The following is a 115,343-nucleotide window of genomic DNA, read 5'->3' as shown; positions in this document are numbered from 1 at the left end:
CCTGTTCGGTTCGATTGGCGGTCTTATTTTTTCCGTTATTATTGTTGCCTCCTGTATATCGACACTTAGCTCAACGGTATTAACGACTGCCTCCAATATTTCTTTGGATGTTTACAAGCGATTGATTAATCCAGACGCTTCTGAGAAAACAACCGTTTTAGTAACGAGAATTTCGATTGTCGTTGTTGCGATTGCAGGTACGCTCATCGGCCGTTCGCTGCCTTATATCTTGGAATTGCTGCTGACCGGAGGAAGGATCATGGCGGCATCGTTAACACCTGTATTATTGGCCTTGATTTTTTGGAAGACCGCGAGAAAAGCCTATATATCTACCATTTTAGCGATGATCATAGGAGCCGTGGGTACCGTTATTGGTATTATTATAGGCAACCAAGCGGCAGGCAGTGCAGGCGGAGAAGTCGTCTTCGTATGGTCGTTAGATCCGATTTTCATGGGCTTGCCGTTTACTTTAATCGTACTTATCTTTGGAACACTTATTGAAACTAGAATGAGAGAAAATAAACTTTTAAAACCTGAAAAAAAGATATCATAATAATAAAAATGAAGGGACGGTCTTCTGCTTCGGGGAGGATTCCGTCCTTTATTTTTGAAAGGAATGATTGATTTGCTTTTTGCTAGCACAGCACTTCATGGCAAGCATGTACTGATTACAGGAGCCACGGGGGGAATCGGTTACGAAACGGCCAAAATGGCGGCAGCCTGTGGTGCTACTGTTTCAATTACTGGAAGAAACGAAAGTAAGTTGGTTGCTTTATACGAAAGATTGAAGCCGATCACTGATGAAAGTAAGATTGCTATGTTTGCTGCTGATATGGGTTTCGAGGATGACCGCTTGAAGCTGATTGAGTATTGTGAAGGGAAATTAGGTGTGATCACAGGGCTTGTAAACGCCGCAGGAATTGCTGAGAACATCATTTTAGACGAATTAGACGAGGAAAAGCTGGGCGAAATTATGCATCTTAATTACACATCCTCGGTTCTATTAACCAAGGAAATTTATAAAAAAATGAAGGAACAGCGGAAAGGGGCTATCGTTAATGTGGCCTCACTCTCTGGTCTAAGAGGAACCTACGGGGGAACTGCCTATGCTTCGAGTAAATTTGCTTTAATCGGCTTCACTCAATCCCTTGCATTAGAAGCCATCAAGTCCAATATTAATGTAAACGCCGTTTGCCCCGGGTTTGTCGACACACCGATGGCACGTCAGCTAATTAGCAAAAAGGCAGAGGAAGCTGGAATCCCGTATGAGGAGCAGATGACAAAGATAGAAACAGGATTCCCATCAGGGAGGCTAACCACCCCAGAAGAAGTTGCCACTACCATTATCTTCATGCTTTCCGGCGCCGTAGGAAACCTAGTCGGTGAGTCAATCAAGATCTCGGGCGGGGTTGTAGTTTAAAAGTTGAGCGGGAGTTGCGCGGGGACGGTTCTACTGCCAGTAGAACCGTCCCTTTGATTCCTCTCTTTTTTGATTTACAATATATTCAGATAATAGGGGGGAGGTGGGGCTTGTGTTTGTTGTGGTGATGTTTTTGGGTGTTTTGATGCCGATTGTGGGGTTTGTGGTGTTGGTGATGTTAAGGTTGTTGGATGAAGAGCTTGATGTTTTGGAGTTGGAGAATATTAAGGTTCGGCTTGAGAAGGAAGAAACAAAGGGCGGCAAGAAGGTGGTTGGCCGGGCAATTATTTTCTCCTTATTAGTAGTAGGCGTGCTGTTTATCATCCAGACATGGGTTGCCGCACTAATTTGGCCTGATTATACAACATTCGAAAATGCTGATGTTGCGTTTTACCAAATTGCTGAAGTTGCAGGGGGACCTTGGTTAAAATGGACAACCATCTTAGCAACAGCATTGGCATGGGGAATTGCAGATGCATTGGTAGCACAAGCGGCCGCGGATTCTTTATAGTATGGCACGTGACAAGAAGCTGCCTAAGATTCTATCAAAGGTCCATAAAAAGTACCAGACACCGTATATTAGTACCCTGCTTGTTGCTGGTATTTCCCTTGTTGTAACTTTGGGGTTTGCTTCGCAGATTAATAGTCTTGCATCCCTTGTTAACTTTGGTGCATTAACTGCGTTCTTATTCCTGCATCTTTCGGTTATTAACTACTTCATCCGCAAGCAAAAGAGCAAGGATTACCTAAACCATCTAGTTTTCCCTTTAATCGGGTTTGTCATAATCGGCTTTGTTTGGTATAGTCTTGACCCCACCTCGAAAATGCTCGGATTCGGCTGGATGGCGGTCGGAATCATCTACATGATCTACCTAAAACTAGCCAAAAAAGACTCAAATCTAAATGTAGAGTAAAATGACGCGGGGACGGTTCTCCTGCTTCCGTTAGGAAGCAGCAGAACCGTCCCTGCGCATTAACAAATAGATGAAGTACGGGGCGCCGATAAGAGATACGATGATTCCGGCTGGGATTCCTTCGGCGGTTGTGATGTTTCTTCCGATGGTGTCGGCGGTTAAGAGGAGCCAGCCGCCGATGAGGATGCTCACCGGTATGAACAGCTGATTTCTTGGGCCGACCAATCGTTTTGCGATATGCGGGGCCATTAGTCCGATAAAGGCGATGCCGCCTGTAACGGATACGGCCGACGCCGCAAGGGCCACCGATGCTATTAATAATTGGATCCGCTCTTTTTCAATCCGAATCCCGACGCCTACTGCAACGGGTTCACTTAGCCCGAGGATGTTGAGCCGATTCGCTTTGTAAAGGGTAAACGGAATCAAAATCACAAGCCACGGAAGCAGCGCCAAAATGAATGGCCAGTCGGTACCCCATATATTTCCTGCTAGCCATTTGGCAATGAAGTCAACCTTTTGCCGATCTGCCGAAGAAATTAAAACAATCATAACTCCGGAAAGTGCCAGGGAAAAGCCGACCCCGACAAGCACCAGCCTGATCGGCTGAAGCCCGACATGACGCTTATAAGAAAATAAGTAAAGCAAGACCGTGGTCAGGACTGCACCTAGGAAAGCAACCACCGGCAATAGATAAATAAACGTCCCGGGTTCGATTGGAAAAAATAAAAAGTAGACGGCAATGGCTACTCCAGCACCAGAGTTGATTCCGATGATGCCGGGTTCAGCTAAATCATTTCGTGTAATTCCTTGCAGGATGGAGCCGGATAAAGCCAAGGCCATCCCAGCGAGCACGGTAATGACGATGCGCGGCAGGCGAATATCGAATAGCACAAATTCTTCTTTGAACGTCCCTTGACCCAGTAAGGTTGGAAGCAAGCGGTCATAGGAAAGAGAGGAATAGCCCAATCCGGTGGCAACCACAATCGTGACAACAATCAAACCAGCTAGCACGGCGAGGACGATTCGTTGTTTTTTTAGTAATGATGGATGGATCATGAGAAGCTCTTGCCCCCTTTACGGACAATCATCAGGAAAAATGGCAGTCCAATGATCGCAATGATGGCAGCAACAGGTGTTTCATAGGGAGCGTTGATGGTCCGGCCGAGTGTGTCGGCAAATAGCATAAAACTTGCTCCGACGATTGCCGAAAACGGGATGATCAACCGGTAATCTGTTCCGACAATCGCCCGGACGATGTGCGGGACCATTAACCCAATGAATGCCATGTTTCCAACAAGGGCAACCGAAGCCCCTGCTAATAGAATAATAACCAAGAAAAGAATAACCTTGATCGTGGCGATTTTCTGGCCAAGGCCAATTGCGACTTCTTCACTTAAACTAAGAATCGTCAGCTGGCGTGACAGCATGAGGGATACGATCACACCAATCACAATAACGGGAACAATCATCCCCAGCTGCCCCCAAGTCGTTCCGATTAAACCACCCGCCGTCCACATGGAAACATCCTTTGAAATTTTAAACATAAGGCCGATTCCTTCAGCGATAGCAAACAGAAAGGTGGAAATGGCCGTCCCCGCTAGCACAATTCTTAACGGTGAAAAACCACCCTTTTTTGCTGCACCAATCCCAAATACAAGCAGTGAACCAATACCTGCCCCAACAAAGCAAGCGAGCATCATCACAAAATAGTTAGCGGTTGAAATGAACGCAAGAGTGATGGCAAGGGCTGCATTGGCTCCGGCCGTTAACCCGAGCAGGCCAGGATCTGCAAGGGGATTTCGGGTGATTCCCTGCATGATCGCGCCAGCTACAGCGAGGGCGATACCGACAAAAATCGCTGCAACTTCACGCGGCAGACGGATCTCACGGATGATGTTTATTTTTTCCCCTGAGCTGTTGGAGGTAAGGGCTAACCAAACATCTCTGACTGAGATATCCGCTGCGCCAAACACCATAGCGGCTGTAAAGGCTCCCGCTAACACCAGGAGTCCTAGAATTAGTTTGTATACAAATGGAGTTTTTTTCATCATTGGTTTCTCAACTCTTTTTTATAAAATAAAGATCCGTCCAGCTCCAGGTGTTGAATATGGAAAAAAGAGGGAGCGAACTCCCCCTTAGCTAGTTTCCTAGAAATGATTCTTTGAAGAATGTAAGTTGTTTTTCAAGTGTGACTGGGTCACTGAAGGATGCGCCTTGACCCTGCATTTCAAATAGATGGCCATTTTTTACAGCTGGAATGTTTTTATAGGTTTCTGTTTCTTGGAAGGAAGTATCCGCATCAGAGTACTTGCTTAAAATCACATAGTCGCCTGCGTATTCCGGAAGTACTTCTGCAGAAAGGGCAAAGTATCCAGACTGTAAAGCCATTTCTTTTACCTTTTCAGGCATTTTTAAGCCCATTGCTTGATATAAAATTTCTGTTCCGCGCGCCCAGTTATCTCCGAAAACATACAGATCCTTGCCATAGGCTTCCATTACAGAAACAGTGGCATCTTCGCCGATTTTTGCTTTGATTTCTTTGCCGGCAGCTTCCGCGCGTTGTTTAAAGTCTTCGACCCACGCTGTTGCTTCTTCTTCTTTGTTCAAAAGCTTTCCGATTTCAATATGCTGTGTTAAGTAATCGACTTTCCCCCATGTAAACGTTACGGTTGGGGCAATTTCATTTAACTTATCCACGTTTTTAATATTCGATAATCCAATGATTAAGTCTGGTTCAAGTTCGATGATTTTTTCTAAGTTTTCATCTGAAACTTCTTCGACATCTTTCATTTCTTTTGCAAACGTAGGGTTGTTTTTTGACCAAACATCAACTCCTACAACATTCACACCTAAATCTAGTACGTTACCAGTAAAGCCTGATAGTAAAATCACTCGTTTTGGGTTGGCTGGAACTTCAACTGGTCCGGTCTCAGATTGGTAGGTAATCATTTCTGGTTCTGCTGGCTTTTCTTTTGCTGCTGAGTCTTGTTCCTTACTGCCGCAAGCACTAATAATGAGCGTTAACAGCAGGATAAATGGTAGTAATCTTTTTTTCATGGTGGTGTTCTCCTCTTAATAGGTTATAGGTTAAGCACATTGGCTTGTTTGTTCGGGGGTCGCGCCCGATTTCTGCATCGATTTGAAACACTTTTCTGAGTATATTTTTGCTGATGACTTCTTCGCATGTTCCCGCTTTCACGACTTCTCCGTTTTTCATCGCGATAATATGGTCTGCGAACCGGGCTGCTTGGTTTAAATCATGAAGGACCATGACGATGGTACGCCCCTGCTCACGATTTAATTTTTGCAAAAGCTCTAGTACCTCGAGCTGGTGTGCCATGTCTAAGTAGGTCGTCGGTTCATCAAGGAAAATGATGTCCGTTTCTTGTGCCAGGGCCATCGCAATCCAAACCCGCTGGCGCTGTCCTCCGGATAGGGCGTCGACCGGACGATACTTGAACTCGATTGTTCCGGTGACTTCGAGTGCCCAGTCAATGACTTCGATGTCTTGCTTGGTAAGGCGGCCGAAACCTTTTTGGTAAGGGAAGCGGCCATAGGATACGAGTTCGCCAACCGTCAAACCGCTTGCGCCTTCTGGTGACTGCGGCAGAATCGCCATTTTTTTGGCGAGTAGCTTTGTGTTTTCTCTTAAGATGTTTTTTCCGTCTAATACAACCGCGCCGGACTGATTCGAAATGATCCGGGTGATGGCTTTTAAGAGAGTCGATTTTCCGCAGCCATTTGAACCGATGATCGTCGTGATCTTCTTGTCAGGAATGTGGACACTGAGATTTTTCACGATTAACTGGTCTTCATAACCAATGTTTAGATCCTCTGTGTAAAGACGAACCATTTAGAAACCTCCTTTGGGTTGTGGTTGTGCCTGAAGTGATTTTGGTGATAATGATTATCACTCTCATGTCCTAACTATAATTTGCTGCTATGTTTCTGTCAACGACAAATTTGTGAACAAAAAGATACCTTTGAGTAGGTGGTTGAGTGTGAACACAATTTAGTCAAAGTTTTTTAAAAATTTTAAAAAAAGGATTTGAAATTGATAATCGTTTTCATTTATCATATAAAAGAGAATGATAATCTTTATCAATTACAAAATGACATTTTACGGCCGGGAGGGATGTTGTGGTGAATTTACTGAAAACGATGACAGAAGAAAACCTAAAGAGTTTCATCAGTTGTCCCTACAAGTTTTATTATGAGACAGTGGAGAAGAAGAGACGTCCGCTTGATTGGCGGCAGATGGTTCAGCATGTAGTGAACCAGGTTGTCTATTCTTATTTTAAGCAGCCAGCTGAGCAGCGACATCCCATGGCTGTGCTGAAATTAGTAGAACAGTATTGGACCAAGGTCCCTCTTGGATTATTTGAATCGAGAACACATTACTATATGGTGGTTGCGAAAATTACTGATTATTTAATGCAATATTTGAATAGGGAAGTGAATACACAACCGCCTTTGTTTTTATTTGAAAAATTTAAAACCCAAATTGAAGAGCTAAACATTGAACTTTCGTTAACATTTGATGTTGGTGAATGGTCGAGTTCATCTTTTATCGTAAAAAAATACTTGGTTGAGGCAAGTGCGGAAATGCTGCATCTTTATCAGCTATTAATCGTTGTTTTTTCCGATCAAGTTTTTAAAAAGATTCCTGAGAAAATTGAGGTTGTCACTTTACTGGATGGAAAGAAGCATGTGTTTTATCCGTCTGAGGAGAAGGTGAGTGAGGGTCTTTACTATCTGCAGGTGATCAAACAGATGATGGAGGAATCAACGGGTTTTCAGAAGTGGTCTAATGAAGAGGAATGCCGGTCTTGTCCGTTTCAAACGGCATGCGAGCGGGTTGAGGAAAAATTTGTTGAAAAATCATATTTTTCATAATGGGAGTGTGCGGACATGGAACAGAAGGAATTATTTGATGTAACCATTATCGGTGGGGGACCAGCAGGGCTTTATTCTGCATTTTATAGTGGTTTAAGGGAAATGAAAACGAAAATCATTGAATTTCAACCAGAGCTTGGCGGCAAGTTGCATTGTTATCCTGAAAAAATGATCTGGGATGTTGGCGGGCTGACTCCTGTACCTGGTGCCATCCTTATGAAACAACTTGTCCAGCAGGGGCTGACGTTCAATCCAGAAGTAGTGCTGAATGAAAAAGTGGAAAAGATTACCCAGGATGACCAGGGGATTTTTGCTTTGAAGGGCTCTTCAGGTCAGGTTCATTATTCAAAAACGGTGATTGTCGCTGTTGGAAGTGGAATCTTGAAGCCGCAAAAACTAGCGATAGAGGGTGCGGAAAGGTTTGAAGTGACCAATTTGCATTACACCGTGAAATCTTTGAAGCAATTCAAAGGGAAGACCGTGTTAATATCGGGCGGCGGAAATTCTGCGATTGACTGGGCCAATGAATTAGCACCGTTTGCGAAAAAGGTGTATGTCGTGTATAGAAGAGATGCGCTGAAGGGGCATGAGGCACAGGTGTCGCAATTATTAAACGGTTCGGCTGAATGTTTCTTGCAATCTACGATTACGAAGCTTTGTGCAGCAAGTCAGCGTGATCAGATTGAACGTGTGGAGCTAACCAACCAGGAAACAGGCGAAGTGATGAGTTTGGCTGTGGATGAGGTGGTCGTGAATCATGGCTATGAACAGGATGCGTCCTTGCTACAGAACAGTGAGATGAATATTGAAATGAAGGATCAATATTATATCGCCGGAAATGCCGTTTGCGAATCGACCATTCCAGGCTTGTATGCGGCAGGGGATATCCTCGCATACGAAGGAAAATTGAACCTCATCGCAGGCGCCTTCCAAGATGCAGCAAACGCCGTCAACAAAGCCAAACAACACATCCAGCCGGGCGCCAGCAAATTCGCAATGGTCTCCTCCCACAACGAACTATTAAAAGAACGCAATAAAGAGTTAATAAAGTGACGTAGGGACGGTTCTGCTTCCTTGAGGAAGCAGGAGAACCGTCCCTTTGCTAAATTAATTTGAGGGGAAGTCTTTTTGTGATTCAGACGGTTGTTGTTACTCTTTTTCAAGTGATTGTTCCCCTTTCGATTCCGGTGATTGCCGGTGCTCTGATTGCACGTTTTAAGGAGCTTGAGATCAAATCGCTTTTGACCTTTACTTTGTATTATTTAAGTCCTGCGATTATTTTCGATACGTTGATGACGGCTCATGTTTCGCATGAAGATATCTTCAACACACTCGCTTTTTCTTTGCTGAATCTTGTCCTGCTATGGGCGATTGCCAATGGCTTAGGAAGGTTATTACGCTTTTCTGCAAGTGAAACAGCAGGATTAACCCTGATTTCCTCTTTCACGAACAGTGTTAATTATGGACTTCCGCTTGTGTTACTTGCTTTTGGTAAACTAGGTCTTGATAAGGCTTCTGTTTATGTCATATGCCAAATGGTAATTGTCAATACAATCGGCATCTACTTTGCGGCACGCTCGCAATTTTCGATTAAGAATGCAATTAAATCTGTTTTTTCCCTTCCGGCGATTTATGCGGCATTGCTGGCATTGGTCCTTCGGAGCTTCAATCTTTCTGTTCCAGTAGAGATTGCTACAGGGATTTCGATGGTTGCCCAAGCTTACTCTCCGGTTGTCATGGCGATTTTAGGAGCTCAGATGGTTACGGTGACAAGAGATAAACAACTATCAAAGAATTCTGGAGTTTTTTGGACTGGGATGGCGGTTCGGTTGCTGATCTCTCCGTTCGTTGCTTTACTTTGTATATACATCTTAAAGATAGAAGGAATATTGCAGTCTGTCCTTTTTATTTTGGCATGCATGCCGGTAGCTGTAAATGCCGTTATCCTGGCTGAGAAATTTAACGCTTCACCCAAAATCGTATCAAAATGCATACTCTGGACAACCATCATCTCTTTCTTCATTCTTCCGTTTTTGATTGTATTGGTAAAGTGACGTAGTGACGATTCTCCTGCTCCCTTGAGGGAAGCAAGAGAACCGTCACTATGTTTTTCCATTATCCTCGTATAAGAAATATAGTAGAATGGTAGTATTGTTTAAAAGTATTTTTTTATTAGATGGGGTCTTATATTATGCCATATCAGTTAGTAGTTTCTATTATTGTGGTGAGTTTGGCGGGAATATTAAGTTTGGGTTTATGCTTGTTTGCACAATTCAAGCTTAGGGATGCACCAGGTTCAAAGTATTACGTATTGATTACGCTTTTGTCGACCATTTTCACATTTGCCTATGTCTATGAGCTAAGAAGTACTTCTTTGGAACAGATTAAATTTTGGCTGAATATCGAATATCTTGTTATGCCCTTTATCCCTGTCTTTGTTTTGATGATGTCCCTTGAATTTGTTGGTCACCGCTTAAAACCGTTTTTTACTTATCTTTTGTTTTTGATTCCGATGATGACCATCTTTATGCAGGGAACAAATGATCACCATCATTTTCATCATATTTCCATTGAGGTAAGAAGTGACACCCCTTTTCCAATAGCGCAAATTGATTGGGGTCCTTGGTTTTATGTTCACTCCATTTTTCTTTTTTTGTGTTTAATGATCAGTATCATCGTGTTATTGATGGAGGTTAGAAAGGCAAAACATCGATTTCGAATGCAAATCCTTTTAATGGCAGCAGGCATCCTTACACCGATCATCGCCAATTATTTTTACATAAATGGTCAAAGCCCTTATAACATTGACTTAGGTCCGATTTCGATGAGTCTCTCTTTTGTCTTGCAAGGTTCTGCACTTATCTATTACCAAATGTTCAATGTCACACCAATTGCAAGGGATAGAGTGTTTGAAAGCATGAGAGAGGGAGTCGTAGTGGTCAATCAAAATGGAGTGATCGTGGACTACAATCCCGCTGTGAAAAAGGTTATGACCAATCTTACTCCCAAAACAATTGGAATGCCGATAATAGAAGTGGTTTCCGAAAATGGTGAACTGGCTGAGATTATCTGTTTAGGACAAGAATGTGATTTTGCCTTGGTTTCGGATGAGAATGGGGCCATGATCCACTACCATATACAATTCTCTTCTGTGAAAAATAACAATCATCAAGATATCGGGAAAATGATTATGTTTGATGATGTAACGGAAAGAGTGCTTCTTCAGGAGAAGTTGAAAGAACTGGCCTGTTTTGATGGGTTAACACAAGTGTATAATCGGACTTTCTTCATTCAGGAGGCGGAAAGGATGTTAGAGGTCCTTAGGAAGAGTGGCGGGGATGTATCAATCATCATGTTTGATATTGACCATTTTAAAAGTATAAACGATTCCTTTGGGCATGAAGCAGGGGACCGGGTATTAGCTGATATTACGGGTGTCGCAAAGGAGTGCATTCGCAGCAGAGACATTGTTGGCCGGTATGGTGGAGAGGAATTTATCCTCTTCATGCCGGACACCGCATCAGACGAAGCATGGGAGATTGCAGAAAACATCCGCTTGGAAATCGCTGATACTGTGTTCAATGAAGTCAACATTAAGGTCACAGCTAGTTTTGGAATTGCCTCCACAACCGCAACTGAAATGGAAAACGATTATACGATAAAAAATATCATGAACAAAGCCGACCAGGCTCTTTATACTGCAAAGAGAAATGGCAGAAACTGTGTTAAAAGAGGAAGCGTGGGGACGGTTCTCACTGCGTCAAATATTTCTTGGTTAGAATGAAATTGAGCTCTCAAACATGGATTTATCCATAGGATTAGGGCCTCTTTACTTGAGGTAGAGGAAGCAGGAGAACCGTCCCTCTGCATACCTCTACATAAAGGTGGTTGTAGTAGAATGATGAAAAAGAATACCAGATCTCTTTATGTTACGATGTGGAGATGGCATTTTTATGCGGGGTTGTTTTTTGCGCCGTTGATTTTGTTGTTGACAGTCTCTGGTGCGGTTTATCTGTTCAAACCTCAGATAGAACACATAATTTATGAAAAATACTATGAAGTTAGGGTAACGGGAGAAAAAATACCAGTTTCTGAACAAATAGAAACGGTTTTGGATCATTATCCAGAATCGTCTGTACGGAAATATCGGCCTGGTGAGGAGAGTTCACGTTCATCGGAGGTTCATATTTTACTCGATCACGAAACGGTAACGGTCTTTGTTAATCCCTATACAGGTGAAATTATAGGTGAGTTACCTAATAAAAGTCGATTATTTGACCGTATAGAGGAATTTCATGGGGAGCTGATGCTTGGAACCTTTGGGGATAGAGTGGTGGAATTAGCTGCCTGTTGGACGCTTGTTTTGATTGTAACAGGTCTTTACTTATGGTTTCCTACTAGTAAAACAAAGGTACGTGGCCTATTGATACCAAGATTCACAAGCGGCAAAAATCTATTAATCAGAGATTTACATGTCGTCCCTGGCTTTTGGATATCAGCAGGACTCACCTTTCTCCTTATTACGGGGTTATTGTGGTCAGGTTTTTGGGGGACAAACGTGCAAAATTTAGTAACGAACAGTGGTTTTGGGTACCCTCCATCGATCTGGGTAGGAAGTGCCCCTAGCTCGACCGTTAAAACAAAGGAAATTGCCGATGTTTCTTGGGCGGCACAGAATCTTCCGGTGCCTTCATCTCAAATCCAGGGGTATATTCCTGTTTCAATCGATGATGTGGTCACCGTTGCGAAGGACATTAACGTGCATCCAACTTATACGGTTATTTTTCCACGTACAAAAGAGGGAGTTTATACCTTATCTGCATTCCCCCCGAAAGCAAGGGATGAAGCGACTGTTCACATTGATCAGTATACTGGCKCTGTGTTAGCTGATTATCGTTATAGTCATTACGAACCTATTGGAAAAATATTGGCTTGGGGGATAACGGTTCATAAAGGATTAGAGTATGGGGTAGCGAATCAAATCGGATTGCTTCTTCTTTGTCTTGGCGTGATTGGGGTTGCTCTAAGCGGCGCTGTCTTATGGTGGAAGAGAAAACCTTCAGAGCATATAGGTGCCCCGCGGCGAGAACCAGATGGAAAAACGGCGGTTGGTTTTATCATTCTCATGGCATTTATGGGACTAGTCTTCCCGTTAGTGGGAGTGTCCATTGTCGTTATTCTATTGATGGACAGGCTTATAATTAGAAGAGTAGCGAAAGTACAGAAGTTCTTCAATTCTTAAACGTAAGTAGGAGATCATAGTGAAGGGTTATCGGGTATTGTTATTATTCCTCTTAACGGTTTTCTTATCAAGTTGTTCCTTAAATGAAGGAACAGAGAAGTTGTACAGGGAAGAAAATGTTTTAAAAATTGATATAGTTTTACCTTCAGAACTTGAGGCGGCTAAGGAGTATGAGATTCAAGCCATTTTGACAACCGCTGATGGAAAAGTTCCGGAGATCAAGGACATTACAATGACCATCTGGAAAAATGGTAAGGATCCAGATGAGGTCATTGTTCCAGAAAATATAGGGGAAGGTCAATATAAAATCGATGCAACATTTACTGAAGAAGGATTATACTTCGTAAAGGTTCAAGCAAGCACAAAAGATTCCAAGATAATGCCAACAAAACAATTTACCGTCGGTTCACTCACAGAAGAAGACCTAAAAACATTACCAAACCATAGCGAAGAACACAAACATGAAGAGCATCATTAAGGTGAGCATGGGGACGGTTCTCCTGCTTCCTTGAGGAAGCAGGAGAACCGTCCCTATGCATACCTATGCATACTATGCATTATAAGGGGGAGTTATTATGTTGATAAAACCAAGGAAGCTGCAAGCGGGGGATTGTGTTGCGACTGTAAGTCCATCTTGGGGAGGAGCTGGTGATCCGGAACTTAGGTGGCGGTATGAGCAGGGGGTAAAGAGATTAGAAGAAGTTTTTGGTTTGAAGGTGATTTCTATGCCGAATAGTTTGAAAGGGAGTGACTACCTTTATAGAAATCCACAAGCTCGTGCGGAGGATTTGATGACGGCCTTTAAGGATGAAAGCATTAAAGGAATCTTTGCAAATATTGGCGGGGAAGATAGTATCCGCTTACTTCCTTATATTAATTTTGATGTGATACGAGAAAATCCGAAAATCTTTATCGGTTATTCTGATGTGACGGTTTCACATTTATTTTGTCATAAAGCAGGCATTTCTTCTTTTTACGGACCGGCGATTTTAACCGATTTTGCTGAAAACGTCGAAATGGATCCATATACAATTGAAATGGTGAATCGAACGCTTTTTTCAAATGAGCTTATTGGCAAAATTCAACCAGCCAAGGAATGGACGAGTGAACGGTTAGAATGGATTGAAGAGAATAAGAACCTTAGGCGGACGATGCGGCAAAATTCAGGCTCCGAGGTTCTTCAAGGATCAGGTGTAGTACACGGACATTTGATTGGCGGTTGTATGGAAGTACTAGAGTTTGCAAAGGGGACTGTACTTTGGCCTGAAGAGAAATATTGGAATGATAGTATTCTTTTCTTTGAAACATCTGAAGATAAGCCTGATCCTAGTTTTATTAGGTATTGGTTACGAAATTATGCTTTACAAGGAATTTTACAAAAAGCGAATGGAATAATTTTCGGTAAACCACAAGACGAGACGTATTACGATGAGTATAAAAATGAAATCAGAAAAGTTATGAAGGAATTTAATTTGGAGGATTTACCGATTCTTTACAACTTGAATTTTGGTCATACTGAACCAAAATTTATTTTTCCCTATGGGGCAATGGCGGAGATTAATTGTGATAAGAAGGCTTTCGCGATTTTAGAAAATGGAGTGAAATAATTTCGTTTTCGCTTCTCTGGTCTGCCAAGCTCGTTTTACATTTTTACATCAACAAAATAAAGCATTGCTTGATAAGGACCTACAATCTAGCGGGTATAATGATTTTAAGGAAGGAAGTGTAAAAAGATGGATCTTGAAATGGTTATGCAGGAACTAGAAGCACTCGGCAAGGAGCGAACCAAAAAGACATACATAAGCAATGGTGCACATGAGCCGCTATTTGGTGTGGCGACAGGTGCGATGAAGCCGATTGCAAAGAAAGTCAAGCTAAATCAAACATTGGCCGATGAGCTATACGCCACCGGGAACTACGATGCCATGTACCTTGCTGGCATTATTGCGGACCCAATGGCCATGACGGAGGCTGATTTTGAGCGTTGGATGGACGGGGCGTATTTTTATATGCTTTCCGATTATGTGGTTGCCGTCACATTGGCAGAAACGGATATTTCCCAAGTTGTGGCTGATAAATGGATCGCAAACGGAGAAGAACTTAGGATGTCAGCGGGATGGAGCTGTTACTGCTGGCTTTTGGGTAATCGTCCGGACAGCGAATTTAGCACTGATAAGCTTGCTAGTATGCTTGATCAAGCGAAAAATACGATTCACGATGCTCCTGATCGAACAAAATCCGCTATGAATAATTTTATCTATACAGTCGCAATTTCATATGTGCCGCTCCATGATAAGGCAGTCGAAACAGCCAAGGCTGTAGGTCCAGTCGAAATCAAGCGGGACAAGAAAAAACCCAGCATCCTGCTTGCTGCCGAAAACATTCAAAAAGAAATCGATAGGGGCAAACTTGGATTCAAACGCAAATATGTCAGATGTTAGCACGGGGACGGTTCTCCTGCTTCCTTTAAGGAAGCAGGAGAACCGTCCGAAGGCACTTAAAAAGTAGCCTTTTTTGAATAATGATTTTTTTTGAGGGGGGCAAAAATGTCTCCCTACCAGCAAAACGTCGCTTAGAATCGATTCTGGAGCTCTACTTTTTAAACATCATTTTTGCTTTTTAAAAGCTGGGCTTTTTCAGTGGCCTCGAACCGTCCCCGTGCTTTTTTAACATAGTCGCTGCCAGAGTCTAGAGGTGTTGACGACGGAGGTGTTTTCGACGAGGGTGTAGGCGGCGTTTGTGATTGCTTGTGATAATGTCTCGCCGGTTGCCCGCACGTAATTAAAGGTAACTTCTGTTTCCCCATTGGAGGTATAGGTAAAGCCAAATGCTTTTAATCTTTCAACAATTAGCATCGCGTGGGCCAGGTTTTCCTCTGGTAGAAATTCGGATTCATGAATGAAAATTCCTTTCTCATAATCAAACCACCGATCCCACCGATTTAACTTCCAGCCTAGTATTCTACGTGCAATAGAGTCAGTCTTGTTCATTCCATATCCCCCTTAGTCCTTTTGGCATTATTATATAACAGTTTAATAAATTAATTGTATTATATAACACAAAACCAAGAAAATACTATTCTTTTTTTAGAAAAAGTTGGCACAGGGACGGTTCTCGTGCATCCTCCATGAAGCACGAGAACCGCCCTTTGCTTTTTCCTACTAAACAGAACGGATGTTTTGGTGTAAAATAGGTGAATCGCAGCAGCTCAGCAGCTAAGGCTGCAACTATTAGTAGAGGTGGATAGTATATGAATGGTACAGCACATGCAGCATTGGGAGCAGCAACAGGATTTATTGTGGCTAATACAGTTCAGGCCTCGCCCTCTATGACACTCTTACTCGTTGGGCTAGGAGGAGTTTCGGGACTAGTTCCGGATCTTGACATTGACGGGACGCTTCGGGGCAAGATTACTTTCTCTCATAAAGTGGTTCGGACGGTTGCACAGTTGATTGGGATCCTGGTGATTTTTTATAGTTTATATGAGGGAGCAGCCTCAGAAAGATGGATGGGGATTGGCAGCGGTATTGGAATTATCGTCATCTCATCAATGATCAAACAAAGGCATATGTTATCGATAACAGGAATAGGTGTTGCAGTGGGAGGCATCTCTTTACAGGAAGAGTGGTTAATTTTACTAGGAATATATATAGTAATCGCATCCTTCGTTCCGCACCGTAGCTACACCCATTCAATTTTAGGAGTTCTATTCTTTGCGGTGATTGCCAGCCGGTTAGAAGTTTCCCTTGGGATAGAAGGTGTATTCTATACCTGTTTGATCGGGTACATCAGCCATTTAATTGCCGACCTAAAAATTCTTCCCTTTAACAAACGCGGGATTAAACTATTTTTGCCCTTCTCATCAAAAGAAATCTAGAGTGCACAGGGACGGTTCTCCTGCTTCCTCCAGGAAGCAGGAGAACCGTCCCTGTGCTTTTTCCTGTGCTTTTTTACTAAAATACAACGATGAAAAACGAAGGGATGGTTCTTCTGCTCCATTATGGATGCAAAAGAATCGTCCCTTTGTTTACCTAGATCCAACAAGGGAGCAGTAGAACCGTCCCTCTGTATCCCTCTAAATTTTTAGTAAAATATATAATAAAACCGTTTACTTTTAGTAAAATTCAAAATATAATGAAGTTGTATTTAATAAGGGAGGGTTCTTATGAGACTAGTAAAGTTGAAATCATTGTTTTTTTTGGCTGTTGCTGCGATGTTGCTGTTGGCGGGTTGTACTTCGACCTCGGGTAATGGCGAGGGCACGACTGAGGATGGAAAAGTGAAGGTCCGGTTTGCTACTTGGGATGTTGGTGATGATGTTGAATTGCAGCAAGGATTGATTGATCAGTTTAATAAGAGTCATGAGGATATTGAGGTCGTTTTAGAGGCTTACGGAAGTGAGTATGATACGAAGATTACGGCGGGAATGGGCGCGAAGGATGCACCCGATGTTATGTACATGTGGAATTACCCTCAGTATAAGGGTGCACTAGAGTCGCTTGATAGCTATATCGAAAAAGAAGGAGCCGAATACAAGGATAATTTCTATGAAACTCTATGGAATTATAATTCTGTCGATGACAAGATTCTTGGCCTTCCTGTTGGATATACGACACATGTTGTTTACTACAACAAGGCACTTTTTGATGCAAAAGGGCTTGGGTATCCAAAGGCTGGCTGGACTTGGAGTGATTTACAGGAAACAGCTATGAAACTATCAGATAAAAGCCAAAATATCTCTGGCTTTGCTATCTCAGGTCAACCAGACCCTTATGATTTTGAAATGTTCTTATGGGGCAATAACGCAGCCTTTGTCGATGAAAAAGGAAGTCTAAAAGGAAATTTAGATTCACCTGAATCGATTGAAGTTTTTGAACTGTTCCAAGGAATGGTAAAGGACGGTTCTGCGATTACGACAGAGGGCTCTGGAGCAACAGAAATGAAATCTGGCAAGGTGGCCATGTTTGTTTACGGTGCATGGGGACTTAATCCTTTGAAGGAAGCTGGAATAGATTATGGTGTTGTGGAACTGCCGAAGTTTGACGGTGGAAAAAGCGTTAGTATTCTAAGCTCTTCAGGCATTTCTATTTCGAAAGACTCTAAACACAAAGAAGCGGCCTTTGAATTTATTAAATTCTGGACAGGTGAAGAAGCCAATAAAGCAAGAATTGATTTTGAATTGCCCGTTTTAAAAAGTGTAGTAGAAAGTGAAAAGCTTGAGCAGGATGAAGTCAAGAGTGTGTTCTATTCGATGTTAGAAAAGAGTGAAGGCTATACGCCGGCATCCTTTATCGTTGAAAACTGGAGCCAGGTTTCGGAAAATCTAAACTTTGTGTTTGAGCAAATCTTCAACCCTAGCAGCTTAATGGATCCGAAAAAAGCATTAAGCGGTGCTGTGGAGTAGTTCAACTGAAACGATCGAGGTAAAGCACTTAACCCTGTCACATGGAGGGTGCTTACCTCCATTTCATTCTAGAGGGGTCTTCCTATGTTTAAAAACTCAAAGAAAACAAACTATCAGCTAGTTAATAGAAAAGTGCCCTATTTGTTTATCCTGCCATGGATGATCGGCTTTTTAGTTTTTACCCTGGGGCCCTTAGCTTTTTCCTTAATTATGAGCTTTTTTGAATGGCCGATTACGAGCGAACCCGCCTTTATCGGAATTGAAAACTATAAAAATATGTTTACAGCAGACCCGCAATTTTATAAATCGATCGGGATTACCTTCAAATTTGCGATTATCTTTGTTCCTCTCAATCTAGCGATTGCCTTAATCCTTTCGCTTCTGATTACCCAGCCGGTAAAGGGAATGAAAATCTTTCGAACGATTTTCTATCTTCCCGCTGTCGTTTCCGGGGTGGCCATTTCGATTATCTGGGGCTGGATTTTCAACTCGGAATATGGAATTTTTAACTACCTATTATCCTTCATTGGAATCGATGGACCAAGATGGCTTGTGGACCCTACGTGGGCAATCTTAACGATTGTGATTGCTAGTGCCTGGGGAGTAGGAACGATGATGTTGATTTTTTACACGGATATTAAAAGCATCCCGCCGGAGTTATATGAAGCAGCGGCCATCGATGGGGCGAACCCGCTTCGGCAGTTCTTTAGTATCACGATTCCAAGCATCACGCCAACGATTCTCTTTAATGTGATTACGTCCGTTATTGCCGCATTGCAGCAATTAACCCTTGTTTTGCTGTTAACCGGTGGGGGTCCATTAAAGTCTACCTATTTCTACGGTCTCTATGTTTATAATAATGCCTTTAAGCATCATCAATTAGGCTATGCCAGTGCCAACGCTTGGTTTATGTTTATCATTATTTTGGTGCTAACTCTAGTGATCTTTAAATCATCTTCGGCATGGGTGTTTTATGAAAATGAAGTGAAAAAGGAAGGGAAGAAAAAATGAGAGTTTCTAACAAGCATAAAATAATCGTCTACAGCCTTCTCGTGTTATTTTCACTTTATTTTTTACTCCCGTTTGTGTGGGTCATTCTTTCTGCACTGAAGACAGAAGTGGAAGTCTTTAGTTACCCGCCAAAGATTCTTCCAGACATCCCACAGTTTCATAATTTCATAGATGCCTGGAATAGTCAGCCGTTTGGAACGTATTTCAAAAACTCCGTGATTGTCACGGTGATGACGACGTTAGGTCAGCTGATTTCCTGTTCATTAGTGGCATATGGTTTTGCGAGATATGATTTTAAATTTAAAAATTTCCTATTCATTTTATTATTAGCCACGATGATGATTCCGTGGGATGTCACGATGATTCCACTCTACATGGAATTTAAGCTATTTGGCTGGATTAACACCTTAAAGCCATTGATTGTCCCAGCCTTTTTTGGGTCTGCCTATTATATCTTTTTACTTCGCCAGTTCTTAATGAATATACCAAAGGACCTTGAAAATGCGGCGAGAATCGATGGTGCAAATGAGTTTCAAATCTTTTATAAAATATTCCTGCCGATTATGAAGGCGCCGTTAATTTTAATAGCCGTGTTAAATATTTTATTGGTATGGAATGACTATCTTGGTCCATTAATTTACCTTCAGGATCAATCCAAATACACGATGGCACTAGGGTTAGCCTCGTTTAAGGGATTACATGATCTGCAGATTTTGCCGATTATGTCGATGACGTTAATCATGATTATTCCACCTGTCTTAGTCTTTATGTTTGCCCAGAAATACATCGTAGAGGGTATTAGTGGTTCTATCAAGTAAAGTTTCGGAGGGAGAAAATATGCTACGAGAGATGAAAAGATGGGAAAATATCCATCTAACTGGAATCAACAGGCTTCCTGCCCATACTGATTTTTATCGATATCAAAATATAGAAGAAGCATTGCAATTTAATAAGGAAAAAAGTAACGGATACACACTGCTGGACGGCGTTTGGAAGTTTTTATTCCTAGAAGCCCCAGAGTTCTCGCCGCTAGGCTTTGAAAAAAAAGACTTTCCTGTCGATGCTTTTGATGAGATTACCGTTCCAGGCTGCTGGCAGCTGCAAGGTTATGGAAAGATGCATTATACCGATGTATTATACCCGTTCCCAATCAATCCGCCCTTTGTACCACAGGAAAATCCAACGGGCATCTACTTTAGGGAGCTCGAGATTGACGACCTTACAGATCTTTTTATTTTAAAATTTAATGGCGTGGACTCTGCGTTCGACCTCTATATCAACGGTCAGCATGCTGGTTTTAGCAAGGTATCCAGGCTGCCTTCCGAGTTTGATATCACCCCTTTTGTAAAAAAAGGCAAGAACCGTATTACCGTACGAGTCTATCAATTTTCTGATGGAACCTATTTAGAGGACCAGGATATGTGGTGGCTATCGGGGATTTTTAGAAGTGTTGAGCTTTTTAAAATAAATAGAAATACGCTACAGGATGTGTATGTTGAAACCTTACCTGATGAACATTATCACGATTTTACCTTGAAACTGGCAGGGGCATTTTTTACAGACCATGTTAAAAAAATAAAAGCGAATCTCTTATATCAAGAAGAAATGGTAGATTCCTTTTTTATTGATGTTCAAGCTGGCGGTTTCGAAGCCGAACAGGTCATCAAAAATCCTCATCTTTGGAACGCAGAGGAACCGCATCTCTATAAGCTTGTGCTCGAATATGAATTAGCTGACGGGGGTAAGGAAGTCGTTCCATTAAGAATCGGTTTTCGGGCAGTTGAAATTATCGATAATGAAATTTGCGTAAATGGAAAACGAGTATTCTTTAATGGGGTAAACCGCCACGATGCCCATCCGAAAACAGGCAGGACGGTTACCTATACGGATATGCTCCAAGATGTTTTATTGATGAAACAGCATAATATCAATGCGGTTCGCACCGCTCATTACCCAAATAATGATGCTTTCTATGACTTGTGTGATCTGTACGGTCTCTATGTGATTGATGAGGCCGATCTTGAATGTCATGGCCTTGAAAATACCGGAAATTATAATTGGTTGTCCGATCATGAAGGGTGGGAAAAACAATATGTCGACCGTGCGGTAAGGATGGTGAAACGAGACCGCAACCATCCTAGCGTAATGATGTGGTCATTAGGAAACGAGTCGGGGGCCGGAAGAAATTTCACCAGCATGTATCATGCGATTAAAGACATCGACTCTACTAGATTGGTGCATTACGAAGGAGACCGGGTGGCAGCCTATAGCGATGTTTACACCACGATGTATACGAGGTTATCAGCGCTTGAGGAAATCGGATTGGATGCTGAGGGGAAAAAGCCTCATATTTTATGCGAATATGGTCATGCCATGGGGAATGGGCCTGGCGGCTTGACTGAGTATCAAGAAATGATGCGAAAATATCCAAGGCTGCAAGGCGGTTTTATTTGGGAATGGTGTGACCACGGGATTGAGAGTGTCAATGAGAACGGTGAAATCTTCTACTTATACGGCGGCGATTATGGTGACTTCCCAACGAACGGTAACTTCTGTATTGATGGATTAGTTTTTCCAGATAAAACCCCCTCACCAGGCCTACTTGAATATAAAAAGGTGATTGAACCGATTGTCACAGAAGAAGTTGACTTACAAGAGCTGAAGATTAAAGTGAAAAATCGCTATGATTTTCGCAATCTTGTTGGGGTATTAGTGAATATCGTCGTAAAATCTTTTGATATAGTAATAGAAGAAACTGATATGAAACTGCCGGCTATTGGTCCACAGGAAGAATGGGAAATCGTGTTACCGATTAATTTAGAGAAAGCCATCCTATATGAAAATGTTAGAATCTATCTAAGTTACCACGAACCAGAAGATCGGCTTCATGCTCAGAAAGGACATATGATTACAAAGGAGAGCTTTTTACTAAGTTCGACAATAGTGGAAAAAACGGTTAAGAGAATCAGTGATGGCGGAAATTATACTACTATAGAGATTTCTGACAAACCGACTGTACTTACATTAGAAAATAATATATTTAAACTGGAATTCTCCAAGGTCTATGGAACATTAAAATCTTTTGTGGTTGAAGGAGAAGAAGTGATCAGTAAGGGACCTGAGGTTACCCTCTGGCGGGCCGCGATTGATAATGATATGTATAAAAAGGACGAGTGGATTCATAAATACTTCCTCAAACAAGCAAAAGAACAGGTTGATACCTTGACGTATCGGGTGAGCGAGGAGTATGTCAACATAGAAATCACAAAATATTTGTCAACGGTCAATCAAGCTTGGGGATTTGCACTAGTCTATCAGTATCGCATCACAAAGGACGGAGCATTAAACCTGCATGTTAAAGGCTCAAAGGTAATAAGAGGAAAGGAAATTCCTGAAATGCTGCCAAGGATCGGACTCACCATGCATTTGAACAAGGAATATTCCGACGTCACATGGTATGGTCGCGGCGAATCGGAAAGTTATCAGGACAGCAAGCGGAGTCAAGAAATCGGGCTTTATCGTAATACGGTCGAGGGCATGCACACCGACTACGTCTACCCACAAGAAAATGGTTCCCGGTCTGATACCTCTTTTATTGCACTTGCAAAAGGCGAGGACGCGTACCTAGTAAATTTCAAGAAAGAATATGATTTTACCGTTCATGATTATGACACGACGGCTCTTGAAGAAGCAAAGCACAGAGGAAACATCAAAAAGTCGCCATACAACGTCCTGACCATCGACTACAAACAAAGCGGATTAGGAAGCAACAGCTGCGGTGAAGAACAACTTCCACCTTACCGAGCAGCCGTAGAAGACTTCCACATCCAATTCGAACTTAGAAAAATCAACAAAGCAGACCTGATCGAAGAAAGTAAATATTTTGTTGCGAGATGAGTTTTTTAGTAAAGGGAGAAGAAATCATGAAACTAGATATAAGAGAAATACCTTTTTCCCGGTTTGGTTCTTATTTTTGCATCTCACAGGAAAAGGATTCTGACGAAATCTATTTAAGGGATGTTCATGGCGGCGATGATGCACCCTCGAAGCTTTTTCAGTTCTCACTTTTAGAAAACGGAGTTGAGATAGAAATCGACATCCAAGCATCCGAGACCTCTATCAGACTATGTTCCGTAGACGATCACGACAAATTTGCCGAAATCATTTTACCAGAAGAAGACGAGGTTCATTTTTACATAAAGGGTGTAGAAGTGAGATTGCAGGCAAACAAAGTCAAATATGATACCTTACATGAATATCAGAACGGGATGTATGAATATCACATTTATCCAAAAGAACTAAAGCTGATGCTGATTAGCCTGTCGGGGGATATGACCGTCACCGCGCCATGGAACGTAATCGGCAACGACTACATCGATCTTCGCATGAATGACGGGCATTTTGTCATCGAAAGCTATCGCACAGTTTATCGTAAAAAGGAGTACCTTCCCTTCGTAGACGGGAAAGCGAAAGTGAAGAAATTCTACGAAGAGTGGCTTTCAACGTTGCTAACGGAAAATGTGGTCTATCGTCCATCGGTGGAAAAAGCTGCGTATATCACCTGGTCGAGTACTGTACACCCTGATGGCATCTTGAACGAGTATGCGATGTATATGTCAAAGCTATGGATGTATAATATTTGGTCATGGGATAATTGCTTTAATGCGTTGCAGCTGGGAGCAAAATATCCGGAACTGGCGTACAGCCAATTAAAAATATTTATTGATGCACAAGATGAGTCAGGAGCGTATCCGGATTTCGTGAATGATAAATTTGTCTCGTATAACTGCATTAAACCGCCGATTTTCGCTTATGTTTATGATAAGCTTATGAAGCGGAATGACTATTTTAAAAATCAAGACCGATTGCGGGTCGTATACGATTCCACGAAAAGGGTGATGGATTATTTTGAAAGCCATCGCACCTATGAGGGAAGGCTGCCTCATTATAAACATGGAAATGACTCAGGCTGGGACAATGCTTCCTTATTTCATCAAGGGATGCCGGTAGAGTCGCCGGACCTTGCTAGTTATTTAATTCGAACATACGACATTCTAGCAGGTTTTGCGGTGATCCTTGGAAAAGAAGGAGAAGCAATTGCTTTTCTGAAAAAAGCAGATGAACTCTTCGAACTGCTCATGACGAGACTTTATGATCAGGATGGGTTCTTCGGAAGGTTTGGAAAAGCTGCTGAAAAAGTAGAAATCCGTTCAAGTTTGATTCTGCGTTTACCCGTTTTAATTGGTTATCGGCTAGAAAAGGATGTCCTAGAGGGTCTCGTTACCAATCTAGTTGAGAACTTTGAAACTAAACATGGTCTCGCAACAGAAATGCCTTCAAGCCCTTACTACAAGGAGGACGGGTACTGGCTAGGTCCCATTTGGGCGTCTGTTACGTACCTGTTTGTGGATTCATTGATCAATAATGGCTATGAAGAGGCTGGAAAGAGAATCCGGGATAAGTTTCTTGATCTGACTCTAATTGGCGGTATGGCAGAGAATTTTGATCCGCTAAATGGAAGAGGTCTTGTCGATACCTCGTTTACCTGGACATCAAGTGTTTTTCTTACCTTACTAGAAATGAAAATAGCGGAGGAATAAATGCGTAAATATACTGGAGAATTAGGTTTGACGATTGTCGCCATCATTTGGGGAAGCGGGTTTGTTGCGAGTGCGGTATCACTGGAGCACTATACCCCCTATCAAATCCTTGCGATTCGATTCCTCATTGGTGTCATTCTTTTAACCATTGTATTTTTTAAAAAAATAAAATCGATCAAGCGGAGCACGCTAATCAAAGGGAGCATCATTGGGGTATTTCTGTACGTAGCGTTTGCGTTGCAAACAGTAGGATTACAATTTACGACCCCCTCTAAGAATGCATTTTTAACGGCTGTGAATGTGGTGATTGTGCCGTTTATCGCCTTCTTTTTGTATAAAAGGAAAATGGATAGGTTCGAATTATTCGGAGCGGTGCTGGCGATTACGGGAGTAGGTGTTTTGTCTCTAAAATTATCAGCAGAGGTTAATATCGGCGATTTACTCACCCTGTTATGTGCAGTAGCCTTTGCTTTTCATATTTTTTATACGGCGCAGTTTGTAAGGACAGAGGACCCGATTCTCTTAACGGTTATTCAAATGGTCGTTGCGGCGATTTTAGGCGTTATCGTTGTGCTTGCGAAAGGTGAGACGCATTTTTCGGTGGATGTTGAGGGAGTTTCCTCGCTCGTTTATTTAGGAGTGTTCTCCACCACGATTGCCTTTTTATTGCAGACCGTTGCCCAGAAATATACGACTGAGACGAATGCCGCCATCATCCTCTCGACAGAAGCGTTCTGGGGGATGGTATTCTCGGTACTGCTGTTAAGCGAGGTACTTACAGGCAAAATGATGATTGGGGCAGTACTCATCCTCGTTGCGATCATCATCTCAGAGACAAAGCTAAGCTTTTTTAAAAAGAAAAGCTATGAAATCAAGAATACAAATGGATAAAATTTCTAAAAGGTACACTCGTTATATTACAATATAAGTATATAAAAAAAGTAAGTGGGTAGAAAAAATGGCGACGATTAAAGATATTGCTGATTTAGCTCAGGTTTCAATTACCACGGTATCAAGAGTTTTGAATTATGATGAAACCTTAAATGTTCCTCCAGAAACGAGGAAACGGGTATTTGAGGCAGCGGAAGAATTAAATTATGTGATCAGCCAAAAGAAGAGACAAAAAAGTAAAATGACGATCGGCCTTTACTATTCCTATTCGCTTGAAGAGGAGTTACTTGATACGTATTACCTCTCTATTCGGGTGGCGTTGGAGAAGAAGCTTAAGGGGACTGGGATTGACATTTACCGGATCAGCAAAGACGAGACAAAGAAAAGCCTTTCTAAAGTGGATGGGATTATCTGTCTTGGAACCTTTAAGCAGGGCGATATTGAACTGGTTAAGAGTTATGAGAAACCTGCTGTATTCGTTGATTCGAATCCGGATGAAAATCATTTTGATTCTGTTGTCATTGACTTTAGCTCCGCAACAAAAAATGCCCTCAATTATCTAATGGACTTAGGTCATAAGAATATTGGATTTATTGGCGGAGTCGAAACAGATATGTATGGAAACAGGTTTAAAGATTTACGGCAGGATGTCTTTGAAACCTATTTAAAGGAAAAACAAATCTTTAATGAGGATTTCGTGAAAATTGGCGGATACAATCCGAAAGATGGCTACCAGATCTTAAAGGAAATGTTAAGCCGCGATCCCAAACCAACGGCCTTGTTTGTTGCGAATGATACCATCGCGGTTGGCTGCTATAAAGCCGCCTACGAACTAGGCGTCAAAATTCCTGACGACCTCAGCATCGTCGGATTCAATGACGTATCCTCAGCACAATACATGGTACCACCATTAACAACCGTCAAACTGTACACAGAAATCATGGGAGAAACCGCCGTCGACCTCCTAATGGAAAAAATCAGCAGCCGCAGAGACATCTGCAAAAAAGTAACCATCCACACCAAGCTAATCATAAGAGGCAGTGCAGAGTAACACGGGGAGTAACACGGGGACGGTTCTCCTGCTTCCATTAGGAAGCAGGAGAACCGTCCCCATGCTTCATTTTAATAGCCTGTTTATCTCTTCCACGTATTTTTCTTTTGGATAGTTTTTATATAGGGTGCTTGATAGGCGGATGGGGTCACCGAAGAAGTATCTTTCGTATTGGGTTTGTCTTGTGCCGAATGAGCTCATGGTCAGGTCCCAGGCTAAGCGAAATAGTTTGACTCTGTCCTCGGCATTTTTGGTTGCGCCTTGAAGGTACATGTCTAGATCCCCCCTTAACTCAGAATTGAAGTCCTTTTCTGTAGGTAAGGAAACCATCCCACTGGCCCCAATCAGTTGGATGATTTCGGTAAAGCGGGGATAGATTTTAGGAAAAAAGTTGCTGGCCACCTGCAGAGGGATCATACTAGGACGCATATAGCCAAACTGATCGATGCTGGCATCATTTTCCGACTTCTCGAGCAGTGCCTTCATCGTTTCCAGACCAATGACGATTTCAGACAGTTTTTCTTGTATATGCTGGTACTCACCGACATTAATTGTCTCGACAAGGAGCTCGGCAAGTCCCAGAATAAATTCCGTTTTGACAATTTGCCTCGTGACGACTTGATGGTAGGCAAAGGTGTGAAAGGAACTGCAAGTCTTGAATTCCTCAGCAACCTCCACGTTATCATAGAAAAATACTCGATCCCATTCTACTAAAACATTGTCAAATACCACAATAGAATCCATTTCTTCATATTTTGAGCTGAGAGGATGATCAAAGGAAGATTCTCCCCCAACAAAGGATTGTCTGCAGATGAATTTTATACCCTTTGTGTTAGAGGGAATGGAAAAAGCAAAGGCTTCATCTTCTTCAAGGAAAAATCTTGGAGACGTCATCACGATAACTTCATCCGTTAATCCACCTTGAGTCGCGAGCAGTCTAGCGCCTTTGATCACGATTCCCTTATCATTTCTCTCAATCACCTTAGCTGAGATCGGCTTAGCGGAATATCCCAAATGTAGCTGAGTACGATTTATTTGCGGATTTATAAAGGTATGTGTAAAAGATAGGTCCTGCTCGGTCGCTCTTTTATAGAGAGAATGGAGGTTATCGGGAAAACTATTTTCTTTCCCGTCTAACAGGGATGAGGAAGCGGCAAAGCTCATAACAGCCGTGTTCATATAATCTGGACTTCTTCCCATCAATCCATGAGTGCATCTGGCCCAGTGCTCCATCATCCTTCTTCTTTTCCTTAAATCCTCTATCGTTTTGGGCTGCAGATAGGAGAGTCCCATCCTTTCACCTTTTTCTTGTGAAACATAAGTCAACTCGTCCTTTAGCTTAGTATCATGTTGTAAGTCATAAAGGGCAGCCTTCGCCCGAATAATCCCTTTAAAAGCAGGATGCTCCGAAATCTTCCCCTTAACCCTTTCCCCATCTAACCAAATCTCATTTCCAAGCCGATCCAAACGCTCAATAAAACCATCACCAGTAATTATTCCCATTTTTCATACCGGCCCCTCCCTCTTAACCTCTTACATCTTATTGAAGAAGCACAGGGACGGTTCTCCTGCTTCCAAAAAAAATGCAGGAGAACCGTCACTGTGCACTTGCTTAATTTTTAGATAATTTGTATAATGTTAACTAATTGAAAAGACTGTGTGTGACTGGCGAGGACGCGGATTACCGTGAGGGAGCACATTTGTTGGAAGCCGTTCGCCTGGGCAGAGGTAGGGGATTCTATCCCTTGCCTCTTTCTGTTTATTTGTATGTTAAGCATTGAGCAAGAATACCAATTGAAAAGAGGGCAAACAGGATGAGCACAGTAACTTTAGGTAAGGTAAAAACAATTAAAACGTTAAATAGTATTGCCGAAACTGGGCTGAAGGTTTTCAAAAAGGATGAGTATACGATCGACAACGAGAGTACCAATCCGGATGCGATTGTGGTTCGTAGTTTTAACATGCATGCATTGGAATTTGGTGATCAGCTAAAAGCCATTGCGCGCGCCGGAGCGGGTGTCAATAATATCCCGGTTGAAAGATGCACAGAGCAGGGCATTGTGGTATTTAATACTCCTGGTGCGAATGCAAATGCGGTAAAGGAAATGGTTCTAACCTGTTTAATGGCTTCCTCTCGTAATCTATTTGCCGGCGTTGGCTGGACAAAGACGTTAGAGGGCGAAGGAGCAGCAATTCCTAAATTGGTAGAGGCAGGTAAGAAAACATTTGTTGGTAGTGAAATCAAGGGGAAAACCTTGGGCGTTATCGGTTTAGGTGCCATCGGTGCGCTTGTTGCAAATGATGCACTCGATTTAGATATGGATGTGATCGGATTTGATCCGTTTATCTCTGTCGATACAGCTTGGAACCTTTCCCGCAATGTCCAGCGCGCAATGACGATTGAACAATTGTTTGCGGAGTCTGATTATATTACCGTACACGTACCATTGACGCCAGATACAAATGGCATGTTCAATGAAGCAACCTTCAGTATCATGAAGGCGGGCGTCCAAATCTTTAATTTTTCGCGTGGCGAGCTTGTGAATGAAGCAGATATGGCTACAGCGCTTGAAAATGGCGTGGTCGGTAAGTACATTACAGATTTTCCGAATGAAAATACGCTGCAAATGAAGAATTGTGTTTCGATTCCACATCTTGGTGCCTCCACGTTGGAATCAGAAGAAAACTGTGCAATTATGGCTGCACGGCAGGTAAAAGAGTACTTAGAAACTGGGAATATCAAAAACTCTGTCAATTTTCCAAATGCCACGCTTCCGTATACAGGAAAGCGCCGTGTAGCAGCGTTCCATAAAAACGTTCCAAACATGGTCGGGCAAATCACGATGGCCATCTCAAGCTATGAACTGAACATCGCCGACATGGTCAACAGAAGCAGAGGAGACTATGCTTACACCATGATCGACATCGACAACAAAATTAATGGAGAAATCATTCCCGGAATACTAGAAAAAATCCACCAAATCAACGGCATCGTCAACGTTCGTGTTATTTAGTGCAGGTAGTGCACGGGAGGAAGCACGGGGACGGTTCTCCTGCTTCCTTGTATAGATTGTTATTAGAAAATCTTTTAATAAGAGTTTAGAAATTATTTGGGCTATTACCTTGTGGAGCTGTCTATAAGGTGATGGCCCTTTTTATATGTTACTTACCAAATCATCTTCTACTGTTTAAAACTAGTCTTATAGTTACATACTATAAAAAATAGCTTTTTTATAACGGTGGTGAGAGGATGTCTATTACCAATACAAACTTTCGTGATTTATACCTTTTGCATAGCCGGAAAACTAAAAATGGAAATACTATTTACCAATTCTCAAAAAAATTGTTGGGATCTTGTTGAAGACCTGCCAGAAGGATACGAGGTTTATGAGACGCCGATGGTAAAGTGTTTTTACGTAAAGTTTTGAAAAAATCATTCATCCTGAAGAAATAAAGATCATCGAGGATGGGGTTAAAAATCATTGTTCCATTAAGAACTTTAAGTGTTAGATATAACAAAGGATATGGTCAATATTTACACACCCATTGATATACCTTTTCCAAATGCGGGCACACTTACTCTAGATAAACATCTAGACTATGAAACTGTGATGCGGTTTAGATTATTAGATGAAGATGAACGAAATTTCATGGTTGAAAGATATTGTTTTATAGGTGTATTGATGATTGGATAGGATAAGAGAGTTCCAAATCTCTCGAGGAGCTTGCAGAGGAATATGTTCCGCACAAATGGCTAGAAAGCATTTATGATTTATTCTAACAAGGACATGGGTGACACGGTGGGGGACGGTTCTCCCGCTTCCTTAAGGAAGCAGAAGAAGAACGAAATCGCTACGCGATGGCTCTTAAAGAAAATTCAAATGAAGTTTAATTAAATATACTGTATAATGGTTGCGAAAACTTGTATTAAAATGTATGAAAAATAAGTATCGGATTGAATCCCTAATACGACGTAAATTGAAAAAATCATTCTACGAATAAAAAATTTATTTTTGGTGGGGTTACCATATTTTAGTTCATTAGCGAGGACCGCGACTTCATTCTTCTCTGGCAATCAAAAATTTTGCGCAATAATCTTCTGCTTAGAAATCATCAAAGGCACAACTAGCTCATTAACGCTAGTTGTGCCTTTTTACGCGCAAAACTTCCGATTGTCCGCTTTAAGAACCGTCCCCGTGCACGTTATATAGGCAAGGTAATTTCGATGATGGTTCCTTTATGGTCGCTCCAAAAATGGAGGGTTCCGTTATGGTTTTCGATGATTTGTTTGGAGATCATGACTCCTAGGCCTGTACCGCCTTCTTTTGTTGTGAAGAAGGGCTGCCCTATTTTCTTTAGAATGCGCTGGGGGATTCCGGTTCCGGTGTCTTGAATAAGAATTTTAACTTTGTTTTCTCCGAGTTTTGTGGTTTCAATCTTGATGTTCCCGCCATTTGGCATCGCTTCAATTGCGTTTTTTAGGAAGTTGATAAGGACTTGTTTTAATTGATTTTTATCGCATCGCATCATTAAAAAGCTAGGATCATGAACAATATTAATTTGAACATTTTTCATATTGGCTTGTGCATCATAAAGCGTTGTGACATCTTCTATTAATAACTTTAAATTTTCTGTATGAAATTTAGTATCTTGTGGTTTAGCGAGAACTAATAGTTCACTTAGAATGAGCTCAATTCTGTCCATTTCACTCTGAATTATCCGTAAGTAATGTTTATTTTCAATTTCTATCTCCATTAGTTGGAGAAAACCTTTAATGGTGGTAAGTGGATTTCTGACCTCATGGGCAATCCCAGCGGCCAATTGTCCCGCGATGGAAAGTTTTTCAGATTGAAGCAATAGCTCTTGTGTTTTTTTTCTTTCTGTAATATCCCTCAAGATAATATGATGGGCGGATTGCTTTTCATAGAAAGTAGGGATCGCTTTTACTTCAGAATCAAGTATTGTCCCGTCCAGGCGAATGACTTTATATTCAAGAAATTCTGCTATTTCCCCATTATATACAGCGGCAATTCTTTTTTTTGCAATAGGATGATAGTCTTTATGAACAAAATCTAATAGTGATTTGGATAGAATGTCCTCCGCAGTTGTTCCACCCAATAACTCGATTCCTGTTTCATTAATGAATAGAATCTTTTCTTCCTTAGCGATTAAAACAGCATCTGGTGAGTGTTCAACTAAATCACGAAATGCCCTTTTCCGATTCCAAATTTCATCTTCGGCTTTCTTTCTTTCAGTTATGTCTCGGATGACACTAACTACTTCTAGGATATTTTTTGTCTCAGGATCAATTACTGCCTTACACAGTGCTTCAACCCATACAAAGTCCCCGTCTTTTTTTAAAAGTCGATAGCAGCTTCTTCCCGTTAGGAATTTCCCTATTACATCTTTTCTAACGCGAACCGTTTCTTGGTAGTCTTCAGCATGGATATACGTTAAAAATTGCTGATTGATCAACTCATCGGCTGAATAACCGAGAATTTGTTCACAGGAAGGGGTAATATAAAGAACATTTCCTTGTAGGTTCGTACAAAGAATGATATCTGAAACATAGTCTGTTAATGCACTATGTATATCTTCGACTTTTCTGCTTGCTTGATTTTTTCTTTTTAAGTGGGTAATATCTTTCGCAACTGCCTGTAGTCCCACGGTTTGGTCGTCTACGTTTATGGGAATAAAAATGATGTTTAGATCATATTCCTTACCTGCTTTATTAACCATCCTGCAATCAAAGGTTTGAACTTGACCAAACACCGTTTTGTGGAAATGATTAAAAACCTTATCCAATCTATCAATAGGAAAAAGGGATTGCAGGTTAATCGTTTTGATTTCAGCGATTGAATATTCGGATAATTTTTTGAATGCGGGGTTTACCTCTTCAATCTTCATGTCTAAATCTAGAATAAAAATAGCATCTTGGTTTTGGATAAAGAGATTCCAGTTTCTCTTTATTCCTACTTCTAAATATTTTTTCAATAGAGCTTTCTTTTCGCTTTTAATTTGATCAATAGGACGGTTCATTTCTATCTTTTCAGTCCTTTCCCCTTATATACAAAAAGCCAGGATAGAATAAAATCCTATCCTGGCGTGTGTTTAGCTCAATAAAATGATTGTCTAACCCACTCCGGCCTATATAGCAATGTCATAATATTAATACGAAGATACATGAAAGAAGAGGCCAAACAAACATGCCGCTAACTGTAAAAGTTCTGGTCTCTATTCAAAATTTCTAAGAAAAATCTACCAAATTATTACCTATTTCAATCATGTTAGACAAAAGCTTAAATTCTTTTATCCTAAGTTTTATTTTAAGGAAACTTTCACAAACCTTCAATACTTTTGCCTTATATTACTAATTATTATTTTTCCGCATAAAACGACAAGTGGTGCGGGGGGACGGTTCTACTGCTTCCTTAGGGAAGCAGTAGAACCGTCCCCCCGCACCTATACTTATTTCATAAATTTGTCGTTTTTCCTGCGAGATAGACTTCTTCATTTGTTTTATACTAAATAAAGAGTGTGTGAATTATGTGATTTCAAGGAGGGTTTGTATCCAATGAAACTTAGCAATTTGTCAAATGAATCATTAATAGATGCCTACCATAGAGCAAACCTGCTAGAACTAGATGATTCTTTCATAGAAATACTATTTCAAGCTATCTTAGCAAGAAACTTAAACCACCTTATAAATTGACCTACATATAGGTACATATAGGGACGGTTCTAGTGCTTCTCTATAAGAAGCACTAGAACCGTCCGAGGGCACTGAAAAAGTAGCCTTTTTTGAATATTAATGTTTTTTTGGGGGGGCAAAAATGTCTCCCTACCATCGAAACGTGCTTAGAAGCGATTCTGGAGCTCTGTTTTTTTAAACATCATTTTTCCTTTTTAAAAAGCTAGACTTATTCAGTGGCCCCGCATGCACCGTCCCTCTGCTTATTCCTACAAAAACCTTCAATTTTAATCTTAGTAATACCCCTCCAATTGTGTTTTCTAAATAAAATATAAAAATCTATTACATGGGTAGTGATGATTAATGGTTCGCAGAGCTAGAGAGAAGAGCAGAAGCGGTATTTATCATGTCATGTGGAGAGGAGCAAATCGACAGGAGTTTTTTCATGATGATGAGGATTGCAGGAAATTTCTTGATATCACTCGAAAATATAAATTACAATCAGAAATGAAAATCTATGCCTGGTGTCTGATGAATAATCATGTTCATTTTCTGTTAAAAGAAGGGTCCGAAGCATTGTCAACCACCATGAAACGAATCGGTGTCAGTTATGTTTGGTACTATAACCAAAAGTATGGTACGACGGGACATCTTTTTCAAGATCGTTTCAAAAGTGAACGTGTGGAAAGTAGAAAATCAATTTTCAGCGTCGCAAGGTACATTCATCAAAATCCAGTAAAGGCTGGGATGGTTAGTGCGGTGGATGAATGGATATGGAGCAGTTGTCTGGGCTACTACGGTATACAGAACATCCAGAATGAACCAAAAGGCTTGCTAGACCAGGATTTTATCCTTCAGCTGCTATCCGAAGACACCAACCTTGCTCGAATAAAATTCAGTACTTTCAATGAGGAAATCAATCAGGACGAGTGGCTTGAGGATACGCCGGTAAAAAGGAGACTAACAGATGAAGAGGCAAGAGTTGAGATTAAAAAACTGATAGGGACGATCGAAATTCCTCAAGTTAAGAGCCTACCAAAGGCAGAAAGAGACGTATTAATAGGAGAAATGAAAAAAATAAAAGGCTTATCCCAACGCCAAGCAGCAAGAATCCTAGGCGTATCGGCAAAGCTAATTTCCAAAGCATGACGTAGGGATGGTTCTCCTGCATCCTTGAGAAAGCAGGAGAACCGTCCCTGTGCTTACGCCATGAAGGATTACAGTCTTTAAGGACGAATGATTATTTAGGTAAGTAGTGAAAATTGTCAAATTGGGTTGAAGTCATTTTTTGTATGGAGGTTTTGGGATGTCGGAGAATTGGGATGTTTATTTTGGTTATATTGATGATAAAGTTGCTTCGGTTGTAATCGATATGGATATATTTAATGAAATTAACACCGAAGAATACCAGTATGCTCACTGCTTAAGACTTAACGTGAAAAATCCGAATGAGGATGGCTTTCCTATTGATGCCGAAGCAGACCAGTTGGGTGAAATAGAGGAGTCGGTGATTGATTTCCTCGCTCCTCGAAATTTTATTAATGTTGGCAGAGTTACGACTGATGGGGTAAGGGATATCATTTTTTATTCAAGTCAGGATGAGTCAGACTCTATAGCCGTAGCAGCTCAACGTTTTATTCAGCCAACGGGTTATGAGGCTTCAATTTTTCAAATCGAAGAAGATGAAAATTGGGAATTTTATTTTGAATACCTATATCCAAACCAATACCAACTGCAGCATATTGGGAACCGTCAGGTAGTAGGTCATTTGGAAAGCTCAGGGGATACTCTTGAGGTCCCTCGGAAAGTGGAGCATTGGTTGTACTTCGAAAACACCAAAATGATGAAACGGTTTGCTAAAGCTGTAAAAAAAGAAGGGTTTATTCTAGAAAATGAAACCCATGAAGAAGGGAAATACATCCTTACGATTTCTAGAGTTGATTTAGTCGATTTCCATTCCATCAGTGAAGTAACAGACCTCCTAGTCAAAATCTCTGAACAATACGAAGGAGAATATGATGGCTGGGAAACAATGGTGATAAAAGGATGAGTTGCATCAGAACCGTCCTTTTGCTTTCGCCTTTGCTTTCACTCAGGGGAAAAGATTCCCCCTAATAAATGGGCATGGTCTAAGTACTGTATCACATGTTCTTTTAAGGTCATAGGGATGTTAGTTGTCTCCCCCCAATAATCGTAACTCATGGCGAGGTTCTTTTTCACAAGGTCGTTGTGTAGCCATTTTTGAGCTAGTTCATGCTGATTTAGTTCATTTAAGACTTTTGTTACATCCTCCACATTGGTCATATAAGTCACCTTCTTATGAAAAAATAACGGTTGTTATCTAATGTATGCAAACGTTTGGATGGTTCTCCTGCTTCGGAAAATTGACTGAATATCATTTCTAAGAGGGTAATAATAGTGGAAAGATATCTATACTAGTACTTTTTTAGCGTTATAGTCTTTGCTGTGGAATTGTTCTTGGTACTGCCAATCGGTGAGCCTATTCTTCATGTAGGGTTTATACTGACTTTAATCGTTGTTTCCTCATCGTTCAACTGGGCTATATCATTGACTTAAGGGAAAAAGATAAAGGAGTTTCTATTTTTCATTTTTGGCTCTGCATTCGATTACTTTTCCCTAGTAAATTTCTTCTTCAAGTATTTATAAAAATCTAATAATGACTCATAAAGGGAAAGGGTAAGTCACTCATGCGCTTCATGCGATGGAGGACTTACCCTTTTTAGATACGATCATCATATTAAGGAAGCACAGGTGCGGCCGTTCCAGTGCCCCCCAAGGAAGCACGAGAACCGTCCCCGTGATTCCTTTATTTTTGCCATTCAGCGATTATTTGTTTGACTTTCTTTTTTTCAATGATATTGATGGCGTAGTAGGTTAATCCGTCTGTGGTTATTTCTCGGACGGGGTGTTCGGAAACGCCATAGATATCGCCAAGTGTTAATACATCAACCAGTGTGAAGCCAATTAAGATGATCATCGGTTTCCCATTACCGGTCCAAGTACCTCGAGTGCCTAAGACAATTGGTAAGGGATTTTTCGTTTTATGTAGATATTCTTTTACAAATTGTTGTTCCGTCAGGGTTCGTATCATAGTTTTATCTTGTCCATTATTCATCTTTTGTTTTCAAAGAAAAAACAGAAGCAGTTTATAAAATAAAGCGGTTAGATGTCCTAGACGAGGAGACCTAGAAAAATACTTTACTATGTCTCTATCGGAAAATTACCATAAGGAAATCATACAGAACTCCAGCAATTAGGAAGCTTAAGTAGTAACTTGCCTTCGTTATCTCTTTATTAAACAGTTCTTTCATYCCTTTAATATAAACCTTATGAAACTCAAAAAAGCAAATATAAATCCAACTAGCAAGTATTCAATCATAAAATAATCCATCCCCTTATAAATTATAGGTATATCTTATCAGCAACATATCGGGGTGACGAGCCTTTGGTAGTTTTATTGGAGTAAAAGGAATCGTGGATGTGGACGATGTGAACTCGGGAGAGCTCCCTGTTGAAAATCAAACCGTGGTTAGTGCAACTTTTGGAAGGTTTGGAGAGCGGCAAGCATACTTAAAGAAATATTCAGTATTTGAAAGGGATAAAGCCATGAAGGAAGCAGTAGAACCGTCCCCGTGCTTCTTGACAAAGATAAAAATAGTTAGTACGCTAAMTACGTGGTTAGTGTACTAACAATGTGAGGGGTTTTAGTCGTGGACAATATAGGGTATTTATTGATGAAGGTTTCTAAGGATTTGAGATATGCTTTGACAGAGGAGTTAAAAGTGTTTAATTTGACTGCTTCACAGTGGGCGGTTTTAAAAAGGCTTGAAATGGAAGAGGAGCATAATTCTTCACTGCTATTGAGGACGGCTGTTGAAATAGCAGCTAAACTAGATTTTGATAAACCGACCATGTCAGGAATTGTGAATCGGCTTGTTGAGAAAGGAATGATTAAAAAAGAAAGACATCCGGTTGATAAAAGAGTATTCATTTTATCTTTGTCTTCTGAGGCAAAGAGTTTGATTCCCACGCTAGAATCAGCGAGTAATCGTGTTATGAATGAATCTTTGGTACATTTCTCTATTGAAGAGAAAGAATTGTTTTTAACTTTATTAACTAAGTTGGATCACACGTTAAGTAGGGGGGGTAAAAAGTGATAAACGTTTTAGTCACAGGTTCAACAGGGAATATCGGTAGTTTTGTAGTAGAGAAACTAGTAGAGGTAGGGGTCGGCGTTAAAGCGGCCGTCACCAATCAGGAAAAAGGGATAAAATTCTTTTCAGGAAAACCTGTTGAAGTGGTAGAGTTTGATTTTACCCGTCATGAAACGTACAGCCAAGCATTAGAAGGCGTGAAAAAGATATTTTTAGTGCGCCCGCCAAAATTAGCAAAACCGAGAGAAGAGATGTTTCCCTTTTTAGAAGAAGCTAAGAGAGCAGGAGTGGAACAGATTGTTTTTGTTTCCCTTCTCGGTGTAGAGAAAAATCCTGTTGTTCCTCATCGGAAAATTGAGGATTATATCTGTGAATTAGACCTTCCATTTACCTTTTTAAGACCAAGCTTCTTTATGCAAAATCTAAATACTACCCACCGCGATGATATTTTACTTCGTGATGAAATATTTTTACCTGTCGGCAAAGCCAAAACAAGTTTTATCGATACAAGGGATATTGCTGAAATTGCTGCCATTTGTTTAACCGAAGAAATACATAAGAATAAGGCATATACTCTAACTGGCAGTGAAGCCATTACCTATTATGAGGTAGCCTCAACCATGTCAGAAGTGTTGAACCGACGAATTACCTACACAAACCCCAGTGTATTGGAGTTCAGAATGACCCTTATAAAAAGAGGCACACCAAAAGAATTTGCCAATGTCATGACCCTGTTATATCTAATGACAAAACTAGGAACAGCCCGGCATACCACACAAGAAGCAGAAAAAATACTAAAACGTAAGCCAATCACCTTTAAACAATATATAGAAGACCATAAACAGTATTTTCAATGAATCAGAGGGAAGCAGAGGGACGGTTCTCGTGCTTCCAAACAACAGGGGGCAATAGGAAATAAGTAGCTCCCAGTTCAATATCGGATAGGATGGATGTGGGTACCGGTGTATTTGGATGACTATATGAGTGAATTTTTTCCTAGCTTAGTCCTTAGGCCGCCTTTGTTTTACAATTGGGACATTGGAATAAGGTTCGAACTAGGAGTAGAGTGGAGTCGGGAGTACATATCGGCTAATAACCCTTATCTTCAGGGCGTTTATCACCGGGCGGTCACGTTATTTAAAGCCTTGCATTCTCCTGATGAGGAACTCTTTGTTGTGGTGGATGTGAATGACTTTGGAGATGGAAAGGCCTATCAGCACAAGGGAAGGATTCTTTCACCTTATGTTTGTGAAAAGGCCCTATTATTTCAATTGAAGCATACCAAAATGCCTTATGTTTTCCCTGAGGATGATGAGGATGGAAAGTATAAAACACATAGATTTGCTCTTACATGTAAAACATCTGATTTGAAGTACATCCCGCTGTTAAAAGCAGTGTGTAATCAAGATCTAGGCATTCAACCAAGTATTTTTCATCGGATTTATTTTATCAATATGAATAAAAAGACCATTTTCCACGTTTATGATGATAGGGGATGCGACATACTGGCCACTTCTCCGGAATCAATCCGCGAAGTTTACCAAAGGTATAGCGACTGGATATTAGATTACGATCGGGAAGATATAGAGAAGGTATTTTAAATAGCACGATTGATTGTGTTATTCTGATGCAGGAAAGTTTAGTGGAATTTACCAGGGACTCCGGGTGTCCTAACCTAATTTAGCGAGAGTGCTTGATTACTTTAACTTGGAAGGAAGCAGGAGAACCGTCCCCGTGCTCCTTATTCGACTTCTATCACAAAGGTATAGGAAACGGTTCCGTTTTTCCATTTTGCTAGGACTTCATAGATATATTTCCCTTTAGCTGAGGGAATGGTGAATTGGTCAGCTTGGGTTTCAATTGTTTTTTCCCTTCCTTGGTCATTCCATAAATAAACTGAGATGTCAGGGTTATCTTCAATCTTAATTTCTACTTTTTGATCGGAAGTTAAGAGTATCGGTTCTATATTGTCTGCCATTTGGTTGGGAGAAGCGTGATCTGTTTGCACAACCTCAGTCTCTAACCCTTTTTTTCTTGACCACTCATAATTGCCTTCCTCCATTGGGTAGTCTGTCCCGTTAATATGAATGACCGCATTCATAGATGGAGGAAATACATCTTCCTCCCCTTTTGGTACATTCGAACAACCTCCAAGCATAAACATGCAAAATGATAACCATACAATCACCAACCTCACAAAATCACCCCTTTACTAATTGGACGTTAAATGTTTTTCTAGGTTACAATTTTGAAGCAGGGGTTGAAGCACGGGGACGGTTCTCGTGCTTCCAATACCTCGTTGAGTAATCGATTTTACTAATATTAAATAAAGGATAAGTCCCACTTTACACGAAAACAGTTGGAAAACTTGCTGTTTTGTACTATTGGAAATATGTTGAAGAAGAAGCAGGAGAACCGTCCCCATGCTTCTCCCCATGCTTCTCTGAGGGGGAGTAATAAAATGAAGGTCATTTTGTTTGGTGCTACCGGGATGGTTGGGCAAAGTGTACTGCGTGAATGTTTGTTGGACGTCGAGGTTCAAGAAATCCTAACGGTCGGTCGAAAGCGGACGAATCAGGAGCATAATAAGTTAAGAGAGATTGAGCTTGAAAATGTAGCCGAGTTATCGTCAATCGAAGGTGAAGTAACAGGGTTTGATGCTTGTTTTTTCTGCCTTGGAGTGTCTTCCCAGGGTATGAAGGAAGATGTGTTTAAAAAAATTACGTATGACCTAACTCTGTCCGTTGCTAAAAAATTAGCGGAACTAAATCCGAACATGACGTTCATTTATGTTTCCGGAAGCGGGACAGACAGTAGCGAAAAAGGGCGTGCGATGTGGGCAAGGGTAAAGGGGAAGACTGAGAATGACTTGCTCCGGTTGCCTTTTAAGGCTGCCTATATGTTTAGGCCAGGAGCGATCATACCTATGCATGGAGTGAAATCCAAAACAAAATGGTATCAGCTTTTATATGACGTATTAAAGCCATTTAATCCACTCCTAATGAAATTAAGCATCGTCATCAGCTCAGAACAGATTGGAAAAGCGATGGTTCAAGTAGTAAAACACGGCTATTCCAGCTCTATTATAGAAAGTTCTGAGTTGAAGAAAATTTGAAGCACGGAGACGGTTCTACGTGCATCATTGGTGAACACGTGGAGGGCACAGGGGTGGTTTTTTCCTGCACCATTGGGAGGGGTTAAATTTGAGCAACCTGAGGCGACGGTTAAAGAGGTTGGTTATATTTCTACTTTTTTTCGTTATTTTTATCTACTTAAATAATACGTCCATTTTCAGTAATGATCGCGATAGAGGACATTTGCTACTGGCACATAGGGGTATGACACAGACTTTTACTATGGAGGACATTAAGTGGGACACCTGTACTGCTGAGCGGATTTATGAGCCGGAGCACCCCTATCTTGAAAACACTCTTCCTTCGATTCAAGCGGCTTTTGACCAAGGTGCGGATGTTGTTGAGTTCGATATTAAACGAACGGAAGATGATCAATTTGCTGTTTTTCATGATGCTACCCTCGAATGTAGAACGGATCAAAAAGGTGAACCAACTGAATATACCATGAGTGAGTTAAAGCAGTTGGACATTGGGTATGGGTATACGGCAGATGATGGCCAGACTTATCCTTTCCGCGGAAAAGGAGTTGGATTAATGCCTTCTTTGACGGAAGTTCTATCTCAATTTCAGGAAAGAATTTGTTAATTCATATAAAAAGTAATCAGAAGGATGACGGTGAGCTGTTAGTGACCTATCTGGAAAAATTACCACCGAATCAGCTAGAATTGATTGCAGTTTATGGTGACGATGAACCAATTAGCATCTTGAAAGCGAAAATGCCTAAGCTTCGTGTCATGTCACTAGAAACGATGAAAAGCTGCCTTCTTCCCTATATCGCCGTTGGTTGGACAGGATATGTACCATCAGCCTGTAAAAACACACAATTACACATCCCAGAAAAGTATGCTCACTATCTATGGGGATTTCCTATGAAGTTCTTAAATCGAATGGAAGATGCCAATACACGAGTCATCGTGGTTGCAGGTGATGGAGGCTGGTCAGAAGGATTTGATAGCAATAAAGATTTAAAACGCCTTCCCGAAAACTATAATGGGGGAATATGGACCAATCGTATTGAAAGGATTGGGAAGCACGGGGACGGTTCTCCTGCTTCCGAAAAGTGATTTCAGGTTAACTTCACGAGAATCTGAATTGAATTTCAGACAAGCCTATTTGCAGCGTGAAGAAAAGGGTATGTTCCGCATTGCATGAATAAAGTGCATTGTGGACTAACCCTTTTTGATTAACTATTGGCTATTAGAAGGATACGAGAACCGGCCCTATGCTTCCACCTATGCTTCCACTTCGCTAACAAATGCGTGGGTGTTGTTTTCTGTGTCTTTGAAGAAGGTCATCCATGTTTCGGTGCTGTTTATTTTTGCTACGATGTGTGGTTCGTTGATGAAGGTAATCCCTTCATTTTTGAATTTATCGTAGGTTTCTTTAATGTTTTCGACTTGAAAGTAAATGACGGAACTTGGATGAGCGAATTCTTCTTTTTCAGGTAAGCTGAGAAGAATTCTAGTGCCATTACAGTCGAGAAACGCCATTGTATCTGTTGCAAAAAGCAGTGGCAGGCTAAGCGACTTATAAAACTCAACTGCTCTATGTATGTCCTTAACGGGCACCCCGATTTGATTAATCTTTTGAATCGTACTCATTTCTCTCTCTCCTTAATTAACGACGTCTTGCACTGAATTATTTCGAAAATTTGAAAAAAAGTCAAGGGAAGCACGAGAACCGTCCCTGTGCTTCACCTGTGCTTCATTTTTTTTCACGAAGAGGGAATGTTATTTTTATAGACCTCTTCGAAAGGCGGGTATTAGTTTGGAGCGATTTTCTTATAAGCAGTCATGGTTTGGGAATGTGAAGGGAGATATTCTCTCTGGAGTTGTTGTGGCTTTGGCGTTGATTCCTGAGGCGATTGCTTTTTCAATTATCGCTGGGGTTGATCCGATGGTTGGGTTATATGCTTCCTTCACGATTGCCGTTATTATTTCCTTCGTCGGCGGAAGGCCCGGGATGATTTCAGCTGCCACAGGAGCGATGGCGCTGTTATTTATTGATTTGGTGGCAGATTACGGTATCCAATACCTGCTGGCAGCGACCATCCTTTGCGGTGTATTTCAGATATTGTTCGGTATCTTCAAACTGGCGCGGTATATGAAATTTATCCCCCGGTCGGTGATGATTGGGTTTGTGAATGCCTTAGCGATTTTAATTTTCACCTCGCAGTTCCAGCATTTTGTGGGCGAAACCTGGATGATCTTTGTGCTGATGGGAGCCACTTTAGCGATTATTTACTTGTTTCCTTATTTAACAAGGACAATCCCTTCGACTCTTGTTGCGATTGTCTCCATCACAGCTTTAGTGATTCTTTTAAAAATAGATGTGCGAACGGTAGGGGATATGGGTGCCATCACGCAAACCCTGCCGGCATTCTTGATTCCTGACATCCCTTTGAACCTCGAGACCTTAGTCGTTATTTTGCCTTATTCCCTCGCACTTGCTGTTGTGGGTTTATTAGAATCGCTGCTAACCGCCTCGATTGTAGATGATATGACGGATTCGGGAAGTGATAAGGATGTGGAAAGCAGAGGGCAGGGAATTGCGAATATTGTAACAGGATTTTTTGGGGGCATGGCGGGGTGTGCGATGATTGGCCAGTCTGTCATCAACGTGAAGTCAGGCGGAAGGGGAAGGCTTTCGGCTTTTGTTGCCGGAATCTTTTTGATGTTCTTGATTGTCGTTCTTGGAAAAATTGTTGTGCAAATACCGATGGCCGCTCTTGCTGGAGTGATGATTATGGTTTCCGTCAGTACCTTTGACTGGAACTCTGTGCGCACCCTTCACCTAGTTCCAAGAAGTGATGCGGTCGTGATGGTTGTCACTGTACTCGCCGTGGTTTTGACGCATAATTTGGCTATTGGCGTTTTTACAGGAATTATTTTAAGTGCGATGTTTTTTGTATCAAAAATCTCTAAAATACGTGTAACTCGTTCAGTTGAAGGTAATAAAAGAATATATTACGTGAAAGGTGAACTATTTTTTGCATCGGTAACCGAACTTCTAACGAAATTTGATTACAAGGAAGACGTAAAGAGTGTTGATATAGATCTTAGCGAATCTCATATATGGGATGATTCTGCGGTAGCTGCAGTTGATCGGATTGTTTCGAAATTTGAAGAAAATGAAATTATTGTGAACGTTAGAGGACTAAACGAGGATAGTACAGAATTAGTAAATAAATTAGCCAACAAACTGGGCACACATTAGGGAGGTTGCGGGGATGTACAAGAAAATTGCGTTAGCTACAGATGGTTCTGAGCACTCCAAGAGAGCGGCTGAAAACGCGATTCATATCGCGAAATGCAGCGCTGAGTCTAAGATTGAAGTGATCTACGTGGTCGATCACGACAAAGTCAAGTCTGATGTCCTTAGCAATTGGAATTCAGCCGATATCGGGGACGCACGCCGAAGCCGGATGCGGGAAGTTGAAAAAATGGCGAAAGAATCAGGTGTAGCCTTTGAGATTAAAATTCTCCACGGTGAACCGGGCCCAGTGATTGTGGATTATGTGAATAAAAATAATTTTGAAATCGTTATCATTGGAAGCAGAGGACTTAACACTCTCCAGGAATTTGTTTTAGGTAGTGTCAGTCATAAAGTGGCGAAACGGGTGAAATGTCCTGTTTTAATAGTGAAATAGGGATACAAAAACAGAACGGTCATTGGAAGACCGTTCTGTTTTTAGTTTACTTTAGCAGCCTGTTTGATTAAAAATTCCTGTCTGTCAGGTTTTTTCGCAAGAATCGCACTTACGACCCCGAGGGCTGGGAAGATCATCAATAGAAATAAACTTTCGGTGTAACTCTGGAAGGTATCAAACCCGATTCCGAGCGGCAAAGGCCCAGCCGCAGAACCAATGACCATGACCATCATCGCAACCCCGCTGATACTGCCGAGATATTTTCGTCCAAAGTAATTGGACCAAACGATGTTCAGCGTAATCCGCTCAATTCCGCCGCCAATTCCCCATAATACGGCGAAAAGGATGGCCAACGGTACACTATTAATATGGATTAAGACGAAGAGAATGAGAACTTCCATCATAAAAACAACGACTAGCAGTTTATTAGTCTTTACTTTTTCTAAAATAAAGCCCGAAATAAACGAGATTGGAAAGCCGATGATTGCCATTAAACTCAAAACAGTTGCCGCGAGTTGTGGTGATAATTGATTCTGATCGAAAATGGAGAGTAGGTGGAAGGTGATCCCGGTGTTCACGAGTGCGGGAATGCCGACACAAATTAACACGGCCCAAAAGGTTCTCGTTCTCATCGCTTCCTGTAAAGTCCAATCGCTTTCTTGAACGTAGTTGGTTGTTTTGTTTTTGCTGCCGTTAGGTGCGATGAGCGGTTTGCCGTCTGGGTGCAAGCCAATATCCTCAGGACGATTTCGAACAACGAAAAAGGCAAGCGGTGCAAAAAGAACGATTAGTAATACTCCCCAAACTTGCCAGGTGGTCTGCCAGCTGGTCTGTTGAATGAGCCATGTATTGGCAATGGGAAAAAATGCCGCACCGGCCACTCCTCCTAAAGCTAAAAAGCTCATCGCCCGGCCTCGCTTTTGGATAAACCACTGCGGGACAAGCGTGTTCGGAACCAGGGTCATGCTGCCTTGGCCGAACAGTCTGATAAGAAAGAAGCCGATGGCCAGCATCCACGTATTTACAACCATGCTGTTAAAAAAACAAGCCAATCCAAGCAGTAGGCTGACGATCACGATCATTTTCCTTTGCCCGAGCTTATCGACTAAGCGGCCCATGAAAAACATCAACAGACCAGAACATAAAGTAGCGATCGAATATAAACTGGAAATCTCCGAACGGGTCCAGCCAAAACTTTTTATGTACTCATCAATAAAAATCGAATTCGAATACGTCTGCCCTGGCCCCGAAAAAAAACTCCCCAGCGCAGCCATAACCACAATCACCCAACCATAATAAAACGAATGCCCCTTCCTCACGCCATTACCCAAAGCTAGCCCCCCTCAAAAAGCATCACCTACCCATCATAAAACACCCATTAAATTGAGGCAAGGATGAGACATGGGGACGGTTCTCCGGCTTCTTTTTGACCGTCCGAGACGTTCTCACAGCGTTCTCACAGGGACGGTTCTCCTGCTTCTTTTTGCATAGGGGGAGCACGAGAACCGTCCCTGTGCTTCCTTTTAAAAGTGAAAATGGTTGGTTGCGGCGAAATAAAACCTACCAGGTTACAATTCAAACATAGTAAGTGGTAGAAAGATTGAGGAGAGCTTTCCACTTCTAAGGATGATGGCACTTGTATTACAGACATGCTGTTAATGTAGAACGAAATACATTAAACCGCTCATAAAATAAAGAAGCACTGTGATCTAGATATAGGGGAAATTCCCGTCTAAGCGCAGTGCTTCTTTTAATGTATTTTTACTCAAACAGCAAGCTCTGAAGAAAAGCCTTGTTTAATAAGCAATGCCAACACGTGATTTAATAAAATCGTTGCTATAAATTTGACGGTAGGTAAATTCTGCTGTATCCCCGACGGATATTTCCGATCCTCCCTCGGGCAAGACATCCCGTTCAACACGGTATTGCCCCATTGCGCTGCCATCCGGTAGATAGGTAGGGCAGACTATGGTCCAATCGAGAGTCGACAGTTTCAGGCGGTCGTAAACCTTCTCGTGTTCTTCGGCTGAGCGGGTTGATTTTCTCTTTGACTCGCTTGACTGGTACCGTAGTAGATCTGGGTTGACTCTGCTTTGGAGGATTCCAGCTGTTCCTACAGTAATAATTCTTCGGATTCCTTCTTTTTTCATGGCCTCGATCATTAAGGGAGCGCTTTCTGATAAGGTAGTGGTCCCATCTGTATTTAATGCACTAATCACCACATCAACCCCCTGCATTGCCCTTGCGATATCAGCCTTATCTAAAACATTCCCTTGAATGATGGATAAGTATTTATCGCTGATTTGAATCTTTTCGAGTGTCCGGACTAATACTGTAACTTGATGCTTGTCATTAAGCGCATGAGTAACTATATGTGATCCAACTCGTCCTGTTGCCCCTAGAATTAATATATTCATGGTTGGATGATGAATCCTCCTTTGTGTGGAAGCACGAGAACCGTCCCCATGCTTCTTTATTTACTAAACTCATTTAATCTTTCGTATGTTTCCAGCAGGAAGTTATAGAATAGGACTTCGGTTGGAAGGAGTTTGCGTTGGGTTGGGAAGATGACTCCAACGGTTCGGGTAAGATTGGCATCTGAGATTGGTTTCATGACGGTGGACCGAGGTGTGTTATCGACCAATGTCATTTCTGGCATTAAGGCTACTCCTAACCCTGCCGAGACCAGTCCTTTTAAGGCATCTATATCTTTTCCTTCTAATGCAATTTGTGGGGAAAACCCAGCATCGTTGCACGCTTGTACCACTTGTTCGCGAAAAACAAATCCTTCAGGGAGGACACAGAATGGATCATCCTTTAAGTCCCTTAACCTTATTGATTTTCGATCAGCTAATGGATGATGAAGAGGAATAAGGGCTACTATATTTTCAGTGAAAAGAGTTGCTCCTTTAATTTTTGTTTCTTTTTCATGGTTGGGCATAGGTGCAATCATCGCCAAATTAAATTCACCATTTACCACACCATCAATTAAATCATAATAAAGTGCATTGCTCATTTGAAATTTAGCTTCTGGATATCTGGTACGAAAAGCATATATAATCGAAGGCAGTGTGTGGGCTGCCATGCTAATCGGAAATGCAATTCGAACCGTTCCTTTTTCAGGTTTTAAATGTTCTTCTACTTCTCTTTTTGCATCCTCCATCATGTTCCATATTTGTTTCACCCGTTCATAAAAAATCCTGCCTAGAGGAGTTAATTTTACGCTTCTCCCCTCACGAATAAAAAGTTCTACTCCTAGATCGTTTTCTAAATTGAAAATTTGTCTGCTAACGGAAGATTGGGCTACATGCAAGGCCTCTGCCGCCTCGGTTACATGCTCCCTTTTTGCCACTTCTAGAAAATATTGAATTTGCCTCGTTTCCATGTTTACATCACTCCAACTTTAATGCGTTTTACGCATTGATTTCATCGAAAATCAGCATTGGAACTATTAATTATAAAATTATAAAATAAAAACACATTTAATAAAAGGGAAATTTCTCAAATTTAAATATATTAGGGGCTGAATGGGATGAAAATGCTGGAAAAAGTAGAAGAGAGTCAATTGCAAATCGTAAAGGATTACGTAAATCGCTTATTTAAAAGTGTTCAATTGCGTAATCCAAATGAGGAAGAGTTCCAGCAGGCTGTTAAAGAGGTACTGGATTCCTTAGTACCTGTCCTTGTGAAGAATCCGAACTATATCAAACAAGCAGTCCTTGAAAGAATAGTTGAACCTGAGCGTTTGATTACCTTTAGAGTCCCATGGGTGGATGATCATGGGAATGTCCAAGTCAATCGCGGTTTTCGTGTACAGTTTAATAGTGCGATTGGACCTTATAAGGGGGGACTAAGGTTTCACCCATCTGTTAACGCAAGTATTATTAAATTTCTTGGGTTCGAGCAAATTTTCAAAAACTCCTTAACCGGGCAGCCGATCGGCGGCGGAAAAGGCGGTGCGGATTTTGATCCAAAGGGTAAATCAGATTTAGAAATTATGCGTTTTTGTCAGAGCTTTATGACAGAGCTTAGCAGACATATCGGGCCGGATACGGATGTTCCTGCTGGGGATATCGGGGTAGGAGCTAGAGAGATTGGATACATGTTTGGTCAATATAAAAAATTGAAAAATGCCTACGAAGCAGGTGTTCTAACTGGAAAAGGCATCGGCTACGGAGGGAGTTTAGGACGGAAAGAAGCAACCGGCTACGGATTGGTTTATTTCGTAGAAGAAATGCTTAAGGATAAGGGACTAAGCTTTAAGGGAAGTACAGTCGTCGTTTCTGGTTCAGGAAATGTTTCTATTTATGCAATGGAAAAAGCCATGCAGTTTGGTGCAAAAGTAGTTGCCTGCAGTGATTCAAGCGGCTATGTTTATGATCCAAGTGGAATCAACCTAGAAACGGTTAAGCGTTTAAAAGAAGTAGAGAATCAAAGGATTTCTGAATATGTCCGGGAACATCCGAATGCGATCTATCAAGAAGGCTGTTCAGGAATCTGGACGATTCCATGCGATATTGCTTTACCATGTGCTACGCAAAATGAGATCAATAAGGAAGCAGCAGAAATGTTAGTTTCTAATGGAGTAAAAGCTGTCGGAGAAGGGGCCAATATGCCGTCTACTCTAGATGCGGTTGATACCTTTATCGATCAGAACGTTTTATTTGGACCTGCCAAAGCAGCAAATGCAGGCGGAGTTGCAGTCTCAGCTTTAGAAATGGCGCAAAACAGTGCAAGACTCGCTTGGACACAAGAAGAAGTAGACCTAAAACTACAAGACATCATGAAAGACATCTATCGTAAGAGTATAAAAGCATCAGAAGAATACAACACCCCAGGCAACCTAGTTATCGGTGCAAACATAGCTGGATTCCAAAAAGTAGCCAACGCCATGATCGAACAAGGAGTTATTTAGAAAAATGCATGGGGACGGTTCTTGTGCTTCCTTTTGAAGCAGGGAGAACCGTCTCCATTTGTTTTATTGATTTAGTTGATTGATAGGGTCTTCCTTGATTTTGCCATGGATTCCTTTTAAGAATTGGTGATTATTTTCCTTTTTAATAACAAAAAAACCATTGGAAAAGTCTGCCCCTTCTTGAACGATCTGTTTATCCTCATGATGTTTCTTTAATTAAATTTGCGGGAATTCCTCGCTGATATTCATCCCCGCTATGCTCACTTCGCGCGTCACTTCTACAATGTGGATATCAACACTTTCAAGATTTTCTAAAAGACTGTTATCATGGATTCTTTTAAAATGATAAGTTCAAGTTTCGTTTGGGCAACTTGACCCACGACAATTTGGGTAGCCTCGTTTTTTTCAGCAAACTCGGCGATATGCAGTGAAACCATCCTGTCAATGGAAAGATCAGTTTGAATTTGAACATTATACTTTTCTGTCAGTAATTCGAACATGAGCTTCGTTTGAACTGATTAAAATCTAGTTCATCATATTGCGAGTTTAGAACGTTTAATATGATGCATTCCCCATTAAAAGCACTTGCTAAAAGCTTACCTCCTTGAAGTAGTTTCTCCGAATAATATGGATTGCTAACACAAACGACAATTTCTCCATGTAAATGCACCGACTTTTTTTAGCACGGGGACGGTTCTTGCTTGCGCGCGTTTTCAGGTGCCTAAAAACAAGAACCATATTCCCAATTTAATCCTATTGATGTATATAAAAACCATAACATAGGTAACTAGTTTAAACAAATGATCTTAGTTAATGTAAAGGTTATCTGCCAAAAAAAGAAGCAGTAGAACCGTCCCTGTGTATATAATTGATGTAAACAGTGGCTCCGCCGCTAGATATGGATGCAGCTTGTGTATGATGGCTGGAATATTTTTGACCTCGATGAGATGGAGAGGACAGGAGTGGAGTATAACTGTGTTGGACGGGAGATGGGAGTCGTGGGGAATCGGTATACTGGCAGGAGAGAAGTTGAGATGAGATGAATGAAGGTTACAAGCCGCTAGATACTAGTAAAACGTACTTTATTACAGGTGCAGCCGGATTTATCGGATTCTTTTTATCTAAAAATCTACTGGAGCAGGGCTGCCAGGTGTTGGGAATTGACAATCTAAATGATTACTACGACGTGAAGTTGAAGCATACACGCTTAGAGATGCTGGAGGTATATGAAAAGTTCACGTTTGTGAAAGGTGATATTTCTGATAAGGCTGCGATTATGGGGCTGTTTGAAGAGTATAAACCTGAAATCGTAGTGAATCTTGCTGCCCAGGCTGGTGTGAGGTATTCGATTGAGAATCCAGATGTGTATATGCAAAGTAATGTAATCGGTTTTTATAATATCCTTGAGGCGTGCAGGTGCTATCCTGTCGAGCATCTTGTTTACGCATCTTCCAGCTCTGTTTACGGTGCCAATCAGAAGGTGCCGTTTGAAGAAACTGATTTTGTGAATCATCCGGTCTCACTCTATGCAGCTACTAAAAAGTCCTGTGAACTGATCGCTTATACGTACAGCCATTTGTATAAAATACCAGCTACAGGGCTAAGGTTCTTTACTGTTTATGGACCCTTGGGCAGGCCTGACATGGCTTACTTTGGATTTGCGGAGCGGTACTTTGCGGGTGAGCCGATTCGGATTTTTAACAACGGTGATTTCAAAAATGATCTTTATCGAGATTTTACATATATCGATGACATTGTTGAAGGGATGGCACGCGTGATAGGCAATCCTCCTGCTCGATCTGGAAATGAGTCTGATTTTGAGATTGCGGACGTTCCTCATAAATTGTATAACATCGGAAACAATCGCCCAGAGAAATTGATGGTGTTTGTGGAAACACTGGAAAAAGCCTTAAGCAAGGCACTAGAAAAGGAAGTGTTGTTTGAAAGGATCTTTGAACCAATGAAGCCTGGAGACGTACCGGCAACCTACGCATCTACAGAACTGTTAGAAAAAGAAGTGGGATATAAACCCTCAACCACCATCGAACAAGGATTAACGAAATTTGCCGCATGGTATGTAAAATGGAAGAATGGGTGAAGCATGGGTGAAGCATGGGGACGGTTCTCCTGCTTCCTTTTGGAAAAAGAAAAAGAAGCAGAGAGAACCGTCCCTCTGCTTCACCCTCTGCTTCACCCTCTGCTTCACCTCTGCTTTACAATGACCCTTCAAAGACGATTTCGTTTAGCTCTTTTCGGCCGCTTGGTTTTTCTCTAAGCTGCAGGTCCTCGGGCAGGCTTTCCTTTTCGCCTTGATAGCCAATGGCGAGCAGGGCGTGAATTTCGTATTGCTCGGGAATGTTTAATACTTCTCTTGCAAGCTTCAGATTGATTCCGCCCATGAAATGGGTGACGAGACCTTTGTTGGTTGCTTCTAAAACAAGGTTTGCACTTGCCATCCCTGTGTCAAAAGCATGTGTACGAATCGTTTTTCCGTCTCGTGTTTTCTCGGAAAGAATCAGAGCAAATACAGGTGCTTTCTGACACCATACGAGGTTGCCTGGGAGGATGAACGAATGAAATTTCTTCCGTACTTGCTCGGTACGGGCAATGATAAATTTCCAAGGCTGTAAGTTATTTGCTGAGGCTGCCCATTTAGCAGCTTCAAATAGACTTAATAAAATATCGTTCGGAACCTCTTTTTCTAAAAACGAGCGGGGTGACCATCTATTCGTAAACAAAGGATCAATCGGAAATTCAGTTATTCTAACACTATCTGCTTGATTGACCATACATACCTCCGGAAATTTAGTTTAGATTCGAGATAATAGTATCACGAAAAAAAGGTGTCTGTCACGTCCTGAGGTTTGTCGAATGGGAAGCAGGAGAACCGTCCCTCCGCTTCCACACGGCTGTTCAACATTCTGTCAAAACATTTCTAACAAATTGTGAACTTAACACTATCCCTATGTTACTAATGTTGTTTATGTAATATATTGTAAGTGTAAGGAGCAAGTAAATTAGGAAAGGCGGAATGCCATTATGTTTAATAAAATTTTAAGAGAAAATAATATATCTGCAGCCATTTTAACAATCATTCGTCTATATCTCGGTTACGCTTGGTTCACAGCAGGATGGGGCAAAATCTCAGGAGGCTTCGACGCTTCTGGATACTTGAAAAATGCAGTAGCAAATCCGGTAAAAGGCCCAGACGGTAACTTAGTTTACGGCTGGTACGTTAACTTCTTAGAAAGCTTTGCGTTGCCAAACATTGAATTGTTCAACTTCCTTGTACCTTGGGGCGAAGTATTATTAGGTTTAGGTCTTATGTTAGGATGCTTCACAACAGTGGCCGTTTTCTTTGGGCTAGTTATGAACTTCAGCTTCTTCTTAGCAGGGACCGTTTCTCACAACCCAACAGATATCTTCTTAGGTTTCATCATCCTAGCAGCAGGTTACAACGCAGGACGTTACGGCTTAGATCGCTGGGTGATTCCATTCATTCGCAAAACTATTAAAACATACGTTGGTAAAGATACTGGGAAGGCAGCTGCCTAACTAGAAGGAAAAACGACTCGATATTTGGGTCGTTTTTTTCTGGAAGCAGAGGGACGGTTCTCCTGCTTCCACTTCTTCCTCTGCTCCTCAATATAACAGTGATCCCTGTGGAAATCTCCAAAACTTTGGTCAAAGGAAGCAGGAGAACCGTCCCCGTGCTCACCCCCCGTGCTCACCCTTTTATGAAGCTCTCGACTGCGAAGGCGGATACGCCTAGGGCGGTGGAGTATTTTCCGAGTTTGGAGAAGTGTATTTTTAGGTCTTTTTGGTGATGGGTGAGTGTGTGATTGCTGATGGTGGTCCGGATTGGTTCTTCGATCCATTTTTGGGCTAAGGCCAATCGGTTTCCGATGATGACTTGGTCAGGGTTAAAGGTATTAATAATATTATTAATGCCAAAACCTAGGTACCTGCCAATTTCCTTAAAATGGCCCAGTGCAGTATGATCGCTGCCTTCTGCTAGTTCAACCAGCGTCTCAAGTGATGCGGTATCCACATTAGCCAGCTCCAATAATGCATGTTCAGATGCGTACGCTTCCCAGCATCCTCTGCTGCCGCAACTGCATGGCTTCCCATCCAAGTCAATTACCATATGTCCCATCTCACCAGAAAATCCATTTTTCCCTTGATATAATTCTTTGTTTAAAATAATCCCTACGCCAATTCCAATTCCCGCACTGACATATATGACGTTATCAAAGTCTTGACCCGCGCCAAACTGCTGTTCGCCAATCACCCCGGCATTTGCCTCGTTTTCAATCATGACAGGAACTAGGAATAATTCCTCGAGGTCCTTCTTTAACTGGATGTTGGTCCAGCCTAAATTTGGAGCGAGTAGTACCGTACCTTCTTTGTTAACAATCCCGGGCACGCCCACACCGATTCCAACAATGCCGTACCTGCTACTAGGCATTTCTTCCTTTAGGGACTGAACCATACTTTTCACAATACTCATGATGGAAGGATAGGGAGTTCGTTGTACCACTTGATTTTTTTCAATCACGATCCTACCTTTTAAATCGGTTAAGACACATAATACATAGTTTACCCCGATATCAATTCCGATCGCATAACCGGCTGTTTTATTAAAATGAAGGATCACGGGTCGCCGACCGCCGCTTGATTCTCCAGGTCCTGATTCGAAAATTAGTTCCTCTTCTAATAGTTCATTCACCAGAGAAGAGACGGTTGCCTTGTGTAATCCAGAGCTTTGGGCAATTTCGGCCCTTGAAATTGGCTCTTTTTCGATGATATATTGCAATACGAGGGCTTTGTTGTTCTTTTTAACAATCTGTTGATTCCATGTCATAGTTTCCACTTCGAAAACTCCTTATATCTATTATTGGTTTTATTTTAACATAAACTTAGTTTAATGAATATACAAACATATAACCTGATGTTATAATATACTCAGTTAAGCTCTTTCAGGTTGAAAAATAAATATACAAGGGAAGGAATGGGCGTTATTGAGAAAAGTCCGTTGGGGTGTCATTAGTACTGCAGGTATTGCTCAGACACAAGTCATTCCGGCTATTCTTCGTTCAGACAATGCTGAAATCTTTGGAATTGCCAGCAGAGGTGAGCAAGCTAAAAAAGTGGCCGAGGCATTTTCCATTCCACATTATTATGATTCCTATGAGAAACTGCTAATGAATCCAGAAATTGAAGCCGTTTACATTCCTCTGCCGAATCATTTACATAAGCAATGGGCGATGGAAGCAGCTAAGTATGGCAAACACGTTCTTGTCGAAAAACCAGCTGCTCTGACCGTTGAAGAGACAGAAGAAATGACTGCATTTTGCCGTAAGCGGAATGTGAAATTCATGGAAGCCTTTATGTACCAATTTCATCCGCAGCATCAGCGTGTTAAAGAAATTATATCATCTGGAGAGATTGGTGAAACAAAATTCATGCGGGCAGGTTTTTCTTTTTACATGGAAAATAGAGACGATAATATCCGGATGAAAAAGGAGATGGGAGGCGGCAGTATTTATGATGTCGGCTGTTACGGGATCCATGCAATCCGCAATATCCTTGGATCCGAACCAGTAACCGTTGAGACGTTCGCTGAACTTGATCCACAGACAGGAATTGACGTATCTTCTATTGTTTATATGAAGCTGGAAAATGGAGTCAATTGTGTGGTTGATTGCAGTTTCGAAATGGCTTTTAGACATGATTATGAAATTGTTGGGACAAAAGGCAAAATTACCGTACCGGCTGCCTACCGTCCGGATGTAGTCGGTCATCGGGGTGTGATTCACATTGAATCTGATCAGGGAAATCGGTCAGAAATGCTGGAAGGTGATCAATATAAGCTGCAGATTGAGCATTTTTCAAAAGCGATTATTGACAACCTCGAACCTGCCTATTCAGCAGAAAATATCCTGCAAAATATGCGTGTCATCGAAGCTTGTTACAAATCAATTGAAAAAAGAAGGACCGTAGAGTTAGTCTAAAAAAGAGAGTAGGGGAAGCGGTTGACAAAGAATATGTTTTTTAATGCACATCATTCACCAATTGGAGCATTTTCAAGTTTTACTCTTGGCTTTTACGGAAATGGGGGCGGTCTGGATTTAGAACTAGGCCGTTCACCAAGAACCAATGTTTATGTTGGCGTTGAGTCTTTAGAGCAAGAAGGACTTTACGACGCCCTTCCTTTTTTTGAGACAGCCGACGATGAAAGTAAACGCTACGATATTGAAAATATGGACCCGGATCCTGATAAACCTCGAATCATTCTGCCATTCGCAAAGGATGAAATCGAACGGGATTTCCAATTAGGAACAGATTCCTGGAAGGCAGGGGATTTAACTTTTACCCTGTACACTCAAGCTCAATCGGTACCAGATCCAACTACTGCAGCAGAGGAGGATTTGAAGAAGGCGTTAATTCCGGCTGTTTGGGCAGAGCTAACCGTTGATAATACAAAAGGGGCGAAAAGTCGCCGTGCTTTCTTTGGCTATCAGGGAAGTGATCCATATAGTTCCATGCGCCGTTTAGATGATACGTGTGATGGGATTGCCGGTATTGGACAGGGACGGTTAACAGGTATTGCAACGAATGATCCTGAAGTGAAATCAGCCTTACACTTTAGTTTGGAAAATATTTTAACGACTCCTTTTGAAGAGAACTGGACTTTCGGGTTAGGACCTATCGGTGCCCTTGTGATGGATGTCCCTGCAGGTGAAAAACGTACGTATAAATTTGCAGTTTGCTTCCATCGCGGCGGCTATGTTACCGCTGGAATGGATGCTTCCTATCTTTATACGAGATACTTCCGTAATCTTGAATCAGTAGCGGCATATGCCTTGGAAAACTTTAATGAGTTTACCGGCCGGGCGAAGGAAGCAAACAGCTTAGTGGCAGAAGCCCGCTTATCGGAAGATCAAAAGTTTATGATGATTCATTCAATTCGTAGTTATTATGGCTGTACGCAATTGCTAGATGTAGACGGCGAACCTTTCTGGGTCGTGAATGAAGGCGAATATCGGATGATGAACACGTTTGACCTGACAGTCGATCAGATTTTCTTTGAGTTAAAAATGAACCCCTGGACGGTTAAAAATGAGCTGGATATGTTTGTAAGCCGCTTTAGCTATGAAGATAAAGTTCGTTTTCCTGGGGATGAGACTGAATATCCAGGTGGAATTAGTTTTACCCACGATATGGGTGTCGCTAACACGATTTCACGTCCACATTATTCCTCCTATGAACTATACGGTTTGGATGGCTGTTTCTCACATATGACGTACGAACAGCTCGTCAACTGGGTGTTATGTGCCTCCGTTTATGTAGAGCAAACCGGTGATCAGCAGTGGTTAAAGAAGAATGTAGTTGTGTTCGTTCGCTGTTTTGAGAGTATGTTAAACCGTGACCATCCTATCGCCGAGCAGCGTGATGGAATTATGGGACTTGATTCAACCCGTGTAATGGGCGGGGCTGAAATCACAACCTATGACAGCTTGGATGTTTCGCTGGGACAGGCAAGAAACAATATCTATTTAGCAGGCAAGACATGGGCGTCCTATGTTGCCTTAGAAAAGCTGTTTAAAGAAAACGGTCTGGGCGATCTGTCGGAGCAAGCTGGTGTGCAGGCTGAAAAATGTGCTGCCACGATTGTATCCCATGTCACCCCTGACGGATATATTCCGGCTGTCATTAAGGAAGGCAATGATTCTAAAATTATCCCTGCGATAGAGGGACTAATTTTCCCGTATTATACAAACAATCAGGACGCGCTTGATCCCAATGGCCGTTTTGGTGCTTATATTCAAGTGTTGAAAAAGCATTTGGAGACGGTTTTAACGGACAGTGTTTGCTTGTTTGAAGATGGCGGCTGGAAGATTTCGTCTACGAGTAATAACTCCTGGTTAAGTAAAATCTACCTCTGTCAGTTTATCACTCGTGAAATTCTTGGCTGGGAATGGGATGAAAAAGGAGCGAAGGCAGACGCTGCTCATGTTGCTTGGTTGACCCATCCAACTTTGTCAGTATGGAGCTGGAGCGATCAAATTATTTCTGGTGAAATTGCCGGAAGTAAGTACTATCCACGTGGGGTTACAAGTATCCTGTGGCTTGAGGAAAGCAGAAAGTCAGCACCTGTTTTTACATCAGCTCAGCAGGTTTAATAGAAGGTTAAAGACTGTCTGGTTACTCTAGGCAGTCTTTTTTTAAAAAACTTTGTTTATTCGATAGACAAATAGAATTCCCGATGCTATAATTTGATTAAATAAGGGTAACAGATTGATAGATTTTGTAAGCATTTACATGGTTTATCTGTAGCCTTAAAACCTACTAGGAGGAATAACCTCATGGCTTATTTCGATACTGTTAACAAAATCAAATTTGAAGGTGCTTCGTCTAAAAATCCATTTGCATTTAAGTATTATAACCCTGAAGAATTAATCAATGGCAAAACAATGGAAGAGATCCTTCGTTTCTCTGTTACATACTGGCACACGTTCACGGCTGATGGAACAGATCCATTCGGTGCAGGTACAGCGATTCGCCCGTGGAATCACCTGCAAGGTTTAGATTTAGCAAAGGCGCGTGTGGAAGCGGCGTTTGAGCTTTTTGAAAAATTAGATGTTCCTTACTTTGCTTTCCATGATGTCGATATTGCACCAGAGGGCAGTACTCTTGCTGAATCTAATAGAAACCAAGATATTATTGTTGATATGATTAAAGAATATATGAAAACGAGCAAAACGAAGCTCCTTTGGAATACAGCTAATATGTTCACGAACCCAAGATATGTACATGGTGCGGCAACTTCTCCAAACGCAGATGTCTTCGCCTATTCCGCAGCGAAGGTGAAAAAGGGCTTAGAAGTAGCAAAAGAACTTGGTGCTGAGAACTATGTATTCTGGGGCGGCCGTGAAGGGTATGAAACGCTTCTTAATACCGATATGAAGCTCGAGCAAGACAACTTAGCGCGATTCTTCCATATGGCGGTTGCGTATGCAAAGGAAATTGACCTAAACGTTCCATTCCTAATTGAGCCAAAACCAAAAGAGCCAACGAAGCACCAATACGATTTTGACGTCGCTACTGGTCTAGCATTCTTGCAAAAATATGACTTAACAGACTATTTCAAGTTTAATATCGAAGCGAACCATGCCACTTTAGCAGGTCATACGTTTGAGCATGAATTAAGAACAGCACGTATTAACGGTATGCTTGGTTCTGTCGATGCGAACCAAGGTGATACACTGCTTGGCTGGGATACAGATGAATTCCCAACTGATTTATATTCAAATACCTTAGCCATGTATGAAATTTTGAAAAATGACGGCTTAGGCAGCGGCGGCTTAAACTTTGATGCAAAGGTTAGAAGAGGTTCATTCGAAGCTGACGACCTGTTCCATGCACATATCGCTGGGATGGATGCCTTTGCAGTCGGTCTAAAGGTGGCAAACAAGCTAATTGAAGACAAAGCACTTGATAGCTTTATCGAAGACCGCTACAGCAGCTATACAAAAGGAATTGGCCTGGACATCGTCGAAGGAAAAACAAACTTCCGCGAGCTTGAAACATATGCCCTTCAATTAACAGAAATCAAAAACACATCTGGCAGAACAGAGCGACTAAAAGCGGTGATCAATCAATATTTACTAGAGACACTATCAAGTGTGACCGTTTAATAAGCGCGGAGCTACTGGATCAAGTTGCTATTTAACATACGAAAAAGTGCTGGCGGTTTGTGACTCCAGCACTTTTTTTAAAAAAGGGTGATCAGGATGAAATATGTGATTGGTGTTGACCTTGGGACGAGTGCGGTAAAAATTCTACTCGTAAATCAGAATGGTGAGGTATGTCGGGAAGTTTCGAAGTCCTACCCTCTTATCATTGAAAAATCAGGGTATAGTGAACAAAATCCAGAAGAATGGGTGGAAAAAACAACGGCTGGATTAGCAGAGTTGGTTGCCGGTTTTGATGGGGATGTTCATGATATCGAGGGCATCAGCTTTTCGGGGCAGATGCATGGTCTAGTTTTATTAGATGGGGACAATCAAGTATTGAGGAATGCGATTTTGTGGAATGACACGCGAACCACGAGGCAGTGTCAGGAAATCTACGAGGTGGCTGGCAGGGAGCGCCTATTAGAAATCACAAAAAACCCAGCGTTAGAGGGTTTCACTTTGCCGAAAATTCTCTGGGTAAAAGAACAGGAGCCGGAAGTGTTTGAACGGGCAAGTGTGTTTATGATCCCAAAGGATTATTTGCGTTACCGTCTTACCGGAGAAATCCACATGGAGTACTCCGATGCTGCAGGAACTTTGTTGTTAAATGTGGCTGAGCGGGAGTGGAGTGGTGAGTTGTTGGGCTTGTTCGGCCTTTCGGCTGAGTTTTGCCCGCCGTTGGTAGAGTCACATGCGCTGGTGGGAACTTTGTCAGCTGGATTTGCAACAAAAACTGGTTTATCTGAAGCGGTTAAGGTGTTTGCGGGTGGAGCGGATAATGCCTGTGGTGCGATCGGTTCAGGGATTTTGTCTGAAGGTAAAACGTTATGCAGCATTGGTACCTCTGGTGTCGTGCTTTCCTATGAAAAAAGAAATGATCTTGATTTTGCCGGTAAGGTTCACTACTTTAATCACAGTGAAGAAAATGCTTACTATACGATGGGGGTCACGCTCGCTGCCGGTTATAGTTTAAGCTGGTTTAAGGATACATTTGCTGGCGAGGAAGAGTTTGTTGAGTTTTTAACTGGTGTGGATGAAGTGCCTGTTGGCAGCAATGGGTTATTATTTACCCCTTATATTGTTGGGGAAAGAACGCCGCATGCTGATGCTGCGATTCGCGGCAGTTTTATTGGTGTTGATGCGGCGCATGAACGCAAGCATTTTGTTCGTGCTGTCCTTGAGGGGATTACCTACTCGTTAAATGAATCGCTTGAGGTTTTTAGAAGCAGCGGGAAAACAATCGATTCGATCGTGTCAATCGGAGGCGGTGCCAAAAACGATACATGGCTGCAAATGCAGGCGGATATTTTCAATGCGAGGATTGAAAAATTGTCGAGCGAACAAGGCCCTGGAATGGGTGCGGCTATGCTGGCAGCTTACGGCTGCGGCTGGTACCCGTCACTGAAGGAATGCGCAGAGGTCTTTATCGAAACAGCGAAAACCTATGAGCCGATTCCAAAAAATGTGGAAGCCTATCAGAAGCTTTTTGCAATTTACCAGCAGGTTTACGCACAAACAAAGGAATTGAACGAGCAATTAAGAGAATTTAGGAAGTAAATAGAAGAGGTCGTCATATCCTGATTTTTTAGGAAAACTCTTATATATCAGAAAAAAGTTGATCTTTTTCCGAAAAAATCATAGAAATATCGGAAAAATTTTTATCCGGAAAAATCATAAAGAAAAAACCGTTTTTATCAGGAAACCCCATAGCAAGTAACCTAATTACCAAAAATAGAAGCCACCCAGTTATTCTGACTTGGCGGCTTTCATTTTTTTTAATATGATCATGTAATAAAGGAGGGAAGCGGCAGTGAAACTTGAAAAAGAACAGAAACTTTTATTTATAGGGGATTCTATAACAGATTGTGAGCGAGCCAAACCAGAAGGGGAAGGCTTGTTTGGTGCACTTGGCAAAGGATATGTTTCCTATGTCGATGGGCTGCTGCAGGCTGTTTACCCAGGTCTCGGAATTCGGGTGGTAAATAAGGGAATTGGAGGCCACACCGTTCGCGACTTAAAGCATAGATGGCAGGAGGATGTCATTGCTCAAAATCCAGATTGGCTGGTAGTTATGATTGGAATCAACGATGTGTGGCGCCAATACGACACACCGTTCATTAAAGAATGGCATGTATACCTTGATGAATACGAGGAAACACTTAGAGAGCTTGTCGTGGAAACCAAGCCTTTTGTGAAGGAAATGGTATTGATGACACCATTTTACTTGGAAAGCAACGAGCAAGATCCGATGCGGCGGACCATGGATCAATACGGTCAAGTTGTGAAAAAAATCGCAGAAGAAAACAACTGCCTATTCGTTGATACACAAGCAGCCTTCAACATAGTCCTAAAAGACCTCTATTCCGCAACACTCGCCTGGGACCGTGTCCACCCCACAACAGCCGGACACATGACCCTCACCCGGGCATTCTTAAAAGAAATCGGATTCGAATGGTGATGCAGAGGGACGGTTCTTCCGCTTCAATTACGTTAAGGAAAGGGGTTCAAAAAAATGAATTATCGTGAACTGGGTAATATCGGAATGATGGTTAGTGAGGTTAGCTTTGGAACTTGGGCGATTGGCGGTTCATGGGGTAAAACTAGTGATGCCGAAGCCTTGAAATCTCTGGAGTTTGCAATCGATCAAGGAGTTAACTTTTTCGATACAGCGGATGTTTATGGGGACGGCCATAGCGAAGAGCTGCTGGCCAAGGCGACAAAGGGCAAGGAAGACAAGATACATATTGCTACAAAGTTTTGCCGTAAGGGTGATATCTTCGACCCGAATAATTACAGCTATGAAACCGTCAGTGCTTATTGCGAAGACAGCCTGCGCCGCTTAAACCGTGAGACGATTGATTTGTATCAGATCCATTGCCCGGCGACAGAAATCCTAAGAAATGGCAGTGTGTTTGAGGTGTTGGATCGTCTGAAGCAAGAAGGAAAGATCCGCCATTATGGAGTCAGTGTGGAAACGGCCGAAGAGGGCTTGATTTGTTTGCAGTATCCTAATGTGAAAAGCCTGCAAATTATTTTTAATCTATTCCGCCAGAAGCCTCTGGAAAAGCTGATCCCGGAAGCTTATGGGAAAGGTGTCGGGCTTCTTGTTCGACTGCCGCTTGCCAGCGGGTTATTGACTGGTAAATTTACTTCAGAACATGTTTTTGAAGAGGATGACCACCGCCGCTTTAACGAAAATGGCGAGTCGTTTAATGTGGGTGAAACATTTGCCGGTTTGGGCTTCCGTAAAGGTGTAGAACTTGCGGATCAACTAAAGTGGATTGCAGAAGGCCGAGGGTCGATGGCTAGTGCCGCACTTCGCTGGATTTTAGACCAAAAAGAAATTACCTGCATTATTCCTGGCTTTAAAAATGTTAAGCAGGTGGAGGATAATCTTTCAGCCCTCCATACTAAATCATTTTCTGAGGAAGAAAAACAGGAAATTGAACGGTTTTATCAGGAATCTGTGAAGGACTTTATTAGAGGACCATATTAAGCGTTTATGAACGAGACGATCAATGGGCGTCTCGTTCTTTGTCATCAAATGAAGAAAAGGAGCTAATAACATGATAAATGAAATTCTTACCACGAAAAAAGCAGTAGCAATTACCTTCGATGATGGACCGAATCCACTTTACACACCGCAAGTACTTGAAATTTTTTCGAAAAAAAACGGAAAAGCAACGTTCTTTATGATTGGTGAGCAAATCGAGAAAAATCCTGAGCTTGTAAAAAAAGCAGCGGAACTCGGTCATGAAATAGGAAATCATACATACACACACCCGAAGTTATCGCAGTTAAGCCTGGAAGCATGCTTCGAGGAAATTGAGAGAACTGAGAGATTAATAGAGAAGTTAGCTGGGCAAAAGCCGGTTGTTTTTCGGCCTCCGTACCTTGATTATGGTCCGGACACTCTTACCGTTATCGAACAGAAGGGATACCCTATGATTGGTGCCCTTAATATGGAGGCGAGGGACTGGGAGAAGCCTGGGGTGGAGCATATTTTAGAAGTTTCAAGAAGCTGTGTTAAGAATGGCACCATCCTGCTTTTTCATGATGGTTATGGCGACCGTACCCAAACGATTGAGGCAGTAAGGGTACTTGTTTCGGAGTTAACCCTACAAGGCTATCAACTTGTTACCGTGACCGAGCTATTAAACGTTCGAAACAGCTCGTGAGCAGGAGAATCGTCCCTGTGCGACTTTTCTCTATTTTGAAATAATTTTGTTAACGGTTTCGGTAAAATGAGGTATAGTATAAAAAACATCCTATGATAGAGAAGGGCGATTACAAATGTTCTCGAGACTAAAAAAATGGAACACCTTACGAAATCAAATTCTCGTTGTATTTCTAGTTGTCATGCTCTTGGTTTTATCGATTGTCGGTATAATAACATTTAATAAAGTATCTACTTTATTAAAAAACAATGCAGAAAAACAAATCTACCAGACAGCCGTTGAGGCAAATGGAAGATTAGAATCTTTATATAAACAAATTGGCACGGCCTCTAAGCTAGTAATGACAAATTATAATATTCAACGGGCATTGTCGAAGAGCTATGAAGGAGAAGAAATACCCTTTATGGACCGTCAGGAATTAGGGGGAATTGTGAATACCATTCAAGCGAATACGGATGGGATCTTCTCTTTTGAGCTGTATGACAATCATATGAATCGGATTCTGCCATTAGATAATACGAATTTAATTACTAGAATTGATGGGAAGTGGATTCAAAGATCTGATCAAGCGAGCGGCGGGTTGGTTTGGATGGGCGATGACCCGAGTAATTCGGATAATATCCTCGCCCTAAGACGGATAAATCTGATGAATCATAACTATTCGAGCGGCGGTTACTTGCTTATTAGTATTTATAAAAATTACTTTCAGTTTGCTGACCAAAGTAACCCAATTGAGAATCAGTATTCGATTTTATTAGATACCGATTTGAGGCCGATTTTATCAAACTATAATCAGTCTCTCGAGCCTATTATTAAAAATGAAACTCCTACGCTCCTATTAAACCAGCAGGAGTACATGGTAACAAGACAAACTTCCTATGAAACTGGCTGGAGTCTAATCATTTTAACTCCGATTAAAGCTCTGACAGAGGGAGTTAGTGTCCTCAGGGCGGGAATTATTCTTTCTGGAATTATTGGATTTATTATCTTTTTTATCAGTACGCTATTTCTATCAACCTATATTACTAGACCAATCATTAAATTGACGGAAACGATGCAGCAGGCGAGTGCCGGTTCCTTAACGATGAATCCAAATGTAACCACGGTTAATGAGATCAATAAATTAAACAGTACCTATAACCAGCTCGTGAAGGAAACCAATCACTTAATCAAAATGGTTTATGAAAAAGAAATTACTCGAAGCCGCAGTGAGTTGAAAGCCCTGCAGGCTCAAATTAATCCGCACTTTCTTTTTAATACGTTAGACGCCCTTCGGTGGGCATTAGAGGATAAGGATGAGGAAGATTTAGCTGAGTTTGTCGTTAGCATGTCTGAGTTATTCCGCTACACGATTACGAAACAGACGGATGGAGATTGGGTCACGATTAAAGAGGAAATGCACCATATTGAAAATTATATGGAGATTATCAAAATGCGTTTCGGTGATCATTTAAAATGGAAGCTAAACTTGCCAGCTGAATGGGAGGGTGTGAAAATCCCCAAGCTGTTGATTCAACCGTTAGTGGAAAACGCTGTCCTGCATGGGGCGGGGAATACGTCGAAAGCATGTACGATATCGGTTTCGATTCTATCCCCGGTCGACCCTGATTACCTGCAGATTGTGATTGCAGATGATGGCCCGGGAATCAGCGAAGAGAAACTCGACTCGATTAGACAAGTGATGTTATCAGGTGAAGTTATTTCAGAAAATAACGGAAATGGGATGGCGATTTCCAATGTTCACAAGCGCCTAGAATTATACTACCATGATCGTTTAAAAAGTGGACTGGCCATTATGAGTGAAGTAAACAGGGGTACGTCAGTTTCTTTTGTCATACCTGTGAATGGGAGGGGTAACGATGTTGAATACAAAGACGCTTTTGATCGTAGATGATGAACCAAGAACCCGCCAAGGGCTAAATAAAATACTAGATACATGGGCAAATGGAAACTATCAAATTTTTACCGCTGCAAATGGTGAAGAAGCGATTGAACGGATGAAGCAGCACAAGGTTCATATCTTGATCACAGACATTCGGATGCCAGAAATAACGGGCTTACAATTATTGAAAATCGCAAAAGAGCAGGGAATCCAGCCCGTTATCATTGTAATTTCGGCCTATTCTGAGTTTGAATATGCCCAAGAAGCCCTTCGTTTAGGGGTTATTAACTATTTGTTAAAGCCGATAAGCAAAAAGGTGTTAATAGAGGCTGTTGAAGCAGCTGTACAGGAGGTTGAAAAGCAAGAGCGGGCAGGCATGATTGAAAAAGTGGTCGATACCAAACTGGTTCAGGCAGGCACGCAAAATCCTTCGAATCGTGAACCGATCCGGGAAGCAATCGAGTATATCAACCTAAATTTAAAGAATGAGCTCACCCAGAAGGAAGTGGCCGACCATGTTCACTTAAATCCTAGCTATCTGAGTGTCCTCTTTAAAGACCACGTCAAGCTTACCTTTAGTGAGTACATCACAAGACGGAGGATCCAGCGTGCGAAGGAACTGCTGATCGCCACGAATCTTCCCATTAACGATATCGCCGAAGAATCAGGGTATAAAACGGCTAAATATTTTATTAAGATTTTCAAAGAATTGGAAGGTGTGACACCGAGCGCATACCGAAAAAACAACAATGAAAGGGCTTTCTAAAAATAGTAGTATTTTTCCTAATCGTTGTGACCTATTATTAAGAACTCCGTGAAGGTAGACTAAAAGAGTAATAAAAAACTAGATAAGGGTCATAGGGGGAATTCAAATTGTTTAAAAAGAAAACGGTTGCAATCCTAATGTCTGTAATCATGCTTGTCTCTCTAGCACTTGCAGGTTGTTCATCGGGCGGGTCAGAAAAGTCCAGCGCAGATGGAAAAAAAGTAATTAAATTTATGCATTTATGGCCAGAGGGGAGCTCAAATGCTCAGTTCTCAATTGTAAAAGACATCATTGATGAGTATGAAAAAGAACATACCGATACAAAAATTGTAACAGAAATTCTAAACCCAGATCAGTACCGAGAAAAGCTGAAGGTTCTAGCTTCTTCTAATGAGCTGCCTGATATTGGGATGACTTGGTCTGATGGATTCATCAAGCCATATGTTGAAGGTGACATGTTAGCACCATTAGATGATGTAGTGGAAAACAATGCAGACCTTAAGGATGCTTTTATCCCTGGTGTAAAAGAATCTTATGCGGTGGATGGCAAAACATACGGTCTTCCATTAGAATTAAACATTTCTTACGTTTTCTACAATAAAGAAATTTTCAGCAAATATAACCTTGAAGTTCCAAAAACCTTCTCTGAGTATAAAAATGTGGTCAAAACGTTAGCTGATAATGGAGTAGTTCCTGCAACGGTTGGAGCGAAGGACGGTTGGCCGGCATCATTTTGGTTCATGTATCTTGCAGACCGGATTGGCGGATCTACGGTTCTAACAGATGTGATCAAAGGAGAGGCAAAGTTTGATGACCCCTCCATTGTGAAGGCGGCAGAAGAAGTACAAAACCTTGTTGATATGGGCGGATTTGTTAAGGGTGCAAGCGCACTGTCTAATGATGATGCGAAAGGTTATTTCATGAACGAACAAGCAGCGATGTTCTTAACAGCAACTTGGGAATTACCAAACTATACAACGAGCCCTGATGTGGAACAAGAATTTAAAGATAAGATCGGCTACTTTAAGTTCCCTACTTATGAAGGCGGTAAAGGTACAAGCATCAACAGTTATGTAGGCGGCCCTGGTGTTGGTCTATTCGTAGCTAAGGATTCTAAAGTTCAAGATGAAGCAAAGGATTTTGTTGGCTACCTAGTGAAAAGATGGGGAGAAAAGTCAGTTATTGATGCTGGTGTGATCCCTGCAACTAAGGTTGACACAGCTAGCTTAGATTTGGCTCCAATGTACATTGAAATCTTGAAGGATTTAGGTGAGGCATCAAACGTGACAACTTACTTTGATACTCAATCCAGCCCAGCTGTATCCGAATTACACCATGATTTAGTCACTGCTTTATTTGGCAAACAAGTGACACCGCAAGAATATGTAAAGCAGCATGTGGATGCGCTTGCGAAAGAAAAAAAGTAAACCGGCCTAAATGATTCTAGTGTAGAGGGCATACAGATTATGCCCTCTTCATTTTACCGTTTTTCACATAAGAAGGGAGTATTTCCATGAGAAGTGTAATGTCAAACAAGTGGGTCATCACCCTTTACGTACTTCCTGCGTTAATTCTTATTTTACTCTTAATTTATATCCCGATAGTCTTAACGGGTTATTATGGCTTGATGGAATGGAACGGCATCGGCAAGATGAAGTTTATCGGTCTAGCCAATTATATCGAGTTAGTCCAAGATCAAAAATTTTGGCAAAGCACCTGGCATTCAATCCTACTTGGACTGTTCTCTACAGCGAGCTTGTTTGGGTATTTACTATTATCGTTAATTTTGGCAAGTAAAATAAAAGGTGCCAATTTTTTAAGAAAAATCTATTTAATTCCGATGTTGTTATCATCTGTAGCGATTGGACAGCTTTGGGCGAAGATTTTTGACCCTACGAACGGCATGATTAATCGACTGTTAGTGTTATTAGGTTTTGAAAATCCACCGCTGTGGTTAGCGGATGCTGACATCGTCTTATTTGCTTTATTTATTCCCATCGTCTGGCAATATGCAGGTTTTTATATCATTATCTTCTATGCTGCTTTAAAAAATGTTCCAGAAGAACTGATCGAGGCTGCAAAGATCGATGGAGCTACGCCCATTCAAATTGCTCTTAAGATAAGGATTCCTCTCATTTCTGATGTGATAAAAGTAATGATTATTTTAGCCATTGTTGGGTCATTAAAATATTTTGATTTAATTTTTGTCTTAACTGGCGGTGGACCAAACGGTGCCAGTGAGGTTATGGCATCCTATATGTACAAGGAAGCCTTCAGTAAATATAACTTCGGTTACGGTAGTGCGATTGGTTTCGGTTTATTGATCATCTGTCTGGTTATGACTTGGTTGATTCAAAGATTACTTTCATCTAAAGAAGATGTTGAATATTAAGAAAGGGGAGTGAAATCGATGAGTAAGGCTGCGTTTGAAAAGCAAACAAATACGACCCTGTCCGCTCCTTATAAGACCAGTAAATCACTTGGCAATCGTTTTGGTTTCGGCATTCTTTACTTTGTCCTGGGAGTTATTGCGATTGTTCAGGTGTATCCGCTGGTTTGGTTATTCCTATTCTCCTTGAAAACGAATAAAGAGGTTTTCGGGATGTCCCCGTTCTCGTTTCCGCAAGATCCTCAATGGGGTAATTATGCTAAAGCTTGGACTGCCGGTCACATTGATGTTTACTTTTTTAATAGTGTATTGTATACAGTGGTATCTGTTGCCCTGACCGTGATCCTTGCCAGCTTTGTCACGTTTGCGATCACCAGAATGCATTGGAAACTTAGCGGGTTAGTTCTTGGATTGTTTATGGCTGGATATATGATCCCGCTTCATTCAACATTAATTCCATTATTCAACTTCTTCAAAACGGTTAATCTCATTGATAATCCGATATCGATTATCCTAGCGTATGTAGCATTCAATTTGCCGATTACCATCATGATACTCACCGGATTTTACAAAGCACTTCCGCGGGAGATTGAAGAAGCAGCGGTTATGGATGGCTGTTCCATCCATCGGATCTTCTTTCAAATTACACTTCCGATGACATTACCGGTTTTGTCGACAACAGTTATCATCAATATGATCTACAACTGGAACGAATTCGTGTTTGTAAACACCTTCCTAAGCTCAGACAAATGGAAAACCATCACCGTCGGCGTAAACAACTTCGTCGGACAATACCTAACCGACTGGGGTGCAATCGGAGCCACCCTCATGATCAGCATCATCCCAGTCCTCATCGCCTACTTCATCCTAAGCGACCGAATCGTCGAAGGCATCGCCGCTGGGTCAGTAAAAGGGTAGCATGGGGACGGTTCTACTGCTTCATTCCCTAGGTTCGGTGGGTTAGCATGGGGACGGTTCTACTGCTTCATTCTCTAGGTTCGGTGGTGACAACAACGGATGGTTGGTGTAGGTTCCGCCTAATTTTTTTCGAATGCTAAAGGCTGCTCTTTTAATAGAGTCAGCCTTTTTGTGTGCCTGTCACTCCCCGAGTTTTGTTGGAATATCAGGTTTAGGCTTGTCTTTTGGATGGGGTATCCCCAGTATGCTATACATTCAAAAAAACAGCTCCATAAACCTGGAGCTGTTTTTGCTAGATTCCTATTGTCCTTAATCGATAATAGCCCAAAATGCTGGCTTGGCATTGTATTCTGGATCAAACACAAATGGTGCATCTTTTCCAATCCCGTTATTGTATTGCTTGGCCCGGTCGTCTAACCAGGTATGGTTATCAGCAATGCCCCAGAAGGTTACGTTGCTAATTTTATCTCCCAGTTTTTCGTATAAATTGAATAAGGCATCATATTTAGCTGCTTGAGCTTGTAATCGATCAACTGGTATATCATCATACGTAGGGAAAGCAGGTCTTGGTGGCCAACCGTATAGGCTGACATCAAGCTCTGTAATTTGATTATCTAGTCCGAGGCCGGCAAACATGTTGATTGAATCTTCAGTATCTTTGAGAGAAGGCCAGCCAATTTGGATATGGGACTGATGTCCAACGCCATCTATTGGCACGCCTTGGTCTAACATTTCCTTTACTAGATTATATAGGTAAGTTCTTTTCGGAGTAACTTCTGTATTGTAATCATTAATATAAAGCTTCGCATCTTTTGCTGCATATCGTCTAGCAGTCTCAAAAGCCACCTTTATATACTCATCCCCAGTTATTTTGTACCAAGCGGATTCACGCAGACCTCTTTCATTCTGAGGTGAATCATCAATCACTTCATTGACAACATCCCAGGATTTTATATCATTTTTATATCGTTTTACAACTGTTTTAACATGGGTTTCTAAACGCTTTAATAGAAGTTTTTTATTTTTCTCTCGTTTTTTTCCATCTGTCTCATCAACCATTGGGTTGCCATCCGCATCTAGAAAGAACCAATCCGGTACCTGACTGTGCCAAATAAGGGTGTGGAAACGTATATCCAACCCATTTTCTTTCGCGAACTTAACAATTTTATCTGCCTCTTCGAAGTTAAATTTTCCTTCTTCTGGTTGAATCGTAATCGGCTTCATAACATTTTCAGCAACGATACTGCTATAATGACGTTTTAAAACTTTGACATCCATCCCTTCGAGTAATTGATTTGGCTCAACGGCGGCACCAATGGTAAAAGAATGTTTATATCTTTCAGCGATTGAGGGAACCGATAATGCACTAGTTGACTGTTCATTTGTTGTTTCAGCTGATGCCGTACTCATTCCAGCAGGTAATAATAAAGCTAAGGCTAATCCAGTAATGATGGGTTTGCGTAATACTTTTAGCATGTATTAATCTCCTTTTAAAAAGTTATTTGGGTTGGCATTCTAAAACTTTTAACATAAACCTCCTTCTATTTTTGGCCAAGGGATACGTAAGGGCTTTCACTCAGGTTTAACCTATGTAGTTGTAGTCCTGACCTATCTTTATTATACTTGTTGTAACTTAGTTTATCTATTGAATAAACTAAGTTTTTTCATAAAATTCAAAAAATGGTTAACTGGTAATGGTGAAAAAATACTAATTGTAGGGAGTGATTGTACTAGGGGAATGGTAGACAACTTTATCGCAAACGGTGCCTGTCACCGCCGGATTTAGATAGGGAAACGGGAAAAAAATGGACCCAGTTTGAGTCCATTTTGATATCGGTCTTTGTAGGTTTACAACTGCTTGCTGACACTATACCTCAGTACCGTTTTCATTTTTTCTGGAGTGGTTTTTCTTGGGTCAGATATGTAGATTTCCTTATGTCTTAAATCATTGCGCAGTAAACCTTTTTCGTTACAGTAGGTCTTCATCGTTTGGAACGTCTTTGGCTCGTCGTCATAGCTGCCGATATGCATGCATTGTACGCACAGACCTTCTATTGTTTCTTCAAACGATACTTCTTTTAAAAGCTTGCTAGAAGCCTTTTTCTCTAGTGCTAGCCTGGCCTGCTCCATAAGGTCTTGTGTGACAAAATCCGGTTGGCGGATCATGAGGGTGTAGACGAAATGATCTTTATCTAGATAAGCTAATTGTCTTCCTTCTTCATCCAAGTCCCATACACCTTCTAACGGAAAGACGGTGTACTCGAAGTATCCTTCTGGTGTGAAGCCTTTTTTCGGCATCATGCGGATCGCATAGGACAGCTTATATAAAGCCCCGACACGGTCAGTGAATGCCTCACTATTCGGATTTCCCGTACCTTTAATGGTGAAAAACTTCATAGCTGGTATCTCTACTAAAGTAGGAGAATTTTTTGGAAGATATAGTTCCTTATCTTGCTTGCGCCATTCATATTTCATTGGATAATACTCCTTTTTGAAGCAGAGGGACGGTTCTACTGCTTCCTTTTTAGTTTCGCAAAAACTCTCCCATTTTATCATCCAGGATTGCTGTGTCCCACGGGTGCCAGAAGTAGGTATGGCCATCGAACTGGATTCCCTGTTTATAGGCGATGGGTTCGTCAGTGTAAAAGACAGCTTCGTAATAAAGCGGATCGCCCTTTTCGGTGTTCGGCGAGAAGGTGGAGTTTTTCTTGCTGCTGCTTAATAGTTGAAGGAATTCTTGGATTTTTTCAGGTTCGGAAATGTCTTTAATTTGCTTCGTTCCTTCAGCAGTATAGAGCTGATAGATCTCGATACGCTGGACCTTTTCTTGAGGCATATCTTTAAAGTGCCACCTAAACTCTGTCACATCTCGTGAATAATAAACGTTATAGCCATTGATTTCGCCCGCGGACTTTACGGCGAGGAACCCAGGCTGCCCTTTAATTGTGAAAATTTCTGTTCCTTTCTCATGAAAGGCCGCATCTCCGTTTTTCACTTTATAATTTGGATTCGTCACATTATCGGCTACTCTAAATTTCACTTCGCCGAGTTTTTCACCAATAAACGTGTCTCTGGCAAGCACTCCAGAATAAACCCCATCGTACATGACACCTTCCCATTTAATAAAATCAACCCAATCGATCATAGCTTGTGGGCCAAGGGGAGCGTGCCGGCAACCTGCTAAAAAAAGAATGATGAAAACAAACACAGTCAGTTTCTTCATCTGATCACCTCTTGTAAAAATAGACGAATAGGGAGGGGATGAGGTTACAGGGACTTTTGGCGTAACAAAAAAGGAAGCAGGAGAACCGTCCCTCTGCTTGTCATGTCTTGATTACCCCGGTTCTCTATTAAATGATATAAATCTTCACAGGAGCTTAGAAGCTTCTGGTGAGAAGTTGAAAAAGATTCCGGAACCTCAGCTTGCTTCATATAGGTGATGAGCGTTTCAAGGTTGCTCATTGGGCCATTATGTAATTTATAAAACAGCACCATAATCCTTTTGATTAATCCATGGAATGACTCTCTCAATATCCATTAAGCCATATATGTTTGTGTTTTTTCGATGTAGACCAATGGGTCCGCTAACGAAACCTCAAGGCTAAATTCATCAAAATGTTGAACAAATTCAGTTTCAGCACCATTTCCAAAGCCTCTCCCATTGACGGAATTCATAACAAGAGATTCTTCATCTGCTTCTTTAAAAGCAATATAGCCAAAATAAAAAGTTCCTTCCGTGAAAATAGAGGAAAAGATCGATTGTTGACTAACGGAATTCTCCACCTTTTGAACGTGATTTATAACTGACAATCATTCCTTTGGCACTTTCTGTACACCGTACGATGATGAATATCTAGAAAAATATAAGCAGCATTATCAAGTGTTGAATCAGGCATTCGTGGAGTGGAAATGTGTAACACAATCATAGCATTGCTATTCAACTTAGGTGTTTAAAGGAAAAACATTCCGTGAGTATCGTCAGTTAGGGCATATTCCTGTTGCCATTTTTCTTGATGGGTCTTGGCATGGTCAGAGGGATTTTTCATTTTGAATGGGTGACAGGCACCACCCGGATTTTGTCGAAGGACGTTCACCCAATTTAACCTGACATTTTGAATTCCCTTTCTGGGTTGAATTGAGTACATATAGTGTAAGAAGGAATCCAAGGGGGAAGGACGATTGGGAACCTTACATGAAGGTGATGGACAGGAAAATAGGTTGAATAAAGGGCTGGAGCAGCGTGATCGAATCCTCCGCCAAGAAGGTTACACCTTTCCGGGTAAAACGTATACGGAGGTTGTACTGGAGCCCGCGTATAATGAGGCAAAAACGCAGTTGCTCAAGCCGATGATGATGATCAATAAAGCCCATCTAATTATGCTGACTGAACAAGGCTTGATGTCCGCTAAAGATGGAGAGATGCTCGGGAAGGCACTTCGAGAGTTAGATATGGAGGAGATCCGAAATTCACGTTACTCGGGGCAGGTAGAGGATTTATTCTTCCAGGTTGAAAGGGAACTGATTCAAGCAGCAGGCGATTGTGCTGGGAATTTGCATATTGGCCGAAGCCGGAATGATATGTGTATTACCATGTTTCGCTTGGCATTACGTGAAAAAGTACAGAAGACCTTAGGTTCGATGTTATTTTTAAAAGAGCAATTGCTGGAATTTTCCGGCAAGCATGCTGATACGCTCATGATTGGCTATACCCATACACAGCAGGCCCAGCCTACTACGTTGGGGCATTATATGCTGGCGGTTGTTGATTCGGTTAGCAGGGATGTTGAGCGGTTCCGACAAGCATACGAACAGTGTAATCATAGTCCGATGGGAGCCGCAGCCTTTACTACTTCAGGTTTCAAGCTGAATCGAAAGCGAATGGCTGAGCTGCTCAGCTTTGATGGTGTCGTGGAGAATTCCTATGATGCGATTGCGGGAGCGGATTATATTGCTGAGGTGATGACGACTGCGCAAATCACGGCAATCAGCCTCGGGAGGTTCGTTCAGGATTTGCTTTTATGGAGTATGCAGGAGTTTTCGTTGTTAAAGGTTGCAGATCCTTACGTCCAAATCAGCTCAATCATGCCACAAAAGCGCAATCCGGTTTCTCTTGAGCATATCCGGTCGTTACTATCCACTTGTGTCGGCAACACGCAGACGGTGCTAACAATGATTCACAACACACCCTTTGGTGATATTGTTGATACAGAGGATGATATGCAGCCTTATGCTTGGAGAAGTTTAGACTTGCTGGATCAGTTGTGCAGGCTTTTAGGTTGTGTCATCGGGACGGCGGAAGTGAATAAAAAGGTGTTACGCGAGCGGGCGGAGGCTAGTTTTGCGACGATCACAGAGTTGGCTGATACGCTGGTTAGGACGGATGTGCCTTCGTTTCGCAAGGCACATGAAATTACAAGTTTAGTGGTAAGTGAGGCATTAGCACTGGGTATGGGTGCACAAGAAATCACACTGAACCTAGTCAACAAAGCGGCTGAAAAGGTCATTGGGAGGTCATTAAAGCTTGACGAAGAGGGATTGCGGCAATCACTTGATCCTAATCATTTTGTAAGGGTTCGGTCGCTGCCGGGTGGACCTAATATAGATGAGGTACGAAGGATGATAACAGAACGGCTGGAGCGGCATACGGGCCATCAGGGTTGGCTGAAGTTGATAACCGAAAAAACGGAAAATGCTTATCGTCAGTTGGACTCGATTTTAGCGGATTGATAAATAGGTTTGGAAAGTCGTCTCAGATGATGTCGAGGCGATTTTTTAATACGACAAATATTTTACTTTATTACCCGGGAAAAGCGTTCATTTACGGCATTTTGAAAACTTTTAATCAAACGATTGATTAGTTTAAATCTTGGCTGTAATTGTATATGGTTAGTTTTTATAGGGATAATGGATCGTTTTTTGAAAGATAACAGGTTGTTATTCGACAAAAAATATAGTGCAAAATGGCAAAAACTCTTTTTATACCAAGGTACTTCCCAAATCTAATCAAACGTTCGATTATCAACATAGAGACTAATTAAACGTTTGATTAGATTCCGGTCTACCCCTGTTATGACGGGGTTTGTTGATTTTTTGAGACAAGAAGTTTGTCGAAAGTGGAAACGCCCCATGTAAGAAGGCTCTATGTATTAAAGCATATACTGGTAAAAAAGGAGAGTGGTCATGATGGAGTTTAAGTTAAAGGAAGCAATTGAAATTCTTGAACGTACGCCACAATCATTGGAGTATTTCTTAGCTGGGTTGTCGGCTGGCTGGCTGCAATGTAATGAAGGGGAAGGGACCTGGAATGCTACTGATGTAATCGAGCATTTAATTGAGGGGGAGAAAACCAATTGGATTCCAAGGCTACAGTTTATCCTTAAAGAAGGTGAGAGCAAAACGTTTCCGCCGTTTGACCGTTTTTCTCACTTAAATGAGAGCAAGGAGCGAGGGATAGAACAAAAGCTGCTCGAATTCAAGACGGTTAGAAGGCAAAATGTATGGAAGCTCAAGGAGTTAATCTCACAGGATGAAATGCTTGAACTAACAGGGATACACCCTGCATTTGGGTCGGTGAAGGTAAGCGAATTGATTACAACTTGGGCGGTTCATGATTTAACACATATTGCGCAAATTGTACGGGTGATGGCGGAGAGATATCGGGCGGATGTTGGGCCTTGGAAGGAGTATTTAGGAATATTGAAAAAATAAGCTCCCTATGGGTCTTTATAAAAATTGATCCGACATAGGGTATAATAAAAAGGTTGAATATGTTCGATTAAGGATGAGAAGAGTTTGATGAATAAGGAAAAACCTTATATTTACACATATGCCTACCCAGAGGAAGAACGACCATTGTGTGCGTTAGAAATGCGCTCTCTATTTGGACAAGATACCGCCGGAACTACTTTGGAAACCACGGTGAAAATTGACCCGAGCCGAAGTCCTTTTATAAAAGAAAGAATATCACTTATGTATGAAGGTGAAAGTCTCGAGGAGCTTTTGGTAAAAGTAGAACAGTTACGGATGTCCGCAGAAACATCTTTTAAAGTAGTGTATGTGAAAAACGGAGACGTATCCGAGGATGTGGGCTTCAAAGATCGGCGTGAAATCGAGCGAAAAGTCGGGCTAAGGATTGAGGGGAAAGCAGATTTACATCACCCAGACCGACTGTTTGCTGTCATGAAGGTGAAGGGAAGATGGATATTTGGCGAGTATGTGAAAGCTGAGTCGGTATGGTATTTGCATCAAAAGAAGCCGAATGATTACTCGACTGCACTCAGCACCAGGATGGCAAGGGCGGTTGTGAATATTGCCATTCCGAATCCTAATGGAGTAAAAGCCATCGACCCGTGCTGCGGAATTGGAACGGTGCTTATTGAGGCACTGTCAATGGGGATTGATATTGTCGGTAGTGACCGCAACGGTCTGATTTTATCCGGTACAAGGGAAAATGTAGCACATTTTGGGCTTAGTTGCGATGTGAAGCGAGCCGATATTAGAGATGTTACTGATAAATATGATGTCGCGATCATTGACCTGCCTTATAATTTGTGTTCGGTGATTACACCAGACGAACAACTAGAAATTCTTCAAAGTGCACATAGATTTACGGCGAAAAAGGTAGTTGTCGTTACCGTCGAACCGGTCGATGAAATTTTAGCGAAAGCAGGCTTTAACGTTATCGATCGGGCTCTCGTCAAAAAAGGGACATTCACACGAGAAGTGATTGTTTCGGTGCCAGTTTAGGGCTGCCCTTTACTCCCCGAGGGTTGTCGTCCAAGATTTTAGACCTGCCTAAGGTGGTGCACAGTTGATAGACATGAAACTTTTTCTATTTGCTAAACGTATCGTAATAGAGCGTAAAAAATGACATTACTTGTAGGTGAAGGTATAGATGGAAAAACGGGAAGAGTTATTACAGGAGTTAGCGAAGATTGAGGAGTGGGAAAAGGACCAGAGCAATTTGTGGTTTTGGGAACGGCTGGGACGTCTGCCCTTTAAGCTTTTAGATAAAATCACTCCTAAATTCATACATAATAAAGTGGGATCCTTACTCGAGGAAATTGGCGCCTATCTCCAAAATGGCGGGCAATATTTGATCAATGAAAAAGGTATGTTTGAGATGATAGAGAAAGAGGTTCAAAAGCCGGTCCAGGGGATTTCGGATATTAGTGAGATTCCCCTCGAGACGATGCACAAACTAACTCTAGAAATTACTGAAAAGCGAAAGAAATTAGCCACTGTTCAGGGGGCCAGTACAGGGATCGGCGGAATCTTTACACTCGCCGTTGATATTCCGGCTATATTGGCGATTTCTTTGAAAACACTACAAGAAATTGCCATGATCCATGGATATGATCCAAAAGAAAAAAGCGAGCGCGTTTTTATTATTAAGTGTCTCCAGTTTTCCTCTGCTGATATTGTAGGAAAACGTGCGATTCTGAACGAGCTTTCAGCGTACTATCAAGAGGAAGGAAATAAGTCGGATGAAATGATGTCACAGCTTCAGGGGTGGAGAGAGGTCGTCTACACCTATCGAGATCAATTTGGCTGGAAGAAATTATTCCAAATGGTTCCGATTGCGGGAATGATTTTTGGTGCATTTACGAACAGGTCGATGATTTCCGACCTCTCTGAAGCAGGCATGATGCTGTACCGGAAAAGAAAAGTGATGGAAAGGCTGATGGAAAGGCATCCTTCTAAGTTTGTCGAATAAAAAGAAGCAGTGAGAACCGTCCCCCTGCTTCAGGATGAGCACCCGCCACCACAGCTGGAGCAGCTTGATCCGCTGTCGCTGCCACTGCCATGATCTTCATGCCCGCCGTGATTTGAGTCATGTGAGTGTGAGGCATGACCGCAGAAAACGGCGGTGGAGCAGCCGCTTGTGTATTTTGAGGCATTTGCCATGGCATAAACCTTCGCATGCGTCCAATAATCATCAAAATGATAATAAGAGAAAAACACCATCATAAGGGACAATTGCCGCATTTCTCCAAAGGTTTGCTGCTTTGGAAAGGTTCCTTTTTTATTCTCTGGGTGAATGAGGTCCACTTCCGCCAATTGTTTCTTCATTTGAATAACCAAATATTCAACAGTCGCTTCATTTTCTTTTGTTACCTTAAAATATTTATTCATCAGCCATTCGCTAGACTGCTCTTTAAATTCTTTTAAAATGCGGTTGCTGATTGGGTGTTTGAAAAAATCTCCCCATGTTTTCCAACTTAATTCCGTAATGGAAAACAGCTGAGAAAAGACCCAGTCAAAAAAGGCACGTTCCTGCGGCTCTGGCTTTAAAGTCGTATTCGGTGTATGGTGCAGCATGCTCCCTAAAAATTGTTCAGAAAAGGTCTGGTACTTTTGGGTGAAAAGGATCATCTGGTGCCAAATTTCATCCACCTCTTCACTGAACATCGGTGCTTTTCTTAATAAACTGGTTAATAAGAAATAACGCTTCAATTCAAACCAACACCATTCAAATTCATCTTCTGTCTTTTTCGGGTTTTCTTTTAGATAGCGCTTTTTCACCTGCTGGATGAACCCAGGATCTAAGGCTGTCTCCAACTGGTTTAGCAAGCCTTCCATTGGTACCTGCTCAAGGATCCCCAAGCACTCAGGAATATTCTCACTCACTAATCGTGGCCGCTTCTTTTTCACTAGGTATAAAACCCCGGCTGCGCCTCCTCCTAACAAAGCCCCGGCTGTTAAAATTCCAACTATCATGGGCCTGTCACCCCTCTCGTAGTTTGTCATATCGGAGGCAGTTAGAACCGTCCCCTGTTTTTATTATAAATTTATGAGTTGCCTGCTAAGATATGTATACTTACATGGTGACAGGCACGTCTAGAGGTTCGTCGAAAAGGAAGCAGTAGAACCGTCCCTGTGCATCACCCGTGCATCATTCAGAGTTCAATGTGACAACGATGATTTCTGGGCGGTTGAGGATTCTGAGGGGGATGATGCTGTTTCCGAGTCCTCGGTTTACGATCATGGTGGTTCTATCGTGGGTGTATTTTCCGGCTGTGTAGTCTGGGAATAGGCCTTGGTTGGGTGCGATTAATCCTCCAATGAAGGGCAGTCTGACTTGTCCGCCATGAGCATGGCCCGAGAAAACTAGATCGATTTTAGATTGGCTGTAAAGTGAGAACAGTTCAGGTCGATGAGCCAATAGGACTGTGAAACTATCACTCTCTGTAACGCTGGCGAGCGAATGTTTAAGTGCCTCCTCTGCCAGACTTCTTTCCCCATATGACTCGGTTGCCTTTGCCGGGTCGTCGATTCCGACCAATTGAATTTTGCTTCCATCATGAGTGATTTCCTCGGCTGTGTTTCTCATTACCTTGACTCCGATATCGGTTAATTTACCCTCCAAAGACTCGAATTTGCCAGACCACCATTCATGGTTGCCCGTTACGTAATAAACGGGAGCGATCTGGACCAATTCCTCCATTAACACTAGACTAGCATCCTCATCATATTTCTTTGAATCTACCAAATCCCCTGTAAAAACAATCATATTCGGTTTTAATTGACTTACCTTCTGCACTAAATACCGTTGATTCTTTCCGAAGCTTTTGCTGTGCAAATCTGATAGCTGCACAATTTTATAACCTTCAAAACCTTCCGGAATCTTTTCCGAATGTATTGGAAGGTCAGTAGTTACCAGAGCATTGTTTTGAAAAAATAAGAAAAATACAGTTGCTGTGAGTATTGCAAATATAATAATGAGTTTTTTTCTCAAATTCTTCCACCTCACAATGATTTTATCATAGATTCGGTGGAAGGCCTTTTTTATGGGATTTAATTTCTAAATCTGTCCGCCAGAAATGAAAACCGCTTACTGAAAGAAATCTTTGCGATGGAAAATGAGAGAGGGAAATTTCCATAAGATAGGATTATAAAAATATGTACACTAGCAAGGAGAAAACCAACTTAAAACATTTAAGTTGGTTTTCTAGTTCTGCTGAAAACCAGGAGGATAGTAATACGGTGGAACCTTCAGCCATCCTCGTTTACGCATTAGTGTTTTCAAGGTGGCTCCAAATACAGCCCATTCTAAAAAGAATTCAATCCATAAAATCCCAACTTCATTTCGAATGGCATCTGATTGGCCTTTGGCACATGTTTGTGAACAGATTACCAATTTAAATGCTATACCATTTGTAATTTCTTCATCCGTTAATTTAACTCCTAATGGAACTCCATTTGGGTCTGAATTTGGTTTTGATGATGTGACGTCGGGTAAAGGAATCCCTTCCTGTTTCAAAAATGTACTTAACCTTTTTACCTGTGATTCACAAATTTTTACTATATCGTTAAGCATTTCTATGACTTCATCGTCCGTAGTAGTGTTTAATCCGATTTCCTCATAACGAATAAACTCCTCTACCAAAGTCAAATATTTCCAACAATCTCCAGCTTCAATCACATGCAAGGGAGATTTAGGTTCATTTGTCGTATCGAATGATATTTTTAATGTGTTAAATATGGCTTCAAATGGATTTGGCAAATTTGTTCCCTCCTTATTGTTTATGGTTTCCAATTAATAAGAATAAATGTAAAAAAATGTCTAATAGAAAACCAGGCTATTTGTGTTGCTCAACAAGTTAAAAAGCCACCATGATGGGGTGGCTATCGTCTAATTCAGTTTGCGAAACGTATTAAAGGCAAATTGAATACTTTGTCTTACATAGGCATTATTATTAAAATTGCCAATCATATAAACGTCCAGCTCAGGGTTATACAGCATAAAGGATCCGATCGAGCCGAGATGACCCCATGCATTATATTTTTTAGTAAGCGGAAGCATTCGGACTCTCATTAATCCTAATCCTAAATCAATCCCAATTAACCTCTTGCTCCACTGCTGCAATAGTTCAAGGGTTTCCTTCTTGATCAATCTTTCCTCATATAATGCTCGCATAAATTTTAGCAAATCTTCAGAGGTGCTCACGGTCTGTCCTCCGGCATAGATGCTTTTAAAACTTCTAAATTGATCAAACTGCACTTCACGACCTGCCAGGACAATCGTTGCTTCTGGATGACTGCTTTTAGCCAACGGAGCTGAGTACTGGGATAAATAGCTGTTTTTCATTTCTAAAGGTTCAAAGATAAATTGATGAAGTGCTTCGTGATAGTCCATCAAGGTGACTTTTTCAATGATTAATCCTAAAAGGTTGTAGCCCAAGTTGGTGTAATGGCAACCCTTTCCTGGGTAAAAACGGGGACGTAAGAATTTCTTCGAATAGTCAATCGTATCTTGAACTGTCCATTCTCTAGCTGGCTCGTCTAATAACATTTGCAAAAAGGCTTTTCCTTGCTTTGGTTTATCTTCATAAAAATCCGGTAACCCAGAGCGATGAGCTAACAAATGCTCAATTAGAATGTCATTCGAAGAGTCTTTTCCTTTAAAAATATGCAGACCGTCCATTACTTCATTAGGTAAATAAAGAGAAATCGAATCTTCCAAGCGGAGCAAACCCTTTTCCATTAAGATCGCCATTAAGATTGCAGTAAAGGATTTGCCAATACTTGCGGTATGGAAGGGCTGATCGGGAATTGCGGGTGTATCGCCTGTTTTCCCGTAAGCCATATTCCAGTGAATATTTTTTCGATCAGAGTGAACTAAAAGGTATACATTTTTCAAGTTTGCTTTCGATTGGATCATCTTTTGTAAACTATTTTCAATTGATTTCTTTGTTTCCTCAACCTTCATTTATAAGCAGCTCCTTTATTTACTAGCTAATAAGGAGAAGAACTCAACATGATTTTTAATCTTCTCCATGACCTCATCTGTACTTCTTCCTTCATTTAGAAGCATGTTATATTCCAAAATCAGCGAAATAGAAGCATGTTGATATTCAGTAGCCATTGTTCTCGGATTGATTGCTGCCATTTTTCCTTGTAGAATCATCTTTTCAAATACTAGCTCTAAACAATCGATGGTCCGCTTCATAATTCCATTGTGATAAATATTCTGTGCTTTAGAATTCCTAAATAGTTCGATATACATAATCCGCCAAATCTGTTGAACGGTTTGATCATTGATGTGCGTTAGAAAATTTTCAATTCCTCTTTCTAAAAACTGCTTTAAACTCAGAGTTTTGGCAATTTGATCGAGCATTTCCATTGGCGGAAGCAGCTGATCTGTCTGTAGTTGAAAATTGCTAAAGATCGTATCAAGGATTTCCTCTTTATTTTTAAAATGCTTGTAAAGAGAGCTTTCTTTAATCCCGACATTCTTTGTTATGTCCCTGATGGAAGATCCGCTGTAACCATTCTTTGAGAACAATTCAATGGCGACTACAAGTATCTTCAACTTTGTATTGCTCGTTATTGGGCATAAATTCAAGTCATAATAAGTTTTTTCAATTGATTGGTTCATCGTACCCACCTTTTAAGCTAACAATTGTTATCTAATTTAAACATTAAGCTAACGATCGTTATCCGTCAAGTGGAATTTTCCATTTAAAACCAAAATCTTTCCGTAAAAGTTTTCGAGTTTCCCCTCTACAGCATCAAAAACCTTGTCGATATATAAAGATAGAGAGGGAAAATATTCCTCAACAATAGGAGGGTACATAAAAATGAGAATTAACCACAATATTGCCGCTTTAAACACTTTTCGACAGTTAAATTCTGCGGCAAGAGGATCTGCAACATCAATGGAAAGATTATCCTCAGGTAAACGGATTAATAATGCTTCAGACGATGCAGCTGGTCTAGCCATCTCTGAAAAAATGCGAGGACAAATCCGAGGATTAGAAATGGCACAGAAAAACTCACAAGATGGCGTTTCTTTACTTCAAACAGCTGAGGGAGCTCTTAACGAAACACACTCTATTTTACAACGTATGCGTGAATTTACCGTTCAGGCTGCCAACGATACAAACACAGCTAGTGACCGTGAAAAGCTACAAGGGGAAGTAAACGCACTTGCTAAGGAAGTATCACGAATCGGTTCAACAACCGAATTTAACGGTAAGAGAATTCTAGATGGTTCCTTTGATGGTTCATTCCACATTGGTGCGAACCAAAACCTTAGCGTTTCAGTAGGTGAGGCTCGTTCATTTAACCTGGGGATTACAAGTGATATCGGTGTAGCTGTTGAAGGAGAATACACAGCAAATGGTACAACTGCCGATGCACTAGAAGCTGGTTCATACAGCGTTGTCAAAAATGATGCAGGAACGTTTGATATTAAAGATCAGTCTGGAAAGGATTAGCAACTGGTGATGGTGACCTGGTGTAGAATTCAGGGAGTGGAATACACCGCAGGGGAAGTGAAAGTCACATTAAGCGGGCACAGCGTCGTGATTACCGGCTATGACCAACATTACATCTATGTAAACGACCCGTACGGGTATAAAAATAGAAAAATAGAGAAACAAACCTTCATAGATGCGTGGAAAGAGATGGGGAGACAGGCGATTTCGATAGGGCTATCCGATAGTATTATGTCCTATCCGATAGTATCTCTCGCTATCCGATAGTATTTCGCGCTATCCGATAGTATTTCGCGCTATCCGATAGTATTTCTTGCCATCCGATAGTATTTCGCGCCATCCGATAGTATTTCGCCCCATCCGATAGTATTTATCGATTACATTGCACCGCACAGATTTCGTCGAATTTTGTATATTCAAGCACTTCATTTTTGGTATAATCTTACTGAGAGAAACTACTAACATTGAGGTTGTAAGGAGAGTGTCATTTGGAAAGCTTTGGTCTGATTTTAAATGTAATTTTAACGATTTATTTAGTAATTGATTCACGCAAGTATGGTAAGAGCCCGGTTCTTTGGGGTATTTTGGGCTTTGTGTTTGGTCTGATTGCTTTAGGGATTTACTTTATTAAGACCGACCGCAAGGTGATTGGCTGGATTCTTACAATTCTTAGTATTATTGGCTATTTATCTCTAATCGTACTATTTGTTTTGGCGGTTTTCTTTTTAGGCTCATTTGGTCCCTGACACCAGTGGTTTATTGGACAGCTGAAGGCATATTGTCTTCAGCTGTTTTTTTTATAGCGCAAGAACCTCCATATTCTAGGTTTGCTATTTCCGAGATATACTAATAGAAATGGAAAAACAACGGAGGGGTGTCTACATGAAACAGATAGCTGTGTTTTGTGGTTCGAGTTTAGGTGCTTCAGACGAGTATAAATCAGGGGCTATTCAGTTAGGAAAAGAATTAGCGAGGAGAAAAATCACGCTTATCTATGGCGGTTCGAGTATCGGATTGATGGGGGCAGTTGCTGATACCGTACTTAGTGAAGGAGGGCGGGCCATCGGAGTCATCCCGCGTTTGTTGGAAGAACGTGAAATCTCGCATAAAGGCTTAACGGAGTTACACTCAGTTGAAACGATGCATGAGCGAAAGGCGAAAATGATGGAACTTGCGGATGGATTTATTGTTCTGCCTGGTGGAACTGGCACGCTTGAAGAGTTTTTCGAAGTGTTTACTTGGGGTCAGATTGGCCTGCATCAAAAGCCGTGCGGACTCTTGAACATCCATCACTATTACGACCCATTGATCAGCTTGTTTGACCATATGATCGAGCAGAAATTCTTGCAGGGAAAATTCCGCTCAATGCTGATTGCAGAAGCGGAACCGTCTGTCTTACTCGAGCAATTTTCTAACTATGCCCCCCCGACCATTAAAGCGTTTACGGAATAAAAAACTGATGGTGTACGGAACCATCAGTTTTTTTCTTTTACTCCTAATTGGTTTTTCATTTCATCCTGAATCCGTTGCTGCTCTGCTTGGGTAACGAGTCCGTAATAAATTTTATCAATGATTTTTCCTTCAGAGTGTAAAACAAGTTGTTCGATATTTTTCCCCGTATGTTTGTAGTTCTTTTGTAAGGCTACCATTTGGTCCAAGGTTAAGTTTGTTTTTACATTGCTGCCAAGCGCAGAAAGAATATCTGTTAAGTTCACGAGACTTGATAGACTTGCACCCTCTTTTATGACAGCCTGCACCATTTGACGCTGTCGTGCTTGACGGCCGAAGTCGCCGTTTGGATCGTCGTACCTCATTCTCGAGAAGCTTAATGCTTGTTCTCCGTCTAAACGAAGTTCCCCGGTTGGAAACTCAACATCACCAACAGTAAATGCCAACGTGTTATTGACCGTGATACCGCCAACAGTATCGACAATCTCCTTAAACCCTTCCATATTGACTTGTACATAATAATCGATTGGGATATCAAGAAATGCCTCAACCGTGTCCATTGCCATCTGAACTCCGCCGAAAGCATAGGCATGGTTCATTTTATCCTCTTTCCCCAAACCGATAATTTCCGTCCGCGTATCACGTGGGATGCTCAGCATTTTAATCGACTCATTGTCCGGATTAACCGTCAGCATAATCATCGAGTCAGAACGACCTTTGTCCCCGTCGCGTTCATCTATACCGAGCATGAGAACAGAAAAAGGTTCCTTTTCTGTTAAAACAGCCTGGGAATTCGTATTTTCAAGTGGCTGGTACATGGTCTTCAGTGCGTGATTAAAAGATTTATAGACAGTTACTCCATATATTCCGGCAGCAACGATGAATTACAAGCTATCATAACAAAGAATTATGTCAGATGAATGACAGAAAGATGTCGATTCATCGTTTTATCTCTAAAATATATGAAACTAATACATTTCTCACCAAATAAATCCATGGAGGATTATTTAACATTGAATAAAATGAATTCTATGAAAAATATGTAGAATTCAGTCTAATTAAAAGATAAACTAGAAATAGTATTATATACCTAATGGAAAGTGAGGGAAGAGTTGGCAGTTGTTTGATTCTTCATTCTTTGTGATTTGATACGTCACAGTTTCAGGTATTAATAGTTTAAATTAGGGGGGAAACGATCTGTGTATAAGATTTTAACCAAATCTAAGAAGTGGATTAGCATGGTTTTGACGGCAATGTTGTTATTGTCCATGATACCGTTAAATGCTAATGCTGAGACAGAGCCAGTAACATTGGCGAAGTGGGATTTTAGTAACACTGCTAATAAACTAGTAACAACTTCAGGTATATCAACCAATCTGGATAAAACATTATCCGTACATGGCGGACCAACAATTTCGACAACATATGTAGCAGGACCTACTACAGGAATCACGGTTCCTAATGCAAGTCCCTGGACAGCTACTTCTCCGTATTGGAAGGTTTCATTATCCACAAAAGGCTTTAAAGATATTACACTCTCTTCAAAACAATACGGTTCTGGTACAGGACCGAAAGATTTCAAGGTTCAATACAGTTTAAATGATACTTCTTGGGTTGATGTTTCAGGTGCTGCAATTGCAGTAGGAACAAATTGGACAAGTGGAGTATTAGTTGATGTTGCTTTACCTAGTGAGGCAAATGATCAAGATGTAGTTTATGTAAGATGGATAAAAAGCTCTGAAGCATCTATTGGCGGTAATCCAATCGGTTCTGGTGGAACAAACCGCATGGGTGAAATAGAATTCAAAGGTGAATTAGCTGCTTCTGAACCACAGCCAGATCCAAATGCAGTACCAGGTCAAGGTACAGTGAAAATGGGCGAAGAGCCGCTAGCTAACCTTACATTTAGCGTTAAAAATACTGCTACCAGTCAATGGTATGATTTCACATCTGATGCTTATGGTGTGTTCACTCATAATCTAGCAGATGGCACTTATAAAATTGAAGGGCTTTGGATTGAACCAACTTGGTATCCATTAGGCCTGACTTTTACGATTAAAAATGGTTTAGTAGATGGTTTACATGAATTAGCCTTTGATGCTCTTAAACCAGCTGAAGGTTTTTGGAATGTAACTGGATCGGTTAAAAATGGAACAAAAGCATTCTCTCATCTGACATTCAGCGTACATAGTACAGATGGAGTTTGGTATGATGCGACAACAGATGCAAATGGTAACTTTAAGTTCAACCTAGCAGATGGTAGCTACCAAGTTGATGGAATTTGGGACGCGGCAGCTTGGAAATGGTTTGAACTGAATCAAGTCTTCACTGTTAAAGACGGAAAGCTTGAAGGCGCAGCTGAACTGCAGCTTAATGTCGATGCAGCCGTTAATAAAGATAATGTGACAGGAACACTGAAAAAAGGTACAGAAGTACTTGTTAATACTGTTTTCAGTCTACGTTCAGCAACTGGCGAGCTAAAATGGTATGACGCAACAACAAATACAAATGGAAACTTCGGATTCTTCCTTCCTAATGGTACCTACACAATCGAAGGTATTTGGAATAGTGCAGAAGGAAGATGGTATGAGCTTAATAAAGAATTCACTGTAAACGGTTCTTTAGTACTTAACATTGATGTTCTGACAGATGGAACAGGCGTTATTACGAATAACCTAACAGGTGTTTTAAAGAAGGGCAGCGAGGTATTATCGAATATTGTCTTCAGTATCCGTACTACTTCAGAAAGTCCAGCATGGTACAACCTAGTTTCTGATGAAAATGGTAAATTCAGCACAACCGTTCCGAACGGCAGCTATGTTTTAGAAGGAATCTGGCTTGGTTCAGAAAATCACTGGTACGAGTTAAACAAAGAATTCACCGTGAATGGAACGTTTGATTTAGCGATTGACGTTTTAGCTGGTGAACCTGTAGAAAACTACACATTGAACATCATGCACACCAATGATTCACACGCAAACCTTGATAATGTGGCAAGAAAAGCAACGGCAATTAAGTCAGTCCGTGCCCAAAAGCCAAATGCATTATTACTAGATGCTGGTGATGTATTAACAGGTACATTGTATTTCAATGAGTATCAAGGTTTAGCAGATTTAGAGTTTATGAATCTTGCAGGCTATGATGCGATGACATTTGGTAACCATGAATTTGATATGGGAACAGGGGTATTAGCTAACTTTGTTAAAGATGCATCTTTCCCTTTCTTAAGTGCAAACGTAAATTTTTCAAACGATGCTAACTTACAATCTCGTTATAATGACTCTATTACAGACAATGCGGTAGGCGGTCAAATTTATAACGGTATGATCAAAGTGGTAGATGGTGAGAAAATCGGTATCTTTGGATTAACAACAGCTGAAACTCCAACGATCTCAAGTCCTGGAGCAGGTGTAGTATTTGAAGATTATATCGCAGAAGCACAAAAATCTGTTGATGCCTTTAAAGCACAAGGCGTAAACAAAATTATTGCTCTTACTCACCTTGGTTTAGATGATTCCCTTGCTTGGGATAATGACTTAGCATTAGCAGAAGCTGTAGATGGTATCGACGTAATCGTTGGCGGTCATACACATGTGAAGTTAGATGCTCCAGTCATTGTAACAGCTGGTGAAGAGCCAACAGTTATCGTTCAAGCAAACGAATACAACAAGTTCTTAGGAACTTTAGATGTAACGTTTGATGCAGCAGGTAAGGTTGTTCTAGAAGAAACAAAGGGTAAGCTTCTTGATATAACTACATTTGCAGAGGATGCAGCTGCAAAGCAAATCCTTGATACAAAATACAAGCCAGCAGTGGATGTAAAGAAAGCTATGGTTGTGGGTACAGCAGCAGTTCCATTAGTAGGTGGAAACCCAGCAGCTCGTACAGGTGAAACAAACCTTGGTAACTTCATTACTGACGGTATGCTTGCAAAAGCAAAAACAATCAATCCTAACACGGTAATTGCCTTACAAAATGGCGGCGGAATTCGTGTAAGTCTGCCTGCAGGTAATATTACTTTAGCTAACGTTTTAACTGTACTTCCTTTCGGAAACACATTAGCGATTATGGATCTAAAAGGTTCAGAAATTAAGGCTGCTCTTGAACACAGTGTATCTGTAGCTCCTGCAACGGCTAATGGTGCGTTCCTACAGGTTGCTGGAATGAAGTTTACGTATGACAGCAAGAAACCAGTGGGTGGGAAGGTTCATACGATCCTTGTAAAAGGTCAAGATGGAACTTTCACGAAACTAGACCCTGCTAAAAATTACAATGTTGCAACAAATATCTTTACCGCGAAAGGTGGAGACGGCTACTCAGTGTTTGCGAAGGCATACGCAGAAGGCCGCGTTAGTGAGCCAGGATTCGTCGATTGGGAAATGTTCAATGACTTTATTGCGGCTCAGCCTAACAAAACAGTTAATCCACAAGTAGAAGGACGTATTACAGAAGGCGAAGCAACATATGCTCTAAGCTTAATGCATACAAATGATACACACGCAAACCTTGATCAAGTTGCTAGAAAAATGACAGCAATCAAATCAGTGCGTGCACAAAAGCCAGATGCATTATTACTAGATGCTGGTGACGTATTAACGGGTACATTGTATTTCAATGAGTACCAAGGTTTAGCAGATTTAGAGTTTATGAATCTTGCAGGCTATGATGCCATGACTTTCGGTAACCATGAATTTGATATGGGAACTGGTGTATTAGCGAATTTTGTGAAAGATGCAAAATTCCCATTCCTAAGTGCGAATGTAAACTTTGCAAATGATGCAAATTTACAATCTCGTTATAATGATTCAATTTCAGCTAACGCTGAAGATGGCCAAATTTACAACGGTATGATTAAAGTTGTAAATGGCGAGAAAATCGGTATCTTCGGATTAACAACAGCTGAAACTCCAACTATTTCTAGCCCTGGAGCAGGTGTAGTATTCGAAGATTATATTGCAGAAGCTCAAAAAGCGGTTGATGCCTTAGAAGCACAAGGCGTTAACAAAATCGTTGCTTTAACACATCTCGGTTTAGATGATTCAATTGCATGGGATAATGATTTAGCCCTAGCGGAAGCAGTAGATGGCATCGACGTAATCGTTGGTGGTCATACACATGTGAAGCTTGATGCCCCAGTAATTGTAACAGCTGGCGAAGAGCCAACTGTGATCGTTCAAGCAAATGAATACAACAAGTTCCTTGGAACTTTAGATGTTACATTTGACGCATCAGGTAAAGTCCTAGTTGAGAAGACAATTGGAAAGCTTCTTGATATTGCTACTTTCGCAGAAGATGCAGAAGCAAAGCAAATTCTTGATACAAAATATAAGCCAGCAGTCGATGAAAAGAAAGCAATGGTTGTTGGTACTGCAGCGGTTCCATTAGTAGGTGGAAATCCAGCAGCACGTACAGGTGAAACCAACCTTGGTAACTTCATTACTGACGGCATGCTTGCAAAAGCAAAAACAATTAATCCTGACACCGTGATTGCCCTACAAAACGGCGGCGGAATTCGTGTAACTCTTCCTTCTGGGAATATTACATTAGCGAATGTCTTAACTGTGTTGCCTTTTGGAAACACTCTAGCAATCATGAACTTAAAGGGGTCTGAAATCAAAGCAGCTCTTGAGCACAGTGTTTCAGTAGCTCCTGCTACAGCAAACGGTGCGTTCCTGCAGGTTGCTGGTATGAAGTTTACCTATGACAGCACAAAGCCAGCGGGACAAAAAGTTCAAACGATGCTAGTAAAAGGTCAAGATGGAAATTACACAGAACTAGATTTAACTAAAAACTATTCTGTGGCAACTAACATCTTTACTGCTAAAGGTGGAGATGGATACACAGTGTTCGCAAAAGCTTACGCTGAAGGCCGTGTAAGTGAGCCAGGATTCGTTGATTGGGAAATGTTCAATGACTATATTGCAGCACAGCCTAACAAAACCGTTAATCCTAGCGTTGAAGGACGTATTGTAAACGTAGCTCCACAAACCGTTTCAGCTGAAGCTTTCAGCGGAACAGTTGACAGCCCTAAAGTATATTCAGGAAGCGTTATTGTAGATGTAACGGGTGCTACTAAGTTAGAACACGCAATTGTAAAAGGTGACCTTATTTTAAAAGGTTATAACGGAGTAGAGCTTAACAACGTAACCGTTGAAGGCGAAACAATCTTTGAATAATTAATATTCTGTGCAAATTCTTCTGGCTGTAAGTCAGAAGAATTTGCATCTATCGATTGAATATCGAAATAACCCAACAGGTGGTGCGAGTAATTGACGAAAAGCAGGAAAAAGCTTTTAAACATATTCCTTACTTTCATAATGGTGATTAGTTTAGTCTTACCAAGCATTTCTGTTAACACTGCAATCGCAGCTACAACTGCCAACGATTTAATCTTCTCAGAATATGTCGAGGGTACTAGTAATAACAAGGCAATTGAGATTTATAATGGTTCAGGCAAAAGTGTAGATTTAAAAAATTATGTTGTTGAATTGTATACCAATGGGGCTAGCACAACAACAAATAAATTAGATTTTTCTACAGTGACCAATTCTATTCTCGAGAATGGAAAAACGTTCGTAATTGTTAATAGCTCTGCTGGAGCAGCCCTTCTGGCCAAGTCAAACCTAACTCACAGTGTGACTAACTTTAATGGGGACGATGCTCTAGTTTTAAAGAAAGGGACAGAAGTCATTGACTCCATTGGTGTAGTTGGAACAGATCCAGGGACACAATGGGGTACAACTGTTAAAACATTAGATCAAACCTTAGTTCGTAAAAGTTCAATTACAACAGGTGATACAAACGTTTCTGATGCCTTTGACCCAGCAACAGAGTGGGATGGACATCCAATCGATACCTTTACTTACCTTGGCTCCCACACCATGGATGGTGCATCAACTCCCGTAGAAACAAAGGTTGCTAATGTAACAGCTTCACCTGCAGCAGGTGCTGTAGCAGCTGGAACAGCGGTAACATTAACAACTGCAACAGAGAATGCAAAAATTTACTACACAACGAATGGTACTGAACCTACAACAGCAGGCACAGAATATACAACTCCAATCGTCATTCAAACAGACACTTCAATCAAAGCAATTGCTGTAAAAGCAGGCTTAGACAACAGTGATGTCTCCACTTTTGCTTACACAGTATTAAAAGAAAAAACAATTGCTGAAGTGAGAGCAATGGCACTTCAATCAAATGTTCAGACTAGCGGTGTTGTTACAGCCGTATTAGGAAGAGCGATTTACTTCCAAGATGCAACCGCAGGCCTCGTGGCTTACACACCAACTGATAGTTCAACCATTCAACCAGGACATAAGATTCAGGTGTCAGGTAAATTAGTTGAATATTCGACCTTACTTGAAATTGAAGCAAATCATGAAAACATCGTCATTTTAGGTACGGAAGCAGTTCCTGCTGCCGAACTGGTAACAGCTGCCCAACTGCAAGAGAATAAAGAAGGCATGCTCGTAAAAGTTAGAAATGTTTCAGTCGGTGGATTCTCTGGTGGAAACTATACAGCAACTGATGCTGCTGGTACAAGCTTCCAAATCCGTCCACCAAGTTCAACCATGCTAACTTCTGGAGTTACTTATGAAGAAGTAGCTGGTGTTCTTAGCGCATTTAACGGTGTATACCAGCTAATCCCACGAAATATTGGAGACATCATTTTTGATTCAAGTATTGTTCAAAATGTGATCGCAACTCCAGGTGCTGGAATGGTGAAAACAGGCACTGAAGTAACATTATCAACTGGTACAGAGGGTGCAACGATTCACTACACGCTTGATGGCAGTGAACCGACTACCGCCAGTCCAATGTATACACAGCCAATCGTCATTAACAATGCTGTTACGGTTAAAGCGTTGGCGGTTAAAGCAGAAATGAAAAATAGTCCAGTTGCAGCCTTCTCCTATATCATCCAGGACGGAGCTATTCGTATCTACGATATTCAAGGTGCAACACATACATCAATCCTAAGCGGTCAGAACGTAGCCGATGTTGAAGGCGTTGTAACCTATGTTGATGGTACAAGCCGTTTCTTCATCCAAGATCTAGAGGGTGACGATGATGATCGTACCTCTGATGGTATTTTAGTTTTTAAATCAAGCCATGGTGTAGCAGTGGGTGACCTCGTTAAAGTCTCAGGTAAAGTAACTGAATACTATGGCGAGGGCTATGCTGAGAAAACATCTACTGATTTAACGATTACGCAAATAGAAGCATCAACGATTTCAAAGAACGGTAAAGCACCGCTACCAGCACCTATCACACTTGGTGTTGACCGGATTGCACCTTCAGAAGTCATCGATAACGACCAGTTTGGTACATTTGATCCAGAGGAAGATGCAATTGACTTCTGGGAAAGCATTGAAGGAATGTATGTAAAAGTTGACAATCCAAAGGTTATTGCCCTTCAAAAAGACGCACTAGTCTGGGTTGTTCCAGGAGATTATGAAACAAATGTAACTCCAGGCGGCTTACGTATTTCAGAAAATGACTATAACCCAGATCGTATCGGTGTCGATGTTCGAAATGGCGGTACAGCCAATAAAGACTACCGTGCAAAAATGGGTGACTACTACACTGGTTCCATCACAGGTGTTATCAACTACGGGTACAGCAACTTTAAGCTTATGGCGCAACAATCGACTCTTCCACCATTAACGGAAACGCCGATTCTTCGTGAACCAACAAGTATTGTTCCTGCTGCAGACAAGTTAACGATTGCAACGTATAATGTTGAAAACTTCTCAACTGTTACACCGGATGCAAAAGTTACAAAAATTGCTGATGCAATTGTAACGAAGATGAAGAATCCAGATATCATCGGATTAAACGAAGTACAGGATAACAACGGAGAAACAGATAACGGTGTCGTTGAGGGTGCACAAAGTGCACAAAAGATTATTGATAAAGTAATCGCTCTTGGCGGCCCTACTTATGCCTACACAGAAATCGCTCCTGTTAATAACAGAGATGGCGGTGCACCTGGAGCAAATATCCGTGTTGCTTTCCTTTACAATAAAGACCGTGTGTCGTTAACAACAGGAGCACCAAAAGGTACAGCTACAGAATCGGTTGGCTTTGAAAATGGCAAGTTAACAGTAAACCCAGGGCGTATTGACCCAACAAACTCTGCGTTTAATTCAAGCCGTAAGCCGCTTGCAGCACAATTTGATTTCCAAGGTGAAACGGTTATTGTAGTGGCAAACCACTTCAATTCAAAAGGCGGAGACCATCCGTTGATGGGACAAAACCAGCCGCCGGTTTTAAGTAGTGAAATTCAGCGACATAAGATTGCTGGGATTGTAAATAACTTTGTTAAAGATATAAAATCAAAAGATGCAGACGCTAATGTGGTTTTACTAGGCGACTTTAATGATTTTGAGTTTACTCAAACTTTAACAATTGCTAAAGGTAATGAAATGGTTAATATGATCGACCGTGTTCCTGCTGCTGAGCGTTATAATTACTCTTACCAAGGCAATGCGCAGGTGTTAGACCATGTTTTAGTTACGAACAACATGGCGGCTAACACATCAGTCGATATCTTAAATATTAACTCTGGCTTTATGGAAGTACATGGCCGTGCAAGTGACCATGATCCAGTCATCATTCAAACATCTTTAAAATCAACTGTAGAGGTGTTACCACCAGTTACTCCGCCAGCTGATACGAAGGTGTACAACTTAAATAATTTTAAAACGAAGAAGCTTACTATCAATAATGCAGCTGCTGATCTTACGGTGAGTGCTATGTCTGTGTTTACAGAAGGAATTTTGGTAAAAAGTTCTTATGCGAAGCTTACTGGCGAAGGCTTAAAGAACGCAACCATTATTCTTAGCCCGACTTCACCAGGTACGATCATTGATCTAACCGGTGTAGAGGTTAAAGAAGTAATCATTGAAAATGCAAATATCAGCCAAATTAGAGGCATTGAAAACGTTCAGAAATGGACGATTAAAGATGGCGTGGATACATCTAAAATCAAATTTACGAATGTTGGAGGAGAGGTTTTACCCGCTCCCTTTGTTCCAACACCAGTAAATCAGGCACCAGTAGTGTCAAAGGCTTTAGAAAATGTTTTAGTATCTGTAGGCACACCTGTATCCCTTAATTTAAACAACCATTTTTCTGACCCAGATGGGGATGTTTTAACCTACACAGCAACAGTTGGAAATTTTCAGGGTACAACGTTGACGATTCCAACAACAGCTGAAGGCACTACAACGGTTACTGTTACAGCTACTGACGGCAAGAAAACCGTAAGTGCCTCATTTGTTTTAACGGTTACTGCCGCACCAGCGTCTGATGTAGAAGCTTACTACCAAGCAGCAGCTGGCAAAACAGGAGCTGATTTAAAGGCTTCTTTGCACAATATTATTAAGGTGCAAACGAGGTTAACCTACTCTCAAGTAACTGACGCATTAAAACAAACGGATGAAGACCCAAATAACCCAAATAACGTCATTCTATTATATACAGGCCGTTCTCAAGCAAAATCAACTTTTGGCGGCGGTGCGAACGATTGGAATCGTGAGCATGTTTGGGCAAAGTCTCATGGTAATTTCGGGACAGTCGTAGGTCCGGGGACAGATATCCACCATTTAAGACCAACAGATGCTTCTGTTAATAGCTCTCGCGGACATTTGGACTTTGATAATGGCGGTAATTTTCATAGCGAATGTACAGAATGCAGATATGACAGCGATTCTTGGGAACCGCCTACCCGTGTAAAAGGTGATGTTGCAAGAATGCTTATGTACATGGCTGTTCGTTACGAAGGTAATGGAGAACTTGACCTCGAATTAGCAGATAAAGTTAACACATATCCAACGCCTTTTCATGGTAAATTATCTGTTCTTCTTCAATGGAGTAAGCTAGATCCTGTTGATGCATTTGAAATGAATCGAAACAATGTGATTCAGAGCATCCAAGGCAATCGTAATCCATTTATCGATCATCCAGAATGGGCAGACCTAATTTGGCCTGCTAGCTAAATCATACAAAAAATACGACCTAGTTCAAGGTCGTATTTTTTATATGCGGTTGTAGGACCACAGGTGCTTTGACTTTTGCTTTTGGTTCTGCCCTACATCCATAAAAGAGGATATAACCAGTTACAAGGTAAAAGGCTACGGTAATTCCATTTCCGATGAGCCCAAACATCGCTTCTGTCATACTAAAGAGTGTAAAAGTTACAATGATGACAAAGGGGAAAACCGCTAAGGTATCCTTCTTGTTTCGAAAAGCAAATAGAAATGCTTGCACCATTAACGCCACTAGAAAAGTTGTTAACAATAGTGCAGGAATGATTCCATAAACACCTAGTATATTGATAATGCTGTTATGGGCACCTTCAAAAAAATGATCAAAATAGTCCTCGCCGTTCCCAAATAAACGGGCATCCCTCATGACAATTCCCCAAGTACCTGTTCTTCCGTTTAGAATATTGCCGTTCTGATAATACTCAGCGAATTTGTCTACCAATCCAGCGAGAAATACCTCCCTGAGGGGAGAGAGCCAGGCAATAACGCCTAAGGTAACCAGAGAGAGCAAGGGCTTAAAGTTCCCGCGTGCTACTAGGAAATAAACAGTGATAATGAAAATAATAAATGCTACTACGACAAAGGATGTTCGGCTAGAGGATAGAATGACACTTCCAAGCGAAAGTAAGAGTGCTGCAATGAGGAGAAGCTTTGTCCATCTTTTTTGCTTGGGAATGGTAATCAGAATAATAAATCCAGAGATACAAGCGATTGCTGCGATTTGTCCAAACCCATTTGGATTAGCCGTAATTCCCATATATGGAAGGGAGTCAACAGGTCTTAGAACGTACGATAGCAAAATATAAAGGAAGTTTGAGGCAAATAGTGCATAGTGAATGACAAATCCGCCTTTTTTTGTAACAAAGGGCATGACGATAAAATAGATAAACGGAACAATTAATAAAAAGAACAGTCCCTGGATGGGAAATTCATTATTTAAGGTTTCTGAGACTAGTACCGATAGGCTAAATAAACTCCAGAGAATAAAGATATAGAAGGCTAGGAAGGAAGAAAATCGGACCTTTTTGATTCCTCCATTTATAAAATAAATAAAGATTAGAATCGAAAAACCAATGGAAATCAACATATATCTAGTCATAATCAGTTCGGGTGTTAGCGGACGATACTGACTTCCCATCAGGACGATTGATGCAGATAGAAAAATCATCGTAAAGAGTAGTAAGGTAATTTTCTTCATATTAATAGCCACGATAAACATTTTCTAAATACTTTACGTTATCGGCGACGTCATAACCGAACCTTTTAAGCTTCAACTTCCGCTCATCCCAGCTAGGCCTTGGGTTTTTATTGATGATTTTCTCGGCTTCCTCTGCCCAAGACTCTGCACTGTCTTGTAGGCTTTTAAAGTTAACTAGATTCATAGCTAAATTGATCTCCTTAGGAACGGCATCCGAAACTAGGCACGGTACACCTGCTGCTTGTGCTTCAATTACGACATTCCCTAGACCCTCATAGATGGAGGGGAAAAGAAAAAGGTCAAACTGGCTTATGATCGTAGGGACATCAGAACGTATTCCAAGCAGTTTTACTGAATCTTGGAGGTTATTGTTAGCTAGCCATGCCTGTATATTGGTTTTCTCTGGACCATCACCAACGAGTACAGCTGAGGCCTGTGGATATTTTTTCCGAAGGTGAGAGAAGACTTCAAGGAAAAATGGATGGTTCTTAACGCTGTCAAAGCGCCCAACATGGCCTATCACCATGGTATCGGATTTAGGATGCACTGAAATCCTCTCATAGTCTCGCAGATTAATGCTGTTTGCTAGCACAATCGTTTCTGCGTCTCTACCAAACAGGGATTCTCCTGCGGCTAATGAACAGCTAAACAAATGGGTGGCGTTTTTGTGAATCAATCTCTTCATGAAGGATTGATAGAATTGACGAACGAGAGTGGCCTTTCTTCCATCCGAAGTCGTATGACTGTGGGCAATCCGGACAGGAATCTTCGCCTTCTCTGCTGCCTCCAAAATGATCCCGCTAAAAGAGTGTGGATGACTATGGATTGCCGAAAACTGATTGTTTTTTAGAAGCATAAGTAGTTCCTTTCGGTAGGAAAGGATCTTACTCATTCTTGGGGAGGGAAGCTGAAAGATTCTCCCACCTAAATCTAGTATCTCTTGATCGTAAAAGCCTGACTCTCCTTTGTCGACCAAAAAGTCGAATTGAATTGTCTGTCGGTCCATGGCTCTGTACACATTCATAATCATCGTTTCAGCACCGCCGACATTCATGGCTCTAAAAACATGAAGAACCCGATTAGTCATTCGTATCACTCCGTTAGTTCGAGGTCTTAAAAAGTTTTCTTTTCCTTGGAAAGGTACCCTATCACTGCAAAGAAAAGTGTAAGCTGTTGAATGGCAGTAGTAATAATGGTAACGATGGCTGCACCGGTTAATCCGTAGGCAGGGATGATCATAATACTGAGAACAATCGTTGCCAGGACCCAAATAGCAGATAAATAGGGTTGAATTGAAAACTTACGCATAGCTGTCAGGGCAAACCCCAAAAATGAGCCTGCATACATGAACGTCCCTGCAATCATTAGTAAAACAAAAAGCGAGTGGTATTGCATATATTCCTGAGTATAAATGACGCCGAGAACCTGTTTACCAATTAAGAGTGTCAGCAAAATCCCCACAAGTCCATAAGCGAAGCCTGCTAAAACAAATTTTGATAATAGCTTAGTAAACATTGGGTATTCCTGTTTGCTATAATGAGAGGCCAATCGCGGACTGATGCTTTGCCCGATTGCATTAATCACAAGATTACCTGCCGTTATGATATAAAAGATTGCAGAAAAAAATCCAAGTGCTTCTGTTCCGCTGATCTGTTCAATAGCGTAGCGGGGAATATTCGTATATAAAGAGATCATCATCATGACAATCCCAAGTGGAAAGCTAGTTAGAAACAGTTTTTTTACTATAGTATAATCGATGCTAGCAACTTTACGAGTCTCAATGAATTGCTTTGCTTTTTTTAGTTCGAGGAAGATTAATAACACGATCCAGGTTAAAGTATAGCCTATTACGGCCAGTAAAAGACTGTTCGTCACTGCCAATAGAGCTGCTAGGATGACTAAAGAGAGACTACCTCTTATTATGAGCGATTTTGCAATCATGTCCATTCGTTCATGTTTTTGAAACAAACCATAATGCAGCTCGATGATCGATTCTATTACTTTGGCAATTCCTATGAGGAAAATGACAAGAGCGGTTGGTCCATGGTACCCGCCAATTAGAATAACTATTCCTAGAAAGCATACGGCTATTAAACTCATGATGCCTTTCAAAGTTAAATAGTGTTGAAACGAGTATTCATTCTTTGTGTCTGTTGCTAAAACAGACCGTAACTGAAGGTCAAATATTAGGATGATGGGTGCGGTAACGGCTAGACCTAGTGTAAAGCCTCCGACCATTGCAGGAGAACCTAACTTAGCGAGCACCATGATGATCCCCCACTGTGACAAGGCATACATTACATTTCCTGCTAACATATACGACATATTTCGCCGTAAAGACAATCTTGCCAATCAACAAACCCCCACTACCATTTTCCCATTTACTTTCTAATTATATGTTATTAGACCAAGTTTATAAAGTGTTTGTAGAAAAGCAATTATGCCCTTTTTGCTTGGCTGTGCCCAGATTCGAAACTGTAAAAACAGCTCAATTCGACAATCTTCGTTGATATCAGTAGGTTAGAAGGTTATAATAATGATAGTTAAAAAGTTTATAATCGGGAAGAGTTGTTCTTTTACTGGTTATATTTAGTAGGGGGAAATTTGGTGAAGCTGAATAGTAAAGTGATCCTTGTTCTTGTTTTTTCACTGGCATTGGCATTAGTTGGTTTAAGCGGCTTTTTTCAGAAAGACAAAGCTGCCAGTAGTAAAGAAGAAAAGACAACAGTAACAACCACTGATCAGAATGAGGGCTCTGAGGCTAACAAAGAAACAGGGACTGAAGTAGAAGAAAGTGAGACAGCGACTGCTGAAAATGCTGAGTCAAAGGCTGACTCCGAGTCTGAGTCAAATTCGTCAAAGACTGATTCAAGTTCCAACACCGAATCTAACGCTAAAACAGACGATCAGACAGGTTCAAATACAGGTTCAAAAGCTGAAGAACCAAAGAGCAAAGAAGAGCTTGAGGATGAAGCAAAGGCCGTTAATGATCTTGTTCTAGCCAATACAAAAATCGTTCAGATCTCCAATATTGCGAAACGTTCGCATGAATTATATCCTGATGCAGGACCGTTCTATGTTGTCCGTGGAATGGACATGCGCGGGCAAGTAAGCGAAATCTGGATTAAAGATATGCAAATATATGAAATGGTAACTGCCAAATAAAGATAAAAAAGAAAACGATAGTGCACTATCGTTTTCTTTTTTTTGTATAGATTTCATTTGTTTTACTCCCCATTTGCTCAACCGTAAAGCTCCCAGCAAGGCTTAAGAAATAAAGGCCGATCTGCTCACGCTCTTTGTCGTCGGAGATGATGGCTACAAGGCGATTATACATATCTAAATCATCATTGATACTGACAAGGAGGTTTTCTGTCCCAAGTGGGTCAACGACTTCCTTTACACCTCCGACATCTGTACTAACCACAGGAAGTCCCCGCCCACAGGCTTCGAGTAAAACGTAGGGAAGACCCTCTTTATGAGAAGTAATGATCATCGCATGCATCCGGTCCAGCCACTCGGCTACATTGCCCTGACTGCCTTTTAAATGAACCAAACTCTCGAGGCTGCGTTTCTTAATTTCCGTTTGGTAATGTGTAAACAAAGGCCCATCACCAAGTAGCCAAAATTCTAATTTCTCGTGGGATTCTTTCTTAAAACGCTCAGCGACACGTAAAAGCATATCTAAATTCTTTTCTGAGGAAAATCGTCCTACAAACCCAATTATTCTTTTATCCTGCTCACGGAGATGCCTTTGCTTTGTTTTCCAATCAGCCATTGAAAGGATGGAATTCTTCGGTATTCCATTATGAATCACTGTCATTTTCTCCTCATTGATGCCTTTGTCTGATCCATGCTGATAGTCAAAGGCAGATACCGTAATAATATCGGTCGAAATCAGACTGAAGGCTTTCTCAAGTGACAGGTAAAACATGCTTTTCTTTTTCGATAGAGTCGGGTCCGTGAAAACAAAGCCATGAGCGGTATAGATGTTTTTGTTCATTCGATTTAAAAAGCCGGCAAACCTAGCAAGTATACCGGCCTTTGAACTATGAGAATGAACGATGTCATAGTTTCCTTTTTTCATGAAAAGGAACAGCTTCATTAATGCTTGAAGGTCTTTCCTTAAATGAATGGTTCTAGGTATTGGTATGACGGTAGTGTTAATCTGGTTATGAGCTAAAGCTTCTTGAAGAGGACCTTCTTCCCCTAAGACGACATGAACATCATGTCCTTGCTTATGAAACCATTCTGAAAGATAAAGGAGGTGGTTTTGAGCTCCGCCGATATCGGCGCCTGTAATCACATAGAGAATTTTCATTTATTGAATGGTGTTGATTACACCTGCCACTCCTTTAACAAAAGATTCTTTCGTAAAATGGTGCTCGTACCTTTTTTGAGCCTGCTGTCCTATTTGCTTACGTAAGTATGGCTGATCATACAGAAGCTTTAATTTATCTACCAGTTCATCAACCTTCCCTGGATGAATCATAAAACCTGTTTTAGCTTCTTCAATTAACTCCGGCACTCCACCAACCTTTGTTGAAATAACCGGCAATCCAAGGGCCATTGCCTCAATAATGGACAGCGGCAGTCCTTCCGTGTCTGAAGGTAAAATAAATACATCAGATTGATGTAAGTGAGGCCAAGGCTTTTCAACCCAGCCTAGAAACAAGACCGATTGAAAGCAGTCCAGCCGGTGAGTTAGATCGAGCAAGGAATTCTTATAATCATCAGAGTGCCATGGAGGCTTTTCACCCAGAATTTTCAACTGTACCTGATATCCCATTCGATTAAGCTTAGCACATGCTTTTATCGCAAGGTCCTGCCTTTTCCCTGCTACTAATGTTCCGATCATGCAGATGGTAAAAGGCGGTTTTTTCTTTGTTTCAACAGGAGCCGGTATGTCTAAGCCATTGTGGACGACTACGAATTTTGCCTGCTGTTTCGGATATAGTTTTCGGTACTTATCTGCAATTGCATGGGAAACGACGATGATTTTGTCAGCGAAGAAAATCCCAATCCCCCCTAAAAGGTTGTTGAGCTTTTCTTCTCCATGGATATGCCAGATTACTTTTCGACCGAGCAATTTAGCCAGCCAGCCAATGATTAACTGTGAGCGGAACTGGCTCGTATAAACGAAATCAATCCGATTTCGCATCATAAACAGAAAAACCTTGTAAAGATGTGGAAGGATATGCACGAATTGAGATAGTAAAAAGAAGATTCCTGATTTTACCTGTTCTTTTCGAATTTGGTTAACGTTGTCGTTGATGGGAATCACGGTTAGACGTTTGCCTGCCGCTTTAACACGGTTGTTCATTGGTCCATTTGTCGAGGTAACAAAGTAGGTTTCCAACGCCTCTTCCTCAAGAGCGAGCAGGAGTTCAAGCTCACATTTCTGAGCTCCCCCCCATTCTGGGCGACTTTCGTAAAAAAGAATCTTTTTCATATTATCTCCATCCTTTTGCAAACAGAATAACCGGGATGGATTTTAGGATAATCTTTAAATCTATTAAAATTGAAAAATGGTTAATATAATGTAAATCTAATTTTAATTTTTGCGCTGGAGTAAGTTCATATCCGCCGTGGATTTGCGCCCAGCCAGTAATTCCAGGTTTAACTTGAAGGCGGCTGCGAAAAGAAGGCAGCTGTTTTTCAAACTCTTTAATAAAATACAGCCGTTCTGGCCGTGGACCAATCATTGACATTTCGCCTCGTACGATGTTAATGAATTGGGGGAGCTCATCTAACCGATATTTTCTTAAGTAATGCCCCACCCTGGTAATCCTAGAATCATGACTGTCGGCCCATTGGGGACCATTCTTTTCGGCGTCACCATACATCGTTCTGAACTTTATCATCAAAAAAGGCTTCCCGTTAAGACCGATTCGTTCCTGTTTGTAAAAAACAGAGCCCTGTGAATCAAGCTTTATCAGGATCGCTATGATGAGCAGGAAAGGAAATAGAAATAATAGGGAAACAAAACTAACGGCAATGTCTACTATTTGCTTGAAAAAATAATAAAGTGGCTTGGGAGAATAAGAAGCTACGATTAATTTTTGTTCATTTATTAATTTCATCAATGCCACCCTTATGATTTATTGTCACGAGTTTCATTAAAATAATCGATCGTTAATGCTAATCCTGTAGTGATATCCACATTAGGGGACCAGTTGATAACCCTTTTCATGTTAGTAGAATCAAGGATGCTTCGTGTGATATCGCCTTTCTTAGGAGGCTGTATTTTCGGACGAACTGTACTGTTTAACTTCTTTAACAATATTTCTATGATTTGGTTGATGGAGGTTTCTGTTAAGGTTGCTACATTGAATACATGATTTTTTCCTTGTTTTAGGGCCTGAAGATTGGCACGGGCTACATCCCCCACATAGATAAAATCCCTTGTTTGTTCACCATTTCCAAAAATAGTCGGTATTTGATTTTTCATTAATTTTTCTAAGAAAATGGATATAACTCCGCCTTCGCCTGTGTTGCCTTGACGCGGGCCATACACATTTGAATAACGCAATATGCAATATTCAATTCCAAATTGCTCATGATAGAGCTGTATATATTTTTCAACGGTCAGCTTAGACAGCCCATAAATGGAGATCGGATTATGAGGATGTGTCTCAGAGATTGGCAGACTTTCAGGCAGTCCATACACCGCAGCCGAGGAAGCGAAAATAATCTTTGCTTTGTATTTTCGACATTGTTCAAGCAGCTTCAGTGTACCCAACACATTCACCTGAACATCCTGAATCGGATTTATCATTGAAAGTTCGACGCTCACCTGTGCGGCTAAATGGAATACAGCCTCAGGCTCATGCCGGGCAAAGATTTCTTCGAGGACACCTTCCTGTGTAAAATCTGCGTAGTAATAAATTGCATCTGGGTTTGGCTGTTCGCATTTATTGATATCAGCCACAATCGTTGTAAAGCCTTCCTGTACAAGCAAATCAACGGTATGTGAGCCAATAAAACCGGACCCGCCGGTCACTAAAATATTCATGCTCTAACCTCCCATAGTTGGTGGTACTAGGTGTCTAACATAAGATTTTTTTCTATATTTAGAATTAAATACTTACCCGAATTATATTACAAAAGGACTATGTAATCTATAGATTTTGGTTAAGTTTGTCGCAAATTGTAGGTTGCTGTAGGTGAGTTTCAGGCCGACTAACGATTTAGCTGATATGGTTAAAGTTTTCTATATCATGAATGCTATGAAGGTAGTAGAATTTAAAGATAGAGTAGATACGTATCTACTAAAAATAGTAATTCATTTAATGGGGGAAATTAGGGATGGCGAAAAAGATCATTCTAGTTTTGTTGTGTTTAATGGTAGTTCTGCCTAGTGTGGGGCTTGCGAATCAAAGTACTCTCACGAATCTTACGGATGAGCCGTTAGGACCGGTAATGGAGATGGTTACTGTTTCTCCGAGCGAGGCTGGGGTTGGGGACACAATTGTGATTACGGCCAAAATAAAATCGCCGTATTTTGAATTAAAAAAGGTTCAGGCCAATCTCACTGGTGCAACGGACAAGCTGATTGATATGACTTACAATCCTGTTAATGATACATGGACTGGTACGTATCAGGTGCAGGAGTATGATCATCAGGGAAAGTGGTATGTGAGCTTTTATCTTCACGGCAAGGAGTATGGGTGGTACCGCTATACCCAGCAGATGATAACGGTGGTGAATCCGAATGAGGACCGCGTGCAGCCTGTGGTTAACAGTATTACGATTGAACCAGGCTCTGTAGTAGCGGGAGAACCGTTCAAGGTTACTGTCAAAGTTACTGATCAGACTGGATCAAGTCGGTAAAGGCTGACTTTCTTCAGCCGAATGGGTGGACAAAGATAGGGCAGCCGCTTACCTATGACAGTCAGAAGGATGAATGGACGTTTACTTATACATTTGAACGAAATAACGATCCTGGTAATTGGAAGATTGAACTTGAAGTAACAGATTTAGCAAATAACAAGACCACGGTTACAAAGGACTTTGTTCTCCTTAATCCTGATGCTGATTTTACTCCACCGGTGGTTGAGAATATTATCATTAGCAGGCAGGAAATTAGTGCGGGTGAGAGCTTGAAGGTTACCGCTAAGATCTCTGACAATCTCTCGGGAGTCGCATCGGCAACCCTAATGCTTTGTGATGAAAATTGCTACCAAGCACCTTTTTATCACAACTCTGGCACAGGATTATGGGAAGCAACTTTTACCTTTTATCCGGGGGTTATGGATGAGGGGACCTACAAGGTTGATATCCAGGTGTATGACTATGCTGGGAACTTGACGTATCCGAAAATTGACCAAGTGGTAAAACTGAAAAGACTTACCGGCTGGGTGTGGCGCGATGGAAAGTGGTGGTTCTACTTTGACCCCAATACCGGAGAGTTAAAAACGGGCTGGTATAAGGTCGGTACGGTTTGGTATTATTCCAACTTAACCGGTGTGATGCAGACGGGTTGGATGAAGGATGGAGCAACCTGGTATTACTTAAACAGCAGCGGTGCGATGCAGACTGGCTGGTTAAAGCAGGGAACAACGTGGTACTATTTGAAACCTAGCGGGTCCATGGCAACGGGTTGGCAGAAAGTAGGTACCTCCTGGTATTACTTTGCTTCAAGCGGAGCGATGTACACTGGCTGGCTGAAGAGCGGCGTTAACTGGTACTATCTGAAGAGCAGCGGTGCAATGGCAACTGGGTGGGAGACCATCGCAGGAAAGAGATATTATTTTGATGGTAATGGTGTTTGGCGATAAGTTTTTGATAGATTAAGAGCTCCCTTCGTATTTGTTGCGAAGGGAGCTTTTCTTTATAGGTATTTTTTGTGTTAACGCTAGTTTTTGTGGTGCGAACGATGCCGTTGAGAGGTGAAAAACGGTTCACAAGGTAACCGTAGTAGCGATCGAACAATGCCGTTGAGAGGTGAAAAACAATCCACAAGGTAATTATAGCCTTCGTACGATGACCTTCAAGAACAGAAATAGATACGCAAGGTAATCCCAATCGTTTCAGTTAAATAAAGTTTGTTCCTGCTACTAAGAAGCTAAAAAGTGCCCCTAGAATTAAGCCAGTCGTGATGCAACGGATTGTGACTTTTTTCGCCTTTCATGTTGTTAACTAAAGAATGGATGGAATAAGCCTGAATGTTTTGGTTCAAGCTCTACTTATGTTTTAGGCGAACAACTGTAATAAAAAGGAATTATCGTTCCTTTTGTAGAATAATTAATGGTTACTTTTAATAGAAAGATAGGGATTATATGGTGAAAAGTATTTTAATAGTGGATGATGATCCAAAAATTGTTGAATTAATTGAAATATATTTAAGCAATGAGGGCTATATCCTTTTTAAAGCGTATGATGGTGAACAGGCCTTGGCTTCCATGGAGATTAACAAGGTGGATTTGGTGATTCTAGATGTGATGATGCCTAAAGTGGATGGGCTTGAGGTTTGCAAGCAGATTCGACAGGTTAATACTCTACCGATTCTAATGCTCAGTGCAAAGGCGGAGGATATGGATAAGATTATCGGAATCATGACCGGTGCTGATGATTATATGATCAAACCCTTTAACCCATTGGAGCTGGCAGTGAGAGTGAAAGCACTGTTAAGAAGGGTGGCCATGGATCAAAGACAAATGTCAAATGAACTTGGGAGGTGTGTCCGTATTGGTTCGCTCGAAATAAATAAGGATACCCATACGGTTATGGTCGAGGGTCAGCAGATTAAAGTAACGTCCCTTGAGTTTGATATTTTATACTTACTTTCTAGCCATCGGGGGAGAGTCTTTAGTTCGGAGGAAATCTTCGAAGGTGTCTGGAAGGAAGATGGCTATGGTGCGAGTAAAACCGTAATGGTTCATATTAGCAATCTAAGAGAAAAATTAGAAAAAGCAACGGGTGGAGAGAAAATCATTACTACGGTATGGGGAGTGGGGTATAAAATTGAAGCCTAATATCCGGAAGGTCATTCAGTTCGTACCCGTATGGAAACTCGCCTACTACCTAACAGTTATGCTTATTTGCGCACTCTTCACATCTTATATGGTGGTCGAATCAACTGGCAACTTTATTGCCAACTCTACTACCCTTAGCGGTCTGGCAGATGAGACAGTCAGTCTAATCGGATTTTATAAGTATTGGGATTTGAAACGAACATACGGACCGTACCTCTATTTTCTATTAAATGCGATAGTTTTTGCTGTTTATTTGCGGCTGCTCTATTACTACCTTCATAGGAAATTCCATAACCATACACTGTCTGATGTGATTAATCAGGTTGGGATTATTGCCGAAGGGAATTTTAACAATAGAGTAGAATCTTCAGATATTCCGGAGTTATCGAGTCTTGCAGATCATGTGAATGGTATGGTTGAAAAACTGCAAAATGCGATTGAAGAGGAACGATTGGCGGAGCAGGCAAAAAGGGACCTTATTACAAATGTCTCTCACGATTTACGGACCCCGCTGACCAGCGTAGTAGGCTATTTAGGTCTGATTGAGCAGGACGAATACATGGATGAAACAGAGCTAAGGTATTACGTGCAAACTGCTTCAGAAAAGGCGAACCGGCTGAGTAGATTGCTGGATGATTTATTTGAGTATACGCGGGTGCAAAGTCAGGGACTGCATGTAAAAAAGGAACAGATTGATCTTGGCGAGATGTTGAGTCAGCTTGCCGTTCAATTTCGATTTCACATTAAGGAAGCTGGTATGGAGTGCAGGATGTTCCTTCCACAACAGAAATTAATGGTGGAGGCAGACGGTAATAAGCTTGCCAGAGTTTTTGAGAACCTTATAACCAATGGTATTAAATATGGTAAAGATGGCCGTTACCTCGATGTTTATGGAAAAGATGACGAGGATACTATTGCTATTACTATCGTAAATTATGGACAGGCAATATCCAGCCTGGATTTACCCTTTATTTTTGAGCGCTTTTACCGGGTTGAAAAGTCCAGAAGTGATAGTGATAAGAGTTCCGGGCTAGGATTAGCGATTGCCAAGGGATTAGTAGAACTTCATGGTGGCAGAATATCTGCTGCGAGCGACGCTCAAAAAACAGTTTTTACAGTTACTCTGCCGAAATTTGAAAATCTTTAGAAATTCTTTACCTTTTCTTTCCTTAAACTTAAGGTCTTTTGTTTAAGCTGATGAAAGACATTAAGTGAGGGAGAGGTAGTAGTAATGAAAAGGATGTTTCTTTTTTCTATCATTGTTTTGCTGACATCAGTCTTTTATTTTGATTTTTATCAGAAGGGGCCAGACATTGACGCAGAGTCCTACATATTAATTAATGCTAACACTGGAGAAACCTTGTACGGAAAACATGAAGATCAACCATTTGCGGCAGCAAGCATGTCTAAGCTAATGACAGAATATCTTGTTTTAAAAAGCATTACAGAAGGAAGGCTTGATTGGGACGATCGTGTCGTCATGTCGGAGCATGCAGCGAACAGTATGGGGGTAAAAATTGATGTACCAGCAGGGGCGATGTTAACAGTACGAGATTTATTTACTTCCATGGTCGTGGCCTCAGCAAACAATGCAGCGATTGTTCTGGCAGAGGCAGTCGGTGGAAGTGAGGAGAATTTCACTGCTTTAATGAACGAAAAAGCTAGAGATTTTGGGTTATCCAGACATACTCGGTTCGTGAATGCGACCGGTTTACCTACCGTAAGTAATGAGGAAAATATCATGACCGCAAGGGATGTTTCGAAGCTGGCAGTTAAACTCATTGGGGAATACCCAGAGGTGCTTGAAACCACTCAGCTTACCTTTTATCAACTGGCATACGACGGAAGTGTTGTGTATAGTACCAATCGAATGCTGAATAAAAACAATCCATCGCTGTGGTTCGAAGGCGTAGATGGCTTAAAGACAGGCTTCACCGATCGTGCCGGCTATTGCTTCACAGGTACCGTTGAACGGAACGGAAAGAGGTACATTTCGGTTGTAATGGGAACGGAAGAAACGGAAAAAAGATTTATTGAAACTAGGAAATTGTTTGCCTATGGTTTCAATGAGCCCAATATTCCTAGTATTAAAACAATTGTGAAACAATACGTGAGCCGATGAAAGGGGTTCGCCTTTAATAGAGTGGTAAGAGCATGTAAGGTTTAGTATAATTAAAAATACACAAACGTGTGTTCTAAAAAATGTGAATTCATAGGAATGAGGAAATGAACGTTGCTATTCAAATTTACTACCATACAAGTGACAGCAGTGTTTTGAGAAGAGGGAATTTTCCGCTAAAAGGAAAAGCTCCTGAAATAGTGGCATTTAATTTTTGGAAGTGGATTAAAGGGGAACACGCTTTTCATTGCGAGCTTGAAAAGGTAGTTTGCGATGGCGAGGATATTACAGAGAAGGTATTGGGGCTTTGTGGTTAGTGGAGTGCCCTTGAAATTTGTTTAAGAGTAAAGGGCAACCCCAACCAAGCCTGACAGAACAATGACATAGATTGGATTCCAGCGAAGCTTCATTAATGCAAATAATGACAGTCCGAAGATGAGCAATGTACTTAGTGCATGCCATGAGAACCTTACGCTAACTATATTGTTAGACAAAGCAAAACGAATAGCCGCAAAGATAATTAAGCTCGTAACAAGCGGCTTCAAGCCATAAAACATCGCTTCAACCGCTGGATTATGATGGAGCTTAATAAAAAAGGCAGCAACTGTAAGGACTAGAATCATAGAAGGGAACAGCATGGCCAATGCTGAAACGATAGCGCCCTCGATTCCTGCTGCAGTATATCCGACTAAAATAGCACTATTTGTTGCCATTGGCCCTGGAGACATTCCGGCAATCGCAATCATGTTGGTCAGCTGCTCAGCTGACATCCAGCCGTACTGAGTGGCTGCATTTTCTATGATGGGAATCATTGCATATCCACCACCAAAGCTGACAAACCCCATAATGAAAAATGTTTTAAACAGTTCCCATAATACCATCTAAGTACACCTCCTTCTTAAATACCAGCTCCCCACATAAAATTTTCGGGATTTGCGGTTGGGTCTTTTTCGTATATTTGTTTTCGACTGGTTTTGTGGCCCCATTTGTTTTTTAAATAGACAACGACAATTCCACTGAGTGCACCAAGAAAGATTGCTAAAACAGGATGAATGAAGAACAGTGCCGGCACACCTATCAACACGATGCTGAAGGTAGTCTTGTCGATAATCGCTGTTTTGGCTATCTGAATAGCTGCATAGACAATGAGAGCAACGATGGTCACACGAATGGAAACAAAGGCGGCTTCCAACTTCGGATTGTCATGGATGAAAAAATAGCTCATCCCTAAACCGAGAACGATTATAAAAGTAGGTAATGAAACGCCAATCAAAGCGGCGATGGCCCCCTTGATTCCGCCGATTCGATGACCAATGAATGTTGCAGAATTAACGGCAACCGCACCAGGTACCGTTTGCGAGAGGGCAAAGACATCTGTTACTTCTTCCTTTGATAGCCATTTCTTCTTTTCAATGATTTCTCTTTCAAGTAACGGGATCATCGCATAGCCGCCGCCAAACGTAACGGGACTAATTTTGAAAAAAGTCCAAAAGATATGAAACAGCTTTTTCCATTGCTCCTTCATTGTATTCCTTCTTTCTAAATGGTTATATACAAGTAAATTTTATCACTTATTCTATCTTACTGTTATGTTATCAAATAAGACTACAATGGTAAATTGCAACAATTGTATAGGGTATAACAAAATCGTATAGCATCGGATTTGAATTAATCTTTTGTATGTTAATATATAAATGATAGACAGTCCATCGGTTTTGGAGGGTGATTTCGCTTGAACATAGAGAGTCTGCAGATGTTTTGTTTGGTCGTGGATGAGGGCAGTATCAGCCAAGCCGCAAGGTTAAGCTACGTTTCCCAGCCGGCTGTCACCAGACAGATCCATCAATTGGAAAATTATTATGGTGTGCTGTTATTTGATCGGACAGACGGGACGATGAAGGTGACGGTAGCAGGGAAGATGCTGTACCCCTACGCCAAAACCATCGTTCATGATTTCAAGCGGTCAAAGGAAGTGATTAAACAGGCGATGGGGGAATATGAAATTACACTTCATCTTGGCGCCTCGTTTACCATTGGCGAGTATTTATTGCCAAGCTTGCTGGGACGATTTAAAAAGGAAATACCGGAAATGAAAGTAACGTTGACGATTAAAAATACACCAAATGTGCTAGAGGACTTAGAGAATGATGTCATCGACCTAGCGCTGGTTGAGGGTTTGGTTGAGAATGAGAGTTTGATTGTCGAAAAATTTGCTGATGATGAGCTGATTCTCTTTTGTTCACCTGAACACCCATGGGCTGGTAAAGTTCAAATGGATGAATTGTTAAATGAACGAATGATTATGCGTGAATCTGGTTCTGGGACAAGACTGGTGGTTGAAAACATGCTACACCAGCATGGAATCCTCGAAAAAATCAACGGGTATATGGAATTAGGCAGCACCCAAGCGATTAAAGGCGCTGTAGAAGCGGGGTTAGGAATTTCGATTCTGCCAAGACTGACGGTTGCTAGGGAACTGAGCTTAGGACTGCTGAAGGAAGTAGACATAGAGGGAGTCACGATTAAGAGGAATTTATGGCTAGTAAAAAAGCACCAGCGGTTCCACAAGATTGGAGTCACAAAATTCCTGGATTTTATCTAGAAAAGCCTGGAAATGGATTAGGATATTTTGGAGGTGTTGTTTTGTGGAGCTTGTTGTGAAGATAGAAAGGATTTCCGCGATCGAGGAATATAGAGAGGGACTTTCGAATCTTTTAGTAGAAGTGGTTGAAGGCGGGGCATCAATCGGTTTTTTACCGCCAATGGGTCAATCTGTGGCAGATCAATATTGGGTGCAGGTTCCAGGTGATAACGTCATTCTATTTATCGCTAAAATTGACCACCAAATGGTGGGGACGGTACAGCTGCATTTGTGCACAAAACAAAATGGCACTCACCGGGCCGAGATTGCCAAGTTGATGACACATCCTGGTTTTCAGCGAAAAGGAATTGGCCGTTTGTTAATGCAGGAGGCTGAAAAGGCAGCAAAGGAGAACGGACGGACATTACTTGTGCTTGATACAAGAGAAGGTGATGTTTCCAATCTGCTTTATACGTCAATGGGATATAGCCAGGCGGGGCGGATTCCGAACTTTGCTCAGTCTGAGAAGGGTACTCTAGATGCTACGATTCTTTATTACAAATTGCTTTAAATAGTATAGGAGTGCACTGTCACCGCCCGATTGTTTGAAGTTGACTTAAAAAAATCGCTGCCACTTATAATAGCAGCGATTTTTTTAGGCGTTTTTTCGTCTAGGATTTTATAAAAGGTTCAGGATGAGGATAACGTTCTCTGCATCCAGCTTCAGTGCCTAGCCCCTCTATGGTCTACAGCCACTCCTGAATTGAAGGCAAAGAACGCCTTCAGTTCAGGAGCGTGATATGCTTGGCGTGGCTGATCAAGGCACTTGTGCTTTTGTTCTTTCATTTAAGAGGGGATCACAACTCTAGAAAGAACAAGCTATTTGTCCCCATAGTTTTCTATTTCCTCCAGCAGTTCCGAAGGCTTCATATCGAATGCATAGGCAAGTAAAACAAGGGTAGGGAGAGTAGGCACCTTAATATCTCTTTCAAGCATACTAATGGAAGCTCTATCTTTTAAACAACGGTGAGCTAACTCTTCTTGGGATAACTGTTTCTTTTTTCTAAGATTTTTTACTACAGGGCCAACCTGAAGTACAAGATTACTTTTCAATAAGATTTCTCCTTTAATCCAAAGGTATTTATAAATATTCTAATGTGCAAAGTATGGTTTACTTCTACTATTCTTTTGTGTTTTCCTCTAAACAATTAAAATTATATTTGCCATTTCGCTCTTTACAAAGCTGGCGACCTTTTTTCGGCTCAAGATATAGGGTGATTGGACTAGGATGGTTTCCTCTTTCGAGGGAAGTTCGTTTTAACTGATTGGCAGTTTCTATTTTATTATTAAAGTGGGACCGCTTTGAATCAACAATGATGGAATGGCCGTTGCTTAGCTTTACTTCTGTCTTGTTGCCAATCGCTGTGGTATTAATAATGTGGTCCGGGTTAAACCATATACAATCGTCTTTAGTTGGTGATTTGTCAGGAAAAAGGCAAATGCCTTGATATGGATTTACGATAAAGGGACACATACAACGATTCCCTAGAATTGATTTTGCCCCAACAATCGATCCCTTTAGATTTAAACCTATGTACTTCAAGGTATCATCTAATATTTGTAGATTTGTTCTCTCTACAAGGAAAGAGAGATTTCCAACCATAACTCTAGAACATAGCTTCCCGTGCTGGTCATATTCACCTGTCATTAATACCATGTTTTTTTCAACGAAATAATAATTTACAATAATAATGAAAATCAGCTCCTAATCCTCTTTTAATATACTAAGACTACGGGACTATCACTTAACCTCCATCGAACCTCCTCCTGATAAGAATCTGAAACGTAGTACTGGTAAGATTGTTAGAACAAATCCGTCTAGGTAGAAATATATAGGAAAAGTTCGGAGTTGATTTTTTTACCTTACTATTATAGTAAACATGGACTAAGACCTATTTGCTATAGCAAGATAGAAACAAATTTTGTCTTTTTTGCGAAATTTTACATTTCTTTGTGAAATTAATCGATTTTAGTGGAATTATAGATGATAAATTAAAGAAAATCATAATTTTGTTTGCCCTCGTAATTTTTTCAAGGCACTTACCCGCCAGTGTTTTACGGCAGATATGGTGACGTTTTCTCTTGCTGCGAGTTCCTCAGTGGACAACCCTTCAAGAAAATAGGCAAGAACCCACTTCTTTTCCTTCACGGTTAATTGATCACAGTAAGAGAGAAGCTGGTCAGCTTCTAGTGGAAGACTAGCTTTCTGATCTTCGATGGCGCCCCAATACTCCTCTTCAGGATATACACTTCTTTCCTTATTCTTGTTTTCGAAAGTCATCTCAGATAGCATTTTTCCTCTGATATACATATAGGCATAGCTGGGAAAGTCGCCCTTCCTTGGATCAAAGCATCTTTGTGCCTCCCACAGGGCAATGAGGGCGGTTTGATAAAATTCTTTTTGATTTTTATAGATGTTCAAGGAACGAATCAATTTATGAATCATCGGCTGATATTGTAATGCTAACTGATCAAAATCGAAGTTTTCCACTTGCTAATCCTTTTGGGACAGCGCGCTTCCGGTTTATTCCTAGGTGGCTTAACCATACCGTGAATAACGATTTTTACCGAATTCAGAAAACTCGAATTTTTAGCGAAAATAGTAAATTTGAAGCAGTAAAAGTGTAGGAAAAGGCAGATAATACGTTGAAAACATGTAATTGAAGTGAATTTCCTATCAATTTAAAAGTTTTCGTCTATTTTCAGATAATAGAAAAAAAGAGGGAAAAGATGAAGGAGAGAAAAGTAAAAGGAACACCGAGTGGGTGTTCCCGTTTGAAAAATTGAGGATAAACCATGACAGTCCTACAATTAATTAAAGTAACCAAAAGTTTTGGGAGCGGCCATAAGAAGGTAGATGTCTTGAAGGAAACAGATTTCGAGGCAGACCGCGGGGAACTTATTGCGATTATCGGCCTTCTGGTTCTGGAAAAAGTATGTTTGTATTTGAGGTGGTCGAAACTGAAAAGGTAGACGATGTATCACATTTAAAACGAATACTAGCTTACTACAAGGAAAAGGGATTCCATTATGCTTTAGATGATGTCGGCGAGGGCTTCAGTACGATTGAATTACTCTCAGAACTAAGTCCGCAATATATGAAATTGGATATGAAGTATGTTCAAGGGGTTGCTGCTGATAGTGAGAAACAACAGGTGGCTAATTTGTTCTTAGAAAAGGCGATCAAGATTGGATCGAAAAACTAAGGTACTCGCCTAAAGGCATGGTGAAAGCCAAGTTTTTCTAATGTTCAATATTCCGTCAAATCATTTCTAACAAACTGTGAACTTTGTCACTTTTGCATGGTGGGAATATAGAAAAGGAGTATAGTGAAAGTATAGAGAACAACTTAATTTTGAAAGGCGGAATGAAAAATGTTTAACAAATTTTTAAGAGAAAATAAGATTGCAGCGGCTATTTTAACAGTCATTCGTTTATATCTAGGTTACGCTTGGTTCACAGCAGGTTTAGGAAAAATTACTGGAGGTTTTGATGCTTCAGGATATTTAGGAAATGCAGTTGCTAACCCAGTTAAAGGTCCAGACGGCAGCATGGTTTACGGCTGGTATGTGAGCTTCTTAGAAAGCTTTGCACTGCCAAACATCGAATTGTTCAACGTCCTTGTACCTTGGGGCGAAACATTAGTCGGTTTAGGCCTTTTACTTGGATGCTTCACAACAGCAGCAATGTTCTTTGGTCTAGTGATGAACTTCAGTTTCTTCCTAGCCGGAACTGTATCTCATAACCCAACAGACATCTTCTTAGGCTTCATCATCCTTGCTGCAGGCTTCAACGCAGGCAAATACGGCTTAGACCG

The 115,343-nt window shown here is 41.2% G+C and carries 105 protein-coding genes, 1 pseudogene and 1 riboswitch (1 of these 107 running past the window's edge); of the genes and pseudogenes, 67 read left to right on the top strand and 39 right to left on the bottom strand.

Annotated features, from left to right (window positions below):
- From BTR25_RS11405 to BTR25_RS28120, 4 genes are all read left to right on the top strand, one after another.
- A protein-coding gene (locus BTR25_RS11405) for a sodium:solute symporter family protein (protein WP_175596757.1) crosses the window boundary here: on the top strand, positions 1-553 show its 3' end. It extends 887 nt beyond the left edge of the window; only the last 553 of its 1,440 coding nucleotides appear in the window; its start codon lies off the left edge, out of view; it ends in the stop codon at positions 551-553.
- 63 nt (positions 554-616) lie between these two features.
- Positions 617-1,420, top strand: coding sequence for an SDR family NAD(P)-dependent oxidoreductase (locus BTR25_RS11400; RefSeq protein ID WP_075688185.1), 804 nt, complete (start codon positions 617-619; stop codon positions 1,418-1,420).
- A gap of 112 nt (positions 1,421-1,532) precedes the next feature.
- A complete protein-coding gene (locus BTR25_RS28125; RefSeq protein ID WP_254842683.1) occupies positions 1,533-1,931 on the top strand; it encodes a hypothetical protein in 399 nt (132 codons plus the stop codon).
- Position 1,932: 1 nt separating this feature from the next.
- Positions 1,933-2,334 carry an APC family permease gene (locus BTR25_RS28120; RefSeq protein ID WP_254842682.1) on the top strand — a complete coding sequence of 134 codons (402 nt, stop codon included), beginning with the start codon at positions 1,933-1,935 and terminating at the stop codon, positions 2,332-2,334.
- Positions 2,335-2,364: 30 nt separating this feature from the next.
- Here the strand turns inward: BTR25_RS28120 and BTR25_RS11390 are convergent, their stop codons facing one another.
- From BTR25_RS11390 to BTR25_RS11375, 4 genes are all read right to left on the bottom strand, one after another.
- Positions 2,365-3,390: a FecCD family ABC transporter permease gene (locus BTR25_RS11390; protein ID WP_075688184.1), complete on the bottom strand. Its 1,026-nt coding sequence runs from the start codon at positions 3,388-3,390 to the stop codon at positions 2,365-2,367.
- Positions 3,387-4,382: a FecCD family ABC transporter permease gene (locus BTR25_RS11385; protein WP_483295252.1), complete on the bottom strand. Its 996-nt coding sequence runs from the start codon at positions 4,380-4,382 to the stop codon at positions 3,387-3,389. The genes BTR25_RS11390 and BTR25_RS11385 overlap by 4 nt, the downstream gene beginning before the upstream one ends.
- Positions 4,383-4,473: 91 nt before the next feature.
- Positions 4,474-5,391, bottom strand: coding sequence for an iron-hydroxamate ABC transporter substrate-binding protein (locus BTR25_RS11380; RefSeq protein WP_075688182.1), 918 nt, complete (start codon positions 5,389-5,391; stop codon positions 4,474-4,476).
- Positions 5,342-6,187 carry an ABC transporter ATP-binding protein gene (locus BTR25_RS11375; RefSeq protein WP_075688181.1) on the bottom strand — a complete coding sequence of 282 codons (846 nt, stop codon included), beginning with the start codon at positions 6,185-6,187 and terminating at the stop codon, positions 5,342-5,344. The genes BTR25_RS11380 and BTR25_RS11375 overlap by 50 nt, the downstream gene beginning before the upstream one ends.
- A 290-nt stretch (positions 6,188-6,477) precedes the next feature.
- Between BTR25_RS11375 and BTR25_RS11370 the strand changes: the two genes are divergently transcribed.
- The 8 genes from BTR25_RS11370 to BTR25_RS11335 all read left to right on the top strand — a co-directional run bounded on the left by BTR25_RS11370 (position 6,478) and on the right by BTR25_RS11335 (position 14,913).
- A complete protein-coding gene (locus BTR25_RS11370; RefSeq protein ID WP_254842681.1) occupies positions 6,478-7,230 on the top strand; it encodes a hypothetical protein in 753 nt (250 codons plus the stop codon).
- A gap of 15 nt (positions 7,231-7,245) precedes the next feature.
- The gene (locus BTR25_RS11365; protein WP_075688180.1) at positions 7,246-8,283 is read left to right on the top strand and encodes an NAD(P)/FAD-dependent oxidoreductase; all 1,038 of its coding nucleotides are present in this window, start codon (positions 7,246-7,248) and stop codon (positions 8,281-8,283) included.
- Between the two features lie 77 nt (positions 8,284-8,360).
- Positions 8,361-9,284 carry an AEC family transporter gene (locus BTR25_RS11360; protein ID WP_075688179.1) on the top strand — a complete coding sequence of 308 codons (924 nt, stop codon included), beginning with the start codon at positions 8,361-8,363 and terminating at the stop codon, positions 9,282-9,284.
- A 137-nt stretch (positions 9,285-9,421) separates the two neighbouring features.
- Positions 9,422-11,014, top strand: a complete 1,593-nt coding sequence (locus BTR25_RS11355; RefSeq protein ID WP_075688178.1) for a histidine kinase N-terminal 7TM domain-containing diguanylate cyclase — start codon at positions 9,422-9,424, stop codon at positions 11,012-11,014.
- Positions 11,015-11,128: 114 nt separating this feature from the next.
- Complete coding sequence (locus BTR25_RS11350) at positions 11,129-12,472, top strand: PepSY-associated TM helix domain-containing protein (RefSeq protein WP_368482985.1); 1,344 nt, start codon at positions 11,129-11,131, stop codon at positions 12,470-12,472.
- 19 nt (positions 12,473-12,491) lie between these two features.
- A complete protein-coding gene (locus tag BTR25_RS11345) occupies positions 12,492-12,950 on the top strand; it encodes a FixH family protein (RefSeq protein ID WP_075688177.1) in 459 nt (152 codons plus the stop codon).
- Between the two features lie 97 nt (positions 12,951-13,047).
- On the top strand, positions 13,048-14,079 hold the full coding sequence (locus tag BTR25_RS11340; protein ID WP_075688176.1) for a S66 family peptidase: 1,032 nt from the start codon (positions 13,048-13,050) through the stop codon (positions 14,077-14,079).
- A gap of 126 nt (positions 14,080-14,205) precedes the next feature.
- On the top strand, positions 14,206-14,913 hold the full coding sequence (locus BTR25_RS11335; RefSeq protein WP_075688175.1) for a DNA alkylation repair protein: 708 nt from the start codon (positions 14,206-14,208) through the stop codon (positions 14,911-14,913).
- A 225-nt stretch (positions 14,914-15,138) separates the two neighbouring features.
- Here BTR25_RS11335 and BTR25_RS11330 read toward each other — a convergent pair whose 3' ends face one another.
- Positions 15,139-15,462 (bottom strand): BC1872 family protein, encoded by a 324-nt coding sequence (locus BTR25_RS11330; RefSeq protein WP_075688174.1) that lies wholly within the window; start codon positions 15,460-15,462, stop codon positions 15,139-15,141.
- 260 nt (positions 15,463-15,722) lie between these two features.
- Here BTR25_RS11330 and BTR25_RS11325 point away from each other — a divergent pair, with 260 nt between their 5' ends.
- The 8 genes from BTR25_RS11325 to BTR25_RS11290 all read left to right on the top strand — a co-directional run bounded on the left by BTR25_RS11325 (position 15,723) and on the right by BTR25_RS11290 (position 26,429).
- Positions 15,723-16,349 (top strand): metal-dependent hydrolase, encoded by a 627-nt coding sequence (locus tag BTR25_RS11325; protein WP_075688173.1) that lies wholly within the window; start codon positions 15,723-15,725, stop codon positions 16,347-16,349.
- A 288-nt stretch (positions 16,350-16,637) separates the two neighbouring features.
- On the top strand, positions 16,638-17,876 hold the full coding sequence (locus BTR25_RS11320; protein ID WP_075688172.1) for an ABC transporter substrate-binding protein: 1,239 nt from the start codon (positions 16,638-16,640) through the stop codon (positions 17,874-17,876).
- 84 nt (positions 17,877-17,960) lie between these two features.
- Positions 17,961-18,887, top strand: a complete 927-nt coding sequence (locus BTR25_RS11315) for a carbohydrate ABC transporter permease (RefSeq protein ID WP_075688171.1) — start codon at positions 17,961-17,963, stop codon at positions 18,885-18,887.
- Positions 18,884-19,705, top strand: coding sequence for a carbohydrate ABC transporter permease (locus tag BTR25_RS11310; RefSeq protein ID WP_075688170.1), 822 nt, complete (start codon positions 18,884-18,886; stop codon positions 19,703-19,705). Before BTR25_RS11315 ends, BTR25_RS11310 begins: the two co-directional genes overlap by 4 nt.
- A gap of 19 nt (positions 19,706-19,724) precedes the next feature.
- Positions 19,725-22,784 (top strand): glycoside hydrolase family 2, encoded by a 3,060-nt coding sequence (locus BTR25_RS11305; protein WP_075688230.1) that lies wholly within the window; start codon positions 19,725-19,727, stop codon positions 22,782-22,784.
- A gap of 26 nt (positions 22,785-22,810) precedes the next feature.
- A complete protein-coding gene (locus BTR25_RS11300; protein WP_075688169.1) occupies positions 22,811-24,487 on the top strand; it encodes an amylo-alpha-1,6-glucosidase in 1,677 nt (558 codons plus the stop codon).
- Positions 24,488-25,378, top strand: coding sequence for a DMT family transporter (locus BTR25_RS11295; protein ID WP_075688168.1), 891 nt, complete (start codon positions 24,488-24,490; stop codon positions 25,376-25,378). It begins immediately after the preceding gene.
- Between the two features lie 67 nt (positions 25,379-25,445).
- Positions 25,446-26,429 carry a LacI family DNA-binding transcriptional regulator gene (locus tag BTR25_RS11290; RefSeq protein ID WP_075688167.1) on the top strand — a complete coding sequence of 328 codons (984 nt, stop codon included), beginning with the start codon at positions 25,446-25,448 and terminating at the stop codon, positions 26,427-26,429.
- A gap of 66 nt (positions 26,430-26,495) precedes the next feature.
- Here BTR25_RS11290 and hpaB read toward each other — a convergent pair whose 3' ends face one another.
- Positions 26,496-27,932 (bottom strand): 4-hydroxyphenylacetate 3-monooxygenase, oxygenase component, encoded by a 1,437-nt coding sequence (hpaB, locus tag BTR25_RS11285; protein WP_075688166.1) that lies wholly within the window; start codon positions 27,930-27,932, stop codon positions 26,496-26,498.
- 148 nt (positions 27,933-28,080) lie between these two features.
- A riboswitch (ZMP/ZTP riboswitch) is annotated at positions 28,081-28,160 on the top strand.
- Between the two features lie 83 nt (positions 28,161-28,243).
- Between hpaB and BTR25_RS11280 the strand changes: the two genes are divergently transcribed.
- Entirely contained in the window at positions 28,244-29,443 is a 1,200-nt protein-coding gene (locus BTR25_RS11280) for a phosphoglycerate dehydrogenase (protein WP_075688165.1), read from the top strand.
- Between the two features lie 1,189 nt (positions 29,444-30,632).
- Here the strand turns inward: BTR25_RS11280 and BTR25_RS11270 are convergent.
- Complete coding sequence (locus tag BTR25_RS11270) at positions 30,633-32,468, bottom strand: PAS domain-containing protein (protein WP_075688163.1); 1,836 nt, start codon at positions 32,466-32,468, stop codon at positions 30,633-30,635.
- A 535-nt stretch (positions 32,469-33,003) separates the two neighbouring features.
- Between BTR25_RS11270 and sda the strand changes: the two genes are divergently transcribed.
- The 3 genes from sda to BTR25_RS11255 all read left to right on the top strand — a co-directional run bounded on the left by sda (position 33,004) and on the right by BTR25_RS11255 (position 35,170).
- On the top strand, positions 33,004-33,141 hold the full coding sequence (sda, locus tag BTR25_RS11265) for a sporulation histidine kinase inhibitor Sda (protein WP_083652334.1): 138 nt from the start codon (positions 33,004-33,006) through the stop codon (positions 33,139-33,141).
- A 342-nt stretch (positions 33,142-33,483) separates the two neighbouring features.
- Positions 33,484-34,269: an REP-associated tyrosine transposase gene (locus BTR25_RS11260; RefSeq protein ID WP_075688162.1), complete on the top strand. Its 786-nt coding sequence runs from the start codon at positions 33,484-33,486 to the stop codon at positions 34,267-34,269.
- 157 nt (positions 34,270-34,426) lie between these two features.
- A complete protein-coding gene (locus BTR25_RS11255; protein WP_075688161.1) occupies positions 34,427-35,170 on the top strand; it encodes a DUF695 domain-containing protein in 744 nt (247 codons plus the stop codon).
- Between the two features lie 38 nt (positions 35,171-35,208).
- Here the strand turns inward: BTR25_RS11255 and BTR25_RS11250 are convergent, their stop codons facing one another.
- Positions 35,209-35,424, bottom strand: coding sequence for a hypothetical protein (locus BTR25_RS11250; protein WP_075688160.1), 216 nt, complete (start codon positions 35,422-35,424; stop codon positions 35,209-35,211).
- A gap of 523 nt (positions 35,425-35,947) precedes the next feature.
- Positions 35,948-36,232, bottom strand: coding sequence for a hypothetical protein (locus BTR25_RS11245; RefSeq protein WP_139311220.1), 285 nt, complete (start codon positions 36,230-36,232; stop codon positions 35,948-35,950).
- Positions 36,233-36,851: 619 nt separating this feature from the next.
- On the opposite strand from BTR25_RS11245, the gene BTR25_RS11235 reads away from it, so the two are divergent.
- The 3 genes from BTR25_RS11235 (at position 36,852) to BTR25_RS11225 (ending at position 38,896) form a co-directional block, all read left to right on the top strand.
- A complete protein-coding gene (locus BTR25_RS11235) occupies positions 36,852-37,298 on the top strand; it encodes a MarR family winged helix-turn-helix transcriptional regulator (RefSeq protein ID WP_075688157.1) in 447 nt (148 codons plus the stop codon).
- Positions 37,295-38,152 (top strand): SDR family oxidoreductase, encoded by an 858-nt coding sequence (locus BTR25_RS11230; protein WP_075688156.1) that lies wholly within the window; start codon positions 37,295-37,297, stop codon positions 38,150-38,152. Before BTR25_RS11235 ends, BTR25_RS11230 begins: the two co-directional genes overlap by 4 nt.
- Before the next feature lie 105 nt (positions 38,153-38,257).
- On the top strand, positions 38,258-38,896 hold the full coding sequence (locus BTR25_RS11225; protein WP_075688229.1) for a DUF3885 domain-containing protein: 639 nt from the start codon (positions 38,258-38,260) through the stop codon (positions 38,894-38,896).
- A 140-nt stretch (positions 38,897-39,036) separates the two neighbouring features.
- Here the strand turns inward: BTR25_RS11225 and BTR25_RS11220 are convergent, their stop codons facing one another.
- Positions 39,037-39,492, bottom strand: a complete 456-nt coding sequence (locus tag BTR25_RS11220; protein WP_254842680.1) for a hypothetical protein — start codon at positions 39,490-39,492, stop codon at positions 39,037-39,039.
- 264 nt (positions 39,493-39,756) lie between these two features.
- Between BTR25_RS11220 and BTR25_RS11215 the strand changes: the two genes are divergently transcribed.
- Both BTR25_RS11215 and BTR25_RS11210 read left to right on the top strand, forming a co-directional pair.
- A complete protein-coding gene (locus tag BTR25_RS11215) occupies positions 39,757-40,410 on the top strand; it encodes a Rossmann-fold NAD(P)-binding domain-containing protein (RefSeq protein ID WP_075688155.1) in 654 nt (217 codons plus the stop codon).
- Between the two features lie 88 nt (positions 40,411-40,498).
- Positions 40,499-41,493, top strand: a pseudogene (locus BTR25_RS11210) (glycerophosphodiester phosphodiesterase family protein).
- A gap of 168 nt (positions 41,494-41,661) precedes the next feature.
- On the opposite strand, the gene BTR25_RS11205 reads toward BTR25_RS11210, so the two are convergent.
- The gene (locus BTR25_RS11205; protein ID WP_075688154.1) at positions 41,662-42,030 is read right to left on the bottom strand and encodes a VOC family protein; all 369 of its coding nucleotides are present in this window, start codon (positions 42,028-42,030) and stop codon (positions 41,662-41,664) included.
- 166 nt (positions 42,031-42,196) lie between these two features.
- On the opposite strand from BTR25_RS11205, the gene BTR25_RS11200 reads away from it, so the two are divergent.
- Positions 42,197-43,645, top strand: coding sequence for a SulP family inorganic anion transporter (locus BTR25_RS11200; protein WP_075688153.1), 1,449 nt, complete (start codon positions 42,197-42,199; stop codon positions 43,643-43,645).
- Positions 43,646-43,658: 13 nt separating this feature from the next.
- Positions 43,659-44,078 (top strand): universal stress protein, encoded by a 420-nt coding sequence (locus tag BTR25_RS11195; protein ID WP_075688152.1) that lies wholly within the window; start codon positions 43,659-43,661, stop codon positions 44,076-44,078.
- Between the two features lie 41 nt (positions 44,079-44,119).
- Here the strand turns inward: BTR25_RS11195 and BTR25_RS11190 are convergent, their stop codons facing one another.
- The 3 genes from BTR25_RS11190 to gltC all read right to left on the bottom strand — a co-directional run bounded on the left by BTR25_RS11190 (position 44,120) and on the right by gltC (position 47,463).
- Positions 44,120-45,409 carry an MFS transporter gene (locus BTR25_RS11190; RefSeq protein ID WP_254842679.1) on the bottom strand — a complete coding sequence of 430 codons (1,290 nt, stop codon included), beginning with the start codon at positions 45,407-45,409 and terminating at the stop codon, positions 44,120-44,122.
- Positions 45,410-45,874: 465 nt separating this feature from the next.
- Positions 45,875-46,495, bottom strand: coding sequence for an NAD(P)-dependent oxidoreductase (locus BTR25_RS11185; protein WP_075688151.1), 621 nt, complete (start codon positions 46,493-46,495; stop codon positions 45,875-45,877).
- Positions 46,496-46,551: 56 nt separating this feature from the next.
- Positions 46,552-47,463: a glutamate biosynthesis transcriptional regulator GltC gene (gene gltC, locus BTR25_RS11180; RefSeq protein WP_075688150.1), complete on the bottom strand. Its 912-nt coding sequence runs from the start codon at positions 47,461-47,463 to the stop codon at positions 46,552-46,554.
- Between the two features lie 147 nt (positions 47,464-47,610).
- Between gltC and gdhA the strand changes: the two genes are divergently transcribed.
- Positions 47,611-48,993 carry an NADP-specific glutamate dehydrogenase gene (gene gdhA / locus BTR25_RS11175; protein ID WP_075688149.1) on the top strand — a complete coding sequence of 461 codons (1,383 nt, stop codon included), beginning with the start codon at positions 47,611-47,613 and terminating at the stop codon, positions 48,991-48,993.
- A 311-nt stretch (positions 48,994-49,304) separates the two neighbouring features.
- Here gdhA and BTR25_RS11170 read toward each other — a convergent pair whose 3' ends face one another.
- The gene (locus BTR25_RS11170; protein ID WP_075688148.1) at positions 49,305-49,493 is read right to left on the bottom strand and encodes a hypothetical protein; all 189 of its coding nucleotides are present in this window, start codon (positions 49,491-49,493) and stop codon (positions 49,305-49,307) included.
- Between the two features lie 539 nt (positions 49,494-50,032).
- Here BTR25_RS11170 and BTR25_RS11165 point away from each other — a divergent pair.
- Positions 50,033-51,091, top strand: a complete 1,059-nt coding sequence (locus BTR25_RS11165; protein WP_075688147.1) for a GDP-mannose 4,6-dehydratase — start codon at positions 50,033-50,035, stop codon at positions 51,089-51,091.
- 115 nt (positions 51,092-51,206) lie between these two features.
- On the opposite strand, the gene BTR25_RS11160 is transcribed toward BTR25_RS11165, so the two are convergent.
- On the bottom strand, positions 51,207-51,782 hold the full coding sequence (locus BTR25_RS11160; RefSeq protein WP_075688146.1) for a nitroreductase family protein: 576 nt from the start codon (positions 51,780-51,782) through the stop codon (positions 51,207-51,209).
- Between the two features lie 250 nt (positions 51,783-52,032).
- Here BTR25_RS11160 and BTR25_RS11155 point away from each other — a divergent pair, with 250 nt between their 5' ends.
- Complete coding sequence (locus BTR25_RS11155; protein ID WP_075688145.1) at positions 52,033-52,548, top strand: DoxX family membrane protein; 516 nt, start codon at positions 52,033-52,035, stop codon at positions 52,546-52,548.
- 172 nt (positions 52,549-52,720) lie between these two features.
- Here BTR25_RS11155 and BTR25_RS11150 read toward each other — a convergent pair whose 3' ends face one another.
- A complete protein-coding gene (locus BTR25_RS11150; RefSeq protein ID WP_075688226.1) occupies positions 52,721-53,857 on the bottom strand; it encodes an ROK family protein in 1,137 nt (378 codons plus the stop codon).
- Between the two features lie 157 nt (positions 53,858-54,014).
- On the opposite strand from BTR25_RS11150, the gene BTR25_RS11145 reads away from it, so the two are divergent.
- From BTR25_RS11145 to BTR25_RS11090, 12 genes are all read left to right on the top strand, one after another.
- Entirely contained in the window at positions 54,015-55,007 is a 993-nt protein-coding gene (locus BTR25_RS11145) for a Gfo/Idh/MocA family protein (protein ID WP_075688144.1), read from the top strand.
- Between the two features lie 21 nt (positions 55,008-55,028).
- Positions 55,029-57,179, top strand: a complete 2,151-nt coding sequence (locus tag BTR25_RS11140; protein ID WP_139311218.1) for a glycoside hydrolase family 52 protein — start codon at positions 55,029-55,031, stop codon at positions 57,177-57,179.
- A gap of 183 nt (positions 57,180-57,362) precedes the next feature.
- A complete protein-coding gene (gene xylA / locus BTR25_RS11135; RefSeq protein ID WP_075688143.1) occupies positions 57,363-58,694 on the top strand; it encodes a xylose isomerase in 1,332 nt (443 codons plus the stop codon).
- Between the two features lie 96 nt (positions 58,695-58,790).
- The gene (xylB, locus tag BTR25_RS11130) at positions 58,791-60,290 is read left to right on the top strand and encodes a xylulokinase (protein WP_075688142.1); all 1,500 of its coding nucleotides are present in this window, start codon (positions 58,791-58,793) and stop codon (positions 60,288-60,290) included.
- Positions 60,291-60,543: 253 nt separating this feature from the next.
- Positions 60,544-61,191, top strand: a complete 648-nt coding sequence (locus BTR25_RS11125) for an SGNH/GDSL hydrolase family protein (protein ID WP_075688141.1) — start codon at positions 60,544-60,546, stop codon at positions 61,189-61,191.
- 54 nt (positions 61,192-61,245) lie between these two features.
- Positions 61,246-62,229 (top strand): aldo/keto reductase, encoded by a 984-nt coding sequence (locus BTR25_RS11120; RefSeq protein ID WP_075688140.1) that lies wholly within the window; start codon positions 61,246-61,248, stop codon positions 62,227-62,229.
- 70 nt (positions 62,230-62,299) lie between these two features.
- Positions 62,300-62,911 (top strand): polysaccharide deacetylase family protein, encoded by a 612-nt coding sequence (locus BTR25_RS11115; protein ID WP_075688139.1) that lies wholly within the window; start codon positions 62,300-62,302, stop codon positions 62,909-62,911.
- Positions 62,912-63,026: 115 nt separating this feature from the next.
- Positions 63,027-64,805: a sensor histidine kinase gene (locus tag BTR25_RS11110; RefSeq protein WP_075688138.1), complete on the top strand. Its 1,779-nt coding sequence runs from the start codon at positions 63,027-63,029 to the stop codon at positions 64,803-64,805.
- Positions 64,774-65,559 carry a response regulator transcription factor gene (locus tag BTR25_RS11105; protein WP_139311221.1) on the top strand — a complete coding sequence of 262 codons (786 nt, stop codon included), beginning with the start codon at positions 64,774-64,776 and terminating at the stop codon, positions 65,557-65,559. Before BTR25_RS11110 ends, BTR25_RS11105 begins: the two co-directional genes overlap by 32 nt.
- A 137-nt stretch (positions 65,560-65,696) precedes the next feature.
- Complete coding sequence (locus tag BTR25_RS11100; RefSeq protein ID WP_075688224.1) at positions 65,697-66,986, top strand: extracellular solute-binding protein; 1,290 nt, start codon at positions 65,697-65,699, stop codon at positions 66,984-66,986.
- Between the two features lie 86 nt (positions 66,987-67,072).
- Complete coding sequence (locus tag BTR25_RS11095) at positions 67,073-67,951, top strand: carbohydrate ABC transporter permease (protein WP_075688136.1); 879 nt, start codon at positions 67,073-67,075, stop codon at positions 67,949-67,951.
- A gap of 18 nt (positions 67,952-67,969) precedes the next feature.
- On the top strand, positions 67,970-68,866 hold the full coding sequence (locus BTR25_RS11090) for a carbohydrate ABC transporter permease (RefSeq protein ID WP_083652333.1): 897 nt from the start codon (positions 67,970-67,972) through the stop codon (positions 68,864-68,866).
- A gap of 309 nt (positions 68,867-69,175) precedes the next feature.
- Here BTR25_RS11090 and BTR25_RS11085 read toward each other — a convergent pair whose 3' ends face one another.
- The 4 genes from BTR25_RS11085 to BTR25_RS11070 all read right to left on the bottom strand — a co-directional run bounded on the left by BTR25_RS11085 (position 69,176) and on the right by BTR25_RS11070 (position 72,676).
- On the bottom strand, positions 69,176-70,342 hold the full coding sequence (locus BTR25_RS11085; protein WP_075688135.1) for an endo-1,4-beta-xylanase: 1,167 nt from the start codon (positions 70,340-70,342) through the stop codon (positions 69,176-69,178).
- 372 nt (positions 70,343-70,714) lie between these two features.
- Positions 70,715-71,341, bottom strand: coding sequence for a GyrI-like domain-containing protein (locus BTR25_RS11080; RefSeq protein WP_075688134.1), 627 nt, complete (start codon positions 71,339-71,341; stop codon positions 70,715-70,717).
- Positions 71,342-71,390: 49 nt separating this feature from the next.
- The gene (locus BTR25_RS11075; protein ID WP_075688133.1) at positions 71,391-72,089 is read right to left on the bottom strand and encodes a hypothetical protein; all 699 of its coding nucleotides are present in this window, start codon (positions 72,087-72,089) and stop codon (positions 71,391-71,393) included.
- 314 nt (positions 72,090-72,403) lie between these two features.
- Entirely contained in the window at positions 72,404-72,676 is a 273-nt protein-coding gene (locus tag BTR25_RS11070) for a hypothetical protein (RefSeq protein ID WP_075688132.1), read from the bottom strand.
- Between the two features lie 420 nt (positions 72,677-73,096).
- On the opposite strand from BTR25_RS11070, the gene argH reads away from it, so the two are divergent.
- The 4 genes from argH (at position 73,097) to BTR25_RS11050 (ending at position 77,582) form a co-directional block, all read left to right on the top strand.
- The gene (gene argH, locus BTR25_RS11065) at positions 73,097-74,593 is read left to right on the top strand and encodes an argininosuccinate lyase (RefSeq protein ID WP_075688222.1); all 1,497 of its coding nucleotides are present in this window, start codon (positions 73,097-73,099) and stop codon (positions 74,591-74,593) included.
- Positions 74,594-75,049: 456 nt separating this feature from the next.
- Positions 75,050-75,574 (top strand): DinB family protein, encoded by a 525-nt coding sequence (locus tag BTR25_RS11060; RefSeq protein WP_075688221.1) that lies wholly within the window; start codon positions 75,050-75,052, stop codon positions 75,572-75,574.
- A gap of 87 nt (positions 75,575-75,661) precedes the next feature.
- Positions 75,662-76,612, top strand: coding sequence for a TRM11 family SAM-dependent methyltransferase (locus BTR25_RS11055; RefSeq protein ID WP_075688220.1), 951 nt, complete (start codon positions 75,662-75,664; stop codon positions 76,610-76,612).
- Between the two features lie 148 nt (positions 76,613-76,760).
- Positions 76,761-77,582 carry an EcsC family protein gene (locus BTR25_RS11050; protein WP_075688131.1) on the top strand — a complete coding sequence of 274 codons (822 nt, stop codon included), beginning with the start codon at positions 76,761-76,763 and terminating at the stop codon, positions 77,580-77,582.
- Between the two features lie 29 nt (positions 77,583-77,611).
- Here BTR25_RS11050 and BTR25_RS11045 read toward each other — a convergent pair whose 3' ends face one another.
- The 5 genes from BTR25_RS11045 to BTR25_RS11025 all read right to left on the bottom strand — a co-directional run bounded on the left by BTR25_RS11045 (position 77,612) and on the right by BTR25_RS11025 (position 82,247).
- On the bottom strand, positions 77,612-78,586 hold the full coding sequence (locus BTR25_RS11045; protein WP_075688130.1) for a glycine-rich domain-containing protein: 975 nt from the start codon (positions 78,584-78,586) through the stop codon (positions 77,612-77,614).
- A gap of 175 nt (positions 78,587-78,761) precedes the next feature.
- Positions 78,762-79,604 carry a metallophosphoesterase gene (locus BTR25_RS11040; protein ID WP_075688129.1) on the bottom strand — a complete coding sequence of 281 codons (843 nt, stop codon included), beginning with the start codon at positions 79,602-79,604 and terminating at the stop codon, positions 78,762-78,764.
- 213 nt (positions 79,605-79,817) lie between these two features.
- Positions 79,818-80,372 carry a DUF3231 family protein gene (locus BTR25_RS11035; RefSeq protein ID WP_075688128.1) on the bottom strand — a complete coding sequence of 185 codons (555 nt, stop codon included), beginning with the start codon at positions 80,370-80,372 and terminating at the stop codon, positions 79,818-79,820.
- A gap of 129 nt (positions 80,373-80,501) precedes the next feature.
- A complete protein-coding gene (locus BTR25_RS11030; RefSeq protein ID WP_075688127.1) occupies positions 80,502-81,578 on the bottom strand; it encodes a serine hydrolase domain-containing protein in 1,077 nt (358 codons plus the stop codon).
- A 15-nt stretch (positions 81,579-81,593) separates the two neighbouring features.
- Positions 81,594-82,247, bottom strand: a complete 654-nt coding sequence (locus BTR25_RS11025; RefSeq protein ID WP_075688126.1) for a TetR/AcrR family transcriptional regulator — start codon at positions 82,245-82,247, stop codon at positions 81,594-81,596.
- Between the two features lie 202 nt (positions 82,248-82,449).
- Here BTR25_RS11025 and BTR25_RS11020 point away from each other — a divergent pair, with 202 nt between their 5' ends.
- From BTR25_RS11020 to BTR25_RS11005, 4 genes are all read left to right on the top strand, one after another.
- Positions 82,450-83,088 (top strand): flagellin N-terminal helical domain-containing protein, encoded by a 639-nt coding sequence (locus BTR25_RS11020; RefSeq protein ID WP_075688125.1) that lies wholly within the window; start codon positions 82,450-82,452, stop codon positions 83,086-83,088.
- Positions 83,089-83,097: 9 nt separating this feature from the next.
- Positions 83,098-83,355, top strand: coding sequence for a C39 family peptidase (locus BTR25_RS11015; RefSeq protein ID WP_083652338.1), 258 nt, complete (start codon positions 83,098-83,100; stop codon positions 83,353-83,355).
- A 221-nt stretch (positions 83,356-83,576) separates the two neighbouring features.
- Positions 83,577-83,834: a hypothetical protein gene (locus BTR25_RS11010; protein WP_075688123.1), complete on the top strand. Its 258-nt coding sequence runs from the start codon at positions 83,577-83,579 to the stop codon at positions 83,832-83,834.
- 136 nt (positions 83,835-83,970) lie between these two features.
- Positions 83,971-84,540 carry an LOG family protein gene (locus tag BTR25_RS11005; protein WP_075688122.1) on the top strand — a complete coding sequence of 190 codons (570 nt, stop codon included), beginning with the start codon at positions 83,971-83,973 and terminating at the stop codon, positions 84,538-84,540.
- Between the two features lie 23 nt (positions 84,541-84,563).
- Here BTR25_RS11005 and BTR25_RS11000 read toward each other — a convergent pair whose 3' ends face one another.
- The gene (locus BTR25_RS11000) at positions 84,564-85,355 is read right to left on the bottom strand and encodes an LCP family glycopolymer transferase (protein ID WP_083652332.1); all 792 of its coding nucleotides are present in this window, start codon (positions 85,353-85,355) and stop codon (positions 84,564-84,566) included.
- Positions 85,356-85,736: 381 nt separating this feature from the next.
- Between BTR25_RS11000 and BTR25_RS28115 the strand changes: the two genes are divergently transcribed.
- Both BTR25_RS28115 and BTR25_RS10980 read left to right on the top strand, forming a co-directional pair.
- A complete protein-coding gene (locus BTR25_RS28115; protein WP_254842678.1) occupies positions 85,737-90,713 on the top strand; it encodes a 5'-nucleotidase C-terminal domain-containing protein in 4,977 nt (1,658 codons plus the stop codon).
- A 93-nt stretch (positions 90,714-90,806) separates the two neighbouring features.
- Complete coding sequence (locus tag BTR25_RS10980) at positions 90,807-95,543, top strand: endonuclease (RefSeq protein WP_075688121.1); 4,737 nt, start codon at positions 90,807-90,809, stop codon at positions 95,541-95,543.
- 19 nt (positions 95,544-95,562) lie between these two features.
- Here the strand turns inward: BTR25_RS10980 and BTR25_RS10975 are convergent, their stop codons facing one another.
- From BTR25_RS10975 to BTR25_RS10965, 3 genes are read right to left on the bottom strand one after another with little or no spacing between them, the layout of a single operon-like run.
- Positions 95,563-96,789: an O-antigen ligase family protein gene (locus BTR25_RS10975; protein WP_075688120.1), complete on the bottom strand. Its 1,227-nt coding sequence runs from the start codon at positions 96,787-96,789 to the stop codon at positions 95,563-95,565.
- A 1-nt stretch (position 96,790) separates the two neighbouring features.
- Complete coding sequence (locus BTR25_RS10970; RefSeq protein WP_083652331.1) at positions 96,791-97,876, bottom strand: glycosyltransferase family 1 protein; 1,086 nt, start codon at positions 97,874-97,876, stop codon at positions 96,791-96,793.
- 26 nt (positions 97,877-97,902) lie between these two features.
- On the bottom strand, positions 97,903-99,141 hold the full coding sequence (locus tag BTR25_RS10965; protein ID WP_083652330.1) for an oligosaccharide flippase family protein: 1,239 nt from the start codon (positions 99,139-99,141) through the stop codon (positions 97,903-97,905).
- 255 nt (positions 99,142-99,396) lie between these two features.
- Here BTR25_RS10965 and BTR25_RS10960 point away from each other — a divergent pair, with 255 nt between their 5' ends.
- The gene (locus tag BTR25_RS10960; RefSeq protein WP_075688119.1) at positions 99,397-99,954 is read left to right on the top strand and encodes a hypothetical protein; all 558 of its coding nucleotides are present in this window, start codon (positions 99,397-99,399) and stop codon (positions 99,952-99,954) included.
- Between the two features lie 25 nt (positions 99,955-99,979).
- Here the strand turns inward: BTR25_RS10960 and BTR25_RS10955 are convergent, their stop codons facing one another.
- The 4 genes from BTR25_RS10955 to BTR25_RS10940 are packed head-to-tail and all read right to left on the bottom strand — an operon-like array spanning position 99,980 to position 103,804.
- The gene (locus tag BTR25_RS10955; RefSeq protein WP_175596756.1) at positions 99,980-101,095 is read right to left on the bottom strand and encodes a glycosyltransferase family 4 protein; all 1,116 of its coding nucleotides are present in this window, start codon (positions 101,093-101,095) and stop codon (positions 99,980-99,982) included.
- Between the two features lie 15 nt (positions 101,096-101,110).
- On the bottom strand, positions 101,111-102,241 hold the full coding sequence (locus tag BTR25_RS10950; RefSeq protein ID WP_075688117.1) for a glycosyltransferase family 4 protein: 1,131 nt from the start codon (positions 102,239-102,241) through the stop codon (positions 101,111-101,113).
- A gap of 1 nt (position 102,242) precedes the next feature.
- Positions 102,243-102,872 (bottom strand): sugar transferase, encoded by a 630-nt coding sequence (locus tag BTR25_RS10945; RefSeq protein ID WP_075688116.1) that lies wholly within the window; start codon positions 102,870-102,872, stop codon positions 102,243-102,245.
- Between the two features lie 11 nt (positions 102,873-102,883).
- Complete coding sequence (locus BTR25_RS10940) at positions 102,884-103,804, bottom strand: NAD-dependent epimerase/dehydratase family protein (protein WP_075688115.1); 921 nt, start codon at positions 103,802-103,804, stop codon at positions 102,884-102,886.
- Positions 103,805-104,097: 293 nt separating this feature from the next.
- Here BTR25_RS10940 and BTR25_RS10935 point away from each other — a divergent pair, with 293 nt between their 5' ends.
- From BTR25_RS10935 to BTR25_RS10910, 6 genes are all read left to right on the top strand, one after another.
- Entirely contained in the window at positions 104,098-104,622 is a 525-nt protein-coding gene (locus BTR25_RS10935) for a hypothetical protein (protein WP_075688114.1), read from the top strand.
- Between the two features lie 218 nt (positions 104,623-104,840).
- Complete coding sequence (locus BTR25_RS28420) at positions 104,841-105,569, top strand: cell wall-binding repeat-containing protein (RefSeq protein WP_303046825.1); 729 nt, start codon at positions 104,841-104,843, stop codon at positions 105,567-105,569.
- A 501-nt stretch (positions 105,570-106,070) separates the two neighbouring features.
- Positions 106,071-106,766 carry a response regulator transcription factor gene (locus BTR25_RS10925; protein ID WP_075688112.1) on the top strand — a complete coding sequence of 232 codons (696 nt, stop codon included), beginning with the start codon at positions 106,071-106,073 and terminating at the stop codon, positions 106,764-106,766.
- Complete coding sequence (locus BTR25_RS10920; RefSeq protein WP_075688111.1) at positions 106,756-107,913, top strand: sensor histidine kinase; 1,158 nt, start codon at positions 106,756-106,758, stop codon at positions 107,911-107,913. The genes BTR25_RS10925 and BTR25_RS10920 overlap by 11 nt, the downstream gene beginning before the upstream one ends.
- 84 nt (positions 107,914-107,997) lie before the next feature.
- Positions 107,998-108,888, top strand: coding sequence for a D-alanyl-D-alanine carboxypeptidase family protein (locus BTR25_RS10915; RefSeq protein ID WP_075688110.1), 891 nt, complete (start codon positions 107,998-108,000; stop codon positions 108,886-108,888).
- A 104-nt stretch (positions 108,889-108,992) separates the two neighbouring features.
- Entirely contained in the window at positions 108,993-109,202 is a 210-nt protein-coding gene (locus tag BTR25_RS10910; RefSeq protein ID WP_075688109.1) for a hypothetical protein, read from the top strand.
- A gap of 21 nt (positions 109,203-109,223) precedes the next feature.
- Here the strand turns inward: BTR25_RS10910 and BTR25_RS10905 are convergent, their stop codons facing one another.
- The gene (locus BTR25_RS10905; RefSeq protein ID WP_075688108.1) at positions 109,224-109,766 is read right to left on the bottom strand and encodes a chromate transporter; all 543 of its coding nucleotides are present in this window, start codon (positions 109,764-109,766) and stop codon (positions 109,224-109,226) included.
- Positions 109,767-109,783: 17 nt separating this feature from the next.
- Complete coding sequence (locus BTR25_RS10900) at positions 109,784-110,410, bottom strand: chromate transporter (protein ID WP_075688107.1); 627 nt, start codon at positions 110,408-110,410, stop codon at positions 109,784-109,786.
- A 207-nt stretch (positions 110,411-110,617) separates the two neighbouring features.
- Between BTR25_RS10900 and BTR25_RS10895 the strand changes: the two genes are divergently transcribed.
- Both BTR25_RS10895 and BTR25_RS10890 read left to right on the top strand, forming a co-directional pair.
- Entirely contained in the window at positions 110,618-111,487 is an 870-nt protein-coding gene (locus tag BTR25_RS10895; protein WP_075688106.1) for a LysR family transcriptional regulator, read from the top strand.
- 43 nt (positions 111,488-111,530) lie between these two features.
- The gene (locus BTR25_RS10890) at positions 111,531-112,037 is read left to right on the top strand and encodes a GNAT family N-acetyltransferase (RefSeq protein WP_175596755.1); all 507 of its coding nucleotides are present in this window, start codon (positions 111,531-111,533) and stop codon (positions 112,035-112,037) included.
- A gap of 308 nt (positions 112,038-112,345) precedes the next feature.
- Here the strand turns inward: BTR25_RS10890 and BTR25_RS10885 are convergent, their stop codons facing one another.
- The 3 genes from BTR25_RS10885 to BTR25_RS10875 form a co-directional block, all read right to left on the bottom strand.
- The gene (locus tag BTR25_RS10885) at positions 112,346-112,579 is read right to left on the bottom strand and encodes a helix-turn-helix domain-containing protein (protein ID WP_075688105.1); all 234 of its coding nucleotides are present in this window, start codon (positions 112,577-112,579) and stop codon (positions 112,346-112,348) included.
- 67 nt (positions 112,580-112,646) lie between these two features.
- Positions 112,647-113,213: a competence protein ComK gene (locus tag BTR25_RS10880; RefSeq protein WP_303046826.1), complete on the bottom strand. Its 567-nt coding sequence runs from the start codon at positions 113,211-113,213 to the stop codon at positions 112,647-112,649.
- 315 nt (positions 113,214-113,528) lie between these two features.
- Positions 113,529-114,017: a sigma-70 family RNA polymerase sigma factor gene (locus BTR25_RS10875; RefSeq protein WP_075688103.1), complete on the bottom strand. Its 489-nt coding sequence runs from the start codon at positions 114,015-114,017 to the stop codon at positions 113,529-113,531.
- A gap of 445 nt (positions 114,018-114,462) precedes the next feature.
- Between BTR25_RS10875 and BTR25_RS10870 the strand changes: the two genes are divergently transcribed.
- Both BTR25_RS10870 and BTR25_RS10865 read left to right on the top strand, forming a co-directional pair.
- Positions 114,463-114,732 carry an EAL domain-containing protein gene (locus tag BTR25_RS10870; protein ID WP_083652337.1) on the top strand — a complete coding sequence of 90 codons (270 nt, stop codon included), beginning with the start codon at positions 114,463-114,465 and terminating at the stop codon, positions 114,730-114,732.
- A gap of 168 nt (positions 114,733-114,900) precedes the next feature.
- On the top strand, positions 114,901-115,343 hold a 443-nt coding region (locus BTR25_RS10865; protein WP_075688102.1), incomplete at its 3' end, for a DoxX family membrane protein.

Origin of the sequence: Bacillus sp. MRMR6 (assembly GCF_001940785.1) — a bacterium.
Lineage (GTDB): Bacteria > Bacillota > Bacilli > Bacillales > Cytobacillaceae > Neobacillus.
The sequence above is the reverse complement of the archived record's forward strand: the minus strand, read 5'-3'. Positions and strand labels throughout refer to the sequence as shown.

Coding starts and splice junctions, on each gene's coding strand:
- BTR25_RS11380 (WP_075688182.1), bottom strand. CDS start 5,391: ATGAAAAAAAGATTACTACCATTTATCCTGCTGTTAACGCTCATTATT.
- BTR25_RS10935 (WP_075688114.1), top strand. CDS start 104,098: ATGGCGAAAAAGATCATTCTAGTTTTGTTGTGTTTAATGGTAGTTCTG.
- BTR25_RS11270 (WP_075688163.1), bottom strand. CDS start 32,468: ATGAACCGTCCTATTGATCAAATTAAAAGCGAAAAGAAAGCTCTATTG.
- BTR25_RS10870 (WP_083652337.1), top strand. CDS start 114,463: ATGTTTGTATTTGAGGTGGTCGAAACTGAAAAGGTAGACGATGTATCA.
- BTR25_RS11170 (WP_075688148.1), bottom strand. CDS start 49,493: ATGTTCGAATTACTGACAGAAAAGTATAATGTTCAAATTCAAACTGAT.
- BTR25_RS11110 (WP_075688138.1), top strand. CDS start 63,027: ATGTTCTCGAGACTAAAAAAATGGAACACCTTACGAAATCAAATTCTC.
- BTR25_RS11365 (WP_075688180.1), top strand. CDS start 7,246: ATGGAACAGAAGGAATTATTTGATGTAACCATTATCGGTGGGGGACCA.
- BTR25_RS11045 (WP_075688130.1), bottom strand. CDS start 78,586: ATGATAGTTGGAATTTTAACAGCCGGGGCTTTGTTAGGAGGAGGCGCA.
- BTR25_RS11095 (WP_075688136.1), top strand. CDS start 67,073: ATGAGAAGTGTAATGTCAAACAAGTGGGTCATCACCCTTTACGTACTT.
- BTR25_RS10970 (WP_083652331.1), bottom strand. CDS start 97,876: ATGACTAATCGGGTTCTTCATGTTTTTAGAGCCATGAATGTCGGCGGT.
- BTR25_RS11000 (WP_083652332.1), bottom strand. CDS start 85,355: ATGTACCAGCCACTTGAAAATACGAATTCCCAGGCTGTTTTAACAGAA.
- xylB (WP_075688142.1), top strand. CDS start 58,791: ATGAAATATGTGATTGGTGTTGACCTTGGGACGAGTGCGGTAAAAATT.
- BTR25_RS10915 (WP_075688110.1), top strand. CDS start 107,998: ATGAAAAGGATGTTTCTTTTTTCTATCATTGTTTTGCTGACATCAGTC.
- BTR25_RS11185 (WP_075688151.1), bottom strand. CDS start 46,495: ATGAATATATTAATTCTAGGGGCAACAGGACGAGTTGGATCACATATA.
- BTR25_RS11080 (WP_075688134.1), bottom strand. CDS start 71,341: ATGAAATATGAATGGCGCAAGCAAGATAAGGAACTATATCTTCCAAAA.
- BTR25_RS11085 (WP_075688135.1), bottom strand. CDS start 70,342: ATGCTAAAAGTATTACGCAAACCCATCATTACTGGATTAGCCTTAGCT.
- BTR25_RS11055 (WP_075688220.1), top strand. CDS start 75,662: ATGAATAAGGAAAAACCTTATATTTACACATATGCCTACCCAGAGGAA.
- BTR25_RS11250 (WP_075688160.1), bottom strand. CDS start 35,424: ATGACCAATGTGGAGGATGTAACAAAAGTCTTAAATGAACTAAATCAG.
- BTR25_RS10900 (WP_075688107.1), bottom strand. CDS start 110,410: ATGAAGGAGCAATGGAAAAAGCTGTTTCATATCTTTTGGACTTTTTTC.
- BTR25_RS11260 (WP_075688162.1), top strand. CDS start 33,484: ATGGTTCGCAGAGCTAGAGAGAAGAGCAGAAGCGGTATTTATCATGTC.
- BTR25_RS10905 (WP_075688108.1), bottom strand. CDS start 109,766: ATGGTATTATGGGAACTGTTTAAAACATTTTTCATTATGGGGTTTGTC.
- BTR25_RS11330 (WP_075688174.1), bottom strand. CDS start 15,462: ATGAACAAGACTGACTCTATTGCACGTAGAATACTAGGCTGGAAGTTA.
- BTR25_RS11195 (WP_075688152.1), top strand. CDS start 43,659: ATGTACAAGAAAATTGCGTTAGCTACAGATGGTTCTGAGCACTCCAAG.
- BTR25_RS11280 (WP_075688165.1), top strand. CDS start 28,244: ATGAGCACAGTAACTTTAGGTAAGGTAAAAACAATTAAAACGTTAAAT.
- BTR25_RS11385 (WP_483295252.1), bottom strand. CDS start 4,382: ATGAAAAAAACTCCATTTGTATACAAACTAATTCTAGGACTCCTGGTG.
- BTR25_RS10975 (WP_075688120.1), bottom strand. CDS start 96,789: ATGAAGAAAATTACCTTACTACTCTTTACGATGATTTTTCTATCTGCA.
- BTR25_RS11090 (WP_083652333.1), top strand. CDS start 67,970: ATGAGTAAGGCTGCGTTTGAAAAGCAAACAAATACGACCCTGTCCGCT.
- BTR25_RS11390 (WP_075688184.1), bottom strand. CDS start 3,390: ATGATCCATCCATCATTACTAAAAAAACAACGAATCGTCCTCGCCGTG.
- BTR25_RS11215 (WP_075688155.1), top strand. CDS start 39,757: ATGAAGGTCATTTTGTTTGGTGCTACCGGGATGGTTGGGCAAAGTGTA.
- BTR25_RS11255 (WP_075688161.1), top strand. CDS start 34,427: ATGTCGGAGAATTGGGATGTTTATTTTGGTTATATTGATGATAAAGTT.
- BTR25_RS11400 (WP_075688185.1), top strand. CDS start 617: ATGATTGATTTGCTTTTTGCTAGCACAGCACTTCATGGCAAGCATGTA.
- BTR25_RS11150 (WP_075688226.1), bottom strand. CDS start 53,857: ATGACATGGAATCAACAGATTGTTAAAAAGAACAACAAAGCCCTCGTA.
- BTR25_RS11160 (WP_075688146.1), bottom strand. CDS start 51,782: ATGGTCAATCAAGCAGATAGTGTTAGAATAACTGAATTTCCGATTGAT.
- BTR25_RS11165 (WP_075688147.1), top strand. CDS start 50,033: ATGAATGAAGGTTACAAGCCGCTAGATACTAGTAAAACGTACTTTATT.
- gltC (WP_075688150.1), bottom strand. CDS start 47,463: ATGGAAACGAGGCAAATTCAATATTTTCTAGAAGTGGCAAAAAGGGAG.
- BTR25_RS11120 (WP_075688140.1), top strand. CDS start 61,246: ATGAATTATCGTGAACTGGGTAATATCGGAATGATGGTTAGTGAGGTT.
- BTR25_RS11005 (WP_075688122.1), top strand. CDS start 83,971: ATGAAACAGATAGCTGTGTTTTGTGGTTCGAGTTTAGGTGCTTCAGAC.
- BTR25_RS11375 (WP_075688181.1), bottom strand. CDS start 6,187: ATGGTTCGTCTTTACACAGAGGATCTAAACATTGGTTATGAAGACCAG.
- BTR25_RS11050 (WP_075688131.1), top strand. CDS start 76,761: ATGGAAAAACGGGAAGAGTTATTACAGGAGTTAGCGAAGATTGAGGAG.
- gdhA (WP_075688149.1), top strand. CDS start 47,611: ATGAAAATGCTGGAAAAAGTAGAAGAGAGTCAATTGCAAATCGTAAAG.
- BTR25_RS11335 (WP_075688175.1), top strand. CDS start 14,206: ATGGATCTTGAAATGGTTATGCAGGAACTAGAAGCACTCGGCAAGGAG.
- BTR25_RS11245 (WP_139311220.1), bottom strand. CDS start 36,232: ATGATACGAACCCTGACGGAACAACAATTTGTAAAAGAATATCTACAT.
- BTR25_RS11025 (WP_075688126.1), bottom strand. CDS start 82,247: ATGAACCAATCAATTGAAAAAACTTATTATGACTTGAATTTATGCCCA.
- BTR25_RS11075 (WP_075688133.1), bottom strand. CDS start 72,089: ATGAAGAAACTGACTGTGTTTGTTTTCATCATTCTTTTTTTAGCAGGT.
- BTR25_RS11355 (WP_075688178.1), top strand. CDS start 9,422: ATGCCATATCAGTTAGTAGTTTCTATTATTGTGGTGAGTTTGGCGGGA.
- BTR25_RS11340 (WP_075688176.1), top strand. CDS start 13,048: ATGTTGATAAAACCAAGGAAGCTGCAAGCGGGGGATTGTGTTGCGACT.
- BTR25_RS11310 (WP_075688170.1), top strand. CDS start 18,884: ATGAGAGTTTCTAACAAGCATAAAATAATCGTCTACAGCCTTCTCGTG.
- hpaB (WP_075688166.1), bottom strand. CDS start 27,932: ATGGGAATAATTACTGGTGATGGTTTTATTGAGCGTTTGGATCGGCTT.
- BTR25_RS11020 (WP_075688125.1), top strand. CDS start 82,450: ATGAGAATTAACCACAATATTGCCGCTTTAAACACTTTTCGACAGTTA.
- BTR25_RS11015 (WP_083652338.1), top strand. CDS start 83,098: ATGGTGACCTGGTGTAGAATTCAGGGAGTGGAATACACCGCAGGGGAA.
- BTR25_RS28120 (WP_254842682.1), top strand. CDS start 1,933: ATGGCACGTGACAAGAAGCTGCCTAAGATTCTATCAAAGGTCCATAAA.
- BTR25_RS11300 (WP_075688169.1), top strand. CDS start 22,811: ATGAAACTAGATATAAGAGAAATACCTTTTTCCCGGTTTGGTTCTTAT.
- BTR25_RS10940 (WP_075688115.1), bottom strand. CDS start 103,804: ATGAATATTTTAGTGACCGGCGGGTCCGGTTTTATTGGCTCACATACC.
- BTR25_RS11100 (WP_075688224.1), top strand. CDS start 65,697: ATGTCTGTAATCATGCTTGTCTCTCTAGCACTTGCAGGTTGTTCATCG.
- BTR25_RS11030 (WP_075688127.1), bottom strand. CDS start 81,578: ATGAAGGTTGAGGAAACAAAGAAATCAATTGAAAATAGTTTACAAAAG.
- BTR25_RS10950 (WP_075688117.1), bottom strand. CDS start 102,241: ATGAAAAAGATTCTTTTTTACGAAAGTCGCCCAGAATGGGGGGGAGCT.
- BTR25_RS11060 (WP_075688221.1), top strand. CDS start 75,050: ATGGAGTTTAAGTTAAAGGAAGCAATTGAAATTCTTGAACGTACGCCA.
- BTR25_RS11320 (WP_075688172.1), top strand. CDS start 16,638: ATGAGACTAGTAAAGTTGAAATCATTGTTTTTTTTGGCTGTTGCTGCG.
- BTR25_RS11295 (WP_075688168.1), top strand. CDS start 24,488: ATGCGTAAATATACTGGAGAATTAGGTTTGACGATTGTCGCCATCATT.
- BTR25_RS11305 (WP_075688230.1), top strand. CDS start 19,725: ATGCTACGAGAGATGAAAAGATGGGAAAATATCCATCTAACTGGAATC.
- BTR25_RS11205 (WP_075688154.1), bottom strand. CDS start 42,030: ATGAGTACGATTCAAAAGATTAATCAAATCGGGGTGCCCGTTAAGGAC.
- BTR25_RS11325 (WP_075688173.1), top strand. CDS start 15,723: ATGAATGGTACAGCACATGCAGCATTGGGAGCAGCAACAGGATTTATT.
- xylA (WP_075688143.1), top strand. CDS start 57,363: ATGGCTTATTTCGATACTGTTAACAAAATCAAATTTGAAGGTGCTTCG.
- BTR25_RS11155 (WP_075688145.1), top strand. CDS start 52,033: ATGTTTAATAAAATTTTAAGAGAAAATAATATATCTGCAGCCATTTTA.
- BTR25_RS10910 (WP_075688109.1), top strand. CDS start 108,993: ATGAACGTTGCTATTCAAATTTACTACCATACAAGTGACAGCAGTGTT.
- BTR25_RS10925 (WP_075688112.1), top strand. CDS start 106,071: ATGGTGAAAAGTATTTTAATAGTGGATGATGATCCAAAAATTGTTGAA.
- BTR25_RS10945 (WP_075688116.1), bottom strand. CDS start 102,872: ATGAAATTAATAAATGAACAAAAATTAATCGTAGCTTCTTATTCTCCC.
- BTR25_RS11290 (WP_075688167.1), top strand. CDS start 25,446: ATGGCGACGATTAAAGATATTGCTGATTTAGCTCAGGTTTCAATTACC.
- BTR25_RS11115 (WP_075688139.1), top strand. CDS start 62,300: ATGATAAATGAAATTCTTACCACGAAAAAAGCAGTAGCAATTACCTTC.
- sda (WP_083652334.1), top strand. CDS start 33,004: ATGAAACTTAGCAATTTGTCAAATGAATCATTAATAGATGCCTACCAT.
- BTR25_RS11315 (WP_075688171.1), top strand. CDS start 17,961: ATGTTTAAAAACTCAAAGAAAACAAACTATCAGCTAGTTAATAGAAAA.